110 protein-coding genes, 1 tRNA gene and 2 pseudogenes (2 of these 113 cut by a window edge) are annotated in these 115343 nt (G+C 59.5%); 59 read left to right on the top strand and 54 right to left on the bottom strand.

Annotated features, from left to right (window positions below; translation table 11 throughout):
* From H043_RS0109490 to H043_RS0109455, 8 genes are all read left to right on the top strand, one after another.
* Positions 1-524: the 3' portion of a MurR/RpiR family transcriptional regulator gene (locus H043_RS0109490; RefSeq protein WP_027611641.1), read on the top strand. The gene continues 331 nt to the left of window position 1, outside the view; the window shows 524 of its 855 coding nt (coding positions 332-855); the start codon falls outside the window, past its left edge; the stop codon is at positions 522-524.
* Positions 525-526: 2 nt separating this feature from the next.
* Positions 527-1171: an isochorismatase family cysteine hydrolase gene (locus H043_RS0109485; RefSeq protein WP_027611640.1), complete on the top strand. Its 645-nt coding sequence runs from the start codon at positions 527-529 to the stop codon at positions 1169-1171.
* Positions 1168-2499 (top strand): glutamine synthetase, encoded by a 1332-nt coding sequence (locus H043_RS0109480; protein WP_027611639.1) that lies wholly within the window; start codon positions 1168-1170, stop codon positions 2497-2499. The genes H043_RS0109485 and H043_RS0109480 overlap by 4 nt, the downstream gene beginning before the upstream one ends.
* Entirely contained in the window at positions 2483-3235 is a 753-nt protein-coding gene (locus H043_RS0109475) for an N-formylglutamate amidohydrolase (protein WP_027611638.1), read from the top strand. Before H043_RS0109480 ends, H043_RS0109475 begins: the two co-directional genes overlap by 17 nt.
* Positions 3236-3320: 85 nt before the next feature.
* Complete coding sequence (locus H043_RS0109470) at positions 3321-4670, top strand: APC family permease (RefSeq protein ID WP_027611637.1); 1350 nt, start codon at positions 3321-3323, stop codon at positions 4668-4670.
* A 119-nt stretch (positions 4671-4789) separates the two neighbouring features.
* A complete protein-coding gene (locus tag H043_RS0109465) occupies positions 4790-5806 on the top strand; it encodes an arginine N-succinyltransferase (RefSeq protein ID WP_027611636.1) in 1017 nt (338 codons plus the stop codon).
* Between the two features lie 61 nt (positions 5807-5867).
* Positions 5868-6902, top strand: coding sequence for an arginine N-succinyltransferase (astA, locus tag H043_RS0109460; RefSeq protein WP_027611635.1), 1035 nt, complete (start codon positions 5868-5870; stop codon positions 6900-6902).
* A gap of 185 nt (positions 6903-7087) precedes the next feature.
* Entirely contained in the window at positions 7088-7957 is an 870-nt protein-coding gene (locus H043_RS0109455; RefSeq protein WP_007968750.1) for an oxaloacetate decarboxylase, read from the top strand.
* Positions 7958-8240: 283 nt separating this feature from the next.
* Here the strand turns inward: H043_RS0109455 and H043_RS0109450 are convergent, their stop codons facing one another.
* Both H043_RS0109450 and H043_RS0109445 read right to left on the bottom strand, forming a co-directional pair.
* Positions 8241-9476 (bottom strand): M20/M25/M40 family metallo-hydrolase, encoded by a 1236-nt coding sequence (locus tag H043_RS0109450; protein WP_027611634.1) that lies wholly within the window; start codon positions 9474-9476, stop codon positions 8241-8243.
* A gap of 126 nt (positions 9477-9602) precedes the next feature.
* A complete protein-coding gene (locus H043_RS0109445) occupies positions 9603-10676 on the bottom strand; it encodes a diguanylate cyclase (protein WP_027611633.1) in 1074 nt (357 codons plus the stop codon).
* A 190-nt stretch (positions 10677-10866) separates the two neighbouring features.
* On the opposite strand from H043_RS0109445, the gene H043_RS0109440 reads away from it, so the two are divergent.
* The 16 genes from H043_RS0109440 to H043_RS0109365 all read left to right on the top strand — a co-directional run bounded on the left by H043_RS0109440 (position 10867) and on the right by H043_RS0109365 (position 30910).
* Positions 10867-12318: an NAD(P)/FAD-dependent oxidoreductase gene (locus tag H043_RS0109440; protein ID WP_027611632.1), complete on the top strand. Its 1452-nt coding sequence runs from the start codon at positions 10867-10869 to the stop codon at positions 12316-12318.
* A gap of 21 nt (positions 12319-12339) precedes the next feature.
* On the top strand, positions 12340-13266 hold the full coding sequence (locus H043_RS0109435; protein WP_027611631.1) for an alpha/beta fold hydrolase: 927 nt from the start codon (positions 12340-12342) through the stop codon (positions 13264-13266).
* A gap of 184 nt (positions 13267-13450) precedes the next feature.
* Positions 13451-14950, top strand: a complete 1500-nt coding sequence (gene glcD / locus H043_RS0109430) for a glycolate oxidase subunit GlcD (RefSeq protein WP_027611630.1) — start codon at positions 13451-13453, stop codon at positions 14948-14950.
* On the top strand, positions 14950-15999 hold the full coding sequence (gene glcE / locus H043_RS0109425) for a glycolate oxidase subunit GlcE (protein WP_027611629.1): 1050 nt from the start codon (positions 14950-14952) through the stop codon (positions 15997-15999). Before glcD ends, glcE begins: the two co-directional genes overlap by 1 nt.
* Positions 16000-16001: 2 nt before the next feature.
* On the top strand, positions 16002-17222 hold the full coding sequence (glcF, locus tag H043_RS0109420) for a glycolate oxidase subunit GlcF (protein WP_027611628.1): 1221 nt from the start codon (positions 16002-16004) through the stop codon (positions 17220-17222).
* An 88-nt stretch (positions 17223-17310) separates the two neighbouring features.
* Positions 17311-18699, top strand: coding sequence for a VOC family protein (locus tag H043_RS0109415; protein WP_027611627.1), 1389 nt, complete (start codon positions 17311-17313; stop codon positions 18697-18699).
* Positions 18700-19156: 457 nt separating this feature from the next.
* Positions 19157-19672: an Hcp family type VI secretion system effector gene (locus H043_RS0109410; RefSeq protein ID WP_003226246.1), complete on the top strand. Its 516-nt coding sequence runs from the start codon at positions 19157-19159 to the stop codon at positions 19670-19672.
* A gap of 135 nt (positions 19673-19807) precedes the next feature.
* Positions 19808-21850, top strand: a complete 2043-nt coding sequence (gene tssI / locus H043_RS0109405; RefSeq protein ID WP_027611626.1) for a type VI secretion system tip protein TssI/VgrG — start codon at positions 19808-19810, stop codon at positions 21848-21850.
* A complete protein-coding gene (locus H043_RS0109400; RefSeq protein ID WP_027611625.1) occupies positions 21840-22577 on the top strand; it encodes a DUF4123 domain-containing protein in 738 nt (245 codons plus the stop codon). Before tssI ends, H043_RS0109400 begins: the two co-directional genes overlap by 11 nt.
* On the top strand, positions 22577-27235 hold the full coding sequence (locus H043_RS28985) for an RHS repeat-associated core domain-containing protein (RefSeq protein ID WP_256214160.1): 4659 nt from the start codon (positions 22577-22579) through the stop codon (positions 27233-27235). The genes H043_RS0109400 and H043_RS28985 overlap by 1 nt, the downstream gene beginning before the upstream one ends.
* Positions 27236-27622, top strand: a complete 387-nt coding sequence (locus tag H043_RS0109390) for a hypothetical protein (RefSeq protein WP_027611624.1) — start codon at positions 27236-27238, stop codon at positions 27620-27622. It abuts the gene before it with no gap.
* Positions 27623-27656: 34 nt separating this feature from the next.
* Positions 27657-28043 (top strand): hypothetical protein, encoded by a 387-nt coding sequence (locus tag H043_RS0109385; RefSeq protein WP_027611623.1) that lies wholly within the window; start codon positions 27657-27659, stop codon positions 28041-28043.
* Between the two features lie 674 nt (positions 28044-28717).
* Positions 28718-29008, top strand: coding sequence for a hypothetical protein (locus H043_RS0109380; protein WP_027611622.1), 291 nt, complete (start codon positions 28718-28720; stop codon positions 29006-29008).
* Between the two features lie 231 nt (positions 29009-29239).
* Positions 29240-29653, top strand: a complete 414-nt coding sequence (locus H043_RS0109375) for a hypothetical protein (RefSeq protein WP_027611621.1) — start codon at positions 29240-29242, stop codon at positions 29651-29653.
* A 169-nt stretch (positions 29654-29822) separates the two neighbouring features.
* Positions 29823-30209, top strand: coding sequence for an Imm50 family immunity protein (locus tag H043_RS30985; RefSeq protein WP_081730195.1), 387 nt, complete (start codon positions 29823-29825; stop codon positions 30207-30209).
* A gap of 203 nt (positions 30210-30412) precedes the next feature.
* Positions 30413-30910, top strand: coding sequence for a hypothetical protein (locus tag H043_RS0109365; protein WP_027611620.1), 498 nt, complete (start codon positions 30413-30415; stop codon positions 30908-30910).
* A 37-nt stretch (positions 30911-30947) separates the two neighbouring features.
* On the opposite strand, the gene H043_RS0109360 is transcribed toward H043_RS0109365, so the two are convergent.
* Complete coding sequence (locus H043_RS0109360; RefSeq protein WP_027611619.1) at positions 30948-31760, bottom strand: VanW family protein; 813 nt, start codon at positions 31758-31760, stop codon at positions 30948-30950.
* A 215-nt stretch (positions 31761-31975) separates the two neighbouring features.
* Here H043_RS0109360 and H043_RS0109355 point away from each other — a divergent pair, with 215 nt between their 5' ends.
* A complete protein-coding gene (locus H043_RS0109355; protein WP_027611618.1) occupies positions 31976-32782 on the top strand; it encodes a glycosyltransferase family 2 protein in 807 nt (268 codons plus the stop codon).
* A 329-nt stretch (positions 32783-33111) separates the two neighbouring features.
* Here the strand turns inward: H043_RS0109355 and H043_RS0109350 are convergent, their stop codons facing one another.
* The 7 genes from H043_RS0109350 to H043_RS0109320 all read right to left on the bottom strand — a co-directional run bounded on the left by H043_RS0109350 (position 33112) and on the right by H043_RS0109320 (position 40553).
* A complete protein-coding gene (locus tag H043_RS0109350; protein ID WP_027611617.1) occupies positions 33112-33696 on the bottom strand; it encodes a hypothetical protein in 585 nt (194 codons plus the stop codon).
* 85 nt (positions 33697-33781) lie between these two features.
* Positions 33782-33964, bottom strand: coding sequence for a hypothetical protein (locus tag H043_RS0109345; RefSeq protein WP_027611616.1), 183 nt, complete (start codon positions 33962-33964; stop codon positions 33782-33784).
* An 11-nt stretch (positions 33965-33975) separates the two neighbouring features.
* Entirely contained in the window at positions 33976-34218 is a 243-nt protein-coding gene (locus H043_RS0109340) for a hypothetical protein (protein ID WP_027611615.1), read from the bottom strand.
* A 151-nt stretch (positions 34219-34369) separates the two neighbouring features.
* Positions 34370-35440 (bottom strand): lipocalin-like domain-containing protein, encoded by a 1071-nt coding sequence (locus H043_RS0109335; RefSeq protein ID WP_027611614.1) that lies wholly within the window; start codon positions 35438-35440, stop codon positions 34370-34372.
* Positions 35430-37901, bottom strand: coding sequence for an ABC transporter permease (locus H043_RS0109330; protein ID WP_027611613.1), 2472 nt, complete (start codon positions 37899-37901; stop codon positions 35430-35432). The genes H043_RS0109335 and H043_RS0109330 overlap by 11 nt, the downstream gene beginning before the upstream one ends.
* On the bottom strand, positions 37898-38551 hold the full coding sequence (locus H043_RS0109325; RefSeq protein ID WP_027611612.1) for an ABC transporter ATP-binding protein: 654 nt from the start codon (positions 38549-38551) through the stop codon (positions 37898-37900). The genes H043_RS0109330 and H043_RS0109325 overlap by 4 nt, the downstream gene beginning before the upstream one ends.
* Positions 38552-38855: 304 nt before the next feature.
* Complete coding sequence (locus tag H043_RS0109320) at positions 38856-40553, bottom strand: sulfatase-like hydrolase/transferase (RefSeq protein WP_027611611.1); 1698 nt, start codon at positions 40551-40553, stop codon at positions 38856-38858.
* A gap of 389 nt (positions 40554-40942) precedes the next feature.
* Here H043_RS0109320 and H043_RS0109315 point away from each other — a divergent pair, with 389 nt between their 5' ends.
* The 17 genes from H043_RS0109315 to H043_RS0109235 all read left to right on the top strand — a co-directional run bounded on the left by H043_RS0109315 (position 40943) and on the right by H043_RS0109235 (position 59784).
* The gene (locus H043_RS0109315) at positions 40943-42295 is read left to right on the top strand and encodes a UDP-glucose/GDP-mannose dehydrogenase family protein (RefSeq protein ID WP_027611610.1); all 1353 of its coding nucleotides are present in this window, start codon (positions 40943-40945) and stop codon (positions 42293-42295) included.
* On the top strand, positions 42292-43329 hold the full coding sequence (locus H043_RS0109310; RefSeq protein WP_027611609.1) for an NAD-dependent epimerase: 1038 nt from the start codon (positions 42292-42294) through the stop codon (positions 43327-43329). Before H043_RS0109315 ends, H043_RS0109310 begins: the two co-directional genes overlap by 4 nt.
* Positions 43330-43347: 18 nt before the next feature.
* A complete protein-coding gene (locus tag H043_RS0109305) occupies positions 43348-44094 on the top strand; it encodes a sugar transferase (protein ID WP_027611608.1) in 747 nt (248 codons plus the stop codon).
* A complete protein-coding gene (locus H043_RS0109300) occupies positions 44094-44741 on the top strand; it encodes a CpsD/CapB family tyrosine-protein kinase (protein ID WP_007961335.1) in 648 nt (215 codons plus the stop codon). Before H043_RS0109305 ends, H043_RS0109300 begins: the two co-directional genes overlap by 1 nt.
* Positions 44742-44762: 21 nt before the next feature.
* Complete coding sequence (locus tag H043_RS0109295) at positions 44763-45788, top strand: polysaccharide biosynthesis/export family protein (RefSeq protein ID WP_007961333.1); 1026 nt, start codon at positions 44763-44765, stop codon at positions 45786-45788.
* A gap of 17 nt (positions 45789-45805) precedes the next feature.
* Positions 45806-47398: a Wzz/FepE/Etk N-terminal domain-containing protein gene (locus H043_RS0109290; protein WP_027611607.1), complete on the top strand. Its 1593-nt coding sequence runs from the start codon at positions 45806-45808 to the stop codon at positions 47396-47398.
* Positions 47395-48486 (top strand): glycosyltransferase family 4 protein, encoded by a 1092-nt coding sequence (locus H043_RS0109285; protein WP_027611606.1) that lies wholly within the window; start codon positions 47395-47397, stop codon positions 48484-48486. Before H043_RS0109290 ends, H043_RS0109285 begins: the two co-directional genes overlap by 4 nt.
* Positions 48483-49853, top strand: a complete 1371-nt coding sequence (locus H043_RS0109280; protein WP_027611605.1) for an O-antigen ligase — start codon at positions 48483-48485, stop codon at positions 49851-49853. The genes H043_RS0109285 and H043_RS0109280 overlap by 4 nt, the downstream gene beginning before the upstream one ends.
* A complete protein-coding gene (locus tag H043_RS0109275; protein WP_027611604.1) occupies positions 49850-50818 on the top strand; it encodes a glycosyltransferase family 2 protein in 969 nt (322 codons plus the stop codon). Before H043_RS0109280 ends, H043_RS0109275 begins: the two co-directional genes overlap by 4 nt.
* Positions 50811-51947 (top strand): glycosyltransferase family 2 protein, encoded by a 1137-nt coding sequence (locus tag H043_RS0109270; protein WP_027611603.1) that lies wholly within the window; start codon positions 50811-50813, stop codon positions 51945-51947. Before H043_RS0109275 ends, H043_RS0109270 begins: the two co-directional genes overlap by 8 nt.
* A gap of 13 nt (positions 51948-51960) precedes the next feature.
* Positions 51961-52962 (top strand): polysaccharide deacetylase family protein, encoded by a 1002-nt coding sequence (locus H043_RS0109265; protein WP_027611602.1) that lies wholly within the window; start codon positions 51961-51963, stop codon positions 52960-52962.
* Positions 52959-54263, top strand: a complete 1305-nt coding sequence (locus tag H043_RS0109260) for a lipopolysaccharide biosynthesis protein (protein ID WP_027611601.1) — start codon at positions 52959-52961, stop codon at positions 54261-54263. Before H043_RS0109265 ends, H043_RS0109260 begins: the two co-directional genes overlap by 4 nt.
* Positions 54260-56179 (top strand): hypothetical protein, encoded by a 1920-nt coding sequence (locus H043_RS0109255; protein WP_027611600.1) that lies wholly within the window; start codon positions 54260-54262, stop codon positions 56177-56179. Before H043_RS0109260 ends, H043_RS0109255 begins: the two co-directional genes overlap by 4 nt.
* A 215-nt stretch (positions 56180-56394) precedes the next feature.
* A complete protein-coding gene (locus H043_RS0109250) occupies positions 56395-57084 on the top strand; it encodes a GNAT family N-acetyltransferase (protein WP_027611599.1) in 690 nt (229 codons plus the stop codon).
* A gap of 4 nt (positions 57085-57088) precedes the next feature.
* On the top strand, positions 57089-58273 hold the full coding sequence (locus H043_RS0109245) for a GNAT family N-acetyltransferase (protein ID WP_027611598.1): 1185 nt from the start codon (positions 57089-57091) through the stop codon (positions 58271-58273).
* Positions 58245-59036, top strand: a complete 792-nt coding sequence (locus tag H043_RS0109240) for a ChbG/HpnK family deacetylase (RefSeq protein ID WP_027611597.1) — start codon at positions 58245-58247, stop codon at positions 59034-59036. The genes H043_RS0109245 and H043_RS0109240 overlap by 29 nt, the downstream gene beginning before the upstream one ends.
* 55 nt (positions 59037-59091) lie before the next feature.
* A complete protein-coding gene (locus H043_RS0109235) occupies positions 59092-59784 on the top strand; it encodes a GNAT family N-acetyltransferase (protein ID WP_027611596.1) in 693 nt (230 codons plus the stop codon).
* Positions 59785-59919: 135 nt separating this feature from the next.
* Here H043_RS0109235 and H043_RS0109230 read toward each other — a convergent pair whose 3' ends face one another.
* Both H043_RS0109230 and H043_RS0109225 read right to left on the bottom strand, forming a co-directional pair.
* Positions 59920-60726: a class I SAM-dependent methyltransferase gene (locus H043_RS0109230; RefSeq protein ID WP_027611595.1), complete on the bottom strand. Its 807-nt coding sequence runs from the start codon at positions 60724-60726 to the stop codon at positions 59920-59922.
* Positions 60727-60927: 201 nt separating this feature from the next.
* Positions 60928-61815 (bottom strand): LysR family transcriptional regulator, encoded by an 888-nt coding sequence (locus H043_RS0109225; RefSeq protein ID WP_027611594.1) that lies wholly within the window; start codon positions 61813-61815, stop codon positions 60928-60930.
* Between the two features lie 129 nt (positions 61816-61944).
* Between H043_RS0109225 and H043_RS0109220 the strand changes: the two genes are divergently transcribed.
* Positions 61945-62961: an alpha/beta hydrolase gene (locus tag H043_RS0109220; RefSeq protein WP_027611593.1), complete on the top strand. Its 1017-nt coding sequence runs from the start codon at positions 61945-61947 to the stop codon at positions 62959-62961.
* A 206-nt stretch (positions 62962-63167) separates the two neighbouring features.
* Positions 63168-64595, top strand: coding sequence for a mechanosensitive ion channel family protein (locus H043_RS0109215; RefSeq protein ID WP_027611592.1), 1428 nt, complete (start codon positions 63168-63170; stop codon positions 64593-64595).
* A 192-nt stretch (positions 64596-64787) separates the two neighbouring features.
* Here H043_RS0109215 and ycaC read toward each other — a convergent pair whose 3' ends face one another.
* The 6 genes from ycaC to H043_RS30640 form a co-directional block, all read right to left on the bottom strand.
* The gene (ycaC, locus tag H043_RS0109210) at positions 64788-65411 is read right to left on the bottom strand and encodes an isochorismate family cysteine hydrolase YcaC (protein WP_007961287.1); all 624 of its coding nucleotides are present in this window, start codon (positions 65409-65411) and stop codon (positions 64788-64790) included.
* 68 nt (positions 65412-65479) lie between these two features.
* Positions 65480-67318: an amidohydrolase gene (locus H043_RS0109205; RefSeq protein WP_027611591.1), complete on the bottom strand. Its 1839-nt coding sequence runs from the start codon at positions 67316-67318 to the stop codon at positions 65480-65482.
* Between the two features lie 40 nt (positions 67319-67358).
* Positions 67359-67985 (bottom strand): antibiotic biosynthesis monooxygenase, encoded by a 627-nt coding sequence (locus H043_RS0109200; protein ID WP_027611590.1) that lies wholly within the window; start codon positions 67983-67985, stop codon positions 67359-67361.
* The gene (locus H043_RS0109195) at positions 67978-68394 is read right to left on the bottom strand and encodes a DoxX family protein (RefSeq protein WP_027611589.1); all 417 of its coding nucleotides are present in this window, start codon (positions 68392-68394) and stop codon (positions 67978-67980) included. Before H043_RS0109195 ends, H043_RS0109200 begins: the two co-directional genes overlap by 8 nt.
* Before the next feature lie 214 nt (positions 68395-68608).
* Entirely contained in the window at positions 68609-69532 is a 924-nt protein-coding gene (locus H043_RS0109190) for a LysR family transcriptional regulator (RefSeq protein WP_027611588.1), read from the bottom strand.
* A gap of 57 nt (positions 69533-69589) precedes the next feature.
* A complete protein-coding gene (locus H043_RS30640; protein ID WP_256214159.1) occupies positions 69590-69721 on the bottom strand; it encodes a hypothetical protein in 132 nt (43 codons plus the stop codon).
* 118 nt (positions 69722-69839) lie between these two features.
* Between H043_RS30640 and H043_RS0109180 the strand changes: the two genes are divergently transcribed.
* Positions 69840-70295, top strand: a complete 456-nt coding sequence (locus tag H043_RS0109180) for a helix-turn-helix domain-containing protein (protein WP_027611587.1) — start codon at positions 69840-69842, stop codon at positions 70293-70295.
* Between the two features lie 34 nt (positions 70296-70329).
* On the opposite strand, the gene H043_RS0109175 is transcribed toward H043_RS0109180, so the two are convergent.
* On the bottom strand, positions 70330-70899 hold the full coding sequence (locus H043_RS0109175) for a flavodoxin family protein (protein WP_027611586.1): 570 nt from the start codon (positions 70897-70899) through the stop codon (positions 70330-70332).
* A 343-nt stretch (positions 70900-71242) separates the two neighbouring features.
* Here H043_RS0109175 and H043_RS0109170 point away from each other — a divergent pair, with 343 nt between their 5' ends.
* Positions 71243-74050, top strand: coding sequence for a winged helix-turn-helix domain-containing protein (locus H043_RS0109170; RefSeq protein ID WP_027611585.1), 2808 nt, complete (start codon positions 71243-71245; stop codon positions 74048-74050).
* On the opposite strand, the gene H043_RS0109165 is transcribed toward H043_RS0109170, so the two are convergent.
* Both H043_RS0109165 and H043_RS0109160 read right to left on the bottom strand, forming a co-directional pair.
* Positions 74015-75484, bottom strand: coding sequence for a winged helix-turn-helix domain-containing protein (locus H043_RS0109165; protein WP_027611584.1), 1470 nt, complete (start codon positions 75482-75484; stop codon positions 74015-74017). The two genes, H043_RS0109170 and H043_RS0109165, sit on opposite strands and share 36 nt — an antisense overlap.
* Positions 75485-75574: 90 nt before the next feature.
* Positions 75575-76525, bottom strand: coding sequence for a GlxA family transcriptional regulator (locus H043_RS0109160; protein ID WP_027611583.1), 951 nt, complete (start codon positions 76523-76525; stop codon positions 75575-75577).
* A 220-nt stretch (positions 76526-76745) separates the two neighbouring features.
* Here H043_RS0109160 and H043_RS0109155 point away from each other — a divergent pair, with 220 nt between their 5' ends.
* Positions 76746-77468: a pirin family protein gene (locus tag H043_RS0109155; RefSeq protein ID WP_027611582.1), complete on the top strand. Its 723-nt coding sequence runs from the start codon at positions 76746-76748 to the stop codon at positions 77466-77468.
* Between the two features lie 52 nt (positions 77469-77520).
* On the opposite strand, the gene H043_RS0109150 is transcribed toward H043_RS0109155, so the two are convergent.
* Entirely contained in the window at positions 77521-78009 is a 489-nt protein-coding gene (locus H043_RS0109150) for a hypothetical protein (RefSeq protein ID WP_256214157.1), read from the bottom strand.
* Positions 78010-78180: 171 nt separating this feature from the next.
* Entirely contained in the window at positions 78181-79056 is an 876-nt protein-coding gene (locus tag H043_RS0109145) for a LysR family transcriptional regulator (RefSeq protein ID WP_027611580.1), read from the bottom strand.
* A gap of 112 nt (positions 79057-79168) precedes the next feature.
* On the opposite strand from H043_RS0109145, the gene H043_RS0109135 reads away from it, so the two are divergent.
* The 3 genes from H043_RS0109135 to H043_RS0109125 all read left to right on the top strand — a co-directional run bounded on the left by H043_RS0109135 (position 79169) and on the right by H043_RS0109125 (position 82473).
* On the top strand, positions 79169-80359 hold the full coding sequence (locus H043_RS0109135; RefSeq protein WP_027611579.1) for a YbfB/YjiJ family MFS transporter: 1191 nt from the start codon (positions 79169-79171) through the stop codon (positions 80357-80359).
* A 61-nt stretch (positions 80360-80420) separates the two neighbouring features.
* A complete protein-coding gene (locus H043_RS0109130; protein ID WP_027611578.1) occupies positions 80421-81419 on the top strand; it encodes an NAD(P)H-quinone oxidoreductase in 999 nt (332 codons plus the stop codon).
* Positions 81420-81528: 109 nt separating this feature from the next.
* A complete protein-coding gene (locus H043_RS0109125; protein WP_027611577.1) occupies positions 81529-82473 on the top strand; it encodes an alpha/beta hydrolase in 945 nt (314 codons plus the stop codon).
* On the opposite strand, the gene H043_RS0109120 is transcribed toward H043_RS0109125, so the two are convergent.
* The 6 genes from H043_RS0109120 to H043_RS0109095 all read right to left on the bottom strand — a co-directional run bounded on the left by H043_RS0109120 (position 82470) and on the right by H043_RS0109095 (position 89999).
* Positions 82470-84281, bottom strand: a complete 1812-nt coding sequence (locus tag H043_RS0109120; protein WP_027611576.1) for an ABC transporter ATP-binding protein — start codon at positions 84279-84281, stop codon at positions 82470-82472. The genes H043_RS0109125 and H043_RS0109120 overlap by 4 nt on opposite strands.
* Before the next feature lie 332 nt (positions 84282-84613).
* A complete protein-coding gene (locus H043_RS0109115) occupies positions 84614-84943 on the bottom strand; it encodes a hypothetical protein (RefSeq protein ID WP_007961262.1) in 330 nt (109 codons plus the stop codon).
* 106 nt (positions 84944-85049) lie between these two features.
* Entirely contained in the window at positions 85050-86078 is a 1029-nt protein-coding gene (gene rtcA, locus H043_RS0109110) for an RNA 3'-terminal phosphate cyclase (RefSeq protein WP_027611575.1), read from the bottom strand.
* 8 nt (positions 86079-86086) lie between these two features.
* Positions 86087-86875 carry a nucleotidyltransferase domain-containing protein gene (locus H043_RS0109105; protein ID WP_027611574.1) on the bottom strand — a complete coding sequence of 263 codons (789 nt, stop codon included), beginning with the start codon at positions 86873-86875 and terminating at the stop codon, positions 86087-86089.
* Positions 86876-86889: 14 nt separating this feature from the next.
* Positions 86890-88116 (bottom strand): RtcB family protein, encoded by a 1227-nt coding sequence (locus tag H043_RS0109100; RefSeq protein ID WP_027611573.1) that lies wholly within the window; start codon positions 88114-88116, stop codon positions 86890-86892.
* 335 nt (positions 88117-88451) lie between these two features.
* Complete coding sequence (locus tag H043_RS0109095) at positions 88452-89999, bottom strand: TROVE domain-containing protein (RefSeq protein ID WP_027611572.1); 1548 nt, start codon at positions 89997-89999, stop codon at positions 88452-88454.
* A 204-nt stretch (positions 90000-90203) separates the two neighbouring features.
* Between H043_RS0109095 and rtcR the strand changes: the two genes are divergently transcribed.
* Together rtcR and H043_RS0109085 are read left to right on the top strand one after the other, a co-directional pair.
* Positions 90204-91811 carry an RNA repair transcriptional activator RtcR gene (rtcR, locus tag H043_RS0109090; RefSeq protein WP_027611571.1) on the top strand — a complete coding sequence of 536 codons (1608 nt, stop codon included), beginning with the start codon at positions 90204-90206 and terminating at the stop codon, positions 91809-91811.
* Positions 91812-91986: 175 nt separating this feature from the next.
* Positions 91987-92247: a hypothetical protein gene (locus H043_RS0109085; RefSeq protein WP_027611570.1), complete on the top strand. Its 261-nt coding sequence runs from the start codon at positions 91987-91989 to the stop codon at positions 92245-92247.
* Between the two features lie 30 nt (positions 92248-92277).
* Here the strand turns inward: H043_RS0109085 and H043_RS0109080 are convergent, their stop codons facing one another.
* From H043_RS0109080 to H043_RS0109070, 3 genes are all read right to left on the bottom strand, one after another.
* Positions 92278-92700: an RDD family protein gene (locus tag H043_RS0109080; RefSeq protein ID WP_027611569.1), complete on the bottom strand. Its 423-nt coding sequence runs from the start codon at positions 92698-92700 to the stop codon at positions 92278-92280.
* A 99-nt stretch (positions 92701-92799) separates the two neighbouring features.
* A complete protein-coding gene (locus H043_RS0109075; protein WP_027611568.1) occupies positions 92800-93144 on the bottom strand; it encodes a hypothetical protein in 345 nt (114 codons plus the stop codon).
* Between the two features lie 96 nt (positions 93145-93240).
* Entirely contained in the window at positions 93241-93903 is a 663-nt protein-coding gene (locus H043_RS0109070; RefSeq protein ID WP_027611567.1) for a DUF2625 family protein, read from the bottom strand.
* A 338-nt stretch (positions 93904-94241) separates the two neighbouring features.
* Here H043_RS0109070 and H043_RS29665 point away from each other — a divergent pair, with 338 nt between their 5' ends.
* Together H043_RS29665 and H043_RS0109060 are read left to right on the top strand one after the other, a co-directional pair.
* Positions 94242-94418 (top strand): DUF3606 domain-containing protein, encoded by a 177-nt coding sequence (locus H043_RS29665; protein ID WP_081730194.1) that lies wholly within the window; start codon positions 94242-94244, stop codon positions 94416-94418.
* A gap of 309 nt (positions 94419-94727) precedes the next feature.
* Positions 94728-95054 carry a hypothetical protein gene (locus H043_RS0109060; RefSeq protein WP_027611566.1) on the top strand — a complete coding sequence of 109 codons (327 nt, stop codon included), beginning with the start codon at positions 94728-94730 and terminating at the stop codon, positions 95052-95054.
* Here the strand turns inward: H043_RS0109060 and H043_RS28980 are convergent.
* Positions 95026-95550 carry a lysis system i-spanin subunit Rz gene (locus H043_RS28980; protein WP_049827828.1) on the bottom strand — a complete coding sequence of 175 codons (525 nt, stop codon included), beginning with the start codon at positions 95548-95550 and terminating at the stop codon, positions 95026-95028. The two genes, H043_RS0109060 and H043_RS28980, sit on opposite strands and share 29 nt — an antisense overlap.
* Complete coding sequence (locus H043_RS0109050; RefSeq protein ID WP_027611564.1) at positions 95550-95972, bottom strand: cell wall hydrolase; 423 nt, start codon at positions 95970-95972, stop codon at positions 95550-95552. The genes H043_RS28980 and H043_RS0109050 overlap by 1 nt, the downstream gene beginning before the upstream one ends.
* Here H043_RS0109050 and H043_RS0109045 point away from each other — a divergent pair.
* Positions 95944-97179, top strand: a complete 1236-nt coding sequence (locus H043_RS0109045) for an acyltransferase (protein ID WP_081730200.1) — start codon at positions 95944-95946, stop codon at positions 97177-97179. The two genes, H043_RS0109050 and H043_RS0109045, sit on opposite strands and share 29 nt — an antisense overlap.
* On the opposite strand, the gene H043_RS0109040 is transcribed toward H043_RS0109045, so the two are convergent.
* From H043_RS0109040 to H043_RS29655, 5 genes and pseudogenes are all read right to left on the bottom strand, one after another.
* Complete coding sequence (locus H043_RS0109040; protein ID WP_027611562.1) at positions 97169-97504, bottom strand: tail fiber assembly protein; 336 nt, start codon at positions 97502-97504, stop codon at positions 97169-97171. The genes H043_RS0109045 and H043_RS0109040 overlap by 11 nt on opposite strands.
* A 3-nt stretch (positions 97505-97507) precedes the next feature.
* Positions 97508-98665 (bottom strand): hypothetical protein, encoded by a 1158-nt coding sequence (locus tag H043_RS30635; protein ID WP_049827827.1) that lies wholly within the window; start codon positions 98663-98665, stop codon positions 97508-97510.
* A gap of 19 nt (positions 98666-98684) precedes the next feature.
* Positions 98685-99365 carry a hypothetical protein gene (locus H043_RS0109030; RefSeq protein WP_027611561.1) on the bottom strand — a complete coding sequence of 227 codons (681 nt, stop codon included), beginning with the start codon at positions 99363-99365 and terminating at the stop codon, positions 98685-98687.
* Positions 99365-99682: a hypothetical protein gene (locus H043_RS0109025; protein WP_081730193.1), complete on the bottom strand. Its 318-nt coding sequence runs from the start codon at positions 99680-99682 to the stop codon at positions 99365-99367. Before H043_RS0109025 ends, H043_RS0109030 begins: the two co-directional genes overlap by 1 nt.
* Positions 99679-102393, bottom strand: a pseudogene (locus H043_RS29655) (DUF1983 domain-containing protein); the annotation flags it as partial. The gene H043_RS0109025 and the pseudogene H043_RS29655, both read right to left, overlap by 4 nt.
* A 6-nt stretch (positions 102394-102399) precedes the next feature.
* Between H043_RS29655 and H043_RS0109015 the strand changes: the two are divergent.
* A pseudogene (locus tag H043_RS0109015) lies at positions 102400-102819 on the top strand (tyrosine-type recombinase/integrase); the annotation flags it as partial.
* A gap of 81 nt (positions 102820-102900) precedes the next feature.
* Here the strand turns inward: H043_RS0109015 and H043_RS0109010 are convergent.
* The 9 genes from H043_RS0109010 to thrS form a co-directional block, all read right to left on the bottom strand.
* Positions 102901-102977, bottom strand: a tRNA-Pro gene (locus H043_RS0109010).
* Positions 102978-103065: 88 nt separating this feature from the next.
* Complete coding sequence (locus H043_RS0109005) at positions 103066-103422, bottom strand: MerR family transcriptional regulator (RefSeq protein WP_003179985.1); 357 nt, start codon at positions 103420-103422, stop codon at positions 103066-103068.
* Positions 103403-103705 (bottom strand): integration host factor subunit alpha, encoded by a 303-nt coding sequence (gene ihfA / locus H043_RS0109000; protein WP_002553164.1) that lies wholly within the window; start codon positions 103703-103705, stop codon positions 103403-103405. The genes H043_RS0109005 and ihfA overlap by 20 nt, the downstream gene beginning before the upstream one ends.
* Positions 103706-103708: 3 nt before the next feature.
* Positions 103709-106087, bottom strand: coding sequence for a phenylalanine--tRNA ligase subunit beta (gene pheT, locus H043_RS0108995; protein WP_027611558.1), 2379 nt, complete (start codon positions 106085-106087; stop codon positions 103709-103711).
* Between the two features lie 26 nt (positions 106088-106113).
* Positions 106114-107130 carry a phenylalanine--tRNA ligase subunit alpha gene (pheS, locus tag H043_RS0108990; RefSeq protein WP_003226365.1) on the bottom strand — a complete coding sequence of 339 codons (1017 nt, stop codon included), beginning with the start codon at positions 107128-107130 and terminating at the stop codon, positions 106114-106116.
* A 109-nt stretch (positions 107131-107239) separates the two neighbouring features.
* The gene (rplT, locus tag H043_RS0108985; RefSeq protein WP_002553161.1) at positions 107240-107596 is read right to left on the bottom strand and encodes a 50S ribosomal protein L20; all 357 of its coding nucleotides are present in this window, start codon (positions 107594-107596) and stop codon (positions 107240-107242) included.
* Positions 107597-107624: 28 nt separating this feature from the next.
* On the bottom strand, positions 107625-107819 hold the full coding sequence (gene rpmI, locus H043_RS0108980; protein ID WP_002553160.1) for a 50S ribosomal protein L35: 195 nt from the start codon (positions 107817-107819) through the stop codon (positions 107625-107627).
* 60 nt (positions 107820-107879) lie between these two features.
* Entirely contained in the window at positions 107880-108431 is a 552-nt protein-coding gene (gene infC, locus H043_RS0108975) for a translation initiation factor IF-3 (RefSeq protein WP_170929410.1), read from the bottom strand.
* Entirely contained in the window at positions 108431-110353 is a 1923-nt protein-coding gene (gene thrS, locus H043_RS0108970; RefSeq protein ID WP_027611557.1) for a threonine--tRNA ligase, read from the bottom strand. Before thrS ends, infC begins: the two co-directional genes overlap by 1 nt.
* A gap of 381 nt (positions 110354-110734) precedes the next feature.
* Here thrS and H043_RS0108965 point away from each other — a divergent pair, with 381 nt between their 5' ends.
* Both H043_RS0108965 and H043_RS0108960 read left to right on the top strand, forming a co-directional pair.
* Positions 110735-111034 carry a hypothetical protein gene (locus H043_RS0108965; protein ID WP_003226370.1) on the top strand — a complete coding sequence of 100 codons (300 nt, stop codon included), beginning with the start codon at positions 110735-110737 and terminating at the stop codon, positions 111032-111034.
* Between the two features lie 292 nt (positions 111035-111326).
* The gene (locus H043_RS0108960; RefSeq protein WP_003179963.1) at positions 111327-111539 is read left to right on the top strand and encodes a cold-shock protein; all 213 of its coding nucleotides are present in this window, start codon (positions 111327-111329) and stop codon (positions 111537-111539) included.
* Between the two features lie 72 nt (positions 111540-111611).
* On the opposite strand, the gene H043_RS0108955 is transcribed toward H043_RS0108960, so the two are convergent.
* Both H043_RS0108955 and H043_RS0108950 read right to left on the bottom strand, forming a co-directional pair.
* Entirely contained in the window at positions 111612-111929 is a 318-nt protein-coding gene (locus H043_RS0108955; RefSeq protein WP_007961248.1) for an I78 family peptidase inhibitor, read from the bottom strand.
* Between the two features lie 168 nt (positions 111930-112097).
* Positions 112098-112403, bottom strand: a complete 306-nt coding sequence (locus H043_RS0108950) for a hypothetical protein (RefSeq protein WP_027611556.1) — start codon at positions 112401-112403, stop codon at positions 112098-112100.
* A gap of 132 nt (positions 112404-112535) precedes the next feature.
* Between H043_RS0108950 and H043_RS0108945 the strand changes: the two genes are divergently transcribed.
* Positions 112536-112748, top strand: coding sequence for a hypothetical protein (locus H043_RS0108945; RefSeq protein WP_027611555.1), 213 nt, complete (start codon positions 112536-112538; stop codon positions 112746-112748).
* A gap of 33 nt (positions 112749-112781) precedes the next feature.
* On the opposite strand, the gene H043_RS0108940 is transcribed toward H043_RS0108945, so the two are convergent.
* The 4 genes in view from H043_RS0108940 to H043_RS0108925 are tightly spaced (at most 44 nt apart) and all read right to left on the bottom strand, a layout consistent with a single transcriptional unit that may run on beyond the window.
* The gene (locus tag H043_RS0108940) at positions 112782-113810 is read right to left on the bottom strand and encodes a nucleoside hydrolase (protein ID WP_027611554.1); all 1029 of its coding nucleotides are present in this window, start codon (positions 113808-113810) and stop codon (positions 112782-112784) included.
* Between the two features lie 44 nt (positions 113811-113854).
* Positions 113855-114259, bottom strand: a complete 405-nt coding sequence (rbsD, locus tag H043_RS0108935) for a D-ribose pyranase (protein ID WP_027611553.1) — start codon at positions 114257-114259, stop codon at positions 113855-113857.
* On the bottom strand, positions 114256-115173 hold the full coding sequence (gene rbsK / locus H043_RS0108930) for a ribokinase (RefSeq protein WP_027611552.1): 918 nt from the start codon (positions 115171-115173) through the stop codon (positions 114256-114258). Before rbsK ends, rbsD begins: the two co-directional genes overlap by 4 nt.
* Positions 115174-115197: 24 nt before the next feature.
* Positions 115198-115343, bottom strand: partial view of a LacI family DNA-binding transcriptional regulator gene (locus H043_RS0108925; RefSeq protein ID WP_027611551.1) — the end only. The gene runs 874 nt beyond the window's last position; 146 of the gene's 1020 nt are visible here — the last part of the coding sequence; the start codon falls outside the window, past its right edge; its stop codon occupies positions 115198-115200.

The raw sequence follows: 115343 nt of genomic DNA, 5'->3' as shown, positions 1-115343 counted from the left end.
AAACCCAGGTTCTGACGCAACCCGAAGACGTGCGCATTCTGCTCGACTGGCTGCTCGATACCCGGCACCAGATCTACTGCTTCGGCGGGCGCTTCAGCAGCCTGATGGCCAACTACCTGCTCAACCACTTGCGCCTGCTGCGACCCGGCTGCTTTGCACTGGAAGACAACGCGCAACTGCCCGACCGCCTGTTCGATCTGCAACGCCAGGACGTGGTGCTGCTGTTCGACTACCGCCGCTACCAGTCCCAGGCCCTGCGGGTGGCCTCGGCGGCGAAGAACAACAACGCGCGGGTGGTGCTGTTCACCGACATCTATGCCTCGCCACTGCGTGAACTGGCTGACCTGATCATCAGTGCTCCGGTGGAATCGGCCTCGCCGTTCGACACCATGGTGCCGGCGCTGGCCCAGGTCGAGGCGCTGATTGCCTGCCTGACCCTGCGCAGCCCCGATCTGGCCGATCGCCTGGAAGGCATCGACGCCCTGCGCAACGACTTCAACACCCATCTGCTGGAGGATAAATAAGGATGTTCAGTCTTCCCCACCGCTCGCCGCGGGATTTGCCGTTCGTCACCGGTCACACCGCTCTGTTGCTGGTGGACATGCAGCGTGCCTGGCTCGAACCGCAGTTCGACCCGCACCTGAACGGCCCGGATGCCGAGTATTTCCTGACCCGCGCGCACATGCAGGTGGTGCCCAACCAGCGCCGTTTGCTCAGTGCCTTTCGCGAAGCGCGGCAGAATGTGCTGCATACGATTATCGAAAGCCTGACCGCCGACGGTCGCGACCGCTCGCTGGATCACAAACTGTCGGACATGCACCTGCCCAAGGGCAGCACCCAGGCGCGGATCATCGACGACCTGACCCCGGTGGAAAACGAAATCGTGTTGCCGAAAACCTCGTCCGGGGTGTTCAACTCGACCAACATCGATTACGTCCTGCGTAACCTCGAAACCCGCCACCTGATCATTGCCGGCATCGTCACCGACCAGTGCGTCGACATGGCCGTGCGCGATGCCGCCGACCGTGGCTATCTGGTGACGCTGGTCGAAGACGCCTGCGCCACCTACACCCCGGCGCGGCATGACGCCTGCCTGAACGCGATCAAGGGTTACTGCTGGATCACTGACACACAAACCGTGCTCGGCCGCTTGCAGGAGATGCGTCCATGAGCGAGCGCCTGACGCCGTTGCCGATGACCACCATCGTCACCACCGACCTGATCGGCATCACCCGTGGCCGCTCGTTTCCCACCGATCAGTTGGAACATTATCAAGCGGCCGGGTGCGGCTGGGTGCCAGCCAACAGCGCACTGACGCCTCAGGACATCATCGCCTCGACCAACCCATGGGGCGCCTATGGTGATTTGCGATTGATTCCCGATCCGGCCAGTCGCGTGACGGTCGGTAATGGCCCGGACGCCGCAGCACCGGCGCTGGACTTCATCCATGGCGACATCCGCGAGACCGATGGCCGGCCGTGGAGCGCTTGCCCGCGCACGTTGTTGCGCGATGAAATCGAGCGCTATCGCGACGACCTCGGTTTGCAGGTCAACGCGGCGTTCGAACACGAATTCAACCTGCATGCCGGCTTCGCCGAGCATCTGGCGTTTTCCCTCGAAGCCCAGCGGCAGGGGGCCGAGTTCGGCGGCTGGCTGCTCAGCGCTCTGCGCGCGGGTGGCGTTGAGCCGGAAATGTTCCTGCCCGAATACGGCAAGCACCAATACGAAATCACCTGCCGGCCGACCCTCGGCGTGGCGGCGGCGGATCGTGCGGTCAACGTGCGCGAGATCACCCGCGAAATCGCCCGACAAATGGGGGTCGACGTCAGTTTCGCGCCGAAAACCAAGGCCGACGCGGTGTGCAACGGTGTGCACCTGCACATCAGCCTGCTCGACCTGCAAGGTCTGCCACTGCTCTACGACGCCGGCACCAGCAACGGTCTGTCGACCCTCGGCCAGCATTGGGCCGCAGGGATCCTGCATTACCTGCCGGCGCTGTGTGCGTTCACCGCGCCGACACCGGTGTCGTACGAGCGTTTGCAGCCACACCACTGGAGCGCGTCCTATGCGTGTCTGGGGCAGCAGAACCGTGAAGCGGCGCTGCGCATTTGTCCGACCGTGAGCCTGGGCGGCAAATCCGTGGCGGCGCAGTACAACCTGGAATTCCGCGCCATGGACGCCACCGCCTCGCCGCATCTGGCAATGGCCGCGCTGCTGATTGCCGGACGGCTGGGCATCGAACAGCGTCTGGCGCTGAACGCGATCACCGATGAAATTCCCGATTCACTCAACGACGAGCAACGCAAGGCCCGGGGCATTGTGGCCCTGCCCGCCTCGCTGGCCCAGGCGCTGGATTGCCTGCGTGACAGTGCAGCCTTCAATCAATGGCTGCCCAAGCCGTTGCTCGACACGTACCACGCCCTTAAAACCGAGGAACTGGCGCTGACGGAACAGCTCTCGCCCGCTGACCTGTGTGAGCACTATGCACGCCTGTACTGAATCCGCCGAGCTGGGGTTGTACACCCGCCCGGTCTACAACCTGAGCCGCGAAGATTCATCGCATCCGTTGATCCTGGTGTGCGAGCACGCCAGCCGCTACATCCCCGAGGCCCTGAACAATCTGGGCCTGGACGATGCAGCCGCGCGCGAGCACATCGCCTGGGACATCGGTGCATTGCAACTGGCTGAAAAGCTCTCGGAGAGACTTGGGGCGACGCTGTTGAGCGCCAACTATTCACGGCTGCTGATCGACCTCAATCGGCCCCGGCATGCGCCCGACAGCATTCCGGCGCAGAGCGAGATTTATCAGGTGCCCGGTAACCGCGAGCTGGACGAAGCCACGCGCGAATACCGGCGCCAGACCCTGTTCAAACCGTTTCACGCCCGGCTGCAGACCATGATCGACCAGCGCGTTGCACAAGGCCAAGCAGTACGGGTAGTGGGGATTCACAGTTTTACCCCGGTGTATTACGGCCAGCCGCGCTCACTGGAGGTCGGCGTGCTGTTCGGTCAGGCCGGCGCCTATGCGCAACGGGTGATCGATGGCCTCGGCCAGCACCCGTTGAACGTCGCGGGCAACCAGCCGTACCGGGTTGATCCGCTGGGCGACATGACCGTGCCAGTGCACGGCGATGCCCGGGGGCTGGAGTCGGTGCTGATCGAGGTGCGCAACGATCTGCTGCGCAGCCCGGAAGCGGTTTCGCTGTGGGCCGAGCGCCTGGCACCGCTGCTGTAAAGAATGCTGCAAGACTGCTGACGCTGTAACGATGGATCGACATAACAACTAAAACGCTGGATAGGCTGACAAGGAGTTGCGCTTCATGGAAATAGAAGAGTTCGGCTACAAACAGGAGTTGAAACGTAGCCTGACACTGACCGACCTGGTGGTGTACGGGATGATCTTCATGATCCCCATCGCCCCCTTCGGCGTGTATGGCTACGTGAATGCCGAGGCGCCCGGAATGGTGCCGCTGGCCTACATCATCGGCATGGTCGCGATGCTGTTCACCGCGCTGAGCTACGGCAGCATGGCCAAGGCGTTTCCGGTCGCCGGTTCGGTGTATTCCTACGCGCAACGCGGCCTCAATCAACACGTCGGCTTCATCGCCGGCTGGCTGATGCTGCTCGACTACCTGCTGATTCCACCGCTGCTGTACGTCTACGCGGCGATGGCCCTGAACCATCTGTACCCGGACATTCCGAAGGTCGGTTTCATTCTGGCGTTCCTGGTCAGTGCAACCTTCGTCAACCTGCGCGGCATCACCTTCACCGCACGGATGAACATCATCTTCCTGCTTGCACAGCTGGTGGTGTTGGGGATTTTCCTGTTCTACGCCTGGAACGCCCTGCACAACGGCGGCGGCAACGGCGAGCTGACCCTGGCGCCGCTGTATCACCCGGAAACGTTCAATTTCGCCCTGCTGATGCAAGCGGTGTCGATTGCCGTGCTGTCATTCCTCGGCTTCGATGCGATCTCGACCCTCGCCGAAGAAATCAAGGGCGATCCGGGCCGCAGCGTCGGCCGCGCAGCGCTGATCACTCTGGTGGTGATGGGCGTGATTTTCGTCGTACAGACCTGGATCGCCACCGATCTGGCCGCCGGCATGGGCTTCAAGTCCGCCGACACCGCGTTCTATGAAATCGCCGAAATCGCCGCTGGCAGCTGGCTGGCCACCCTGACCGGGGTGGCGACCGCGCTGGCCTGGGGTGTCGCAGTAGCGATCACCTCGCAAGCGGCAGTGTCGCGCCTGCTGTTCGGCATGGCCCGCGATGGCAAGTTGCCAAAAGTCCTGGCCAAGGTGCACCCGAAGCACAACACCCCGTACCTGAGCATTTATCTGGTGGCGGTGCTGTCGCTGGTGATCTGCTACCTGTTCATCAATTCGGTCGACACCCTGACCTCGCTGGTCAACTTCGGTGCCCTCAGCGGTTTCATGCTGCTGCACCTGACAGTGATCAACTACTACTGGCGTCGGCAGAAGTCCGGTCAGGTCGTACGCCATCTGATCTGCCCGGTGATCGGCTTCATCATCGTCGCCGCCATCATGTACAACATGGGCGTCGATGCGCAGAAACTCGGCCTGATCTGGATTGCGCTGGGTCTGGTGTACCTGTTCTTCCTGAACAAGCTCGGCGCCAGCACAGCGCTGCCTGACCCGAGCAATGGCTGACAAGAAAAAGAGCGGCGTCTGACATCAAATCAGGCGACCGCCGCTTTAAAGCGTGGCAACCGACAGTGATAGTCAGGTTCGGTGGGGATCACCGGACCCTTTGATACAGGAGTGCATCCATGCTGGTCTTACGCCCAGTCGAGACAACCGACCTGCCGCAATTGCAGCAGCTGGCCCGCGACAGCCTGGTCGGCGTCACGTCGCTGCCTGACGACGTCGAACGCCTGCGCGAAAAAATCGCCGGCTCCCGTGCCTCGTTCGACAACGACATTCAGGCGCAAGGCCCGGAGAACTACTTCTTCGTGCTGGAAGACCTCGACACTCAACGGCTGGTCGGTTGCTCGGAGATCCTCGCCACGGCCGGTTTCAACGAACCGTTCTACAGCTTGCGCAATCGCCACTTCACCAGTGCTTCGCGGGAACTGAACATCGAGCACGGGGTGCCGGCGTTGTCACTGTGTCACGACCTCAGTGGACACACGCTGTTGCGCGGGTTTCACATCGACAACGCACTGGTGCGCAGCGCCTTTTCCGAATTGCTGTCGCGGGCACGGCTGCTGTTCATCGCCGCTCACGCACAACGTTTCGCCGATGCGGTGATCACCGAGATCGTCGGCTATAGCGATGAGAACGGTCATTCGCCGTTCTGGGACGCACTGGGCAAGCACTTCTTCGACCTGCCCTACGTCGAGGCCGAGCGCCTGTGCGGTCTGCAAAGCCGCACGTTTCTCGCCGAACTGATGCCGCAATACCCGATTTACGTACCGATGCTGCCTCCGGCAGCACAGGAGTGCATCGGCCGGATTCACCCGGACGGTCAGGAAGCCTTCGACATCCTCGAACGCGAAGGCTTTGAAACCAACAGCTACATCGATCTGTTCGATGCGGGCCCAACCCTGTATGCGCGCACCGCAAACATCCGTTCGATCACCCACAGCCAGACCGCCACCGTGCGCCAGCAAGCGCCGATCGACACGCGTGGCCGTTATCTGTTGAGCAACGACGCGCTGCACGGTTTCCGGGCCATCGTCGCCGAACTGGATTACCAGCCCGATCAACCGCTGTCGCTGACGCCGGCCCTGTGCGCGGCGCTGAAGGTCACCGATGGCTGCACGATCAGGCTGACCGCCCTGTGAACCGCGCCCGGTTGCATACCCAACGACAGTGCCCGAACCGGCGCGTACAAGGAGTTACCGCATGATCGTCCGTCCGGTCAAAGTCAGCGACCTGCCAGCACTGATGACTCTGGTGCAACAGGCCGGCCCGGGGTTCACCACCCTCCCGGCCAATGAGGATCGCCTCGCCCACCGGGTGCGTTGGGCCCAGCGCGCGTTTTCCGGACAAGTGGAACGGGCCGACGCCGATTATCTGTTCGTGCTTGAAGATGACGACCTGCGGGTGGTCGGCGTCAGCGCTCTGACCGGCGCGGTAGGCCTGCGCGAGCCGTGGTACAACTACCGAGTCGGCCTGACCGTGAGTTCGGCACCGGATCTGGGCATTTCGCGGCAGATCCCCACACTGTTTCTCAATAACGAGCTGACCGGCCAGTCGGAACTGTGTTCGCTGTTCCTTCAGCATGAGCAACGCCATGGCAACAATGGCCGGCTGCTGTCGCTCGGGCGGCTGCTGTTCGTAGCCGAGTTTCCGCAACTGTTTGGCGAGAAGATGATCGCCGAACTGCGCGGCAGTGCCGATGAACTCGGCTGCTCGCCGTTCTGGGACAGTCTGGGCCGGCATTTCTTCCAGATGGACTTCAGCCATGCTGACCACTTGTCGGGTCTGGGCAACAAGTCGTTCATCGCCGAACTGATGCCGCGCCAGCCGTTGTACACCTGCATGCTCACCGAACAGGCACAGGCGGCCATCGGCCAGGCGCATCCCAATACCGAGCCCGCGCTGAAGATCCTGCGCGAAGAAGGATTTGTGCATAAGGGCTACATCGACATCTTCGACGGTGGCCCGGTGATCGAAGCACCGATCGGCAACATTCGTACCGTGCGCGACAGCCTGGCGCTGACCCTGAGTCTCGGCACGCCGGACGATCAGGCACCGTTGTGGCTGATCCACAACCGGCGCCTGGAGAACTGCCGCATCACCGTGGCCCCCGGTCGTCTGGTCGGCAATACCCTGGTGGTCGATCGCCTCACCGCAAAGCGCCTGCAACTGCAACCGGGCAATTCGGTGCGCGCCGTGCTGCTGCCCAGACAACAGCAACAGGCGGTAGCGGCCTGATCTGCGGTTTAGCCAGTGAAAATCCGCTGACTGCCGATGAAACCTTTCAGCCGCTGGATCCTTCATCAACGCCTCACTCGCAAATTCGTCATGAACCTTGACCCATTCGCGTGATAGCCTTTTCATTCTTCGGCGTTGACACCTTTGCTCAAGCCGTTCCATTCCTTTGTATTGGTGGAACTCGTATGACCAGGCTTTCCCATCAAGATTTGCGCCGTAACTTCCGTCAATTGCTGGCTTCCGACACCTGCTACCACACCGCCTCGGTGTTCGACCCGATGTCCGCGCGCATTGCCGCAGACCTGGGTTTTGAAGTGGGGATCCTCGGCGGCTCCGTGGCCTCGCTGCAGGTGCTGGGCGCCCCCGACTTTGCCCTGATCACCCTCAGCGAATTCGCCGAACAGGCCACCCGCATCGGCCGCGTTGCCCAGTTGCCAGTGATCGCCGACGCCGACCACGGTTACGGCAACGCCCTCAACGTGATGCGCACCATCGTCGAACTGGAACGCGCCGGCGTCGCCGCCCTGACCATCGAAGACACCCTGCTGCCGGCGCAATTCGGCCGTAAGTCCACCGACCTGATCTCGGTCGCCGAAGGCGTCGGCAAGATCCGCGCGGCGCTGGAAGCCCGGGTTGATTCGGAAATGGCAATCATCGCCCGCACCAATGCCGGGATTCTGCCGAATCAGGAAATCATCAGCCGCACCAAGCAGTACCAGGCCGCCGGTGCCGACGGCATCTGCATGGTCGGGGTGCAGGACTTCGATCAGCTCGAGCAAATCGCCGAACACCTGACGGTCCCGCTGATGCTGGTGACCTACGGCAACCCGGCGCTGCGCGACGACAAGCGCCTGGCCGAACTCGGGGTGCGCGTGACCATCGACGGCCACGGCGCCTACTTCGCCGCGATCAAGGCGACCTACGACAGCCTGCGCGAACAACGCCAGATCTTCACCCAGGCCTCGGACCTGAGCGCCACCGAGCTGACGCACACCTATACCCAGCCTGAGGATTACATTCTGTGGGCGAAGGAATACATGAGCGTCAAGGAATAAGCTGCGGTCAGATCTGGCCCCTTCGCGAGCAAGCCCGCTCCCACAATGGATCTTTCAGTGAACACAGCATTGGTGTTGAACACAGATCCCATGTAGGAGTGAGCCTGCTCGCGATGACGTCGGCACATTCAACACCCATTTAGCCTGACCCGCCGCCTTCGCGAGCAAGCTCGCTCCCACAGTGGATCTTCAGTGAACACAGCATTGGTGTTGGACACAGATCCATTGTGGGAGCGGGCTTGCTCGCGAAGGCGTCAGTTGCAGCACCGCTAAACCGAAGAACTCAGCGTTTGGCCAACTCCATGATCATCCGCGACAACAGATAAATCCGCGGCGCCACGCTCGCCACTTCGGCGTATTCCTCAGGCGTATGGATATTGCCGCCGACAATTCCGAAACCGTCCAACGTCGGCGTACCCACCCCGGCGGACAGGCTGGCATCCGCCGCGCCACCACTGCCCTCTTCGGTCAGCTTGCGGCCGATCTCGCCGTAAATCCCTTGCGCCATGGCCATCAAGCGATCCGATTCCGCCGTTTGCGGCATCGGTGGCAGTCCGCGTTTGAGGCTGGTGGTGACTTCGGTTTCGGCGATCAGCTTGTCCTGCGACACTCGCGCCAGGTCTTTCTCGATCCGGTCGAACTCTTCCGGCACCGCCGCACGCACGTCAGCCTTGGCGGTGGCGTGGTCCGGGATCACGTTGGTGCGATCACCGGCCTGGAGCACGGTGAAGTTGATGGTGGTTTTCTTCGCTTCGTCGCCGAGTTTGCCCAGTTGCAGAATCTGGTGCGCCGCTTCCATCGCCGCGTTCCGCCCCAGTTCCGGCGCGACTCCGGCGTGCGCCGCCTTACCCTTGACCTCGACCAGCGCGGTCGCGCTGCCTTTGCGCCACACCACCAGTCCATCGGCCGGACGCCCAGGTTCGAGGTTGAGGGTCACGTCGTGAGCCTTGGCGGTTTTCTTGATCAGGTCGGTGGCGACGTCGGAACCGGTTTCCTCGCTGGCGTCGAGCAAAAAGGTGATTTGCGCGTAATCCTTGAAGTCGAGGTTCTTCAGAATTTTCAGCGCGTAGATCCCGGCGACGATGCCGCCCTTGTCGTCCATCACCCCCGGCCCGTAGGCGCGGCCGTCCTTGATGTGGAACGGGCGCTCGGCCGCGGAGCCTTCCTTGAACACCGTGTCCATGTGCGCCATCAAGAGGATTTTTGCCTTGCCGGTGCCTTTGAAGGTCGCCAGCACGTGGTTGGATTTTTCCGGGGTGTTGGGCACCAGTTCGATGGTGGCGCCGAGCTTCTTCAGCTCATCGATGGCGATCTCGCTGACTTGTTTCAGGCCCGGTTCATAACCGGAACCGGAGTCGATGTTGACCAGCCGTTCCAGCAGTTTCAGGGCTTCGGGCTGATACTGCTCGGCATCCGCCAGCACTTGCTTGTGCGGTTCGGCGAAGGCGCTGGCGGAGCTGAGGACGAGGGACAGGCCGAGGCTGGCGGCCAGCAGCGAGCGGGAAAATGAGAACGTCATGAATCGATCCTTGTTTCGCGTCGGGGGGAATTGAACCGTACCTGACATCGACGCAAGGCTCTATACCGGATGCGACATCTCCGCGGCCGACACCGAACACCTGTAGGAGGAAATTGTGCTGGGCAGTCAGACCGAATCGAGCAGTTCCTGCTTCGGCAGATCATCACTGTTGCAGATCACCCGATTGCGCCCGCTCGCCTTGGCCTCGTACAGCGCCTGATCCGCATCATTGAGCCAACGGGTCGCGTCGCCGTGTGCCGGTTCGTAAGCCGCCAGACCAATGCTCAGACTGACCTTGAGCGCCGGGTTCTGCTCGTAACCCAGGGTGGCGAAACGCTCGCGCAAGGCTTCCATGGCCTGCGCGGCATTGAACAGCGGCAGGTCAGGCAGGATCACGCAAAACTCGTCGCCGCCATAGCGCCCGGCGACGTCCGCAGCGCGCAGGTTCTGCTTGAGCATTTTGCTCAACTGGCGCAGCACGATGTCACCCGCCACATGCCCGTAGGTGTCGTTGATCGCTTTGAAGTGATCGATGTCGATCAACGCGATCGCTGCGCCCTGCTGCTGCCGGCGGCAACGTTGAAAGGCGATTTCCAGTTGATCCTTCCACGCGCCGTGATTGAGCAGTCCGGTGAGGCTGTCGGTGCGACTCAGGGCCAGTAGCTCACGCTTGTGCAGGCCCAGCGTGTAGGCTTGGCGAAAGCAGATCCAGCCCAGCGCCAGCGGGTACAGCATCAGCAACGGCAGGCAGGCATAAAGCTGCAGAGGCGAGGTTTGCGGGATGAACGCCGGGGCGAAAACCACCAGGCCGACGCCGATACCGAGGATCTGCGCCGCCAGGCCTGCGGCGAGAAAACGTAATCCGCCGATGGCGACGTTATTCATCGCCATCATCGAAATGGTGGTGGCACTGGGCAGCGGATTGAACTGCATGGCGGCGACCCAGAAGCCGCCCATAAAGGCATCAACCAACAGATTGCGGTGTTCCGCATGGTAAGGAACGCTGGCACGACGGGCCCATTGAAACGCCAGGTGCGGCCAGACCAAGCCGTTGAACAGCATCAGCGCCCAGGCCCACAACGGCGGGTCGAGCGGGTACATCGCCGCGCTCACACACAACAGCCCCAGCACCAGCCCGAGGGTTCGCGATGTATAAAGCCTCCTGGCCAATGAAAGTCCCTTTCCCCCCTTGTTTCGCATAAGGGCCTCGACCACTCAACGGAACCTGCGAACACCGTCAGACGGATGTGCTGGAAGTCTAACAGGCAGCCGTTAAATAGCTATCACCGGCCAGCCGCTGAATACCGCGCCATCGCCGTCGCGCACAGGGCAAATTTTTAGCTATACCTGAAAGGACGAAAACGGAAAAACGACTATAAGAAGGAGGCCCATGCAGACCTACCGAGTGTTGATCATCGGCAGCGGATTTGGCGGCCAATGCGCGGCGGTCAACTTGCTCAAGGCCGGAGTCGACGACTTTCGCCTGCTGGAGAGAAGGGACTTCTTCGGCGGCACCTGGTGCCAGAACACCTACCCCGGCGCGGCGGTGGATGTGCCGTCGCCGCTGTACTCGCTGTCCTTCGCGCCGTACCGCTGGACGCAGATGTTCGCCGCCCAGGCTGAACTGCACCAATACACCGAACATGTCATCGAGCGCTTCGGCCTGCGCGAGCGCGTGGAGCTGCAAACCAACGTCGAACGCATCGAATGGGACGACGCCGAACAGCGCTGGGCGGTGCATACCAGCAAGGGGATTTTTTACGCGCAGTTCGTGATCAACGCCTCCGGGCCGTTGAGCCAACCGGTGATCCCACCCTTCCCCGGCCAGGATCGCTTTGAGGGCAAGACTTTTCATACCAACAATTGGGATCACAGCTACGACTACCGTGGTAAACGCGTGGCCATCGTCGGCAGCGGCGCCAGTGCCGCCCAGGTGATTCCGGCGATTGCTGCCGAAGTCGAGCAATTGCACGTGTTCCAGCGCACGCCGCATTGGGTGTTGCCGCGCGCCGATCGCAGGTTCGGGCCTTTCCAGCGCTGGCTGCTGGGTGTCAAACCGGCGTACAAGCTGCTGCGCTGGCTGCTCTACTGGCAATTCGAAACCCGGGTGATCGCCTTCAAATACTCGAAACCGGCGATTCACCTGGTTCAGCGTCAGGCGCTGCGTTTTCTCAAGCAACAGGTGCCGGACCCGGTATTGCGCGCAAAACTCACCCCGGACTTCACCATCGGCTGCAAGCGCATTCTGCTGTCCAGCACCTATTACCCGGCGCTGACCCGGCCCAACGTCACGTTGCACAGCCGTGAGCAAGGCATCGCCGCGCTCGATGAAACCGGGATCACCACCACGGACGGCCAGCACATCGACGTCGATCTGATCGTCTGGTCGACCGGCTACGACGCCACCGACGGCGTGGTCTCCTACCCGGTGACCGGCAGGCACGGCGTGCAACTCAAGGACGTCTGGGCGCAGTACCCACGCGCCTATCTGGGCACCAGCCTGCCGGACTTTCCCAACCTGTTTATCGTCACCGGCCCCAACACCGGCATCGGGCATACCTCGGCGCTGTTCATCATCGAAGCGCAGATGAACTACATCCTCGACTGCATCCACACCCTGCAGTCAAAAGGCCTGCGCAGCATCGAAGTGCGCCCCGCAGCGGAACGTACCTACACTGCAATGATCCACCGTGAGATGGAACGCACGGTGTGGAAGTCCGGCGGCTGTCACAGTTGGTATCAGAGCAAGAGCGGTCATGTGATCGCGATATTTCCGGGCTTCAGTTTCAGCTACTACCGGTTGACCCGGACGCTGAAACCGGCTGACCACATTCTGTCCTGAACACGTAAAAGGAAGACGTCGATGCTTGTGCTGTTTGTCGCTCTCGCGGTTTTCGTGGCCTGGAGCTGGTTGAGTTATCCAGCGATCGGCCATTGGTTGTACGACCTGAGCACGGCGCTCGAGGCCAAGTTGTACAAGTTGCACAAAATCGAGGTGCCGATTGCCGAAATGACCGTCTCGACCTGGCAGGGTGGCCCCTATGAAGCGGCCAGCGCGATCCTGATGCTGCACGGCTACAGTGCCGAGAAAAATCTGTGGCTGCGCTTCGCCAGGCATTTTGTCCGCCAGTACCGGGTGATCATTCCGGACATCGCCGGTCATGGGGAAACCGGGTTCAAGGCAGGTGGCGGCTACGACATTGCGCTGCAGGCCAAGCGCATGATCCAGCTGCTGGACGTGTGCGGCGTGGAGAAAGTCCACGTGATCGGCAACTCGATGGGTGGCTACATCGCGGCATGGCTGGCAGCAACCTATCCGGAGCGGATTGCCTCGGTGGCGCTGATCGACCCGGCCGGTGTCACCGCGCCACAGGCCAGCGACATGGAGCGCCACCTCGCCCGTGGGCATAACCCGTTCCTGATCAACTCCCGGGAAGAGTTCCGCCAGTTTTATGCGATGACCATGGCCTCGCCGCCGTGGGTGCCCGGGCTGGTGCTGGACGCCATCGCTCAGCGATACGAACGTCAGCGTGATGAACTGGAAGAGATCTTCCGCGACTTCCGCGCCAGCCCGCCGATGGAGCCGAAACTGGCCGATATCAAATGCCCGGCGCTGCTGCTTTGGGGGCGCAAGGACCGCTTGATCGACGTCAGCAGCGTGCCGGTGTGGAGCAAGGGCATCGCCAATCTGCGGGTCGAAGTGTGGGATGGCGTCGGGCACATGCCGATGGTCGAACAACCGGGGAATACCGCGCGGTTGTATCGGGAGTTTCTGGGCAATCAGCGTTGAATTCCACCGCTGGTATTGTGGCGAGGGAGCTTGCTCCCGCTGGGGCGCGAAGCGGCCCTGCTCCAGCGCATGCGACTAGCCTGCCCCGCCACAGTATCGATCTCAGGTCTGCTGCGCAGCCCAGCGGGAGCAAGCTCCCTCGCCACAAGAAGCCCTCTTGGCGATAAAGATTCGGAAGGTCGAAATGAACATTCTCTACGACGAACGCCTCGATGGCCCGCTACCGGAAGTAAACAAAGCCGAGTTGCTGAAAACCCTGCAGCGCGCCCTCCCGGATCTCGACCTGCTCTGGCGTGAAGACGAACTCAAGCCTTACGAATGCGACGGTCTCTCGGCCTATCGCACCACGCCGATGCTGGTCGCCCTGCCCCGGCGACTCGATCAGGTGCAGACCCTGCTCAAGCTCTGCCACCAACACAACGTGCCAGTGGTGGCCCGGGGTGCCGGCACCGGGTTGTCGGGCGGTGCGCTGCCGCTGGAAAAAGGCCTGCTGCTGGTGATGGCGCGTTTCAACAACATCCTGCACATCGACCCCGCGGCCCGTACCGCGCGGGTTCAGCCCGGGGTGCGCAATCTAGCGATTTCCCAGGCGGCCGCGCCGTTCGGCCTGTATTACGCGCCGGATCCGTCGTCGCAGATCGCCTGCTCGATCGGCGGTAACGTCGCGGAAAACGCCGGTGGCGTGCATTGCCTCAAGTACGGCCTGACCGTGCACAACCTGCTGAAAATCGAAGTGCTGACCATCGAGGGCGAACGTCTAACACTGGGCAGCGAGGCCCTCGACTCGCCGGGTTTCGATTTGCTGGCGCTGTTTACCGGCTCCGAAGGATTGCTCGGGATCATCACCGAAGTCACGGTCAAATTGCTGCCCAAACCGCAGCTCGCCAAGGTCTTGCTGGCCAGTTTCGACTCGGTGGAAAAGGCTGGCCGCGCCGTGGCCGACATCATTGCCGCGGGGATCATTCCCGGGGGCCTGGAAATGATGGACAACCTGGCGATCCGCGCCGCCGAAGACTTCATTCACGCGGGTTACCCGGTCGATGCCGAGGCAATCCTGTTGTGCGAACTCGATGGCGTCGAAGCCGATGTCCACGACGATTGCCTTCGGGTGCGCGAGGTCATGCTCGAGGCCGGCGCCAGCGAAGTGCGGCAGGCCCGCGATGAAGCCGAGCGTGTGCGCTTCTGGGCCGGGCGCAAAAACGCCTTTCCGGCGATTGGCCGCTTGTCGCCGGACTACTACTGCATGGACGGCACCATCCCGCGCCGCGAATTGCCCGGCGTGTTGCACGGCATCGCCCGCCTCGGCGCCGAATACGGCTTGCGCGTGGCCAACGTGTTTCATGCCGGCGACGGCAACATGCACCCGCTGATTCTGTTCGACGCCAACCAGCCCGGCGAACTGCAGCGCGCCGAAGCGCTGGGCGGGAAGATTCTCGAACTGTGCGTGCAGGTTGGCGGCAGCATCACCGGTGAACACGGGGTCGGCCGCGAGAAAATCAATCAGATGTGCGCGCAGTTCAACAGCGCTGAGCTGAGCCTGTTCCACGCGGTCAAAGCCGCGTTCGACCCGCAAGGCCTGCTCAACCCCGGCAAGAACATCCCGACTCTGCATCGCTGCGCCGAATTCGGTGCGATGCACATTCATGCCGGACAACTGCCATTCCCCGAACTGGAGCGCTTCTGATGGCTGATTTCGACGCCAGCAGCGCGCTGCTCGATCAGGTCAACCAGGCCCGGGCCAACGCCACGCCGCTGAAGATTCAGGGCGGCAACAGCAAGGCGTTTCTCGGCCGCGAAGTGGCCGGTGAAGTGCTCGACGTCCGCGCACATCGCGGCATCGTGCGCTATGAACCAACGGAACTGGTAGTCAGCGTGCGCGCCGGTACGCCGTTGCGCGAGCTGCTCGCGGCGCTCGACGCGGCCGGGCAGATGTTGCCCTGCGAGCCGCCGGCCTTCGGCGACAGCGCCACGGTGGGCGGGATGATCGCCAGCGGACTGTCCGGGCCACGGCGGCCATGGTCAGGTTCGGTGCGCGATTTTGTCCTCGGCACCCGGGTCATCACTGGCCTCGGCGAGCACCTGCGCTTCGGTGGCGAGGTGATGAAAAACGTCGCCGGCTACGACCTCTCGCGCCTGTTGACCGGCAGTTTTGGTTGTCTTGGGGTGCTGACCGAAGTGTCGCTGAAAGTCCTGCCGAAACCGCGTCAATGCCTGAGCATCCGCCTCGATATCGATTGCGCACGGGCGCTGACCAGACTGGCCGAATGGGGCCAGCAACCGTTGCCGATCAGCGGCGCCTGCCATGATGGGCAAAGCCTGTATCTGCGCCTTGAGGGCGGCGAAGGCTCGGTCACCGCCGCGCATCAACGGCTCGGCGGCGAGCCGCTGGATTCAACGTTCTGGCGCGACCTGAACGAGCAACGCCTGAGCTTTTTCGACGAAGGTCTGCCGCTGTGGCGCCTGTCACTGCCGAACAATCTCGGGCCGCAGGACTTGCCCGGCCAGCAGTTGCTCGACTGGGCCGGCGCGCAACGCTGGCTGAAATCCGATCACCAACACATTCAAATCCTCGCCCAGGAACTCGGCGGCCACGCCACCAGCTTTACCCATGGTGCCAGCGACACACCGTTCCAGCCGCTAGCCCCGACGCTCATGCGTTATCACCGGCAACTCAAGGCGCAACTCGACCCGCAAGGGCTATTCAACCCCGGCCGGATGTACGCGGAGTTCTAGCCATGCAAACCACCCTCAGCGAAGAGTCCCGACAACTGCCGCGTGCGGCCGAGGCGGAAAAAATCCTCCGTACCTGCGTGCATTGCGGTTTTTGCAACGCCACCTGCCCGACCTATCAGTTGCTCGGCGATGAGCTTGACGGGCCGCGCGGACGCATCTATCTGATCAAGCAAGTGCTTGAAGGCGCTCCCGCTACCGAGCAGACACAACTGCATCTGGATCGCTGCCTGTCCTGCCGCAACTGCGAAACCACCTGCCCTTCCGGTGTCGACTATCACAACCTGCTGGATATCGGACGGGCGGTGGTCGATCAGGCGGTGCCGCGCTCAGCCGCCCAGCGCTTGTTACGCGAGGGTCTGCGCGCACTGGCGCCGAACCCCGGGGTGTTCAAGGGCTTGTTGCGGGTCGGCACGACGTTCCGGCCTTTGCTGCCGCGCCTGTTCGAAAGCAAATTGCCCCAGCGCTCGCCAGCGTCTGGCACACGCCCTGCTCCGCGCCATGCGCGTCGGGTGCTGTTGCTCGAAGGTTGCGTGCAACCGGGCCTGTCGCCTAACACCAACGACGCGACGGCGCGGGTACTGGATCGGCTGGGCATCAGCGTCACCCCGGTGGCCGAGGCCGGTTGTTGTGGTGCCTTGGACTATCACCTCGACGCCCAGGCCAAAGGCCTCGACCGCGCCCGGCAAAACATCGACGCCTGGTGGCCACACCTGCAAAACGGTGCCGAAGCGATCGTGCAGACGGCCAGCGGTTGCGGCGCGTTCATCAAGGATTATGGGCATCTGCTGGCGCAGGATCCGCGCTATGCCGACAAGGCGCGGCAGATCAGCGAACGGACGCTGGATCTGGTGCAGGTTCTCGCGCAGGAACCCTTGGAGAAACTGTGCGCCGCCAGCCAACGCCGGATCGCCGTGCATTGCCCCTGCACCTTGCAACATGCGCTGAAACTCGGCGGCGCGGTGGAAGCGCTGCTGACCCGGCTGGGCTTCAACCTCACGGCGGTGCCGGACGGGCATTTGTGCTGTGGTTCGGCCGGCACCTATTCGCTGACGCAACCGCCCCTTGCCCGGCAACTGCGCGACAACCGCCTCAATGCCTTGGAGAGCGATCGCCCGGACCTGATCGTCACCTCCAACATCGGTTGCCAGAATCATCTGGCCGGCGCCGGGCGCACCCAGGTTTTGCACTGGATCGAACTGGTGGATCAGTCGTTGGCAGAATGAAGTTCGTAGGATTCTTCGTTTGCCGCCGTCGGCGAAGGCTGCGATCTTTTCCTCCATCCAAACCGTGACCGTGGCAGGAATTTTTTTCATGACCGTGCAGCCTTTCGTCAGCCCCGACCTGATCCGCCAACGCTTCTCCAAAGCGATGTCCGACATGTACCGCGAAGAAGTGCCGCTGTACGGCGCGCTGATGGAGCTGGTGGATCAGACCAACCGCGAAGTGCTGGCGGCTCAGCCGGACATCGCACGGCAGCTCGACAGCACCGGTGAAATCCAACGGCTGGACATGGAGCGCCACGGCGCCATCCGCGTCGGTACGGCCAAGGAGCTGGCGACCCTCGCCCGTTTGTTCGCGGTGATGGGCATGCAACCGGTGGGTTATTACGACCTGACCCCGGCGGGCGTGCCGGTGCACTCCACGGCGTTTCGCGCGGTGCATGAAGCGGCGCTGCAGGTCAGTCCGTTTCGGGTGTTCACTTCGTTGCTGCGTCTGGAACTGATCGAAGATCCCGAGCTGCGCGCGTTTGCTGAATCGGTACTGAATCAGCGTTCGATCTTTACCCCTACTGTCTTGCACCTGATCGAGCAGGCTGAGTCAGCGGGTGGGCTGAATGAGCCTGAAGCGGAGGAATTTGTCCTGCAGGCCCTGGAGACCTTTCGCTGGCACCACAGCGCAACCGTCACCGCCGCGCAGTACCAGACCCTCAGCGCTCAGCACCGTCTGATCGCCGATGTGGTGGCGTTCAAAGGCCCGCACATCAATCACCTGACCCCGCGCACGCTGGACATCGACGGGGTTCAGGCGCAAATGCCGGTGCACGGCATCACCCCGAAAGCGGTGATCGAAGGGCCACCGCGTCGGCACTGCCCGATCCTCCTGCGCCAAACCAGTTTCAAGGCGCTCGACGAGCCGATCACTTTCACCGACCAGCACAACACCCGTGGCAGCCACAGCGCGCGCTTCGGCGAGATCGAACAACGCGGCGCGGCGCTGACGCCCAAAGGCCGGGCGCTGTATGACCGCCTGCTGAATGCCGCCCGCGATGAACTCGGTGACTTCCCCAACGAAGGCAACGCCGTACGCTACAACGCGCTGATGACCCAGCACTTTGGCGAATTTCCTGACAGCGTCGAAGGCATGCGCGAACAGGAGCTGGCGTATTTTCGCTACTTCCCTACGGAAAAAGGCCTGACAGCGGGTAGCCTCACGTCGGCATCGCTGGAGGATTTGCTCCGTGAGGGCCATGTGAAAGCTGAACCGTTGGTGTACGAAGATTTCCTGCCGGTGAGTGCGGCGGGGATTTTTCAGTCGAACCTTGGGGACGCGGCGCAGACGCACTATGGCGAGCACTCGAACCGTCAGGCGTTTGAACAGGCCTTGGGCCGCGCGACGATTGATGAGCTGGGGTTGTATGCCCAGACGCAGCGGCGTTCGATTGAGGAGTGCGCCCAGGTTTTGGACCTGAAACTGTTCTGACTGTGGCGAGGGAGCTGGCTCCCGCTGGGCTGCAAAGCGGTCCTCGTTTTGGGAGCGCTGCGCACTCCAGCGGGAGCAAGCTCCCTCGCCACAGAATCAAATGTTGCCTCTAGCGCAGTCGCGACAACAAGGCGAAACGCTCGACGCTGGCCCTTGGCCTTACTGCGCAACTTCTTGCGCACTTATTCGGTGAAAAAGGCAATTCATCGCGCTGCAGGCCTTGACTGGCGTGGCTTACAGCCAAGTGCGCAACTTCTTGCGCAGTACTGCGCAAGAAGTTGCGCACTTTCCCTCTCGATTCAGAAAAAAACATCGGCAAAACCACACGCCAGAGCCACTCCACCCCCGGTTGCCGGGACCTTCGGCAAACCTGGCACGCTCCTTGATAACAGTCAGGCACCCACCGGGCGATTTCGCCTCCCGGGCACCCTAAATTTATCCGCAAGGAGAGCACCCCATGGCAACACCAGCGTACATGTCGGTTACCGGCGAAAAACAAGGCCTGATCACTGCCGGCGCCTTCACCGCCGACTCCGTTGGCAACACCTACCAGGAAGGCCACGAAGACCAGGTCATGGTTCAGGCGTTCAGCCACGACGTGATCATCCCGCGTGACCCACAATCCGGTCAGCCAACCGGTCAGCGCGTGCACAAGCCAGTGATCATCACCAAGGTCTACGACAAGGCTTCGCCTCTGCTGCAAGCTGCTCTGACCTCCGGCGAGCGCATGAGCGAAATCGTTATCCAGTGGTACCGTACTTCTGCTCAAGGTACTCAAGAGCACTACTACACCACCAAACTGGAAGACGCGATCATCGTCGCCATCAACAACAAAATGCACAACTGCCAGGATCCAGGCAACTCGCACTTCACCCACCTGGAAGAAGTGCAGTTCACCTACCGTAAAATCACCTGGACCCACGAAGTATCCGGTACTTCGGGTTCCGATGACTGGCGTGCTCCAGTCGTTTAATTACGGCTGATCGTTACAAGCATCGACCAGCCCTGCTGGTCGATGTTGTTTACGCCCCTCCAGAATTTCGCGTACGTTGAGCCGCTTTTTTTGCGGCCGTCGACGAGCGCCGCTGTACAGCACGAGGAACAAGGGATGTTCGCGCCGGCCAATGAAACCCACTTTGCCCTGACCATCGAAGGGCTCTCCGCCGATTTTCAGGTATTTACCCTGACCGGCCGGGAAGCCATCAGCCAGCCTTTTGTGTTTGAGGTGGAGCTGGTCAGTGAGCAGCCGTCGCTGGACCTCGAAACCCTGCTGCACAAACCGGCCTTTCTGCAGCTGTCGCCCGATGGCAGCGGCATCCACGGCCAGATCTATCGCGCCGCGCAAGGCGATTCCGGCAAGCGCCTGACGCGCTATTCGGTGACCCTGCGCCCGCAACTGTCGTACCTGGCGCACCGCGTCAACCAACGGATCTTCCAGAGCCTCACGGTGCCGAAAATCATCGGCATGGTTCTCGAAGAGCACGGCATTCAAAGCAACGCCTACGAATTCAAGACCGGTTCGATCTATCCCGAGCGCATCTACTGCGTGCAATACGATGAATCGGACCTGCATTTCATCCAGCGCCTGTGCGAGGAAGAAGGTATTCACTACCACTTCCAGCACAGCGCTACAGCGCACAAGCTCGTCTTCGGCGATGACCAGACGGTGTTCCCGAAACTCAAGCCTGTGGCCTACCAGCAAGACTCCGGCATGGTCGCCAGCAACCCGGTGATCAAGCGTTTCGACCTGCGCCTGGAAACCCGCACCAGCCGCACCACGCGCCGCGATTACGACTTCGAAAAACCACGCCTGACGCTGGAAAGCGAAAACCGCGGCGACGCCCTTCCCGACCTCGAAGACTACGATTACCCGGGCCGGTTCATCGACCGCGAGCGCGGCAAACACCTGGCCAAACGCGCCCTCGAACGCCACCGCAGCGACTTCCAGCTCGCCGAAGGCAAGAGCGATCAGCCGCTGCTGGTCAGCGGCCATTTCCTCGCCCTGACCGAACACCCGAAAGCCAAATGGAACGACCTGTGGCTACTCACCGAAGTCCTGCACGAAGGCAAACAGCCGCAAGTGCTGGAAGAGTCGGTGACCAGCGACACCACTGCCCTTAAAGACGATTTCCATCAGGGCTATCGCAACCGCTTCCAGGCGACCCCGTGGGACGTGCCGAACCGTCCACCGCTGCGCCACCCGAAACCGCGCATCCTCGGTAGCCAGAGCGCAGTGGTTACCGGCCCGAAAGGCGAAGAGATCCACTGCGACCAGTACGGCCGGGTCAAAGTCCAGTTCCACTGGGACCGCGAAGGCCAGGCCGACGACAAGACCAGTTGCTGGCTGCGCGTCTCCAGCGCCTGGGCCGGCGCCCAGTACGGCGGCATCGCCATCCCGCGCATTGGCATGGAAGTACTGGTGACCTTCCTTGAAGGCGACCCCGATCAACCGCTGATCAGCGGCTGCCTATACCACAAGGAAAACACCGTCCCGTATGAGCTGCCGGCAAACAAGACCCGTAGCACCTTCAAGACCCTGAGCTCGATGGGGGGCGGTGGCTACAACGAACTGCGCATCGAAGACAAGAAAGGTCAGGAGCAGATCTTCCTCCACGCCCAGCGCGACTGGGACGAGAACATCGAGCACGACCAGAAGATCCGCGTCGGCAACGAACGCCACGACACCGTCGAGCAGAACAGCTACACGGAATTCAAGGCCGAAGAACATCACACCGTCTACGAAGACCGCAAAGTCGAAGCCCGCGCCAACGACCACCTGACCGTGGGCGTCAACCAGCACATCAAGATCGGCACCGGCCAGTTCATTGATGCCGGCCAGGAAATCCACCTCAGCAGCGGAATGAAAGTCGTGCTCGAAGCCGGCGCCGAGTTGACTCTGGTCGGCGCCGGCAGCTTCATCAAGATCGACGCCGGCGGCGTGACCATGAGCGGCCCGACGATCAACATCAACTCCGGCGGCAGCCCCGGCAGCGGCACCGGCGCCGCCCCGCTGATGCCCGGCGTGCTGAAACAGGCCGACGCCGACAAGGCCGGCCAGGTCCTGACCCCGGCCCAGATCAACACCCTAAAACGCAACGCGCCGTTCTGCGAAGAATGCGAAAAATGCAAGGCAGGTGCCTGTGCCATCTGATCGACTGACACCCAAGGACTGGCTGGCACAACAGCCGCTGCAGACTGGCGAGCGCCTGTACCTGATCATCAGCGCGGCGAGTGATGCCGATGCACTGAAAACCCTGTACCTGACCGAACCCACCGCCCAGCTCCTGCCAATCTGGGGCGGCACGCCCTACTCCACTTGGCAACCAGTGATGCCCTACGTCACCGAACTCAAACCGAACTCGGCATTCCTGCCGTGGATCGCCGAAACCGACGCCCTCGACTGGGGCTGGCTGGCCGTCTCACGCGCCGAACCGAACGAGGTGTTCGAGCACCTGCGCAGCCTGACGCAGGTAAAGATGCCGGACGGGACCGAGGTGTTTTTCCGGTTTTGGGATGGGCGGCATATCTACCCGATTCTGAAGGGGCTTGGGGAGAAGGCTGGGGAAGTACTGCCGATGTTTGAGCGGTATCTGATTAATGGGCAGGCGCTGGAGGTTGGGACACGGGTGTTGCCGAAGGTGAAGGATTGGCCGTGGTGGGAGGTGCCGAAGGATTTGCTGGATGGCTTAGCCAAAGAGAACCCGACGACACTGATCAGCAACCTGATGCAGTGGCTGGAAGAAGATCGCCCGGACATTTACAACGCTTGGCCTGAGCACAACCTGAAGCTGAAAGTCAGCCGTTTCGTGCGCCGCCCGGATGCGCCGAAAAACCTTAAAGAAGCACTGTTAAACCACCTGATTCTGGAGCAAGGCTGATGGATCGCGTTGCCTTTGTTGACAACCAACTGAACACCTTCAAGGACAGTCTGAAGCTGTATCAGGAACAAACCAAAACCTGGTACGCAAGGGCCGCCGACAAGGCCAGTCGAGCCGCAGACCTGCCCTCCCTGCTAGGCATGGAGCGTGTGATCAAGGTTGGCGACACCAGTAAATCGGTGAGCATGACCGACGGTGATTTCTCCTCGAACGTGGCTCAGTGTCCTCTCAAAGGTCCATTGCTGATCGAAAGTAAATTCGAATCGGTCTACGACATCCCGATTGGCGACATCGAAGTCGAAATCGTCGCGGTGGAAGGTGGTGCGGTCAGCAAAGTCAAACTCGACGCTCAAGGCAAGGCTGAGTGGACCGGAGGTATTCCCGGCAAGTTCTATCAGATCCGCGTTCACAACGAAGTGACACCGGCGCAGATAGACGCCCTCTTCAGCTCCTACAGCGGCGTGACCGCTGATCTGGAAGGTTTCCTGCGTAAAGAGTGGGCCGGGTTCAAGCCGCAATGGTCGAACCTGTCAGCTTCGGGCACCGCGATGGCCATCGGCAATGGCATTCTTGAAGGTGGCTGGGAGGCCATCAAGGGTGTGTGGGATGGCATCAGTCTGGTGCTCGATATCCTGCAAGACCCGAAGAAATTTGCTAAGGATCTTGGGGCTGGTGCTGATGAGCTGATCAAGGTCGCCAAAAGCTCGCCAGATGTCATGAAAAAGGCCATGTTGCTGGCCAGTGACGAAGCCGCACTGTTCCTGCTGGTGCGCAGTGCAGTGATCTGGTTGGCCGGTTTGCCACCCATGAAGATGGCAGGCGACGTGGCGAAAATGACCACAGCGATCGTCGTTGGTATCGCGATCGACATCGTGATTGGTGTGGTACTCACCATCGCAGCCGAAGGCACCGGGATCATCTATCTCGCTGCCCGACTCAAGAAGTACGGTGAGTTGGTGCTCAACGCCGTCATCGGTTTCGTGAAGTCGTTGTTCAAGATCATCAACGGCTTTATGGAATACGTCGCGAAGTACACAGCGGTTGCGGCGCGGGGTGTGACGGCCAAGGTGAGGAATGGTATTTCCGAGTTGCGTTTTGACGGGAAGAAAAACGCCAAACTCGCGGATGGCAAAATAGCCGACGATGCTTCCAAACAGGCAAAAACGCCTGCCGAGAAAAGCGCGGAGCCGGCAGCCGACACTTGCACCAATGGATGTCCGGTTTCAATGGTTACCGGTGAAGAACTGTTGACGCTGACCGACGGCCAACTTGACGGTCTGCTGCCGTTTGAATGGACCCGTCTCTACCGAACCAGTGCAGTGGAAATCGATTGTGGCCTGGGTTATGGCTGGAGCCATGCGCTGGCGCATCGCCTCGAGATCAGTGACGACGAAGTCATCTGGACCGACCACGAAAACCGCTCGACACCCTTCCCCCTCCCAAGCGAACAACGTCCGGCAATTACCAACAGCCTGTCGAAGGCCGCGATATTTCTTGGAGACGATCCGTCAGAACTGGTTCTGGCACAGGCAGGCAAACGTCCATCGTTCTACCACTTCCGCTTCAACAGCAAAGGCGCCACCCTGATCGCTATCAGCGACAGCTATGGCAATCGGCTGCACGTCACGCGCGATATCCACGGTCGGATCAAGCGTCTCGATAACTGTGCCGGTCGCGCCCTGCTGCTGCGCTACGACCGCAAACACATTATCGCTGTGGACTATCAACAGTTCCTGCCGGCGGACAACCTGGAAGATGCCTGGAATACCGTTCAAACGCTGGTGACATACAGCTATGACGCACAGCACCGTCTGATCGAAGCGAAGAACGCGGCCGGCGAAGCCGAGCGCTATCGCTACAACGAACAGCACGTGATTCTGGAGCGCCAACTGGCGGGCGGCGCGGCCTTCTATTGGGAGTGGGAGAACGAAGGCAAACTGTCTCGTTGCATCCGTCACTGGGCCAACTTCTCGCAGATGGAAGCGCATTACGCCTGGGACGATAAAGGCAGCGTAACGGTAACCAACGCCGATGGCAGCGAAGAGGTCTACACCCACGACGACCAGGCGCGACTGATCAGCAAGGTCGACCCGGACGGCGCCGAACACCTCAAGGCGTACAACGACAAAGGTCAGTTGATCGCGGAAAAGGATCCGTTGGGTGCCGTCACCGAATACCGGTACGACGACAACGGACTGATGACTGCCGTCATCCCGCCGGAAGACGAAGCCACCACGTATGAATACATCAATGGTTTCGTCAGCGATGTTCATCGCGGCAAAGCCAGCTGGAAGTACCAACGTAACCGTCAGGGCGACATCACCCAGCAAATCGACCCGGACGGCAATGCCACGCTATACAGCTACGATGCCCAGGGTCGCCTGCTGGAGATCCGCCACCCCGATGGCAGCCGCCATCAACTCGGCTGGAACAACCTCGGGCAGTTACTGGAAGAACGCCTGCCGGACGGCGGCCAGCGTAAATATCGCTACGATGCACTGGGTCGGCAGATTACCCGTCAGGAAGAATCCGGCGCCATCACCCACTACCAATGGGATGCGGCCAACCGCCTGGCACAAGTCACGCTGCCGGGCGGCGCAACACGTGCCTTCACCTACAACGCCTATGGCAACGTCACCGCCGAACGTGACGAACTCGGCCGCATCACTCGCTACGAATACGCCGACAACCTGCACCTGGTCAGCCGCCGCATCAATCCGGACGGCAGCCAACTGCGCTACCGCTACGACAACTCGCGTCTGTTGCTCACTGACATCGAAAACGAGCGCGGCGAACATTACCAGCTCGATTACTACTCGAACGGCCTGATCCAGCAGGAAACCGGCTTCGACGGTCGCCGCACGGCCTACGAATACGACCTCAACGGCCAGTTGCTGAAGAAAACCGAATTCGGTGATGACGGCAGCGAACTTGTTACCGAATACCAGCGCGATACCGCTGGCCGTCTGCTGGTAAAAACCCTCGCCGATGGCGAAGAGATTCATTACAGCTACGACGCTTTGGGTCGTCTGGTGAATGTCGACGACGGCCACTGGCCGCTCGCCTATGAATACGACGTGCAGGATCGCCTGATCACCGAACACCAGGGCTGGGGCACCACGCGTTACGAATACGACAGCGTTGGCCAACTGAGTCACTGCCGTCTCCCTGACGGCAGCACACTCGACTACCGTCACCTGTCCGGCGGACGCCTGAGCAGCATCGACCTCAACGGCTCACGCCTGACCAGCCACCAGTTCAGCGCCGGTCGCGAACAACAGCGCCAGCAAGGCCTGTTGCTCAGCCAATACCAATACGACGAACAAGGCCGCCTGCAAGCACACACCGTCGGCCAGCGTGATAAAAACCTGTTCCAGCGGCGCTACAACTACGACGCCAACGGCAATCTCGCCGGCATTGACGACAGCCGCAAAGGCAATCGCAGCTACCATTACGACCCGCTCGATCGCTTGGTCAGCGTACGCGGCACGACACCGGAAAGCTTCGCCCACGACCCGGCGGGCAACCTGCTCGGTCAGAACAACGAAGGCACGGCCAACCTCGCCAACGTCAAAGGCAACCGCTTGCTGATGCAGGGCGACCGTCATTACGACTATGACGCCTATGGCAACCTGATCCGCGAACGTCGCGGCACGGGCCAGAAACTCGTTACCGAATACCGCTACGACTGCCAGCATCGCCTAATCGGCGTCAGCCTGCCGGGTGGCAGCACCGCGTTCTACAAATACGATGCCTTCGGTCGTCGTATCGAAAAAACTGTCGATGGTCAGACCACCGAGTTCTTGTGGCAAGGCGAACGGCTGATCGCCGAAAGCGCAGACAATCGCTATCGCAGCTACATTTACGAGCCGGGCAGCTTCCGTCCACTGGCGATGCTTGATGGCGAAGGCCCGCGCAAAGCCACGCCGTTTTACTACCAACTCGACCACCTCGGCACACCGCAGGAACTCACCGACTACAGTGGCGAGATCATGTGGTCCGCGAAGTACCGCGCCTACGGTAACCTCGCTGCGCTGGACGTCAGCGAAATCGATAACCCGCTGCGCTTCCAGGGTCAGTATTTCGACGCCGAGACAGGGTTACATTACAACCGGCACCGCTACTACAATCCGGGCACTGGGCGGTTTTTGACGCCGGACCCGATCAAGCTTGCGGGCGGGTTGAATAACTACCAGTACGTGCCTAACCCTACGGGGTGGGTGGATCCGTTGGGTTTGAGCGGTAACTGTCCTGATGCGGATAAGAAATTACCGCAAGGTGCAACCCCTGGGTCTACTTCAGGGGATACAGTCAAAGACGCAGGACCTTCCGCTCCCCCAGAACCACCACCTATCGGTCAGGGATATCACAATGAGGTTTATGGAAGTAAACCAGTAAAACCACAAGATGCAGTAAAACGATGGGAAGATTTCTTAGGTGAGGGGCCGTATACAAATATTCATCCTAGGACTGGGTTACCAGACAACGATAGAATTGTGTCTGCCGACGGCAAGAGAAGTATTCGGTATGGTAACCACGAAATGAGTAGCAAACCGAATAAGCATCACTACCATGAAGAGACGTGGACACTAGATCTAATAAACAATGTAATGAACGTCGACAACACCGTAATACGAGTACCACTAGGAACAAAATAAATGAATATTACGATAGCAAGCATAGTTAAAAGTACGCACAATAAAATACTTGTCGAGTATTCAACACCCTATGGAAAAGGCTTATCAGTATTTACAGGTTCGCCCCCTAACGCAAATCAAACACTTGATGTCGAAATCAATATAGATGATGAGTTCATTTGGGGAGAAAACTTGACCCCCTCCTCAAAAAACACGCCTTCCATATCCTTCGAACTAGGATTCACATACATCACAGGAGAGTTAATCGTTATTGAGGACGACGGTTGCGGTGTATTAAAAATTGGGGATGCGATAATACTAATTTCTCTTGAGCAAAAAAAACATACCCTACCCATATACGTAGATATTATTGCAAAAGAAATCTCCATCCACCCAACCAACATATGAGCAAGCAATACCAAAATCCGTTCGAGGGGCAAAAATGACAACACAAAAATGTATCCCACGAAGCGTATGGTATGGGCTCGACGGAACAGGTTACAACAACATTGCGCAAGAGCTAAAATCCGAAGATCCTTCACTAAGAAAATGGATTTCAGTATACGCCATTTACAAATACCCCTTTACCAGTGATCCATATCAGTATTACGACTTTATCCATCAATCGAAAAATTTCCGATATGCAACAGTGATATTTACAATCCCAACCGAAACACTTGAAATAAGTGACGGCGTGGACGACCGAGACATCAATCTCTTAAAAATAGAAACCATAAACTCTGAGGCGGAAATCAACGCCCTTCTTGAGAAGTATGACATCGACCCAGAACTTTTCACCACTCCATGGCGGTGTGAATACCCGTTCTAGTTGCCGAACTGCAATCAGAGGGGAGCTAATTTTTTTGTTGAAGGAAATAAATCCGCCGACTTTTTCAATTAATTAAAAAATACATGGGCAATGTAAAATTAGACCAAAACTCAAATATGAACTTCAACCGATTCGAGTCCCAAGCGGTTGGACAGTAACAATCAACAACCTTTTTGAAGTTGAATTTACACCAGAAACCACCGACTGGTTTACCTGCTCAGTACTATTGGGCGGGGTACGTCGAAGTAGCGGGCACTGCTTCGATTCTAGAGTAGAACCTGAGGGCGACCCCAACGGAGAGTTCGTAATTGATTTTCTGAAAATCGATCACGACCAAAAAGGAAAACCTGTTAAAAACTCCGAAGTCTTTCTTGGTGAGTTCAGAACCAAAAGCAAGATTGAATTTATAAAAAAAATTGAATCACTCATGATCGAATCGTGAAATACAGACATCTAAACCCAGTACCTACCAATATAGCAAAAGCAAATAAAGCGAGAGGGAAAATTTATTTTTCACACTTTACAAAAAAACACTAAAACAAATCCACCCCGCTCTTTAAATCACTTCCCGTTATTAAACCTGAATGGATAAAAAAACTGTAGATACGGCATAAAAATCTTACACCCAAAGGAAATGTGACGCTTGAAAACCCCACATTTAATCGGCGGAAATAATGTTAGAAACCAACAAAAAAATTATTCTTAACGGAGAAGATGCTCTCGAAGTCCTAGCAGATATCGAGTTCATATTAATTTCACTGCACAAAATGGGTAGCTATTACTCCGACAAGCCAATCGAAAACTACCAAAAAGCCACCACTAACTTCATTGATAACGAAGGAGTCACCCAACGACTTGCCAAAGTAAGAAAAATCATAAGCAAGAATTTTGATTCGACACTAGGAGATGATGACATGGATGACATTGAGCGCCACATGGAAGGGATTAAATTTTGGAAACCTTAAATAAATTTTCAAACATATAATTCTCAACAGACTTTTATAGATATAATCAGCAGCGAAGTTTCCATACGCTTACATCTATAAGGACAGCGATCAAAGGAAACAGATTATTTTCCATAGCACTCAAAGATATTGAAAAACAAATCTGTCACCTTTTTGAAAAAAACACAGCACTGATGATATAAAACCATGGGGTAACGACCCATCCGTGCCACCTGGGGACTATAAAGAAAAATGAAAGTTAGATGCAAAACAAACAAAATAGACAACACCTTTACGCAAGATACTGCAACAAGACTGGAGCGTTACATCTCGATCAGCGACAGTGAACTAGACATAGAAATTGGAAAAGAATATACGGTTTACGGTATAGAGTTCTGGGATAATTGCCCATGGATTTATATATGCGCAGACTCTTACGATGAATACCCCAAACCGTTCGCACTAGATTTTTTTGAAATCACCGAACAAAAACTTTCTTCTTATTGGGTCCTAAACTCAAAAGACACATACAACAAAAAAGTCAAGACACAGCTCGTTTTTTGCGAATGGGCTGATGACGACAGCTTTTATGAAAAGTTAATCGATGAAGATGAAGCATGCGTTATCACATTCGAAAAATATAGAAAAGCTATGGACATCGAATAAATGAAGAAGAATCAAGAGACGAAGGGGACAAATTCATATTCCACAGACATCTCAAAAGACATTAAAAACAAATACTTCCCTTTTGCTAAACTTAAATCTACGACCAACTTAAAACTTAGTAAAAGCAAAGAATCTAGTAGAGATCACTAAGCATTTTGAGCAATCTAACATGTGGACATCAGCAATATCGAACAAAAAGCAGTGGACGTCTATTTTCGGAGAAACATATTCCCCCTCAAGCATGCGTACGTCATACGTAATGCTGGACGGAAACTCTATATGCATAAAATTATCCAGCAAAATAGAGCAAGCAGTCCCTAAAAAGTGGCTGACAAAGAATTACAACGAGTATGCGTTTCAGCTCTACATAGTAGACATAGAAAATTTTAATGTAGAGAATTTTAACTTCAGCGGCACCACCACCTTAACAATCGAGGGAAAATCCTCAGACTACAAAATCACAATTAAATTTGAAAATAACTGTGTAGTCACATGCCAAGCAAAAAATATTAGTATAGCCAATATTACAGCATACAATAACGACGGCGCAGTGTAGCGCAATGCGCTCACTGACACTTTTATAGACAGTAGTGCATTCAGACACTACCGACGATGTCGGGAACAGATCATAGTTTCTTATTACATAGATGTGATTATCTCACAACCTAAATGTTTTCATAAACCTGGCTCGCGAGCTCCTTGGTTCTAGGCAGAAACTATACCCATTACTTTGCGCCCCTTCGGTTTACATGAGCACCCATGAATAAACATCAAATCACACTCGCCAACAACTGGACCGCCACCTTCGAAAACAACGGTGAGTTCCGCATGGGAGCCGAAGGCTGGAGCTTGCTCCTGGAAGGATCTGACGGCAGAAATATCAAATACTTTTCGGACAAGGTCATATTGGTCAACGATGACGACGGCACCCAGGCTAATTCGTGCATTCGTCTATCCAGCGACGGTGTCTACGGTTATTTGAGCACAGCCGTTGACAGCTGCTGGGTGATCGATTTCTCGCGGTGCATGATCGCCCCGCACCGAGTGAGCATCCATCACTACCATGACGCCTATGACGAAAGCGTGGCAGCTTACGAACAACCCGCCTTCAAGCGTGTGAGGCAATACATCAGTGTGGTTGGAAGGCACATCTATCTGACCTTCCCGCTGACCAAAGATGAAGACTTCCCCAAGGTATGGGAAGAGTATCTGTCCATACGCAAACGCCAACTGGATGAGCTTTATTTCAGAAACTGACCAGTGGGCGCCAATATCATGTTGCTATTGGTGCGCCCTACCCGATCAACTCGTCCATCACCTCATACTTAACCACCACCCGATTCCGATACAATCTCACCCTCTCCACCAATTCCCCCACCTGCCCCTTCTCCCGCACTTCCCGCCAGATCTCATTCTCCCGATACACCCGCTCCCCTTCCCGCACAAACCGGTGCCCTTCCTGAAACACGTGATACCGATACTCCCGCACTCGATCGCACAACAACTCCCCCTCCAACTGCGTCACCCCCACGTTCAACTTCAACTGAAAACTCCGATCAGTCGGGTTGTGCAGTACTAGATCAACGTAGTTGTAGAAAATCGCCGCGCCAGATCCGAATGGCAGTACTCGCCCCTCATCCGGGAATGGGTCGAAGCTGTGGTTGGAGCGTCCAACCACTATCAGAGGTGAGTGGATCGCCATCCAGTGGATCAGGTTGCTCAGTTGGCAGATTCCGCCGCCGATACCGCTGCGTGCTTCGCCGAAGGACAGTACCATGCCTTCAACGTAGCCGCGTTTGCGGGTTGGGCGGCCGACGAGGCGGCAGAAGGAGAAGTGTTCGCCGGGGGCGATGATGAGGCCGTCGATGGCGGCGACGGCGAGTTTCAGGTTGATGACTTTGTTGTGTTGCAGGGCGAGGTCGGAGTCGCCGAGTTTGCGGATGAGTTTCGAGGTGTGTTTGAGGTAGCGGAATGGCAGACGGTCAGCGCCGGCAACCAGGCGTGCGTAGCGTTTGCTGGAGCAACGCCAGGCGATCTGGCGGAACAGTCTTTTTTGCCACACGCGCAGCCAGTACAGGGCCGGGTGGTAGAGGGAAAGTGGTTTCATCCGTGAGGCAACGGCAGGCGCCGTTTTGTCCTTGAAGCGTGTTAGGGGCGCGCAGTTTAGCCTGTGGGACGGCTTGCGTCGTGCGCGAGATGTCGTGTCTCGACACGCTTCGAATGGCTTGCTGAACAGCAAATTAAGCTTCAGCTAAGCTTGCGTCGCTAGCATCCCGGCCCGAGAGACACCTGTCGCCGATCAACCGCGGATGAGCTTACCGAATGAGCCAGTTTGATTTACCAGCCGTTACGCAGCCGAATTTCAGTCTTGTATTGGTAAATTACAAAACCCCGGACATCACCCGGATGTGCCTGGAGTTATTGCGTCAGCACGTTCAGGCGCAGCGCATTCCGGTTTGGGTGGTGGACAATGATTCGGCGGATGCCAGCCTGGATTACTTGCGTTCGCTGGACTGGATCAATCTGATCGAACGTCCCTCCCCCGGCAAAGAAGCGGGACATATTGCGCATGGCAAGGCGCTGGATCTGGCGCTGGAAAAAGTTGAAACCGACTATCTGTTTCTGCTGCACACCGACACCTTTGTCTACGACAAGGAAGTCTTCGCGATGATGCTGCGTGAGTGTACAAAGTCTGCGGACATCGCCGCAGTCGGGTGTGTCGAGCAAATCAATCGAGGGATTCTGAGAGACACCTGGCGACTAACTTCGCGCTTTTGCAAACATTATATTCGCCGGGCGAAAAACTCATTGGGTCTGCACAGTAAAGAGCCGAAACCTTATCGGGAAACTCATCTCAAGAGTTTTTGCACCTTGTGGAACGCCAAGTTGATGAAGTCCCAGGGACTGCACTTTTGCATGGATGACCGAGTGCCCGGTTATACCCTGCAGGATCGAATGGTCGGTCTGGGCTACGGCATCAAGCTGCTGTCACCGCGCAAGATTTTCCGCTACCTGGATCACATCCAGGCAGGAACCGTCGCCGCTGCCGGCACCTACGGCAAAAACCACCGCCGCACCAAAATGTATGAAGCCACCCTCAAACGCTTTGAGGGGCAGGCATCGGTATAATCGCGAACACAAAAAAGGGCGACTGCAAAGTCGCCCTTTTTTTATCTTAAATTGTATACATCCGCTCCGAAGAGGTGTTCGCCCAGTGTAATGGCCTGGCAATCCATGCACCGGTAAAGAGCCCTGACACTGGGCGAACGGGAAGGATTTTAATAGAAGTTGGCGGATATGTCGTCATACCTAAAGGTAAATTTAATGTACGAAGAAGTTAATAGATATTTATCGACGAAATCCTTTCATGAAACTTTCAACGCACGGCTCAAATCGTTTCAGATGATTGTTCTCATACAATAATCTGTACAAGAACAATCATCTTGTAGAGTTAATGCTCAGCTTTCATGCTGACTGGTCACTTTTAATACATCGGTATAAGTGACAACTACGCTTTGCCCGACTTTCAGATCTTTCAGCCTGGCTTGAATTTCAGGCTTTTTCACGTCGAGTGTTTTCGACTGGCCTTGGGGGTTTTCCAAGGTTACCTGATTATTCTTCAAATCAATTTTGGTGATTTTCAGTTGCACCTGAATCTGGCGATAAGCCTCCCCGCCCGGGTTTTCAGTGCCCGGAGCGTTGCGCAGCTCGCCGCTGCGCTCGACGGTGCCAGGCAGACCTTTATCCACATCGGTATCGAGGTAAGCCGCCACGGAACGCTGCACTTCGACTTTGACCAGATCACCGACCTTGAGGTTGGCGAGGTTTTTCGCCTTGTCGCTAAGCTGAACGTGAACCTGTTGACCTTCGGCACCTTCCAGCACCACCTGATGATTGGCCGCATCGACAGCCAGCACTTTGGTGGTGACCTGATCGGCCTCGACGGTAGCAGAAAGCGGAATATCGGCCGCTATGGCGCCGAAGCTGGTGGCGGACAGGACGGTTGCGAGGGTGATGGCCTTGGCCAGAGCGTGGAGCTTCATAAGCGGTACTTTCCCTGTAATGAATGGCAGCAACCGGCGCCAACGCGTATTTGGCGCCGAATGTGCCACTGAGCATAGACGCTGTTCAGGGCTTGGCTTTCGTTTCTGCCGCGGCGGTCTCCTGCGCGGTGGATTCGCCACTGGTGGTGCCCTTGCCGCTGTCCTCGCGCTGTTTGGGGTCGGTCGGGCGCAGGGCGTCGTTGTCGCGCTCGGTTTCTCCCGGTGGCCGGGGTTCGTCGGGGTGTTCGCTGGGGGATACGGGTTTCATGGTGGTTCTCCTCAGGCGTCAGGGTCATCCAGTTCATTGGCGACGTTCGCGGCGGGCGAATCCTTGTGCAGGTCATCGGCCTTGGCGCGCAGGATCTGCCACTGCTCCAGATCGATCGCGCCTTGACCGAGCAGGTCGTCGGCGATGCGCTGCAGATCGAAATAGTGAGCGTCGGGGGACTGCTGCCAGTAGGTCTGGTCGTCGAACAGGCGTTGCCAGGTGGTGAGATCTGGGGGTTGCAGGTCGTCGCTCATGGGCGGGCTCCTCGCCGGGGTCTCGGAAATGGGCCGGGATTGTTCGGTAGAGGGTGGTAGACGGGGCGGAGTTCCGGGCAATTGCTCTGTGGGTGACTGTACCGGCGCCTTCGCGGGCAAGCCCGCTCGCACAGGGGTTTGTGTACGAAACTCAGTACCCGGTCATTTCCAGATAGCCGCGCCCGCCATGGCTGCCGCTGATCCGCACCGGCCCTTCCCAGTAAGGGATGCGCAGGTTCATCCAGGCATTGGGATTGAGTGCGTCGAGGCTGATGTCGAGGTGTTTGTCGGGAATGCTGATCGACCAGCGCACCGGCATCTGGCGGCCGACAACTTTTGCGGTGTCCTTGGGTGTGAGTCTCATCTGCGCGCCGTGCAGGGTTTCGGTCTGGCCGTCGGCGTTGATCCAGGTGCCGGTCAGATACGGCGCGCCGTCGGTTTGCCGGGTGCGAAACAGCATCAGCGACTCACCACTGTCCAGGTGCAGGGAAAACCAGTCCCACCCGGTCTGATTGGCTGCCAGCGGCTGGCTGCTCCACTCCCGATCCAGCCACGCCGGGCCGCTGACGGTGTAGGTCTGGCCGTCGATTTGCAGGGTGCCGCTGGCCTGAAAAAACGGCTGACTGTAGTAGTACGAAGCCTGACCCTGTTCGGATTTTCGGCTGAAACCGTTGTCACCTTGCAACACCAGTGGACGACTGGAGGTGAGGTGCAATTGATAGCTGAAGGCTTTGTCGCTGGCGCTGAGTTGCAGATCGGTCAGCGGATCCTGCGCCTGACTGGCGAAGCGCCAATCATCGATCCACGCCTCGAACGGCGCCACGTTCACCCCGGCCTGCCCCACTCCGCCCCGGGCATAGCGCTCGGCGGCATGGTGCGCGGTGGCTGAAGTCACCGCGGCATGCCCGAGCCAGATCGTCTGGTTGCCCCAGCCCGGCTGCTCTGCCGCAGGCTTTAACGCACTGCGAAACAGAGTCCATTGCACACCGAAATCGTGGCCCTGCTGATCCTTGAGATTGGCGGTGACATACCACCACTCGATACGAAAACCATCATGTGCGCCGTGATCTGCCGGGAAGCTGAACACCCGCCCCGGCACCACCGGTGTGAACTGCGCGGCCTGATCGCCGAGCCCGGCAAAACCCTTCTGCTCAGGCACAGGCTGATCGCAACCGCCCAACAGCAGCAACGCGAACAGCAGCGCAACCCGGTTAATCCTCATGGGCAAACGTCCTCAGCAGATCCGCCGGTTGCGTGCGGTACAACGAATACAGCGGCCATGCCGAGGCCAATAGCGTCGCCAGCAACGCCAGCCCGAGCAACTGCAGCAGTTGCAGCGGAAAAATCCGCAACGGCAGACGCCAGCCGAATGCCTGCACATTGATCACCGCGTCCAGACACCACGCCAACGCGATCCCCAACGGCAACGCCAGCACCAGCGTCAACACCGCCAGCAGCCACGTCTGGCCAAGGTTGAGCAGCATCAACTGGCGGCGCGTCACGCCCAAGGCCCACAGCGGCGCCAGTTGTCCGAGGCGGCTCTGGCTCTGGGTCAGCAGGCTGATGAACAGCGCCACACCGGCCACCGCCAGGGTCAGACTGTTCAACGCGGCGGTGGCGGCGAAAGTGCGTTCGAAAATCTGCACCGACCAACCCTTGAGTCGCGCCTGATCGACGATGCGGCTGTCATCAAGCTGAAAGCGCGTTTGCAGTGCGCGCAAAAACGGCGGGATATCGGGCGGCGCGATGCGCAGGTTGAAACGGTTCGGTGTCAGTGACGGCCACAGCCGCAGCAGATGATTGCTGTTGACCAGCACGTGCCCCTTGGGATTGCCGTAGTCGGCGTAGATCCCGACGATCCGCGGTGACCACGCCCCGCCCGGCGTCGGCACGCTCAAATGATCCCCCGCCCGCACCTTCAGCCGTCGTGCCAGTTGTTCGCTGAGCATCACTGAATCGTCGTTCGCCAGATGCGCCCACGGATCACCGGCGATCGCCTCGAGCAACGGCCATTGCTGCCGGTAATAAGGATGATCGATCACCCCGAAGACATCCGCCGGCCAGCCTTGCAGGGTGACCGCGACTTGCCAGTTGGGCAGCACCGCGCTGACGTTCGGCTGTTGTTTGAGCCAGGTGTACATCTCGCGCGATTGCGCCGGATTGACCGGGTTGAGGTACAGCTCGGCACTGAGGCGTTGTTCGAGCCAGTCGTCGAAGGTCTGGCGAAAACCGGCGGTCATGCTGCCGGCGCCGATATTGGCCGACAGCGCCAGCAGCAACGCCATCAACGCCAGACTGAGTGCCGGCAGTTGCTGGCGGCAATCGGCGAGAAACCACTGACCCAGCACCGAACGACTGCGCCCGAGCAAAGGAGTAAGCACTGCGCTGAGCACCACCGGCAACGCCAGCGCGGCGCCGAGCAGCAACCCGGCCATCAACACAAAACCACTTCCGAGGCTGTCACCAAACAACAACGCCAGCAGCGCAATCAAGCCCAGCACCGCCGCCAGCCAACCCTGACGGCGCAACCAGCGCGCATGCTGCAGATGCCAGGCTTGCGGATCCGCCACCGCCAACAGCGGCAAGCGTGCCGCACGCAGCAGACTATTGGCACCGGCCAGCAACGCGCCGAACAGGCTCAAACCAATACCGCTGAACCACCACCACGGACTCAGGCGCAACTGCCCCGCCACTTCCGCGCCGTACAGACCGCGCAGGCTGGCGGCGACATCCGGCAGCAACACGCTCGCCAGCCAGTAACCGCTGATGACTCCGAACACCCCGCCAGCCAACGCCAGCACACCGAGCTCGACGACCAGACAGCCGATCAACATCCGCGCACTGACCCCGCAGGCGCGCAACGTGCGCAGCAGGCCACGACGCTGTTCCAGCGCCAGACCGATCGCCGCGTGCACGATAAACAGTCCGACCAGAAACGAGAGAAAGCCCAAGGCATCGAGGTTGAGGTGAAAGCTCTCGGTCAGGCGCGCCAGATTGTTTTCCTCGGCGCTGCTTTTGAGCTGCAGCCGACCATTGAACGCGGCCGGCAGCTCGCCATGAAAATCCTTCGGCAGCAACAAGCGCGATAATTGCCCGGGCTGTTCGAGCAGGGTTTGCGCAACACCGATGTCCACCAGCAACACGCCAGGCGCCATGTCCTTTTGCGCGTGCAGCGGCGGCAGCGTCTGGCCGCTGGCGGTTTGCGGCGTGGCGCCTTCGGTCAGGCCCAAGGAGTGCAGGGTTTCCGGGGAAATCCAGGTGCTGCCCGGCGGTGAGAAGAACGCGACGATGCGCTCGATCGGCATCGCCTGCCCGGCCACCGCAGCGTCCATCGGCAGCGACACCGGTTCGATGCCCATCAGTTGCAGGCGCTGGTCTTGGTGATCCTTGAGCAGCAGCCGTCCCTGCAGCAGCGGCGACACCGGCCAGCCTGCGCGGCGCAGATCGATGAACCACTGCTGGGTGAAGGTCGCACCGCTCGGTGTGGCCAGACTGGCCTGGGGTTCGCCACCAATCATCTGACTGGCCCGGGCGTAACTGTCGCGGGCCTGACTGTTCAGTGCCTCGACCCCGGTCAGCAAACTGGTGGCCAGCCACAGCCCGGTCAGCACACTGAAGAACTGCACCGGATGCCGCCGCCAGTGGCTGAGCAGCGCACGCAGGGTTTGCCAGAACACGTTCACGTCAGACGGCCATTGGACAACACCACCCGTTGCGCCAGCCGCGCTGCAACCCGCGGGCTGTGCGTGACCATCAACAGCGTGGTCGGCGTGTCATCCAGCAACTCGAGCAACAGGCGCAGCACTTCGTCGCTGGTGGCTTCGTCGAGGCTGCCGGTGGGTTCGTCGGCCAGCAGCAGTTTCGGCCGCGACGCCAAGGCCCGGGCCAGCGCCACCCGCTGCTGCTGACCGCCGGAAAGTTGTTCGGGATAACGCTTGAGCAAATCGCCCAGCCCCAGACGCTGCACCAGATGCGCTTGCCAGCGCGGTTCATGGCGCCCGGCCAGGCGCGCCTGGAACGCCAGATTGTCCTCGACCCGCAGGCTGCCGATCAGGTTGAACTGCTGGAACACCAGACCGATTTCCGTACGGCGCCAGTCGGCCAGTTGCGCTTCGTTCATCTGCTCCAGCCGATGCTCGCCGCTGTGGATGCTGCCGCGATCAACCTTGTCGAGGCCGGCGATCAGGTGCAGCAAGGTGCTTTTGCCGCTGCCGGATTCGCCCATCAGCGCCAGACTGCTGCCGGCTTCGAGCGTCAAGTCGACGCCTTGCAGCACCGGGAGCGGGCCTTGGGGGGTGAGGTAACTTTTGAACACGCCTTGAACCTGAAGCATGCCGCCATCCGTTGGGTCAATGTGGGGCAAGGATAGCGGATTGCGGCCTGAGCAGATCAGTGGTGTTTGCACTGGCCCCATCGCTGGCAAGCCAGCTCCCACAGAGATTGAGGTTGCTCACAAATACTGGACTCACCATCAAACACCGTAGGAAATATCTTCAGATCAGCGGTGTTTGAACTGGCCCCATCGCTGGCAAGCCAGCTCCCACAGGGATTGAGGTTGTCCACAAATACTGAGTACACCTTAAAACACTGTGGGCGCTGGCTTGCCAGCGATGAGGCCAGTGAAACCGGCACAAATCTCACTCCCCGGTCGCCACACTGGTCGCCGCCGCACCCGGTGTGACGATGGTCTTCAGATCAATGTGCTTCCACTCAGGCTTGGCCCCCAGCCGCGCATTGAAGCGGTAGTTGAAGGTGAAGTCGTCCGCCGTCGGCAGCGTCAACGGTTTGCCGTACAGCGCCTCGACTCCCGCTAGGTCATAACCCATCAACTGCAGCAGCGTCGGAAAAATGTTGTAGTGACTGGAGCGATCCTTGTTCGCCGGCAACGCTTGCGCCCAGTCCGGCCCGTGCAGCTGATCGCCCTGAATCACCACCAGTGGCACCAGCCCTTCTTCCTCCACCGGATCGCCGCCGCAGTGGGTATTGAGCCCGGGGTTGCCGCGTTCATGCAGGTCCTGACCGTGATCGGAGGTGTAGATGAGCAGCGCATTGTGCAAATTGGCCTGGACAAATACCCGGGCGAAGAACTCGCCGACATTCCACAGCACGGTGTTCTTGTAGGCGTTGCGGTACAGCACCCAGTCATCCGGCTGGCCGTTGAAACCGTCACGTTTGCCGGTATCCGCCACTTCGGTGAACTGCCCGCGCGGCAGCGTCGGCCGATAGACCATGAAGTTGTCCGGGTATTTGTCGTGCACCGGGAAATGCGCGCCGACCTTGTTGATCACCACCAACTCCGGCTGATCATCGTTGAGCAATTCGATCAGCTTGGCGGCGGCAGCCATGTCGCGGTCACGCACGCTGGTCTGGTCAAACTGCACGAACTCTTCGATGTCCTTTTTCTCGCTGTCGGTCATCAGGTTCTGCAGATTGCCGGCAGTGCGCTGAGCGTCGATGTACACCGTGCGCAACCCGGCCTTTTTCGCGTATTGCCAGATCGACGGCAGCGTGCTGTTGATGCGCATGTAATCGTCGCGGGTGCCGCCGTAGCGCAACGTGACGTTGGTGTCGGCGCTGCAATTGGCGATGGACGCGGCGTAGCCGTAGTTGAAAATGTCGACGCCCGGATGCGCCTGCTTGAGGTTGCTGTGCACGCCGAACGGGGCATTGATGTCCAGGTAATTGCCGGAAATGCTTTCGTCGATGATCAGCACGATGTCGTGATTGACCGCCACAGGGTTGCGCGCCAGCGTCACCGGCTCTCGCGGGCCGACCGTATTGTGCAGCGCTTCATAGGCGAACAGGTTCAGATAGGCCAGCGGCGTGTACATGATCGGCAAACCGCGCGCGCCCTCGCCCGCCCGCAGGAACAACACCGCGCTCAACAGCAGCACACCACACACCGGCGCCGCCACACGCAACGCGTTGGGCACCACCAGTGCATGGCGCGGTTTCAGACCGATGCCGAACAGCAACAGCAGACCACTGAGCGCGCCATGAATGATCGCGTCGCGATACTGGTAGGCGGCCTCCTGAATGAAGCCGCCGGAGTACACCAGCGAGACAAAGCTGCTGTAGCTCAGGTAATCCGCGGTGACCCGGGTATAGACATCGAAAAACACCGCCGAGACAAACAGTGTTATTGCGAACAAGTGGCGAATGAGAGTCTGACGAATATAAGCCGTTAGATATAACGCTAAAGTAAGCGCCAAAAACATCGCGCCAAAAAGAAGTACAGCAAAACCGACGCCGATAGCATTTAACCGATCAATGTAATATTCGGAATAAAGCAGCAAATAAACAATTAAAAGTACTTCTTTGGCATATCTGAACATGGCGATACCGCTCGTGCAAAACGGCAGGGAGTCAAAGGTTTGTCGGTCAGAACCTGACACTAGCACCCAGCCATCAAAGCGCAAGAATTGACTGTTTTCTTCAGAAAGCGTCAAAAAACCGGTGACTCAAATCTGACACACACCGAACGCTGCAAGCCCTTAAATTAGCGGCTTACAACCGTTTATCGCTTATTTTAAATCTGAACAAATCTGCAAAAAAACAACAAATCCAATCGCAGCAATGACTTGATGGCCAATCGCCAAAAAACGCTCAAGTGTTATACAGGTGCAACATGTCATTTTGCTGACACGCTTTCCAAACCCTGCGCTATACCCCTTTTACAGTCTTCTTCCGAACTTCTTCTTTTCGCTCTATCGAGGGTGCGCAGATGGACGTGAGCGTATTTGGCACCGGCTATGTCGGATTAATTCAAGCCGCCGCACTTGCAGATGTAGGGCATCGGGTTTTATGTGTCGATATTGACCCAAATAAGATCAGGCAACTGCAACAAGCCGTGCCGCCTATTAGCGAGCCTGGGTTATCCGCCGCACTGGAAGAAAACATCAAGGCCGGCCGTTTGCTGTTCAGCACCCAGGCCAGCGACGCCGTGGAGCACGCCGAACTGATCTTCATCGCCGTGGGCACGCCGGCCGATGAAGACGGTTCCGCCGACCTGACCCACGTGCTCAACGTCGCCCGGCAGATTGCCTCGCACATGGAGGCCGATCGCACCCTGATCATCAAGTCCACGGTGCCGGTCGGCACGGCGGACCAGGTCGCCGCCAAGGCCAGCGAAGAGTTGCAGCGCCGTGGCCGCAGCAGCCTCAAGGTGCGGGTGGTGTCCAACCCAGAATTCCTCAAGGAAGGCAGCGCCCTCGCCGATTGCATGCGCCCGGACCGGATCATCGTCGGCACCCGCGATGACGCGGCCCGCGAACAGATGAGCGAGCTGTACGCGCCGTTCTGCCGCAACCACGAAAAACTGATGTTCATGGACAACCGCAGCGCCGAGCTGACCAAGTACGCAGCCAACGCGATGCTCGCCACGCGCATCAGCTTCATGAACGAACTGGCCAACCTCACCGAACTGCTCGGCGCCGACATCGAAGCGGTGCGCAAAGGCATCGGCTCCGATCCGCGCATCGGCTACCACTTCATCTATCCCGGTTGCGGCTTCGGCGGTTCATGCTTCCCCAAGGATCTGCGCGCTCTGCTGCACACCGCCGAACACAACGGAATGCCGCTGAAACTGCTGCGCAGCGTCACCGACGTCAACGACAGCCAGCGGCACATCCTCTTCGGCAAACTCAAGGCGCAGTTTCCGCAAGGCCTGGCCGGCAAGTCGATCGCGATCTGGGGCCTGGCGTTCAAACCCAATACCGATGACATGCGCGAAGCCCCCAGCCGCTACCTGATGGACGCGCTGTGGGCCGAAGGTGCCAGCGTGCAGGCCTACGATCCGGAAGCCATGTCCGAATGCCGGCGCCTGTACGGCTATCGCAACGACCTGCACCTGTGCGCCACCCGCGACGACACTCTGGAAGATGCCGATGCGCTGGTGATCTGCACCGAGTGGAAGAATTTTCGCGTAGTGGATTTCGAGCTGCTGGCGAGCAAGCTGCGCTCGAAGGTGATTGTCGACGGTCGCAACCTCTACAACCCGGAACACGTGGCCGCCGCCGGCCTGCATTACAGCGGCATCGGCCTGCGCCAGATCGCTCCGGAAGGATTGCGCCCATGAAAATCCTGGTCACCGGCGCAGCCGGCTTCATTGGCGCCCATTGCGTGTTGCGGCTGATGCGCGACGGGCATGCGGTGGTCGGCCTGGATAACTTCAACGACTATTACGACCCGCAGCTGAAACACGATCGGGTGCAATGGGTACGCGATCAGGCAGGGAATTTCCCGCTCACAAGTATTGATCTGACCGATGCCGCGGCGATTGAAGCGCTGTTTGTCCGCGAACAACCGCAAGTGGTGATCCATCTCGCGGCGCAGGCCGGGGTGCGTTACTCGCTGGAAAATCCGAAGGCCTACCTCGACAGTAACCTCTGCGGTTTCCTGAACATTCTCGAAGGCTGCCGCCACCATCCGGTCGAGCATCTGATCTACGCCTCGTCGAGCTCGGTGTATGGCGCCAACCAGCACACGCCGTATTCGGTGCATGACGGGGTGAATCACCCGCTGTCGCTGTACGCCGCGACCAAAAAAGCCAACGAGCTGATGGCCCACAGTTATAGCCACCTGTTCGGCATTCCCAGCACCGGCCTGCGCTTTTTCACCGTTTACGGCCCCTGGGGTCGGCCCGACATGTCGCCGATCCAGTTCGCTCGGGCAATCACCGAAGGCACGCCGCTGAAGCTGTTCAACTACGGCGAGCACCAGCGCGACTTCACTTACATCGACGACATCGTCGAAAGCATCGCGCGCCTCACCGACCATCCGCCGCACAGCCACCCGGAGTGGGATCGTGAACATCCCGACGCGGGCAGCAGCATGGCGCCGTGGTGCCTGTTCAACATCGGCGGCCACCACCCGGTGGAGCTGAAAACCTATCTGGCGCTGATGGAAAAACACCTCGGCCAGAAAGCCATTGTCGAGCTCTTGCCCCTGCAACCGGGCGATGTGCTCAACACCTGTGCCGAGACCGATGATCTGGCCCAGGCCACCGGGTTCCAGCCCCGGATCGAGCTGGATGAAGGACTGGGGCGTTTCATCGCCTGGTTTCGCGACTACTACCCCACTGCCTATCGCCCACGCGCCGCTCGCGGCTGAACATCAGCGGAGGACCCCATGACTGGACATGAACAAGGTGTACCGATCAATCAGATGCGCCGCGACAAGCGCATGGATCCCGAGCACCGAATGCGCCTCGATAGCGCCATCCACCGGCAGGGCCGTGGCTGGCTGACCGGCCGCGACGGTGGCCGGCCATGGACCCTGTCGCGCACCAATCGCGTGCTCGCCTGCATCGGTGCGCTGCTGATTCTGGTGGTGTTTTCGCCGGTGCTGCTGGGCCTGGCGCTGGCGATCAAATTCACCAGCCCGGGACCGGTGATGTTCGTGCAGAAACGCACCGGTTATCGCGGCCGCACCTTCGGCATGTACAAGTTCCGCACCATGGTCTGCAACGCCGAAGAACTGAAGGAATCGCTGCGTCACCTCAACAAGCACGGGGTCGACGCCATCGATTTCAAGATCGACAAAGATCCACGCATCACCGGCATCGGCGGTTTCCTGCGGCGTACCAGCCTCGACGAACTGCCCAACCTGTTCAACGTGGTCAGCGGTGACATGCGCCTGGTCGGCCCGCGGCCGACTTCGTTCAACGCCTACCGCTACAAGGACAGCCACCTCGCGCGCCTGAGCATCTACCCCGGCATGACCGGCCTGTGGCAGATCTCCGGGCGCAGCAACATCGACTTCGACCAGCGCGTTGAGTTGGACCTCAGCTATATCGCCGAGCAGAGCCTCCTGCTTGATCTGAAGATCTTGTTGAAAACCCCCTTCAAAGTATTCAGCGGCCACGGAGCAAGCTAATGGACGGTTCAACCAACAAAAGCCTGAGCATTGCCAACCCCAGCGAATCGAACCTGATTTCGACCGTGCTGGATCTGGATCTGCGGATCCTGTTCCTGACCGCCGCCAACCCCGGCGCGGGCACCACCACCAGTGCCCTGGCGCTGGCCAGCCAACTGGCGCAGATGAGCAGCGGCCAGGTGTTGCTGGTCGATGCCAGCCAGTCGGCAGGCAACCTCACGCAGCAATTGAACCTGGGTAAGGAGCGCGGCCTTCGCGACCTGCTGTTCAACCCGGACAACCCGCCGCTGTTGCAGGACTGCGTGGTGCAGGTCTCGAGCCTGCCTTTCCATGTGCTGCCCAATGGCCGGCCGATCCGCACCCTGGAACACCTGACCGCCGAGCGCCTGAGCCCACTGCTCGACCGACTTGGCACACAGTACCGCTTCGTGGTGATCGACGGTGACGCGGTGTATTCCGCCGCCGACACGCTGGTGCTCGCCACTCAGGTCGATGGCGTGGTGTTCGTGGTACGCGCCGAGGACACCCGCTGGGAAGTCGCCCAGGCTGCCGTGCAACGCCTGACCCAGGCCGGCGCGAAGGTGGTCGGCAGCGTGTTCAACCGGCGCAAGTACTACATGCCCAAGTGGCTCTACAAAAACCTGTAAGCGAATGCGAAGGATGACGCCATGAACGCCAAGATACTTGTTCTGCTGATGCTGCCGCTTGCAGGCTGCTCCAGCAACTCCGAAACCCAGAACATGCCGGTGAACATTCTCACCGCCACCCCGGCCAACGCCCAGGCCACCGACATGCCCAAGGTCGAACAGACCCTGCGCCCGCAGGATGTGCTGGATGTGATCTTCCACATCAGTACCAGCGGCTCGGACGCCTACCGCGTGCAGTCGGGTGACCAGATCGGCCTGAACTTCACCGCCGCCAGCCAGCTCAACGGCAACCAGTTGGTGCTGCCCGACGGCACCATCAACCTGCCAGGCGCCAACACCTCGGTGAAAATCGCCGGTCTGACTGCCGACGAGGCGCGCGATGAAATCCAGCGTGCCTACCAGCGCAAACAACTGTTCCAGCCCAACCGTAATCAGCTGACGGTGCAAGTCATCAGCCCGCTGACCAATGAGCAGAACCTGAAAAGCGCGCTGAATCACCCGGCCACCGGCATGAGCCGCGAGATCACCGTGGGCAATGACGGTTATGCGAGTTTTCCGGAAATCGGTGCGGTGCCGCTGCAAGGCATGACCATCAATCAACTGGAAACCTTCCTCAACCAGAAGTACGCGCAATTGCCGGGGCGGATGAGCGTCGATGTGATGCTCAAGTCCACCGCCGGCAACGAGATCTATGTGCTCGGCGAAGTCGGCCAACCGGGTTCCTACCCGATCCGCCGTCCAGTGTCGGTGCTTGAAGCGCTGACCCTGGCGCGCGGCACCAATGTCAAGGCGCGGCTCGACTCGGTGGTGATCATGCGCCGCAACGGCAACCAGGTGCAGGCCGTGCACTACGACGTGGAAAAAGCCCTGTCGGGCGACGCGTCGCAGATCGCCTACCTGCAACCGGACGACATGCTGTTCGTGCCGAAAACCAAACTGGCCAGCGCCGGTGAACTCGCCAGGCAACTGGCCGACGTGGTGCTGTTCCAGGGCGTGGGCTTCAGCTTCGGCTACCGCGTCGACAACAAAGACAGCAACAACAACTGACTCTCAGGTGACCGATCATGAATCCAAAGGAAAACTACCTGCATGAGTTCTTCAGGATCTTCTTCGCCAACAAGCAATTGGTGAAACGGGTCTTCCTGATCTTTGCAGTCATCGCGTTGCTGCTGCCGCTGGTGCTCAAACAGAGCTTCGATATCACCGCTCAGGTGATCGTGCAGTCGAAAAAACTCTCCCAGGGTGACGCCACCACGTCACTGACGGTCGATAACGCCACCTTCATTCCGCCGTCGCTGGCGGACATGGAAACCGAAAGCAACATCCTCCGGTCGCCGGCGCTGATCCGCCAGACCATCAGCGAGCTGCGCGACAAGGGCGAGTACAACCCGCCGGTGGGCGTGTTCGCCAAACTGGTGAGCGAACCGTTCCGCCGCTATGTCACGTCGCCGCTGCGGCAGTACCTGATCAACCCGCTGCGCAACATGCTCGGGCTGCAAACCGATCCGGTGCGTGACACCGTGCTCGACGGCCTGACGCAAGATGCGATCAACAGCCTGAAGATCGAGACCCTGCCCGGCTCCAACGTGATCTCGATCGTCTACAGCTTCCCCGATCCGCATCAGGGCACGACGTTCGTCGCCACTCTGCTGCAGAACTATCTGGGCAGCCGTCAGGCGCTGCAGTCGATCGACCTGCCGCAGTCTTTCTACGAAACCAAGAAGCACCTGTATCAGGTGCGTCTCGACGGGCTGGAAGGTAATCGGCAAGCGCTGCTGGAAAGTGTTGCATCGTCCGATCCGAAGGAAGAAATCACCTTCCGCCTGAACGCGATCAACACCGAAGAGCAAGCCCTGAACCTGTATCAGGATCGTCTGCTACAGAGCCAGCGCTGGCTCGAATACCTGAAAACCGCGCTGACGGCCGCCAGCAGCAACAAGCTCAACGACTACACCTTCCCCTTCACCTTCACCACCACCGTCGATAACGTGGCGTTCGAGGATCGGGAAATCAAACAGTTGGGCGAGCAACTGACCACTCAGGTCAGCCGCTACATGAATGACCTCGCGGTGTTCCAGCCCGGCAGCGAGCCGATGCTGCTGACCCGCGAGCAGATCGCCCGCACTCGCCAGCAGTTCCTCAAAGTGGTGAGCAACCGCATTCAGGAACGCACCAACGACCTGGCCGTGGTGCGACAGGTGATCAATCAGAAAACCGCGCGCATCGCCGAGTTCAAGAACCGCATCCACACCTTGCAGCAGACCCAGAGCAAGCTGCGGCAGATGGACACGGAAATCGACGCGCTGCACACGGCGTTCTCGACCTATGCGCAACGCTTCGCCGAAAGCAGCACCGCCGGTCCGCTCAACGACGACCTGTCGAACGCCAAGGTGCTCAGCCCGCCGTTCGAGCCGACCGAGCCGGCGTTCCCCAAACCGCTGCTGATCATTCCGTTCGGGCTGTTCACCGGTCTGCTGCTGGCGATTGCCCTGGTCTATGTGCGTGAGTTCTTCGATCACCGTTTCAAACACCCGGCGCAAATCACCCACGAACTGGGCCTGCCGGTGTTGCTGGTGATCAACGACGAAAACGTGCTGCCGAGCAATCCGCACAAGAACTGGACCGTGCCAAGCTTCGTGCACTGGGTGCGCAATTGAACACGCTGTCCACCCCGAACGCCGCGCTGCCGATCATTCACTTGCTCAGCAGCGGCGGCTTCTATGGGGCCGAGCGCATGCTGCTCGATCACTGCCTGGCGACACCGGGGCAGCACCAGGTGCTGTTCCTCGATGCACCGCCGGCGTTGATCGCACGCTTTCGCGAGGCCGGGGTGGACTGTCGTGGTTGCGCCGGGCTCGGCGAGTTGTTGCGCCACCTACGGGCGCGGCGCAGCGAACGGCCGCTGATCAATACGCACAACTTCAAGGGGCTGTTGTTCGGCTGGGTCGGTGCGACGCTGTTGCGTTTGCCGCTGGTCATCACCCAACACGGCTTCACCCCGCGCAGCCGCAAGCAGAAGTTCTACACCTGGCTGAGCCTGCAGTTGTGCCGCACGGCGTCGGTGGATCGGGTGGTGTGCGTGGCCGAGAGCATTGCCGTGCTGCACCGTCAGGCCAGCGTGCAGGCGGAAAAACTCCAGGTGATCCCCAACGGATTGCCCGCCGCCGACGCGCTGGTCAGCACCGTTGACCGCCAGCGCTGGCTCGCCGGTTACGTCGGGCGCCTGAGCAGCGAGAAAGGTCCGGACCTGTTTCTCGATGCGCTGATTCCGCTGTGTCACCAGCATCCGCAACTGGACGCGGTGATGCTCGGCGACGGCCCGGAACGCGAGGCGCTGCAGGCGCGGATCGACGCCGCAGGTTTGCAGCAACGGATTCGTCTGCCCGGCTACCAGACCGCCATGCAAACGTGGTGGCAGCGCCTGGATGCGCTGGTGATCAGCTCGCGCACCGAAGGCACGCCGATGATTCTGCTCGAAGCGATGCAGAGCGGCGTGCCGGTGGTGGCGTTCGCCGTCGGCGGCATTCCCGATGTGCTCGAGCACCGGCATAACGGTCTGCTGGCGACACCCGCCGACAGCGCCGACCTCGCCCGTCAGCTCGACAACCTGTTGAGCGAGCCGAAGCTGGCCCGGCATTTGTGCGACAACGCAAAGCGTACGCAACAGGATCGCTACGACCTCAAGGCCCTGGCCGAACGCTGGTCGCAGCTGTACATCCGCACGGCACGGGAGGCACGCGCATGATTTTCCCGCTCTCGATCGTCACGCTGCTCGGTCTGGTATGCATCGGACTGCTCGCCAGCCCTTATCCGTTTCTCGCACCCGGCGCGGTCATTGGCCTGGTGGGGTTCACAGTGTTGTATCGCAAGCCGGCCTGGGGCCTGCTGGGCATTGCCGCACTGGTGCCGTTCGAAGGTTTCTTCAAGGACAGCGCATTGTCCGGGAGCAAACTGATCGGCGCCTCGCTGGCGGTGATCCTGATGCTGCAACTGGCCATGCATCAGATTCCCTCCGAGCGTCTGCGCAGCAATATCTGGCGGTTTCTGCTGTGGTTTCTGGTGCTGTATTTCCTCAGCCTGCTCAACACCGACGACATGGGCATGTCGCTGGGGCATCTGCGCGAACTCAGCGTCGGGCTGATCCTGTTTGTCATTACCCTGTTGATTGGCCGTGAACTGAATCTCGACCTGTTCGCCCGCCTGGTGACCCTGAGTGTCAGCGCCACCTGTGCCATGGCGATGTTTTCAGTCAAATTCCAGGATCAGGGCCGCGCTGCCGGTCTGCTTGAAGACCCCAACGCCTTCGCCCTGCTGATCGCCTTCGCCATTCCGTTGGCGCTGCTGCTGGTGATTCGTGGGCCGAATCTGTTGCACCGCTTGTTCTGGGGCGCTTGCTGCCTGCTGCTGCTGGGCGGCATGACCAAGACCGAGTCGCGCTCGGGGCTGGTGGTGGTGGCCTTGAGTCTGCTGATCGGCTGCTGGCACTACCGCGCGCAACTGACCCGCATTCGCCCACGGCACCTGGGGTTCGCCATGCTCGGCGCAGCCATCGTGATTCCGCTGGCGATCTACGCCATGCCCGCCGGTTACCTCGCACGCATTCAGTCCCTGAGCGTGTTGAGCGCCGGCGCCAAGGGCCACGACGACGAATCCCTCGGCCGCCGCGCCTCGTACATCGTGGTCGGCGGGCAGATGATCCGCGAGAACCCGCTGCTCGGTTCCGGCCCCGGCACCTTCCCGCTGCACTACGCGACCACCGGCTACGCCAAGGCGTTTTCCGCCAACCGCAAGATCGGCGATCTGTACCGCCGTGCCCACAACACTTATCTGGAAATTTTCAGTGAACTGGGGATTCCCGCCGGCCTGCTGTTTGTCGGCATGCTCGGCCTGGGCCTGTACAACCTGATCCGCGCCCGCGCCGCGTGGATGCTGCGGCGCGATTGGCAGCAGGCGGACCTGATGACTCACCTCGGGGTGAGCTTTCTGTCGCTGACCCTGTTCCTGATGTTCCTCAGCGCACCGAACCAGAAGTACGTGTGGATCATGCTCGCGCTGACCAGCGTCCTGCGCCTCAAGGCCGAACAGGCGCTACTGACCGAGGCCAGACCATGAGCCGGATCAGCATCATCATCCCGATGTACAACGAGGCCCGGCACATCGGCCGTACGCTGCTGGCGGCGCAAAAAGCCGCGCATGCGGCCGATGTCGAGTGCGAGTTGATTGTGGTCGACAACGGTTCGAGCGACGACGGCCCGCACATCGCCCGCCGGTTCGGTGCACAGGTGCTGGTGCTGCCAGGCCTGCTGATCGGTGCACTGCGCAATCGCGGTGCCGTGCTGGCAAGCGGCGAGTGGATCGCGTTTATCGATGCCGACGTCGAGATGCCCGAAGACTGGCTCAAGCCCTTGTTCGAGCTGCAAGCCGAGGGTCAGGCCGACGTGTTCGGCCTCGACCTCCACACCCCCGCTGCCGCGCCGTGGTACGCCGCCGCCTGGCAACGGCGCACGCTGCGCCCGTCCAGCCAGAGCTCGCACCCGGTGGACTGGCTGCCCAGTTCCAACCTGCTGATGCGCCGGTGCTGGTTCGACAAGGTTGGCGGCTTCAACGAACACCTGCGCACCGGCGAGGACAAGGAGTTCACCCTGCGCCTGCACGAACAAGGCGCGCGGCTGCTGTCGGTGAACAGCAGCGTGGCCCTGCATTGGGGCTATGAGATGAACTGGCGCGAGTGGATGGGCAAGGAAATGTGGCGTCAGGGCAGTCATCTGCAACTGCTGCGTACTCACGGTTTCAGCCTGCGTCTGTTGCGCTTTCCGCTGCTGTCGATTGCGGTGTGGATCCTCGACTTTCTGGCGATTTCAGCATTGCTCGACGGCTTCCCGCATCACGCCGCGTTCATGGTCGCGTTGACCCTCCTGCCGGGGCTGGTGCTAAGCGTGCGGCAGAGTATCAAACACCACGACATCGGCCTGACCGTGCAACTGTGGGGCCTGCACTGGGTGCGTCTGCATCTGGCCGGGGCGGCGTTCATTCTCAGTCTGTGTCATTGGAACGCCAGGAGGCCTGCCCGTGGCTGAATTCATTTTCTGGCTGTGCCTGTTGCTGCCGGTGTACGCCTACCTTGGCTACCCGCTGCTGCTGACTGTGCTGGCGCCGCTGTTCCCGGCCTGGCGCCACAGCCCGGCACCGCCGCTGAACATCAGCATCGTGATTGCCGCGCACAATGAGGCGCGGCACATCGAGCACAAGTTGCGCACGCTACTGGCGCAGGACTATCAGCCAGCCACGCTGCAGATCATTCTCGCCAGCGACGGCTCCACTGACGACACCGTGGCCTGCGCGCACAAAGTGGTTGATTCGCGCATCACTGTCCTCGACCTGCCGCGTCAGGGCAAAGCCGCGACACTCAACGCCGGAGTAGCGCTGGCGACTGGCGATATTCTGGTGTTCACCGATGCCGATAACCAATGGTCGCGGGAAACCCTCGGCTACCTGCTCGCGCCACTCAGCGACCCCAGCGTCGGGGCCTGCGCCGGGCACATGGTGATTCCAGTGACCGGCGGCGGCCTCAGCGTCGGCGACAGTCTGTACCGGCATTACGAGGGCTGGCTGCGTCGGGTGGAGAATCGCACCGGCTGCATGGTCTCGGCCGACGGCGCCCTGCTCGCCCTGCGCCGCGAGCTGTTCCAGAGCGTGCCGGCGGAGGTCAATGACGACTTCTTTCTCAGCACCTGTGCACCGGTGGCCTTCAAGCGCATTGTGTACGTGCCCGAGGCGCAAGTGATCGACCACGGTGTCGACGAAGCGGACAAACAGTTCCGCCGCCGTCAACGCGTCACCGTCGGTGGCCTGCAAAGCCTCGCCCAGCGCAGTGAGCTGCTCAACCCACTCAAACATGGCCTGTATTCGCTGGCGCTGATCAGCCACAAACTGATTCGGCGCCTGGCACCGATCCTCCTGCTGCCGCTGCTGCTGAGCAACTTCTGGCTGTGGGACGACCACGGTTTCTATCGACTGGCCCTGATCGCCCAACTGTTCGGCTACGCCATTGCGCTGGCCGGACTGCTGGATTCGCAACATCGCTTGCCCAAACCGTTTCGTCTGGCCGCGTTCCTGCTGGTCACCCTCGCCGGGATGAGTCTCGGCCTGTGGCAGTTCCTGCGCGGCCACCGTTATGCCCAATGGAACCCTGAACAAAACCGTTGAGAGGACCGAAGCCATGGCGATCAAACAATTAATAAAACGCACCAGTGGCTGGCTTTACCTCAACTCGCCCGTGGGACGAAACCAGTTGCACGGCGCCGGGGTGATTCTGATGCTGCATCGGGTGCTGGCCAACGACCGCGCCGCCGACTTGCCGCACCGCAATGAGCTGTGTGTCGGGCCCAAGGCGTTCGAGCACCTGCTGGTGTGGCTGCGCCGGCACTTCGATTGCGTGCCGCTGATGGACATCCTCACGCCCACCGCATTGCGCAGCGAACGCCCACGGGTGGCGCTGACCTTCGACGATGGCTGGCGCGACAACGCGGTCAATGCTTTCCCATTGCTGCAAAAACATCAGGTGCCAGCGAGCATTTTTCTCTCCACCGATTTCATCGGCAGCCGTCAGCGCTTCTGGTGGGAAAGCCTCGGCGAAACCCTGTGGGGCAGCCACGGCGAAAAGGCCCGCATGCACTTGATCGAATGCCTGCACATGATCCACCATCCGGTGCCGGTGCTGGTGGATGACATCGACGTTGATCGCCGCAGCCTGTCGCTGCTGCATTACCTGCAAAGCCTGAAAAACCTTGAACCGGCGATGCTCGAACGCCTGACCGACGAATGCCCGCCCGAAGCGCAGCCGCAAGCGCTGGACTGGCATCAGGTACGGGCGCTGGAAGCCTCGGGGCTGGTGCGCTTCGGCCCGCACGGCGCCAGCCACGCGATCCTCACTGAACTGGACGATGTGCGCCTGAGCGAAGAAATCAGCCGCAGCCGCGACGCCTTGAGCAACGGCTGTAACCGGCCGTTACCGGTGTATTGCTACCCCAACGGCAACAACGACGAGCGAGTAAGAAAACAGATTGCCGCGCACGATTATCCGTTCGCGCTGGGCACCGGCACCGGGATTTATCGCGGTGAAGGCGATCCGCTGAACCTGCCGCGTTTCGGCGTCAGCCAGCGTACTGCGCGCAACCCGGAGTTGCTGTCGTGGCGCATCTTTCGTGGCAACCGGCCATGAGCCGCAGCCACTATCTCAAACACTTGGCGCTGAGCATGGGCACCAAGCTGGCGATGATCGCCCTGCGTCTGCTGCGTAACGTGTTGCTGGCGCGGATCCTAGGGCCGAGTGAGCGCGGGTTGTTCGCGCTGCTCAGCACCTTGCCCGACCTGATCAGCGCCGCCACCAGTGGCGGGCTGAATTCCGCCGTGGGTTATCAGGCCGCCAAGCAACGGCCAATGGGGCTGCTGCTGAGTCAGGTGCTGGTGTTCGGTTGCTTGCTCGCGGGTCTGCTGACCCTGCTGGTGGTGGCTCTGGTCCGTGAGTTCGGCAGTGAACTGGATGTCACCGTGCAGCTTGGTCTGCTGGCCTGGCTGTTGCTGCTGGCGGTGCCGCTGACCGTGCTGAAAAGTGGCCTGCTGACCCTGCACAACGCCTCCGGCGGCGTGGTCGCGTTCAACGCCTTGCGCCTGACCGAATCACTGGCGCCGTTGCTGCTGTTTCTCGCGCTGTTCTGGATGTGGAAAAGCGCGGCACTGGAAGCGGCGCTAATCAGTTGGCTGGCCGGGATCAGCCTGGTGGTGCTGGCCGGTTGGGTTTGGCTGAAACGGGCGCAACCGCTGCAACTGCAATGGGATCGCGCCAGCCAGAACGAACTGCTGCGCTACAGCGCGCGCAGCCATCCGGATCTGCTATTCCAGCAAGTGATTCTGCGCTCGGATTACCTGTTCATCGGCGCCCTGCTCGGCAGCACCGCGCTGGGTCATTACGCGATGGCCAGCGCCGCCGCCGAACTGCTGCTGATCGTGCCGGAAGCGGTGACCACGCCGCTGATGAAACGCCTGTTGCAACAGGACGAAGGCATGGACAAGGTCACTCCGCTGGCCCTGCGCCTGACCGCCACGGTGATGCTCGGCGCATGCCTGAGCATGGCCGTGATCGGCAACTGGCTGATCGTCACCCTGTTCGGCATCGCCTACCAACCGGCGTATCCGGCGCTGCTCGCCTTGCTGCCGGGGCTGCTCGGCCTGTGCTACGCGAGCATCCTGCGCCTGGACCTGCTGGGGAAAAACCGCCCCGGCACGGTGTCGCTGCTGATGGGCCTCGGCGCCCTGCTCAATCTGGCGCTGAACCTGGTGTTGATTCCGGCCTACGGCATCGTCGGCGCGGCAGCGGCGTCGTCGATTGCCTATCTGGCGGTGACGGTGGCGATGCTGGTGTTGTACTGCCGTCTGAGCGGCGTGGCGTTCTGGCAAACCCTGATCATCCTGCCCAGCGACATCGCGCCGATGTGGCAGATGTTGCAACGGAAGGCCGCATGAAAGGCCTGGTCCTGCTGCTCGGTCTCGGCCTGTCGCTGGACGCCTTTGCCGCGTCGATGCGCTGGGGAGAAATCCGCGACGGCAGTCTGTACCTGCAAACCGACCGTCCGGACAGCGTGACCGTGCGCTGGACCCCGGCGTGGCAGGCCGATGCCAACGAAGAGCATCTGTACCTGCTCGACGGCCAGGGCAAACTGCAGGGCGAACGCTTGATCAAGGCCAGCGAAACCCGCGGCACCCAGAGCTGGGCGTTGCTGCCGGGTGCTGCCAGTTATCGCCTGGAAATTCCCGGCTACAGCTTCCGCAATTACCGGGTCGAACACGACGAGCACACCGTGGCGCTGTTCGAACCGGCCAAGGTGCATTTCAGCGCCCAGACGCAGAACGGCGACGAGTTGTATTTCAAGGTCGCGCCGGGGGAACACGCGGTACTCGCCGGCAAGTTCCATGGCGGGGTCAATGCGTTGCAGACGCAGCGGGTGGGCGATGATCAGTCACTGACGCTGACACTGAAACCCTATCGCGCCTATTGGCAGTTCGATCAACTGGCGTTGCCGGTCAGCGAGCGCGAACAGGTCTGGCGCCTGCGCCTGCAAGGCAGCGGCAAAGCGGCGTTCTGGCTCGACGGCACGGCCAATCGGTTTGCGCAGACTGCGCAGCAACTCAAACCCGTGCGCGAAGAGACCGGCCAGATCCACCTGACCCTGCACGACAAAATCCTCGGGCGCACCCCGGATCTGGGCATCGCCCTGCCCTACGTGATGCCACCCGCCAGTAGTCACGCGGTACTGGATGCGCTGAAAGCGACCGCCGCCAGCTACTACAGTTTTGTCGATGTCACGGCGAAGAATCCGCACTTCGAAGACGCGTTCCGCCAGGCTTATCAGGAGCGCTTCGGCATCCGTCAGGACATCACCCTGCTCGCCGGCAGCCAGCGTCAGGCCGATCTGCGCGCCGACGTGCAAAGCAATGGCGGCCTCGATGCATGGCTGGCCGGCACCCGCGCCTTGGGCGGCAAAGGCACGCACTACATCGGTTTTGCTGATGAGCCGAACCTCAACTATTCGAGCTTCGAGCAATACCGGGCGATTTTCGCCAGCATGGCCAGGCAAGTGCGCAGCGATCCGGCGAATGCCAGGGCCGGCGTGCGCATCGCCATGCCGGCCAGTTCACGGCTGGTCAACGGGCCGTTTGCCGACAACGCCGCAGACAAGCGCGGCATCGACTGGGCGCGACGTTTGCTCGGTGAATCCGCCGAGCAGATCGACGCACTGGCGTGGCACGAATGGATGATCCGCGACCTGCTCGCCACCCGGGTTTACCGCGACAGCGTGCGCCGCGCCGCCGAACTGGTTGGCCTCGATGGCCACGGCCAGCCGCGCAAAGCCTTGCTGCTGGATCAGACCAATATGTCCAGCGGTTCCAGCCTCAGCCCCTACGATCAGGAGACGCACTACGCCTCGCTGTGGTGGGCCTCGGTGGTGATCAACGCTTCGCAGGACGGTTTGCTGACGATGCTCAACTGGTTTCAGGCCGCCGATGAACCGCAGTATCCCAAGGGCATGATCCGGGTTTTGGGCGATGAGCGTTTCGAGCTGAAACCGGTGGGTCTGGCCCAGCAGTTCATCGCGCAGCATTGGCTGCACCAGGTGCTGTGGCTGGAGAACGATGGCTTTGAAGTCGATGTGCTGGCGATGGCCGGCGACGAGCAGCGGGGCCTGCTCGGTGTGAACAAAGGCACGCGTTTGCAACGTGTTGACCTGAGTGGCGCCAAGTGCCCGCTGAACAACGGTGCGCTGCGTTACTTCGGCACGGACAACCGCAGCCGCGACGCACCATTCGCCTGCCGCGACGGACGCGTCAGCTTCGACTTGCCAGGGGAAACCCTGTTCGCCCTGAGCTGGAGCGCGTCATGAACCCAATTCCGAATATCAGAAAAGGTAAAGCGAACAAAGATTTGTGGGTAGGGAGTTTTTGTGGCGAGGGGATTTATCCCCGATCGGCTGCGCAGCAGTCGTCGCTTTTAGCCTGTAAATGCGGGGCCGCTTCGCAGCCCATCGGGGATAAATCCCCTCGCCACAGAGCCCCTCGCCACAGTTGTTCGCCCTGCCGGAACGCCGGAGTACAGAACATGGGTACCGTCAGCAAACTCAGCCAGCACATCAAACAAAAAGGCCTGCGCGCCACCCTCGCCAAGGCATGGAAGCACTACGTGTTTTTTCATCAGGAACTGCTGTGGATGGAGCGCGATCTGGTCAGTCCGGTGCCACCGCACAGCCTCAAACCGTATCCGCCACTGCGGGTGGTAAAAATCACCGCCGACAACGCCAGCGCCTTTGCCCGCTACTTCGGCGATCGCGTCGGGACCATGGCCGAGCTGGCTAACGAAGGCCACACCGGACACATGCACCTGGACGATCAGGGCGATGCCGTGGCGTTTATCTGGGGCAGCGCACGGGACTACTTCGACCGGCATTACTACGGCTGCCTGTTCCCGGTGAAACCCGGCGAGTTCTTCGAATTCGGTGGCGAGCTGACCCGTGCCTACTGGGGCAGCGAACTCTCGGTGGACCTGCAACTGGAACTGTGGAAAGCCATGGCCGCCCAGGGCTGCGACAAGGTGGTGGACGTCTGCGAGTTCCACAACGTCCCGGCGCTGAAACTGCATCTGCGCATGGGTTACACCGAGCAAGGCCGGATCATGAATGTCTACACCCTGTTCGGTCGCTGGCGCTTCTACCGCGAAACCCGCTACAGCGGTTCGCGCCTGGATGCCCTGCGCAAACCGTCCCGTCCACCTGTCACAGCCACGGCGGTCTGAGCCTATGACGGCGCGATTCGAATGGCGCACTTCACTGTGCGCCGCCGACTTCCCGGCAGCCGCCTATGAAGCGCTGCGCCTGCAGGTGACGGATCACACACCGTTCAACCACCTGGGCTGGTTGTGCGCGGCGGAGCAGGCACTGGGCGCGGGTGAGCGCCTGCACATCCTGCTCGGTTGGGAAGCGGACGAATTGCGCCTGTGCCTGCCGCTGGTAGCGGGCCGTGAGCGCTTTGCCGGCGTGCCGTTTCGTGTACTGCACCACTTGGGCTATCCGCTGGCGGACCGGCTGGCGCTGCTGTCATTGCTCAAGGGCGAAGACATGCGCGAAGCCTTGCGCCTGATCCGCCGACAGCTGCCGCACGCCCTGCTGCAACTCAACGAATTGTCCGAGCCGGCGGGTGAGGAAAGCGCCCTGACCGAATGGATGGCCCACAGTTCCGCGGGCGAACGCCGCCTCAGTTGCCGGGTGCCGGTGCATCTGATCAGCGACGCGGATCACCAGGAGGTCTCCGGCGACCCGCGCTACAAGCTGCGGCGGGCGCGCAAACGGATTGCCGCGTGTGGCGCCCAGGTGCGGCGCATCAGTCCCGACGCGCTGAGCATGGGTCCGCTGTTGCGGGCGATCAGCGAAGTCGAAGCGGTGAGCTGGAAAGGTGACGAAGGCGTGGGGATCTTCGCCAGCGAGCGCAGTCGGCAATGGATCGAACGCGCCTTCACCGCCCTCGCCGGCCAGGGCCTGGTGCGGGTGGTGACGCTGGAACTCAACGGGCGTTGCATCAGCTATCGCCTCGGCTTGCTGGAACAGGGTCGACTCTACGATTACAACCTCGCGTTCCTGCCGCAATACGCCGATCTGGGCAGCGGCCGGGTGCTGCTGGAGGAATGGATTCGCTGGGGGCTGGATGAGCATTGGCGCTGGATCGATGCCTCGCGGGTCAGCCTGAAAAACTCCAGCCACCAACTGCACGAACGCATGACCGGACAACTGGAACACTGGCGCTGGAGTTTCTATTCCTGGCGCCCCAGCGGGATGTTGCTGGGGCTGGGGTTGCGGCTCTGGCAGCGCTTGAAACCGACGGTGCAGCAATGGCGCGCGCGACGTGCGGCCAGACCGGCATCGGCGCCCACACCTGTCGTCATCACCACGGAGGGCGATCATGCCTCGCCAAGTCATAGTCAACGCTGACGATTTCGGTTTGAGCCCGAACGAAAACGCGACGATCTTCGCCGCGTTTCAGGCCGGGGTCATCAGCTCGGCCACGGCCATGGCCAACATGCCGGCCTTCGAAGCAGCCTGCGCGATGGCCCGGCATCCGTCGCTGCAAGGTCGGGTCGGGTTGCATTTCAACCTGACCTACGGGCGGCCGCTGAGTACCTCGATCCTGCGCAGTCGCACCTTCTGCGACGGCCACGGCGTGTTCGATCTGAGCCTGCCACGGCACAGCTTTTGGCTCAGTCGCGAAGATCGCGACGCGGTGCGGGAAGAGTTGCAGGCGCAGTGGCAGCGCTGCGTCGAACATGGCGTGCGACCTAGCCATATCGACTCGCATCAGCACGTACACAACATCTGGCCGATCGGCGAAATCGTCGCGCGGTTTGCTGCTCAGCAAGGTGTGCCGATTCGTCTGGCGCGCAACCTGGGGCAGAACCTAAGTCTGCCGAAACGCGTGTTCAAGGGTCTGCTCAACTGGCGCTTGCAGAGTCTGGTCGGTGTAACGGCGGACTACGTATGTACCCCGGTAGACCTGCGCAACGATCCCGCGCCGACCGACGGCGTGCTGGAAATCGTTGCCCACCCGAATCAGCTCGGTAGCGATTTCGGTGATGCTTATCTCAACCCCGGAGAATCCCTGAGCCACGTGTTGGAGCAGCGGCTGCCGGGTGTGCCACGGGTGTCCTATGCCGATCTGCACAAGGATTTTTTACGGGGTGCCACGGCACTCGATTGATTCATCCCCACAACAGCAACATCCACCACACCGGGCTTCGGCCACGGAGGGCAACATGAGTGTTATCGAAAAACTGCGCGAACGCATTCGTCAAAAGGGCCTCGGCCGTCTCTTCGCCACCCTGTGGAAACGCTACGTGTTCTTCCACTGGGAGCTGCTGTGGATGGAGCGCGATCTGGTTTCCCCGGTGCCACCGCACAAGCTGCGCCCGTACGAAGGTTTGCGCAAAGTCGATATCACCCAGCTCAACACCGGGGCCTTCGCCAAGCACTTCGGCGACCGCGTGGAAACCATGGCCGAACTCGCCGCCGAGGGCCACACCGGGCACATGTACCTGGATGCCGACGGCCACGCGGTGGCATTCATCTGGGGCAGCATGCGCGACTACCACGACCGCCACTATTACGGCTGCTGGTTCCCGGTCAAACCCGGCGAGTTCTTCGAATTCGGCGGCGAAATGGCCCGCCCGTATTTCGGCACCAGCCTGTCGGTGGACGTGCAAGTCGCGCTCTGGGAAGCCATGGCCGCCCAAGGCTGCGACAAAGTCGTCGACGTCTGCGAAACCCACAACATCCCGGCGCTGAAACTGCACATCCGCATGGGCTACCACGAACAGGGCCGCGTCACCCACGTCTACGGCCTGTTCGGCCGCTGGCGCTTCTACCGCGAAAGCCGCTATGACGGCTCACGCCTGGACCCCCTGCGCAAACCTGGGCGGCCGGTGGTGAGTGCGGCGGCGCAGGCGTGATTCAATCGTAAAAGCGATGGCGGCTCTTTGGCCGCCATCGCGAGCAGGCTCGCTCCCACAGTGGATTTGTGTACGACACCGATCACGTGTAGGAGTGAGCCTGCTCACGATGAGGCCAGATGGAGCAACAAATTCTCAGGTTTTGCGAGCGACCAAGGTGAAGCACAACGGCATCTGCGCCTCGCGATTCAGATACTGGTCATACACCTCTTCGCGGTTCGAATGCGCATACTCCTTGAAGTGCGCGATGTTCAGGCCGGCCGCGATGGCGCCGCTGAAGATCGCGCCGAGGGTGTGTACGAACCAGTAGGACTTGGCAGCCTGCTGTTCGACCTTGCCGACGTAGACGATCGGTTCTTCCTGCACGAATGGCTCGGCGCGGAAGTAGGAGCTGGCGAGGCGGTACGGGTCTTCGGCGTCGGGGTCGACCATTTCCAGAAACGGATGGGTTTCGTAGATCACCAGTTTGCCGCCCGGCTTCAGGGTCAACGCCACGTGGCGAAAGAACTCGCCGATGTCGGGCATCCAGTTCAGCACGCCGATGGTGATCAGCGCCACGTCGAAGCGGCTGTGCAGCGCAGTCGGCAGGTGATGGATATCGCTTTCGATGAATTCGGCGTTGTGCGGCGAGCGCTGGTTCAACTCACGGGCCTGTTCGAGAAACGCCTCCGATTGATCGACGCCGACCACACTGCGCGCACCGATGGCGAACAGCGACAGGCTTTCGCGACCATTGTTGCAACCGAGTTGAATCAGCGCTTTGCCATCGACGCCGACCTGTTCCAGCTGACCGCGCAAGGTGTCATCGAGGCAGGAGAAATCAGCCTTTGATACGTCGTTCAACAGCGCTTGCCATTCCGCCGACTCACGGTGATGACGAGCAGAATCGTTCCACGCCTGTCGATTGCTGTCGATGGCGGTTTTATTGTTGGGCACTTCCATGGCGCACTCCGGGCGATGCTCGTGATTGAGCGGACCCGAGTCTAGAACAGCCCGATCAGTACGGTTGTTGCGACTTTGTAAGCCGCACCGCCGTTCCACTGTGGGAGCGGGCTTGCTCGCGAAGGCGGTGAGTCAGGCAACGGAGATGTTGGCTGACAGGACGCTTTCGCGAGCAAGCCCGCTCCCACACTTTTGGCGTGGTCACATCTGGTTGAGGCGTTCACGCAGGAATTCGACCAGTGCCTGCACCGGGCGCGAAGCCTGGCGGTGCTGCGGATACACCGCCGACAGGGTCAGCGGTTCGGGGCGGTAGTCGTCGAGCACTGGCAGCAGTCGCCCGTCCTTCAGCGCCGCGCCGACGATGAACGTCGGCAGATAAGTAATCCCCATCCCCTGCACCGCCGCGTCCCTCAGCAGCTCGCCATTGTTCACCCGCATGCGTCCGGTGACATTGACCAGCAGCGGCTTGCCCTGCCCCGCATTGAAGCGCCATTGCACCGAACGACCATGGCCGTACGGCAGGCAGTCGTGGCTGTGCAGGTCTTCGGGATTGAGCGGCGTGCCGCGTTCGGCCAGATATGCCGGGCTGGCGCAGTACACCCGTTCGATGGCGGCGATGCGCCGGGCGATCAATGTTGAGTCTTCCAGTACACCAATGCGCAGTGCCAGGTCATAACCTTCGCCAAGCAGATCCACCGGGCGGTCGCTCAAATCCACCTCCACGGTGACATCGCGATAGCGCTGCAGAAACAGCGGCAGCAGACAGCCCAGATGCGCGACGGCAAACGACAGCGGCGCACTGACGCGAATGGTCCCGCGCGGCTCGGCGGTCTGCCCGGCGATGCCCTGCTCGACCTGTTCCACTTCGCTCAGCAGACGCAGCGCCGATTCGTAGTAGCTCTGGCCCAGTGGCGTGACGTCTAGGCGTCGGGTGGAACGGTTCAACAGCCGCACACCGAGGCGCTCTTCGAGCTGCATCAAACGGCGGCTGACGAACTGCTTGGACAGGCCCAACTGATCGGCCGCAGCAGTGAAACTGCCGGAGTCCATGACCTGGCAAAAAATACGCATGTCTTCGAACGGGTTCATTGTCACTCTCTGGTAGACAGTCAAACGCTTTATAGCCGCTTTTTCACTTTTCGACAGCTCATTAATCTGTGCTCACGGTTTGAAAACAGCCCGACACAACACCAATAACTTTCGAAAATGGAATTGAGCATGAACATCAAAAAAACCCTGACCGCATCCCTCCTCGCCCTGTCCATCGGCAACGCGTTCGCCGCCGGCAGCCCGGGTGTCGAACACAACACCCAGGCGTTCCTCGAAGCCCTCGCCGCCGGCGGTGGCAAACCGCTGGAGCAACTCAGCCCGAAGGATGCCCGTGCGGTGCTGACCGGTGCGCAAGCGTCGGTAAAGGTTGACCTGTCCGGGGTTGAAGTCAGCGACAAGGCAATCAAGGTCGATGGCCAGACGATTAACCTCAAAGTGGTGCGGCCGGCCAAGGTCAAAGGTGAATTGCCGGTGTTCATGTTCTTCCACGGCGGCGGTTGGGTATTGGGCGATTACCCGACGCACCAACGCTTGATTCGCGATCTGGTGGTCGGCTCTGGAGCGGTCGCGGTCTACGTCGATTACACGCCGTCGCCGGAAGCGCAGTATCCGACAGCGATCAATCAGGCTTACGCCGCGACCCAATGGGTCGCGAAAAACGGCAAGCAGATCGGGGTCGACGGCAAGCGTCTGGCGGTGGCCGGCAACAGCGTCGGCGGCAACATGGCAGCGGTCGTGGCGCTGATGGCCAAAGAAAAGCAGAGCCCGGCCCTGCGCTTCCAACTGCTGATGTGGCCGGTGACCAACGCGCAGTTCGACGACGGCTCGTACCAGCAATTCGCCGAGGGCCACTTCCTCACCAAGGGCATGATGCAATGGTTCTGGGACAACTACACCACCAACCCGGCCGAGCGCGCACAGATCCACGCCTCGCCACTGAACGCCAGCAGCGAACAGCTCAAGGGCCTGCCCGCCGCGCTGGTGCAGACCGCCGAGTTCGATGTGTTGCGTGATGAAGGCGAAGGCTATGCGCGGCATCTGGATGCGGCCGGTGTGCCGGTGACGTCGGTGCGTTACAACGGGATGATTCATGACTTTGGCTTGCTCAATCCGCTGAGCCAGATTCCCGAAGTGAAAGCGGCCGTGCGCCAGGCCGCGGCTGAGCTGAAAACACATCTGAACTGAGCCCCCTCCCTCGCCACACCTGACGGTGTGGCGAGTTTTTTGTCTGCAGGAACCCTTGTGGTGAGGGGATTCATCCCCGATGGGTTGCGAAGCGACCCCGCCGCTAACCAGAAAGGCAGGGGACTGCTGCGCAGTCCATCGGGGATGAATCCCCTCACCACAAAAGCCTCTTCAACACCAACGTTCATGCAGTTCCGGAGATCGCCATGTCCATCCTCCTCACTCACCCACTGTCCTGGAGCGCCGCCCTGCTGCTGCTCGATGCGCTGCTCTGGCACCTCGCGCCGTTTCAGCATCGCGCACCGAGAGTCGGCATTCGCCTGGCGCTGTTTCTGGCGTTCAGCGCATTGATCATCAACGCCGAGATCAGCCCATTGCAGGCGCCGCTGTTCGCCGATGACCGGGTGATGCAACTGGGCGCGACCGCATTGGGAATTGTCTGGTGGCTGTACGCCGCGCGGGTGCTGACCGAAGTCATCGGTCTGGCACTGATGCGGCGCATCGGCCACAGCGGTCGGCTGTTGCAGGACGTGATCGGTGCGCTGGTGTTTCTGGCGGCGATCGTCGCGGCCGCCGGCTATGTGCTGGAACTGCCGGTCAAAGGCTTGCTGGCGACCTCTGGGGTAGTGGCGATCGTCGTTGGTCTGGCATTGCAAAGCACCTTGAGCGACGTGTTCTCGGGAATCGTGCTCAACACCACCAAGCCGTATCAGGTCGACGATTTCGTGGTGATCGACGGTGTCGAGGGCAAGGTCATCGACATCGACTGGCGCGCCACGCATCTGTTGACCAGCAGCGGCACGCTGGCCGTGGTGCCGAACTCGGTGGCGGCCAAGGCGAAGATCGTCAATCTCAGTCGCCCGACCAACTTGCACGGGGTGTCGATCAGCATCAAGGTGCCGAATCACATTCGCCCACGGCGGGTGCTCGACGCCCTCGACCGCACGCTGCAGGGCAGCAGCAGTCTGCTGCTCAATCCGCCGCCCAAAGCCGTGTTGAAAGAGGCCGGCGAGGAGATGTCGGAGTACGTCGCCAGCGGCTTCATCAGTGAACTGAGCAAGAAAGGCGAAGTGCGCAATCAACTGTTCGACCTCGCCCATCGGCATCTCGAAGCCGCAGGTATTTCCCGGCATCCCGATGGCGTGATCGAGCCCTCGACCCGCGCCCGGGCGTTGCTCGATGAAGTGAAAGTTTTCCGCTCGCTGAGCCATGAGGAACGTGATCGCCTCGCCGAATCGATGGTCGCGCAGCAATACGCGGCCGGTCAGGTGGTGCTGGGGCTGGATGAAGTGCCCGACAGTCTGTTTGTCATCGCCACGGGTGTGGTCAGTGCAACCGTGCCCGACGGCAATGGCCAGACCGAAGCCGGACGCATGGGGCCGAGCGAGGTCATGGGCGAACAGAGCATCCTCGCCGATACCCCGTCGCAAGCCACGTTCACCGCGCTGACGTCGAGCATCATCTATCGCCTCGACAAAGCGCTGACCCGCCAATGCATGGAGCAGCGCAGCGAAGTCGGCCAGGCGCTGAACAAATTGCAGGCCGTGCGACAGCAGAACAGCCGGCTGGCGTTGATGGCCAAACCGGTGGCGGTGCGCAAGGGTGGTTTTTTGGGTTGGCTGCAAAAGCGCTGATGCGAGAGCAAGATCAAGAGCCCCCCTCACCCCAACCCTCTCCCCCAAGGGGGCGAGGGGGAAAGGGAGCCGATCTCCGTGTACTTCAATTTCGGAGATCGGCTCGGTATTGCAGGTCGGCGTATCGCGAACAAACCCCTCGGTCGGTCCCCTCTCCCTCTGGGAGAGGGCTAGGGTGAGGGGCTTCAGGCATCACTTGGCCGTGAACTTGGTGTAGCTGTTGATCAGGTTGCGGTAGTTCGGCAGGCGTTCGGACAGCAGATGCGCCAGGCCTTCCATGTCGTTGCGCCAGTCACCTTGCAGCTCGCACGCTACCGAGAACCAGTTCAGCAGGTGTGCACCGGCGGCCGACATGCGCGCCCACGCGGCTTGTTGCACGGTGGTGTTGAAGGTGCCGGAAGAATCGGTGACCACGAACACTTCGAAACCTTCAGCAATGGCCGACAGGGTCGGGAATGCTACGCAGACGTCCGTCACCACACCGGCGATGATCAGTTGCTTGCGGCCGGTGGCCTTGATCGCTTTGACGAAGTCTTCGTTGTCCCAGGCATTGATCTGGCCAGGGCGCTGAATGAACGGTGCATCGGGGAATTGCTCGCGCAACTCAGGCACGATCGGGCCGTTCGGGCCGGCATCGAAACTGGTGGTGAGGATGGTCGGCAGCTTGAAGAACTTGGCGATGTCGCCCAGTGCCAGCACGTTGTTCTTGAACTCGTTGGGGGTGAAATCCTGTACCAGCGAGATCAGACCGGTCTGGTGGTCGACCAGCAGCACGACCGCATCATCTTTGTTCAGACGCTTGTAGGGAACGCTCATGGGAAACTCCTCGGTGGATGGTTGTTGCGTGAGGCGCCGACCGGTTGGCCGGCGCTTTTTTGTAGTGATCAGAAAGCGAAACAGGAACAGCCGAACGCGCCCCAGAAACCGGCGAAGTCGCTGACCGGTGCGTTCGACAGTCGGGCTTTTTCATGGCTGTGCGCGTGCACTGCGCAAGCACCGACGCACTGGTGCACTTGCGCCTGCAAAGGCGAGTTCGGGCGCCAGTGGCCCGGCACTTTGACCACCGGCGACCAGTCCGGCAGCACGGGGATCGAGCGTGGGCCGAGGTCTTCGAAATCGCCGGCGGCGTAAACGATCTTGCCGCCGACCACGGTCAATACCGACTCGATCCACTTGATCGCTTCTTCCTCGACATGGAAGAAGTCCGCGCTCAGCGCCGCCAGATCCGCCAGTTGCCCGACCTTGATCTGGCCCTTCTTGCCCTGTTCCGACGAGAACCAGGCGCTGCCGTGGGTGAACAGTTCCAGTGCGGTAGTGCGTGGCAGACCTTCTTCGTACAGGGCCAAACCGCCGACGGTGCGACCGCTGACCATCCAGTACAGAGATGTCCATGGGTTGTAGCTGGATACCCGGGTGGCATCGGTGCCGGCGCCGACCGGTATGCCTTCGGCGAGCATGCGTTTGATCGGCGGCGTGGCTTCGGCGGCTTTCGCGCCGTAACGGTCGACGAAGTATTCGCCCTGGAACGCCATGCGATCCTGAATCGCAATGCCGCCGCCCAGCGCCCTCACCCGCTCAATGTTCTGCGGTGTGATGGTTTCGGCGTGGTCGAAGAACCACGGCAGACCGTTGAACGGAATATCGCGATTGACCTTCTCGAACACGTCGAGCATGCGGCTGATCGATTCGTTGTAAGTGGCGTGCAGACGGAACGGCCAGCGCTGCTCGACCAGATGGCGCACCACCGGTTCCAGCTCCTGCTCCATGGTCTGCGGCAGGTCCGGGCGCGGTTCGAGAAAGTCTTCGAAGTCGGCGGCGGAGAACACCAGCATCTCGCCAGCGCCGTTGTGCCGCAGGTAATCGTCGCCCTGGTGCAACTTGACGCTGCTGGTCCAGTTCTGGAAATCAGTCAGCTCTTCTTTGGGCTTCTGGGTGAACAGGTTGTAGGCGATGCGCACGGTCAACTGATCATCCTTGGCCAGTTGCTCGATCACCTGATAGTCATCTGGATAGTTCTGGAAACCACCGCCGGCATCGATCGCGCTGGTCAGGCCGAGGCGATTGAGTTCGCGCATGAACTGCCGGGTCGAGTTGACCTGATAGTCCAGCGGCAGCTTCGGCCCCTTGGCCAGCGTCGAGTACAGAATCATCGCATTGGGTTTTGCCACCAGCATGCCGGTCGGGTTGCCGTTGGCATCGCGCACGATCTCGCCACCCGGTGGGTTCGGCGTGTCGCGGGTGTAACCGGCAACGCGCAGTGCGGCGCGGTTGAGCAGCGCGCGGTCGTACAGGTGCAGGACGAATACCGGAGTGTCCGGTGCGGCCTGGTTGAGTTCCTCAAGAGTCGGCATGCGTTTTTCGGCGAACTGGAATTCGTTCCAGCCACCAACCACGCGCACCCATTGCGGAGTCGGCGTACGGTCGGCCTGCTCCTTGAGCATGCGCAACGCATCGGCCAGCGACGGTACGCCTTCCCAACGCAGTTCGAGGTTGTAGTTGAGGCCGCCACGGATCAGGTGCAGGTGCGAGTCGTTGAGGCCAGGAATGACGCAGCGGCCTTTCATGTCGACCACTTGCGTGGCGCTGCCCTTGAGGGCCATGGCCTCGGCATCGTTACCGACGGCAACGAAGCGGCCGTCCTTGATTGCCACGGCGCTGGCCAGTGGTTTTTCCCGGTCTACGGTATGAAATTGGCCATTGAATAAAATCAGATCGGCGCTCATCGCAGTTCCTCAAGCAAAAGTGAAAAGAAGCTAACCCCGCTCAACGCGGCGAGGTTTCTTGGGAATCGAGGTGTTCATGGGCCTGGCTGGCTTCCAGCCACGGGGTGAACAATCGGGTGACAGGCGGCATTACCACGTACACCACCGAGAGGACGATGGTCAGGGTGATCAGGAACGTGGCGACCACGTAGTTGGACAGAAGCGGATGCAGCGCCAGCAGCGGCCCCCAGATCAGCGGCACCAGCAGGGTGTGCGGCAGAATCACCAGCAGCGAAACCACGGCCTGCTTCCAGCGCGGCGGCGGCGAAGCGGCATCGGCCAGCGGGGAGAACCAGAACTCGTTGACCGGGGCGACTTCAGTCTGATCACCGTCGGCCAACATCGGCGCAGCCTCGGCGACCAGCGCCTGACGCTCGGAGGATTCCAGCCAACCCTGCATGGCCTCGGTGGAGCTGAAGCGCAGCACGCAGGTGTAAAAATCCAGACGCCCGCGCTTGCCGCGCACCACGTCCACACCCAGATGCCCTTCGCGCTGCCCGGCAACGCGCACGATGTTGCGCAGCCACGCTTCATACGCTGATTCGAAACCGGCCTTGACCGAGTGCTTGATGATCAACGTGACAGTCTCATCGGCCCCCGGTGCTTGTTGATTAAGGACTTCAGGCATAACGCAGCACTCCGGGCAAACGAACAGGAATTGCCAGCCGTCCAGGCCCGGCGATCAATACAGTGGTGAAAAGAATCAACAGCAACCAGCCGAACTGCCCCTCGGCCACACTCCATTGCGGGTGCACGACCAGCAGCGCCACCAGCAGAACAAAAAGAATAGGCAAGCAGGCCAATCGCGCCAGCACCCCGGCGACGATCAGTAGAGGGCAAAGAACTTCAGCGAAAATCGCCAGGCAGAGTGTGAGGTGCGCGCCGAGGTGGAACGGATCTTCGATCTGCTGCAATTGCGCGTTGAAATCCAGCAGTTTGGGCAAACCGTGCACCCACAGCAGAAACAATCCGCCGCTGACCCGCAGAAACAGCAGACCGACATCCTGTGCCTGTTCATCGTGTTGTGATGCGCTCATGACCCTACCCTTAAATCCTTATCGGGTTGAATCATGCTCGGTGCGGGCGAGGGAAAATTGAATGGATGTGCTCTCTTTCAGGCGAGTCGGATTCCTGTGCGAGCGAGCCTGGTACGGGCGGCGATCCGACAGTGGCGTCCGGTCAGCCAGCATCATTGTTGAATGACACACCGCTTTCGCGAGCAAGCCCGCTCCCACAGGGAAATTTGGCGCGTCAGGAATGCGGGATATCCAGCGGCGCCGCCATGAACTGGCTGATCCGCGAACGCAGCCAGCGCTCGGCCGGGTCGTTGTCATGCACCCCGCTCCAGGCCATCGACAGCTGTGCGGCGTCGATCGGGAACGGTGGATCTTCAGCGCGCAAGGCGCAGCCTTCGACCAGCGCACACGCGGCATAGTCCGGCACGGTAGCAATCATTTCAGTGCCGGCGAGCAACGCACGCAAACCGCTGAACTGCGGCACGCCGAGCACCACGCGCCGACGCCGGCCAACCTTGGCCAGGTCCAGATCGATGTTGCCGCTCAGGTCACCGGAGAACGACACCATCGCGTGCGGGCGCTCGCAGTATTCATCCAGCGTCAGCGGCCCCGGGCGATCATCGCCGCGTAGCACTTTGCAGGGAATGTCGCGCAGTTTCTTGCGCTTGGCGTTGGCCGGCAGATCGGTGGTGTAACTGACCCCGACCGAGATTTCCCCGGACGCCAGCAGCGCCGGCATCAACAGATAATTGGCACGGCGCACCACCACGACAATCCCCGGTGCTTCCTGCTGAAGCTGTCGCAGCAGCGGCGGAAACAGACCGAACTCGGCGTCGTCCGACAGGCCGATGCGGAACACATCGCAACTGCTGGCCGGGTCGAACTCCTTGGCCCGGCTGACCGCGCCGGAGATCACATCCATCGCCGGTTGCAGCTCCTGCAGAATCGCCAGCGCGCGGGCGGTCGGCTCCATGCTGCGACCGTTGCGCAGCAGCAAAGGATCATCGAACAGGTCGCGCAAACGACCCAGCGCCGCACTGACCGCCGGTTGGCCCATGAACAGTTTTTCGGCGACGCGGGTCAGGTTCTTTTCGAACATCAACGCTTCGAAAATCACCAGCAGGTTCATGTCGACGCGACGCAGATCGTTACGGTTCATGGGCTCGTGTTCCTTGCTTGAGAAGTCGTGTTCAGTCGGGTGCGATAGCGCCGTACTTTACTTGATCAACGGTACGCTGGCCGCACGTTTGTATGGGCCGTATTCCACCGGCAGCCATTTGGAAGGTTTGTCGATGGCGGCGACTTGCAGCGATGTGCTGAGTTCAACGTTTTGCGGCGCAATTAACAACGTTTAACTCGTCAGTCTTCCGGCCCCGTCCAACAATGAAACCCTCTGCGAAACATTGTTTTTTTGACCAGAGGGAAACGTGCCGAGCGTGCGTTGCCCCCCGACACGGACATTGGCCATGGCTCACTTACAACAAACAGTCGCCCTCGCCCCCTCCAGCGAATCCCGCACACCGCGCATCGGCGGCCTCAGTCCGCAACGCGAACGGCGGGCCAAACAGTTGATCCTCGACCGCCTGGGTGAAAGCCTGGAAGTCACCGAACTGGCAGAGGCCTGTTCGTTGTCACGCAGTCATTTTTCCCGGGCGTTCAAATGCAGTACCGGACTCTCGCCACAGGACTGGATCCGCACCCAGCGCATCGCTCGTGCCAAGCAGTTGATCCGGCTCACCCACTTGAGCCTGACGCAGATCAGCCTGGAATGTGGCTTCTGCGATCAGGCACATTTCTGCCATATCTTCACCCGCAGCGAAGGGATCAGCCCTTTCGCCTGGCGGTGTCGTGAGGTGCCGGGCATGAAGGCCGAAAAGCCACCAGCGTCGGCCGCGCCTGTCGGCATACGCCTGGCGGTCTAGACGCTGTCGCGCGCCAAGCTCATTTCCCTGCGCTTCATTGCTGCCTCAACCGCTGCGCCACTTGCGCCACCCGCTCGCCCAGGTGTGCCGCCGTGCGCCGGTCTTCGAGCGGCGGCGCCTGCTCGGGGGGCTGTTCGACATTGGATTGGGACATGGCCCCGAGCGCGCTGCCCAGACGATTCAACTGACCATCGAAGCAGCCCGCCACCGAGCGCGCCGGGAGCAGGTCGAGACCCACCCAGATCATCGAATGCTGCGCGGCGAACACCGCCATTTGCAGCAATGTATTGAGCTTGTCCCCGCACAGGCTTCCGGAATTGGTGAACCCGGCGGCAACCTTGTTGCGCCATGGTTTTGCCAGATAGAACGCCGCGCTGGCCTCCATGAAATGCTTGAAGCCCGCCGACGCGCTGCCCATGTAAGTCGGCGCACCGAAAATGATCGCGTCGGCGCGGTGCAACTCATCCCAATAGAACTCGACCTCTTCTACCGCCACCAACCGGCAGGTACTGCCCAAGTGCCGTTCGACGCCCTGCGCCACGGCTTCTGCCATGACGCGAGTGTGGCCATAGCCGCTGTGATAGACCACCACCACGTTGCTCATTGCGCCGTCCTCCGCACGCGTGCACTCCATTGCAGCCGTCAGGTCCAGGCCTGCTTCATCGGATTTTTGGGCTTGAAGCGAACACAGACGAGTTAATCGTTGTTAATTGTCCGCGAGACAAAGCGCTGGTCTGAACATTGCAGCGGGCAAAAATGCCGATCGCTGCATCACTTTCGAGCATTGCCGGCAATCTGCACGTTGCACTGACGCCAGAACCTGCGGAATATGTCGGCAAAACTGCGGATTAGAAGGCTTGCGTGCCGCTGACGCTGATCCGCACTGCCCTTCACGGAGGCTTCACACGCCGTGGGCAGGATTATAAAAATTTCGCAGGAGTGAGCTGTTGAGTCTTCCCCCGAATCAGGCCCTCGGTTTCGGCCCCTATCGGATTCAGCCCGGCAAACGGCTGCTGCTTGAGGGCGAGCAGCCGTTACGCCTGGGCCGACGTGCCATGGATATTCTGCTGATCCTGCTGGCGCATGCCGGCGATGTCGTGAGCAAGCAGCAACTGATTGCCGGCGTGTGGCCGGACAGCGTCGTCGAAGACATCAATCTGCGGGTGCACATGGCGGCGTTGCGCAAAGCCCTGGGCGATGGTCAGGGCGGGCAGCGATACATCGTCACGGTGGCGCAGCGCGGCTACAGCTTTGTCGCACCGATCAGGCTGCAATCGATCGAACAGCACACCTGCGCAGAGACCGGCACCCGGCATAACCTGCCACTGCGCCGCACGCGAATGATCGGCCGCCAGCCGCTGGTCGACAGCCTGATCAGGCAGTTGCCACGCCAGCGCTGCATCACGCTGGTCGGCCCCGGCGGCATCGGCAAAACCACCGTGGCCCTGCGCGTTGCCGAGCAGATGATCGGCCACTATCGGGACGGTATCCGGCTGCTGGATCTTTCGCCGATCAACGACGCACGAATGATCTGCTCGCACTTGGCGGCCCTGCTGGACGTGGTGCCGCATGACAACGATCCGCTGACCCACCTCGTCAATGCGCTGCGCGAGCGCCAGATGCTGCTGGTGATCGACAACTGCGAACACCTGATCGACGCCATGGCACTGCTCAGCGAGAGCATTTTGCGCGGTGCGCCGCAGGTTCACATTCTGGCCACCAGCCGCGAGAGCCTGCGTGCCGAAGGCGAGTATGTGCAACGTCTCGAATCCCTCGATTACCCGCCGCCGATTGCCGTGCTTGATCATGCGCAGGCGTTGAGTTTTTCGGCACTGCAACTGTTTGCCGAACGCGCCCTGGCCGCGCACGAGGGCTTCGAATTGAGCGACGCCGAGTTGCCCGATGCGCTTGAAATCTGTCGGCGTCTGGACGGCATTCCGCTGGCGCTGGAGCTGGCGGCGGCGCAGGTTGGAGAACTCGGCCTGCAGGGTTTGCTCAGCCAGCTGCAAGGGCGTCTGCCGGTATCGGCTGCCGGCAATCAGAGCAGCGTGGAGCGCCACCAGACGCTGCGTGCCACGCTGGACTGGAGCTTCAACCTGCTGACCGATTGCGAACAGACCTGCCTGCGCCGGCTCGGCGTGTTTCGGGGGGGCTTCACGCTGGAGTCCGCCGCTGCGGTGATCGGTGGACAGCACATCCAGCCCGGCGAGGTGTTCGGTTCGATCACACAACTGGTCGCCAAATCGTTGCTCAACGTCGAAGTCGGTGACGAGGAAGTGTTCTATCGGTTGCTCGACACCACGCGCCGCTATGCCCTGGAAAAACTCGAGCAAGGCGCCGAACTCGCCGAAACCCGCGAACGCCACGCTGAACGTTGTCTGGCGCTGATGTATCAGGCGCAGACCGATTGGGAAACGACCTCAACCGCCCTGTGGATCGAACGCTACGCACGCGGTCTGGAAGACCTGCGCGCGGCGCTCGACTGGAGTCTGAACGGTGCAGGCCCCAATGATGTGGGGATTTATCTGGCCGCGACCTCGGCGCCCCTGTGGCAAGAGTTGTCGCTGCTCAAGGAATACGGCGGTTACGTGCGTCAGGCGCTGGCCCTGCTGGAAAACGCTGCCGAACCTTGCCCTCGGGTGAAGATCGCGCTGAAACTGGCGCTCGGCAGCGCCTGCTACCACACCTGGGGTGGTACCCCGGAAACCATCGCCGCATTCGTCGACGCCCATACGCTGGCGCAAGAGTACGACGACGTGGCCGGCCAACTGCGTGCAGTGTCCGGGCACATGGCGGTCAACCTCAGCTGTGGCCACTATCGGTCGGCGCTGGAACAGAGCGAACAGTTCGATCGTCTCGGCCTGCACGGCGACCCGCAGTTGTCGCTGAGTACACATCGCCTGCGGGTGTTGGCACTGCATTACGCCGGCGACCAGCAGCAGGCACGCCTGCATGCCGAGCAAGTGATTCAGCACATGGCGCAAAACGGCAATCCCAACCGTTTCACTCATGGCTTCGGCGTGCAGTACGACCAGAGCGTCGCCTCGCTGACGGTGCTTGCCCGGGTGTTGTGGCTGCAAGGTTTCCCTGAACAGGCCTGGCGGACGGCCAGGCAGGCGCTGGACATCGCCGTGCAGATCAACCACGGCACCTCGATCTGCTACACCCTGGCGCTGGCCAGTTGCCTGATTGCTCATTACAACGGTGACCCGCAAAACGCCCGTGCTTTGCTGCAGCTGTTGCTGGAGCAGGCGCAGAAGCATTCCGTATTGCTGTTCTATCGCTGGGCATGCCAGTACGCGCAGGTTCTCGACGCCGATGCCGCCGTGCCGATAGCGACCGAAGACAGCGGCCTGATCAGGGAAATCATGGTCACCCTGGACAGCAGTTTTGTTGATGACGCGTTGCTAGAGCGGGCACACAACGGAGCTGCAGGCTGGAGCACGGCGGAGATTCTGCGGGCTCGGGCCGATCAGATGTTGATTAAAGATTCGGCTTGCCCCGACAGCAACACCCGGCAAGCCGAAAAGGTCTTGCTCCAGGCACTGTCGATTGCGCAAACCCAAGGCGCCCTGGCCTGGGAACTGCGCAGCGCCACTTCGCTGGCGCAGTTGTGGCAACGGCAGAACCGCTACCGCGAAGCGCTGGAATTATTGAGCCCGATCTATCAACGCTTCACTGAGGGCTACGCCACCCCGGACTTGCGCAAGGTGCGCTGGTTACTCGACGAGTTGAGCCGCCAACTGCGAGCCTGACACCCAACGACTGCGGCTGACGAACCGCGCATGCCGACGCTCGTACTCGTTGGATTCACCGCTGCGTTCCAGTTGTTCGCGGGCGTAACGACGGGTGGTGTTGAGCATGCGATAGCGCAACCCGGCACTGCCCCGCTCCACCGCCAGCAAAGACTTCTGCGCCAACCGATCAATCATCAGGGCCAACGTCGACGGGGGTAATAGCGCGCAACTGATGACGCCCATCGCCGCATCAATGGCAAACGCCGTTTTGAAGACCGACAGGCGTTGCAGCACCCGCTGTTCCTGCTCACTCAGGTGCTGATAGCTCCAGTCCAGCGCGGCTTTCAGGGTTTGATGGCGTGGCACGGCAGTACGCCGACCATGGCTGAGCAGCTGCAAACAATTGTCGAGTTGAGACTGCAAGCCGACCAACGCCAGCGCATCAATGTGCGCCGCCGCCAGTTCAATCGCCAGTGGCAGCCCATCGAGCCGCCGACAGATGTCGCGCACAGCATTGAGATCCTGTTCACGCAGGGTAAAACCCTGCTGCCGGGCTCGGGCACGACTGACAAACAATTGCACGGCCGAATAGCTCATGGTCTCTTCGACACTGCCCAACGCTGAGGACTTGGGAATGGCCAGTGGCGGCAGGGTTTGCACGGTCTCCAGACTGGCCTGCAATGCTTCGCGACTGGTCGCAAGAATCGACAACCGTGGCGCGGCCTCCAGTAAACGTTCAACCAGAGCCTTGCAGGCTTCACGCAGATGCTCGCAGTTATCCAGCACCAGCAAGCTGTGACGCGCTGCCAGCGTGACGAGATCGGTTTCGAGGGTGTGCAACAGATAATCGAGCAGTGGCGTGGCGTCGTTGACTACCGCCAGGTCCACCAGCCAGACCCCGTCGCGAAAATGCTGTAACAGCAACTCTGCAGCACGCAACGCCACCGTGGTTTTGCCGACACCCGCAGGCCCCGTCACGGTCATCAATCGGCACAGTGGCAATTGCCGCACCATCGAGCCCACCACGGAGTCGCGACCGGTCACCGGCGTCAGCCGCACAGGCAAGTTGTGTTGTGGCGCTTGCAGGTGTTCCAGGGCCACGTGCTCGAAATTGTCGCCATGCACCGGAGCAACGAAGCTGTAGCCACATTGCGGCACATTGACGATGTAGCGTTGGCCGTTCTCACCGTCACCGAGCGCCCGGCGCAGGGCGGCAATGTGGACGCGAAGATTGATCTCTTCGACCACCGAAGTGGGCCAGACCCGTGCAATCAACTCTTCCTTTCTGACCACTCGGCCTGCACGCTCGACCAGCACCTGCAGAATGTCCAGCGCACGCCCGCCCATGCGCAGTTGCCGATCCCCGTCGAGGATCAGCCGTTGGCGCAAATGAAAGGCGTAAGGGCCGAAATACAGGACTGACGCCGAGTGCAAATCGTTGAGGCTGTTCATGCCAACTATCTTGGCAGCCTGCGATGACGGCACAACCTTCACACAGGGCGCAGCACGGACATCCGGGTGCGCACAACGGACAGAACCGCTCTAGCTGAACTGTTCGCGGTATTGCACAGGCGTAAGGCCGAGTTTTTCCGCGAACAACAGACGCATGTGCCGAACGCTGCCAAAACCACTCTTGTAGGCCACGGTTTTCAAAGGCAGGTCAGTGGTTTCCAAAAGATTTCGTGCGCAGTCGATACGCGCACTTTGCAGGAACTCCATCGGCGTCATATTGATGTCGCGGACAAACGTCCGCGCGAAGTGCCGTGCACTCATGTTGGCCAATCCAGCCATGCGCTCGACACTGAACGCTTCGTCGAGATGGTCCAGGACGTAATTCTGTACTCGGGTGATCGGGGTTTCCTGAGGCGCCACTGCCGCCATCAAGGGGCTGAACTGCGCCTGTCCACCTTGACGTTTCATCACGACAAGCAGCACTTTGGCGACGTCCTGGGCCAACTTCTTGCCGTGATCCTGCGCCACCAGCGCCAGCGCCAGGTCGATGCCGGCCGTGACCCCGCCAGAGGTGATCAGATTGCGATCCTCAATGAAAATCTGGTCGGTGGCGACGCTCGCCTTTGGAAATGCCTTGATCAGGCGTTCGGTGTAGTTCCAATGAGTGGTCACCCGATAGCCGTCGAGCAACCCGGCATGGCCGAGCACGAAGGCGCCAGTGCAGATCGAACCATATCGCTCGGTACAGGGCACGGCCGCTTTCAGCCAGGCCAGCAACGCCGGGTGTTTTTCGTTGTAAGCCCCCGGCCCTCCTGGCACCAGCAGCAAATCGTAGCGCTCAAGGGCTTGTTCGATATGCCGGTCGGTGTGTACCAGCACACCGTTGGACGCACGCAACGGCCCGCGCTCGGTGCCAAGGGTCGTCAGCTGATAGTGCGACTCCGGTTTCAAATAGCGATTGGCCACCGAAAACACTTCCAGCGGCCCGGCCATGTCGAGCAGCAGAAAGTCGGGGAACAACACCATGGCCACGGTTTTCATGGGGTACACATCACTGATAATCAAAAGTAAGCGGACAGGACAGGCTGAGCATTATGGCCAACTGCGGCACAGTCGTCGGAAAAAAATACGTGATCGAGCGCACACAACTGTCAACCAGAAACGGACAGTATTTCAATTTCCATCTACTTATTACCCCGCAGAGTAAACAGTAATCTTCTCCTCACTCGGACGAATTCACGTCCCCCAAGGAGATTTCATCATGCTGACTCTTCGCAAAGCCTCCGATCGTGGCCTCGCCAATCATGGCTGGTTGAAGTCGTTCCACACCTTTTCCTTCGCCAGCTACCGCGACCCGCGTGAACAGGGTTTTTCCGACCTGCTGGTGATCAACGATGACCGCGTTGCCGCCGGTAAAGGTTTCGGCCAGCACCCGCATCGTGACATGGAGATCTTTTCCTACGTGCTCGAAGGCGCACTGGAACATAAAGACACGTTGGGCACCGGCTCGGTGATCCGCCCTGGCGACGTACAACTGATGAGCGCCGGCAGCGGCGTGGCGCACAGCGAGTTCAACCATTCGGCCACCAAACCCGTGCACTTTTTGCAGATCTGGATTGTGCCGGAGATCAGCGGCCCCAAACCGCGCTATCAGCAGGAGCACTTCAGTGCGCAGAAAAAACGCGGTCGCCTGCAACTGATCATCTCGCCGGACGGCAGCGATGGTTCGCTGACAGTGCGCCAGGATGCGCGGGTTTACGCCGGGTTGTTCGACGGCAAGGAAAGCGCCACCCTGAAACTGTCCACCAACCGTTACGCCTACGTGCATGTCGCTCGCGGCAGTGTTGAACTCAATGGCCAGTTGCTGCAGGAAGGTGACGGCGTGCGGGTTCGCGAGGAACAGGCATTGACCCTGAGCAATGGCGTGGATGCCGAAGTCCTGGTGTTTGACCTGCGTCCGCAAGAGCTGCCGCAAATGCCATGAGGCATGGGTTTCCAAAGCCAACAAAAACGGCCTTCGATTGAAGGCCGTTTTTTTATTTTGGCAACACCGATGATGGCAACTCGGCAGGCTTGGCAGCACCGACATCTTTGCCCGCCTGAACCGCCGCCAAGGTTGTTTGTATCGCTGCATACAGGTTGGCCTGACTGGCGAAATAGCCACCTACGACGATGCTGACCACACCAAACAGATGCACAGCCGTTGCCATCCAGACGTTGGCATTTACGGAACCCGCCTTTTTGAGCGCCTCTTTGGACTCGATGGCAATGCCTTGAATCATCGAGTCGTAGCGTTTATCTCGCTCACACTGGATGCGCTCATTAGCCTTGTCTCGCTCTGCCTGCGAGTAAAGGAACTCTCTGATATCGGCGTGCACTCGCTCTACCCGAGCATCCATCCTTGCCTCGATGGTCTCGATCCTGGCGTTGAATTCTTCACGGCTGATAGCGTTCATGGCTTGTGTGTTACGACCTTTGCTCAATATGTCGGTGGTTTGATATTGCTCGAATTCCCTGGCTTTCAATCCGATCCCCTTCCCTGGGTTAGCGATACCTTCTCTGGCGCACCGATTTCCTGGCGCTGCGAGTTGCATCAACCTTAGGACTGGCGCTCCAAGCCCACAAGCCGGCAGATTCTGCTGTGGATGTAGGGCGTTTCGTCAGACGCTGTAGCTTGTCCAAAACGCTTTGAGCCGTCACTCATTCTCCAGTGCAAACGCCTCGACAATCTGCTCAATCACCGCCCTGACCCGTGCGGTGTGGCGCAAGTCCGCGTGGGTCACCAGCCAGACCTCATACGGTTGCGGGCGATTGCGCTCCGGCCAAAGCCTGATCAGGCCATCGCGCTCGCCCATGTATACCGGAATTTCTCCTACGCCCAGGCCGGCCGCAATCGAGCGGCGTACCAACAGACTTGAACTCAGGCTGGCGACAATCCGTCCGCGATGCAGCGGCTCGCAAACCAGCGTCATGTCCTTGTGCGTCTGCAAATACGGTTGGTAGACCACCAGATCATGGCCTTCTAACGCCGTACCCTGCGGCGGGATGCCATGGGCGTCGATATACGCCTGTGAAGCGAACAATCCCACGGGCCAGCGAGCAATCCGCCGCGCGATCAGATCGGGATTGTCAGGCCGGGTATTGCGCACAGCGATGTCGGCCTCGCGCTTGGCCAGGCTAAGGATCTGAGTGGAGGCGTCCAGTTGCACACGCACGTCCGGGTGCTGCGCGTGCAGGCGGCTAATGGCCGGGATCAGGAAGTCGATGGCCAGCGAGTCGGTGGTGCTGACGCGTACGGTGCCGGTCAGACGATCATCCAGGCCCTGAATCTGCCGCTCAAGTTCCAGCGCCGAATGCTCCATTTTTTCCACGCTTTTGAGCGCGGCCTCGCCGACCGCGGTCAATGCGTAGCCGTCGGAGGTGCGCAGGAACAAGGTCGCGCTCAGGGACTTTTCCAGCGCCGTGATCCGTCGTCCGACGGTCGCTTGATCCACCCCCAGAACCCGCGCTGCGCCTCGTAATGTCGACTCCCTGCATACCGCGAGAAATACCCGCGCATCATCCCAGTTCATGCTGCCCCCCAACCGATGCGAATTTGCATCACTATAAAGCCAAATCGCTGCATTACCGCAGCAAAGATAGCCGATATCCTGAGCGCCATAGACCTTCCTCAGGAATGCTGTCATGCGTACATCCACCTCAGCGTTACCGATTTTCTCAGGACTCTGCGCCAGCCTGGTCGGCATTGGGCTGGCGCGTTTTGCCTACACACCGCTTATTCCCTCGCTGATTCAGGCGCAGTGGTTTTCTGCCAACGACGTGGTCTACCTCGGCGCAGCCAATCTGGTCGGCTATCTGATCGGCGCCCTGCTCGGCCGGCCGATAGCGCGGCAACTGGGCAATAAAAACGCCCTGCGACTGATGATGCTGCTGGTCACCGCAGCGTTTTTTGCCTGTGCATTTCCATTGTCGGTGATCTGGTTCTTTGGCTGGCGGTTGTTGTCGGGGATTACCGGCGGCGCAATTATGGTGCTGGTGGCGGCGACTGTTCTGCCCCACGTGCCGGCATCCCGCAAAGGACTGGCCAGCGGTGCGATTTTTCTCGGTATCGGCCTGGGCATCGCCGCCTCCGGAACCATCGTCCCGCCCTTGTTGAATATGGGCCTGCACGCCACCTGGTTGGGACTGGGCGGATTGTCGTTGTTGCTGACCGCAATAAGCTGGTTTGGCTGGCCTGCTGATCTACCGCACCCGACCGCCACTCACGCAGGCGCGACGGTTGAGCCAACCCCCTCCGCCGTCTATTTGCTGTTCGGCCAATACGCATTCATGGCCGCAGGTCTGGTGCCGGCCATGGTGTTTCTGGTGGATTACGTGGCTCGCGGGCTCGGTGCCGGGGCGCAGATTGGTGCACTGATTTGGGTGATGTATGGCCTGGGCGCAATTGTCGGCCCGGTAAGTTACGGCTTTCTCGCGGATCGGCTTGGCGCGCGGATGGGCATTCGGCTGGTATTGGTGGTGCAGGCGATTGCGCTGGGACTGCTGGCGGTTTCCCACTCTTTCATGGCGTTGGCCGTACTGGCAGTGATCATCGGTTCATTCCCGCCGGGCATCGTCCCGCTGGCCTTGGCCCGCGTGCATGAACTGGTACCGGATCACCATCGCCAGCAAATCGCCTGGAGCCGCGCCACCGTATCGTTTGCCACGTTTCAGGCGCTGGCCGGTTTTGCCTATTCGGCGCTGTTCAATGCCACGGGCGGTCAGCACGCAATGCTTTTCGTGATCGCCGCCGGGGCGATTGTCGTGGCGATTTTGTTGGAGCACGCCCTGAAATGGCTGCCCTCAGCGACTGAACCACGCGTCTGTGAAAATTGAAGGGAATCATTGCCTGCGGGCTGCGCTCCCATCTTCAGAACCTCAAGCAACAGGAATCGACATGACTTTGCCCAGCGAAATGACCCGTATCGAAATCACTCAACCCGGTGGCCCCGAAGTCTTGCAGGCCAAACACGTGCCCCTGCCCGTCGCTGCAGCCGGCGAAGTGCTGATTCGCGTGCATGCCGCCGGGATCAACCGCCCCGACGCCCTGCAACGCGCCGGCAAATACCCGATGAAGCCGGGGATGAATCCGATCCCCGGTCTGGAAGTGGCCGGCGAAGTAGTGGCGCTGGGTGCCGGTGTCAGTCAGTTTGCCGTCGGAGACAAGGTCTGCGCGCTGACCAACGGTGGCGGTTACGCCGAATACTGCAACGTCCCGGCCGGGCAAACCCTGCCGATCCCCGTCGGACTGGATTGGGTGCAGGCCGCCGCTATCCCGGAAACCTTCTTTACCGTGTGGGCCAACCTGTTCGGCCTCGGCGACGCCCAGCGTGGTCAGCGCGTGCTGATCCACGGCGGCACCAGCGGCATCGGCACCACCGCACTGATGCTGTGCCGCGAATTCGGCATCGAAGCCTTTGCCACCGCCGGCAGCGCCGATAAATGCGCAGCGATCAGCAAACTGGGTGGGCAGCCGATCAATTATCGCGAGCAGGATTTCGCCACGGTCATCGCCGAAAAAACTGCTGGCCAAGGCGTTAACGCGATTCTCGACATCATGGGCGCTTCGTACCTCAACGGTAATGTCAGCGCGCTGGCGATGGATGGCCGGCTGGTGATGCTGGGCTTTCTCGGTGGCGGCAAGGCCAACGACATCGACCTGCTGGCGATCATGGCCAAGCGTGCGGTGATCACTGGCTCATTGCTGCGTGCGCGAACCGCTGAGGAAAAGGCCGAAATTGCCGAGCAACTGCGCGAACACGTGTGGCCGGCGCTGGCCGCCGGACGCTGCCTGCCGATCATCGACAAGGTTTATTCGCTGAACGATGCGGCCCAGGCGCATGCGCGCATGGAAGGTGGCGACCACATCGGCAAAATCGTTCTGCGCGTGGGCTGAGCCGCAGCATTTTGTAATCGTTGCGAGTAGACGGTGGTCGAAAAAGTCACGCGCAGACCGAGCCTTCTGGTAAAAAGCCTTCTTTGTCTGCGCTGTGGTGAACCGTTTAATGTTCCTGTCCTTCATGACCCGTTTGCGTCGTCGCCGTCTGGCGTTCGCCTGCATGGCTGCGCTGATCATTGGCGTGCCGACGAGTTGTGCGGTGCTCGAGCACACCGAGCGCAAACTGCTGTTTCGCATCGAACCGGGCACGGCCGGCTGGTATCACGGCTTGCCGGGCAGCGTGCAGGAACTCGACTTGCAGCCCAAGAGCTTCAAGGCCGGGCAGAATATTCATGCCTGGTGGTGGCCTGCGGAACGACCGAACGCTCCGGCGATTCTCTATCTGCATGGCGTGCGCTGGAACCTCACCGGACAGCTGTTCCGCATCGAGCAATTGCGCGCGGCCGGCTACTCGGTACTGGCCATCGACTACCGTGGTTTCGGCCAGAGCAAGGGCGATCTGCCTTCGGAAAGCAGCGTGTATGAAGACGCCCGTGTGGCGTGGGAGCGCTTCAAACTCCTGCAGCCCGACCCGAGCAAGCGCCTGATCTACGGCCACTCACTGGGTGGCGCCGTGGCTATTGATCTGGCCGCCGAACTCGGCCAGGACGCCGCGCGGGACCATACCCCGCTGCCGGTCAAAGGCCTGGTGATCGAGTCGACTTTCACCTCTCTCGCCGATGTGGCGGCGGCGGTGGCCAACACTTCGCTGCCGGTACGCTGGCTGCTGTCGCAGAAATTCGACTCCATCGACAAGATCGCCGAGATTCACATGCCGCTGCTGGTGGTGCACGGCATGGCCGACGCGTTCGTGCCGCCACGCTTCAGCGAGCAACTGTTCAACGCCGCCCAACAACCGAAACGATTGCTTCTGGTGCCGGGTGCCACCCACAACAACAGCATGGCGCTGGGCGGGCAGAATTATCGCAAGGCGATCGATGCGCTGATGCAGTCCAAACCCGCGCCGCGCGTGGCCGGCCCAGCATTGGTGCGCAGCGCGCAGGATTCCTAGCGATAGCCGCGAGCCTGCAGATCGAACAGCTTGGCGTAGTGCCCGTTTGCAGCGATCAGGCTGTTGTGATCGCCCTTCTCCAGTATCCGTCCGCCCTCCAGCACCATGATCTGATCGGCATTGCGCACACTGGAAAAGCGATGGGAAATCAACAAGGTCATGCGCTCTTCGGTGTGTTGGCTGAAATGCTCGAACACTGCCGCTTCCGCTGCCGGATCCAGCGCCGAGGTCGGTTCGTCGAGAATCAGGATATCGGCATCGCGGCGCATGTAGGCCCGGGACAAGGCAATCTTCTGCCATTGCCCGCCCGATAACTCCTGACCGCCAGCAAACCAGCGGCCCAACTGCGTGGCATAGCCACGGTCGAGCCCTTCAATGAACGGCGCGGCCATGCCTTCGGTAGCCGCAGCCTGCCAGCGCGATTCATCGTTGAACGCCGAGGTATCCCCCACGCCGATGTTTTCGCCCACGGTGAACTGGTAGCGAATGTAGTCCTGAAAAATCACGCCGATACGCCGCCGCAATGTGTTCTCTTCCCAATCCTGCAAATCGCTGCCATCAAGCAGAATCCGCCCCTGATCGGGCCGATAAAGGCGCGTCAGCAATTTGATCAGCGTGGTTTTGCCTGAGCCGTTCTCCCCCACCAGCGCCACACTCTTGCCCGGCACCAGGTGCAGGTCGATGCCTTCCAGTGCGGCACGGCTGGCCCCCGGATAGCGGAAACCGACGTTCTCAAAACGCAGGCCATCACCCGGATGCGCGCCGACGGTGAGATGACCGCAATCAGCCAACACCGGTTCGGCCAGATACTCATACAGGCTCGACAGGTACAGACCGTCCTCATACAAACCGCTGATCGCACTCAGGCTGCTGCTGACCGCACTCTGCCCCTGCTTGAACAACACCAGGTACATGGTCATCTGACCGAGACTGATATTGCCGTGCACCGCATCGATCACCACCCAGGCATAAGCCAGATAGAACGCCCCTGTACCGAGCAGGCCGAGACCGAAACCCCAGCCATCACGCCGCAATGTCAGGCGCCGATCCTCGGCGTAGAGCTTGGCGAAGGTGTCCCGATAACGCTGCAGCAGCAACGGCGCAAAGCCGAACAGCTTGACCTCTTTGATGTAGGCCTCATGGGACAGCAAGGTTTCGATGTAATTTTGCTGCCGACTCTCCGGAGCGCGGCGGGTGAACAAGCGGAAAGCGTCGCCGGAGAAGTGCGCCTCGGCAAAGAACACTGGCAACGCGCCAATCACCAGCAACAACAGCGCCCACGGCGAAAAATGCACCAGCAGCACACCGAAGCTGATCAGCATGATCAGGTTCTGGATCAACCCCAGCGACTTCATCACCAACGCCAGCGGCCGGGTCGAGGCTTCGCGGCGCACGCGCACCAGCTTGTCGTAGAACTCGGAGTTCTCGAACTGCACCAGCGACAGGGTCTGCGCCTTTTCCAGAATCAGCGTGTTGACCTTCTGCCCCAACTGCACCCGCAACAACGACTGCTGCACCGAGAGCGCCCGTTGCGTACCGGACAACAACGCCAACACCCCCGCCTCCATCAGCACATAACGCAACACCGGCCACAGCGGTGCAGCGCCCTGCTGCGCATGCAACTGCATCGCCGCCACCACCGCATCGACGATCCGCTGGCCCAGCCATGCGGCCAGCGCCGGCAGCACACCGGCAATCAGAGTGGCCAGCACCAGACCCAGAAACAAACCGCGAGATGTCGCCCAAACCAGTAGCAAGGCGCGCCGGGCCTGATCGAACAAAGCGTGGAAGCGGGAAATCAAAGGCATGGAACACAGAGCTCGACGGCGGATGGAGCGTGCCATGGTACTCCGCAGGTTTGATCCGTGCTGAAACTGCGCTTTTTCATGAGAAAAACACCTGGAAAAACTCTGGCCTTTGCAGCGTCCAAAGCTCTGCTATGTTTTAGCCGCCCTTCGCGGAACCTGGCGAAAATCGCCTCTCTCCGCGCCTACTGCCAGGAACCCCCGCCATGCGAATCAATCCCTGCCTGATCTTCAACGGCAACTGCCGTGAGGATTTCAATTGCGAGACTGACAAGTGACGCTGACTTTTCGTCAGGCATGAAAAAGCCCAACCTCTTCAGGTTGGGCTTTTCGATTTATCGCTGGGCCAGCTCATGCCGCACGCATTGTTCATAATAGGTCTGCTTGACCGCTGCCGGCTTGAGCTTCGAGGTGCTGTTGTAGGTCTGCTCGGTAATCCCCATTGCCGTCATGCGCATCCAAGGTTGCTGGAACTTGCGCACCTGCAACTGCTTGCGCGCGCCGTACAACGAGATCCCCGACAGCTTCGACTGCTGCGCCCCGGCGGCGATGTCCGAGCCCCAGGTACAGGCGAACCGGTGACTCTTGCTCAACTCCCTCGCTTCAATGGCCGAAGCGAAGGCAGCCAGGGAAAGCGTTGCAACGGTTATGACAATCGTCCGCATATAGCCAACCTAACCTTTTGAAAAAAGGCGATTTTGCCGGGGAAGCCCAAGCCTGGGGGCCAGCAAATTGCCGCATTCGCGAGATTGATCCGGGCTTGCGACGCGGTCAGCGACCGTTGCGGACCTCAACCCGCAGACGCTCGGGGCCCGCTTCCGAGCATTCGATAGTGACCGGCAAGAAGCGCTCGATCACCGCGATGTTGCTGTGCAGATGCTCGGTCATTCTTGGGGTAGTGAATGATCCGCCACCGGCCAGCGCCATCGGCAGCAGCAACTGGTCGGCGAGGTGTTCCGCCACCGCAGCGTCACTGCGTAACCAGTCTGTCGCCTGATTGATTGCGCTATCAGCGACCTTCTCCGCCCGTAACAACACCTGGCCAAAGGCACTGAAGACTTCGGTGACCTGCTCGAACACGTACTCCAGTAACAGCACGTTACCGGGGCCACGCGCCGGGTCGAGCGTGATCGGATGCAAAGTTTCCGCTGCCCAGCGCATGCGTTTCGCCACCTGATTCAGTTCACGCTCGGCGACGCTCGGTGCGAGACCGGCCGTCAGCGCCAAGGCTTGCTGCGACAGCAGCGCCCCACGCTCACACAGGTCCAGCGGCGTCAGTTGCGACGGCTGCACCGTGACGTCGATCTCACCGCCACCGGCCGGGACAAAGCCGTGACGCAGCAGATCCAGCTCAATGCCGGCACCCATGCGCCGCATCAACGGCAACCAGCTGCGCGTAAGGAAATCGACAGGCGGCGCCAACGGATTATGCGTACCGCCGCTGATCCGTACGCGACTTGTGCCCGGCGCCTGCAACAGTGCCGGCAGCAATGTCTGCAACACCAACGTGCAACTACCGGCCGTGCCGATCGCAAACCGGTAATCACCCGAACGAATCGCTCCCGGCTCGAAAAACAGCGCCTGCGAGCCCAGTTCCGCTCCCGCGATCCGTGCGCCGCAGACTTCGGCGGCCGCCATCACTGCCGTCAAATGCTGGCGTAACAATCCCGGCCGACTGCGGCGGGCACGAATCTGTTTAATGCGAAACGCCTGGCCCGTCACCATCGACAGGCTCAGCGCGCTGCGTAACACCTGACCGCCGCCAATCGCGCCGTCCAGTTCAATCACTTGCGGTTCCATTTCAATCCTTACGCATACAACCTGACGATGTCCCTGAGGTAGTCATCCAGTCGTCGCGAGTCTTCCTGAGTTCTGAGTAATGTGGGCACATCGCGTTCGAGTTCGGCATTGATGAACCTGTGCAGCGCCGGACGACGCGGGCCGTAGGCGCGCTCGTCGGCATTGCGTTTAAGTGCCAGCAGCTCGTCGACTTCAGCCAGCAGTGCCCGGTCGTCGACCGTGGTCAGCAGGTCGGCGAAGGTCATCGGTGGACGCCCGCGCCCCTGATCGATCCAGCGCACCGCCAGCAACGGCCGCAGCACGTAGAAGTACTTCTTGAACCGTACGCTGTCGCCTTGCAGGTACTGGCGAAAGTTGTTTTTCGCCATCGACAGATAGTGGTTGCGGGCTGCCGGCGGGCTGTAGAACGCTTCGGCCAGTTCCCGCAGTTGCGCAACCTGCGCGCTTTCGCTGCGGTACACCAATGGCGAGTCGAGCCACTCCAGCAACGTCGGATTGGACTTGCGCAATAACCCGAGGGTCTTGCGCAGTTCCCAGCCGCTGACGTCCAGCTCGTCGTCCAATGGCCGCTCGATCACAGCGCGCGGCGTGTCGACCTGAACGAACCACTGCGGTTTTTCCACGTACACGAACCGTACGTCGTAGTCGCTGTCGGTCGAGGCAAAGCCCCAGGCCCGACTGCCGGACTCACAGGCGTACAACACCGTGACATTGCGCTCGCGCTCTATACGCGCCAACTCTTCCAGTACCCGCGCACGCATCGTGGCGCACAGCGGGTGGCGTTCTGCAAATTCCATGACTGCTGATCCTTTTATCCTTTGACGCACACCACTTGCCGCAGGGTGTGCAGCACTTCCACCAACTCGCGCTGGGCGTGCATGACTTTGTCGATGTCCTTGTAGGCCATCGGAATTTCGTCGATCACCGCTTCGTCCTTGCGGCACTCGACATGCGCCGTGGCGCGGATCTGGTCTTCGACGGTGAACGTATTCTTTGCCTTCGTTCGGCTCATGGTGCGGCCGGCGCCGTGGCTGCAGGAGCTGAACGACTCTTCGTTGCCCAGGCCGCGCACAATGAAACTCTTGGCGCCCATCGAACCCGGAATGATCCCGAGTTCACCTTTCTTCGCCGACACCGCGCCTTTGCGGGTGACCAGGATTTCTTCGCCGAAATGCCGCTCTTTCTGCACGTAGTTGTGGTGGCAGTTGACCGCTTCCAGCGCCACCTCGAACGGCTTGCGAATGATCTGGCGCGTGGCCTGAATCACCGCGCGCATCATCAATTCGCGGTTCTGTCTGGCGAAGTCCTGCGCCCAGCTCACCGCTTCCACGTAATCATCGAAGTGCTGGCTGCCTTCTTCGAAGTACGCCAGGTCACGATCCGGCAAGTTGGCGATGTGTTGCCGCATATCCGCCTGAGCCATCTGAATGAACAGGTTGCCAATGGCGTTGCCGACACCGCGAGAACCACTGTGCAACATGAACCAGACCCGGTTGGCTTCATCCAGGCACACTTCGATGAAGTGGTTGCCGCTGCCGAGCGTGCCCAGATGCCCACGGTTGTTGGTGTTGGTCAGTTTCGGGTACTTGTCGGTGATCAGTTTGAAACGTGGCTGAAGCCCCGCCCAGGCCTGATCGGCTTGCTGCGGAATCTCGTCCCACGCGCCCTTGTCGCGCCGAGAACGGTTCGAACTGCGGCCATGGGGCACCGCTTGCTCGATGGCGCTGCGCAGACCTTGCAGGTTGTCCGGCAAGTCGGCTGCGGTCAGCGACGTGCGTGCGGCGATCATGCCGCAACCGATGTCCACGCCGACGGCCGCAGGGATGATCGCGCCCACCGTCGGAATCACGCTGCCAATAGTCGAGCCCTTGCCCAGATGCACATCCGGCATCACCGCCAGATGCTTGAAGATGAATGGCATCTTTGCCGTGTTCATCAGCTGCTCGCGGGCCTCGTTTTCCACCGGGACGCCTTCAGTCCAGAGTTTGATCGGCTTGCCGTTGGCGACTTCGAGCAGTTGGTAAGTGTGTGCTTTCATTTCTCTATTCTTTATTCGTTGGCCGATGATTCGGCGTTGTTCCGTCATGTGCAGCGACAAAAAAACAGACACTGTGGCTCTGCCAGTCGAGCCCCCGTTGCCGGGGCGGGATTCGAACCCGCGTTCCGATGGAGTACCTGTTGCATTCGCTGCCTTCTTTTTCAATAAGGTGGCACGACAAAAGTTGATGACTGTTGCGCGTCGCCGCGCACCGGGGTTAACCGGCCTCAGATGTACAGCCATCAGGCATTCGTGCCGTCACACACGCTGACAAGGGTTTGATGAGACGTCTTGGATGTAGTCCCACCGGCATTCAGCGCCTGTGACAAATCAATTCATTGCATCTTCTCGATCGCTTCGACCCAGTGCTGGGCACCGTAACGACCGCTGGTGAACTGCTCGACCACATCGAACACCGCATCGCTGAAACCGCCGACATTCAGAATGTCGTCGCGGTCGGCTGCCTGCGTTGCATAACCCGGCTGGATATCGATGCACACCAGCCGTGCCTGCGGGTTGATCCGCTTGATGCGCTCCCACTGGAGCATGGTCTCACTGGCACCACGGCGCCGCGTGTCGATCCAGGACTCGTTGTCCGATACCAGAATCAACGTATCGACCCTGGCCTTGCTGTCCGCCAGTTTCTTCAATGGCGCCGAGCAGTTGGTGCCGCCGCCAAAGGCCGCGGCCAGTTTCTCCGCATTGCTGATCACGCTGTCCCGTGGGTTGAGCTTGATATCCACCACCGTCACTTCGAACGGCATCACCCGCGCCGCCGGCTGTTTGCGCAACACCGCTGCCGCGACCAGTGCCGCCACATCAATGCAACGCACTGCGGTGGTTGCCCCCTGACGATAACCGGTCGCCGGGCTGCCCATTGAACCCGATACGTCCGGGCAAACCACCACCGCGCCTTCCAGCTTCGGCACGTTGGCCAACGACAACTCAAGTGCATCCTGCAACGCCTCGCGGATCTGCAGCGGTACGTTATCGCCAACCATCCGATAGGCCGCCAGCAACTGGTATGGATAAACCCGCGCCTTTGCCACTTCTTGCGGATCTGCAAGTCGCGCGGCCACGTAATCGACGCAACCCGGAACCTCGAACGCGCCATGCCGCGCCAGGGTGTTGAGGTTGATGCGCAACCCCTGCCAGCCCATGTTGCAGGCCTGCGCCGCCCATTGCTCTTTGCTCAGAATTTCGTTGCCGAGCAGTTGAAACGGTACCGCGGGGACTTCGCGACTCGCACCGCTGCGAAATGCCAGCAGATCGCGGGTCAACTCAGGCAATGCCTGCACATCCACCGGTTTACCGATCAACCAAGCGAAGAATGCTTCGCGCCAGGCCTCAGCTGGTTTCGGGTGAACCATCTTCACCACGTCCGCCAGCGATGGCTGGTTGCCAATCGACGCTTGTAGCAGTTGACGTTCGGTCGCGCCGTTCAGCCAGTTCTGCACCAGACGTTTGGGTTGCGAACCAAGGGATTTGCGCCCGGTGGCGCCACTGCGCAGGATCTGCACGTAGTTGCGCAACATCTTGCCGCTGTCGATCACTTGTTCAAACACCTCAGGTACCAACGCCGAACGGTTCGCCGTCAACGCCGCGAGCAACAACGCCGGCATGTCTTTCATGTGGCCCTTATGGCGAGCGTAGACAGCAGCCTTCGCCACGAAACGGCTGTCGAGTTCAGCCACCAGCTTCAATACTTGATCCAGTTGACTCTCTGCACTGGCGTAAAACGTCTGGTTCAGGCAACCGGTGACCGCCAGCTGGGCCAGTTGATGCTTCGGCGTGTGGGCATATGCCGAGGCACCGGAGGCATTCAAAGTGTCGCAGGCTGGCAGCTGTTTCGATTGCGTGTTGAAGAGTTTGAAGTTGACCATCGTGGCGTCTCACTGTGTTGTCCTGTTCGTTGCGATAGGAATTGCAGCGCCTGTGCCAGTTTTTGAGAGGCGCAAAATTTAATTTTTATCTTATTGATTTATATAGTTTTTTTATTTTTTATCGGTTTCTTTGAACTGAACCGAAGACAAACCCAGTGTGAGAAATCTATCATTTCATATCGTCATTTATCTTTTGAGATAGCCATGCCCAACAAACGTACCGTCGCCATCGGTTTTATCGGCGCCACGCTGGATCGCGTTGGCAAGGGCGCCAATCGCTGGAGCCACTGGCGACCGAGCGTTGGCCTTTGCCAGCAACCGGACGTGCTGATCCATCGTCTGGAACTGATTCACGGTATCGACGCGCGCGACATCAGCCTCGCTGAACGGGTTCGCGCCGATATCCAGCAGGTCTCGCCGGAAACCGAGGTACACCTGCACCCCATGGCACTGCGCAATCCGTGGGATTTCGAAGAGGTCTACGGCGCACTGCATGACTTCACGACGGCCTACAGCTTCGATACCGAGCACGAGGACTATCTGGTTCACATCACCACCGGCACCCACGTCGCGCAGATTTGCTGGTTCCTGCTGACCGAAGCACGCTATCTGCCGGCGCGCCTGATCCAGACCTCCCCCGCCCGGCGCAAAAGCGAAGATGAACAAGCCACCGGCACTCACGCGCTGATCGACCTCGACCTGTCGCGTTATGACCGCATTGCCTCGCGTTTCGCCAACAAACGCCTCGAGGGCCTGGAGTTCTTGAAGTCCGGCATCGCCACCCGTAACGCGGCGTTCAACCGCTCCATCGAACAGATTGAACGCGTGGCCGTGCGCTCCAAGGCGCCCATGCTGCTGATCGGCCCGACCGGCGCCGGCAAATCGTTTCTCGCCCGACGCATCTATGAACTCAAACGCAGCCGCCATCAAATGCAGGGCCGGTTTGTTGAGGTCAACTGCGCCACCCTGCGGGGCGACGGTGCGATGTCGGCTCTGTTCGGTCACGTCAAAGGCGCATTCACCGGAGCGCAGAACGCCCGCGACGGCCTGCTACGGGCAGCGGACGGCGGCATGTTGTTTCTCGATGAAATCGGTGAGCTGGGCGCGGACGAACAGGCGATGCTGCTCAAGGCTATCGAAGAAAAGCGCTTCTTTCCGCTTGGCTCCGACAAGGAGGTCGATAGCGACTTCCTGATCATCGCCGGCACTCACCGCGATCTGCGCAGCCGCGTCGCCGAAGGCCTGTTCCGCGAGGATCTGTACGCGCGCATCAACCTCTGGACATTTGATTTGCCCGGCCTGGCCGGCCGCCGCGAAGACATCGAGCCCAACATCGATTTCGAGCTCGAACGTCACGCTCGCGATCACGGCCAACTGGTGCGCTTCAACCTCGAAGCGCGCCGACGCTACCTCGCCTTCGCCAGCTCTCGCGAAGCGGCATGGCTGGGCAACTTTCGCGAACTGTCAGCGTCGATTACCCGGATGGCCACGCTGGCGGACAGCGGACGAATTGATGAGGCGCAAGTGCAGGAAGAAATTGATCGACTGCGTTATGCGTGGGGACTGGCGCAACCGGACGGGATGCCGGATGACCTCCCGGGAGACGCCGCTAGCCTCGACCTGTTTGATCGACTGCAATTGAAAGCGGTAATTGACGTATGTCGGCAAGCGGACAGCCTGTCGGATGCCGGACGCAGACTGTTCGGCGTATCGCGCCAGGCCAAGGCGCAGCCGAATGATGCAGATCGCTTGAGAAAATACCTGAGCCGCTTCGGGATTGAATGGGCCGACTTGCAAGGCCGCAAAATATAGCGCGGTGTTTTCGCGGCGCTCTGTCGCCGGTCATGTTTGTGGCCGGCTTGATAGAAATCCTTCTACTTTCACATTGGGCCGGGTATCTGTGACTTTACCGCTCGTCCAACGGCCAGCACCTTAGGCCTGTTCATGCCTCCAAAGAGTTACCCACATCGCGCGGAAGACTCAGATCATGAACAAGTCGATTGCAACCCTGACGCTTGCAAGCCTGCTGTTGACTGGCTCGCTCTTCACGCAGACCAGCTCGGCAGCAACACCGACAGCCTCCTCCGGCACAAATCAGGCGCAAAGCTCAGAGTCCAACGAGGAAAAAGCCAATAAAAAAGGCGAAGAAGCGTCAGGCTCAAACTCCGGCGCCGAACCGCAAGAAACGCAGAAGGACGCCGCAACCTCCAGTGACTCGGAGGATATTCAGCAAGATTCGAAACCTTAACACTTGGGCGACTGCCGTCGCCCACTTGACTCACCTGACACGAATCACAATTGTTGACGCAAGCATGTCGCCCAGGCGTTTGCGCGAGCCAAAGAAAATGAAAATCCAGTCGAGGATGTTCAGAAACGGCGTTGTGATATTGCGCATGAACGATTGATACAGATTGCAGTTCAAGTAGCTACGCTCATCAATCACCGACATCCCCAGCAGCTTTTTACCCAGGCTTTGCCCGTTGGGCATTGCGTCGGAAAACAGGTAATACGCCACACCCGTACCAAGAGCCAGGACAGCCACCACATTTGGCGGCAAACCAATAAACTCCGCCAGCCGTCCTACGAAGAGGATCAAAAAGTAGGTGATCAACGTATCGATGATCTGCCCACCCCAGCGACGGCCCAACCCGGCAAGATTTTTCGGCTTTTGATATTCACTGCTGGTATTGCTGATGTCCATGCGCCTTCGCTCGATCGGAATTTAGATGACTGAGTATCGGCACCCGATCGCCAATATTTAGTGGCGCTTCAGAGGCGAGCGCACTGACAGTACGGTCTATCAAACCCCGCAATACTGCTGCGCATGGCTCGGCTCACTGAAGGTAAAGAAGTAGAAGGAAATTTTTTCGTCCTCTACGTCTCTTAATTCATATCTGATTCTGTCGAGCCCACGATCGATTCGGGTAACGACGAGCTCCATGAATTGAGTCAATCCGCCGCCAAAGCCACTTAGATCAAGCGCACTGACATCCTGAAAATTTATGGTGATGGCGCTTTCTGCTGCGTCATCGAGCGACGACATCGTCAAGGCCAGGTTGTACTTGAAGTCTTGAATTTCGATGTTCAGCGAAACGACCGCATTGTGCTGAATCAAAAGCGAGTTCAAGCGAGATAACTTATCCATTTTCTTATGAACCAATGACGGAAAAGATGTGGCCTGCACCATTCGTGTATTTGAGCGAGCATCTTCAGCCCCGGCAGGCAGAGTATCAACCCGACATCAGAGCAGCTGCGCAGAACCTTTGCCGAGCTTGCGTGCCAACTCGACATTCATTTCGAACTGTTCGCTAACATCAATCGCCGTACGGCGACTCTTTTCGACTGAGCCTTCCCGAGTCCAGAGAAACGGGAAAAAAGAAAAGCATTGATCCGCTTCCAGCGCCTGCAGGTCGCGAATCCAGCCGTTCCAGCGCAAACCGTCGTAGAAGGTCGCGAGCCGATCACTCAACGTCCAACCCAGAAAGTCGGTGTAAGCAATGTGCAATGGCTCCCACAACAACGTGTCAGGCGCCCAGTAATACATCGCCCCAACCTCTCCACCCAAACCACCGCCATTGAGAGCAAAAAACCCTCCAGCGGCATCGTCGGCGACCAACATATAAGCATCAGCACGGCCGCCATTCCAATCCAGAAGATTTCGCGGTAATTGCGGATGCCCGGAGCCGAGCACACGTAACCAGCCGTGATCAATCAACAGCCCACCCGTTTCGAAGGCGATCGCACCCAACGTCGATTTAGTCGTGAGCTGAAGACCTGAAAGAACTCTGCCATTTTCGGTGGAGGGAGGGAGTAACTGATAGTTGAGTACGGCTTCCCCCAGCATTTTTTCAATGATGGGCAGCGCCGGATCCCGCTTGTCTATCAAGTGATCCAAACTTTTCATCCAGCGACCTTTTTTTGCGCAGGCACAAAAAAGCCGATCTAGATGATCGGCTTAAGTGTCTGATTTTACTCAGGAATAATGGTCGGGACGGAGTGATTCGAACACTCGACCCCTAGCACCCCATGCTGGGGACTGTATCAACATAAGCTATTGTTTTTTAAGGATAAATAATTGTTTTAAGGGTAGCAAAACATCCGTTTTTTTGTGCTTATGCAAACGGAAACACGTGGGCTTCAGAGGAGGTTTTGCGCAGTTGAGCTAGATCAAGGCGAGCGTCATTTGCTGGTCTATGCTGCTGTTGCCTGGACTGATCCAGGTCTGCCAAAAAGGAAATTGCAATGGGTGATGATCTGCGCAACCGTGGACCGCAAGACCGGGCTCGCGTAAACACGTCTGAAGCCTGGGAGGTAAAATACTGGTGCAATGAGTTTGGCGTGACTGAGGAACAACTGAAGGCTGCTGTTAAAGCCGTTGGCCCGATGGTTGTCGACGTCCGAAAGAAACTCGGCAAATAGTGCAGTCTTGGCCTCGCGCTCGGCGCGGGGCTTTTCATCGCAGAGAACCACCATGTCAAGGTGACTTCGGAATCAACGTAAGTTACTGGTGTAAAAGACAAATACACCAAAAACAGCAAGGTAAAAAACCGCTATTACCCCCTATAAGAATCAACAACTTAGCGCTGTATTTTCCTACAGTGGTTTGCCCTCCTACGGCGTTCTGCCGACAGCTACCAATCCAAAATCCTACAGCTCGTCGCTTCACCCTCGCCCACCTACCGCACCTCAATTACTGTATATGCAACCAGTAATGAGCAAGGCATTCCCGTGGACCCCCTCTATATAGAAGACACCGACGATTGGCTCGGCACCCCAACTTCGCTCGAAACCTGCCGGCACCAGCTCAGGATGTACGAAAACGAATTTGAAGCGCTCACCCTCAAGCTCGATCGGGCGATTGAAAATATTGAGGGCTTGGTTCGTGACAATGACGCGCTCACCCAGGAGAGAAATTGCCTTAGGGCAAAGCTTCAGTACGCCGAGGGGGACTTACTGAGCGAAAGGGGCAGGTTTGCGGACGTGGCGCACCAGAGAGACCACCTCTTCCATGAAAACCAGCGACTGCTCAGGGAGTTGCGTGAGCTGAAGAGCTGACCGCCTTCACATACGCCTGACACGCCTGCAGGGCAATCAGCCCCCGGTCGCCGGTGTCGGTGATGGCGATAATTCGTTGAGCATGCGCCGGGTCAAGTCTGGCTCGTACGGCTGCATGATCCACGCCGCCGGCGCCGGAGGTGGTTGGCACCCCACAGCCTTTGGCAGCGTCGGTTGCGTCGAGAAGGACTGACAACCGCAAATCAGAAGTGGCAAGGCGATCGCGCAGGCGATCCTGGTTTTTTTGAGCATCGGTCATTTTCTCGAAGTGGGTTTGCTCGCTGGCCGCCAGCCGCTGCTCGAGCGCCAGCCGCTTGTCCTGCTCGGCTTGTTGCGCGGTGGCGGCGGCTTGGGTCAGTTGATTGAGGGTTTCGGCGTGCAGCCGCGCCTGCTCAGCCAGTTGGCGGCCGTAGCGCCAATCCTGAAACTGCCAGGCGCTGCCGGCGGCGATCAGCACCAGTGCCAGCGCGCCCACCGCTTTCCACGTCACGACCATCACGGCACATCCCGGAAGAACACGTGCCCGCCCAACTTGAGCGTCTGCTTGGCCTTCGCCGCCCAGGCCGGCGCCTTGATGCTGGTGGCGTAGTAGTGGGTGGCACCGCCGGTGGGATCCGGCACCTTGCCGTCGATCACCTGGTCAGAAGCGATCCGGCATTGTGCCAACTCGCGGAATGGGATCTGCTTCACGCCGATCAGGAATTGATAGTTTGGGTCAGTCTTGTTCCAGCAACTGAACTGATACGGCTTTTGGCAGACCCCGGCGTAGCCCTCGCCCCACCACGAATTGGTCTTGCCATCAAACACGCGGTTGCGGATCGTCCAAGCCACGGCGATCTGTCCGGCCGTACCTTCGCCGCGGGCCTCGCCCCACAAGGTGCGGGCAAGAATGTCGCGGTCTTTATCGGTTGCAGTCATCACTTTTCTCCGTGCAAAAAGAAGCCCGCTCGATGGCGGGCTGAAGGTAGAATGCGGCGGCATTGCAGCTGTACTCCAAAAACTAAATTTGATGATCCACATGAACGCTATCCATTCCGCTAGCAATGATCGAACAATTCATCTTGATGGCATAAGAGGTGTGGCCGCTTTGGCCGTTGCTCTGTTTCACTTTTCCCGAGCTTTTGACAATTCTTTAATATCTGGCAGCCACCCCATAAACCGGACACTTTTTAGCACTTTATGGAATGGCCACTTTGCGGTCGCACTATTCTTTGTACTCAGCGGCTATCTATTTTTCAACAAGTTCCACTCATCAAATGTCATGAAGGGCGCAGAGGCTGCCGCTAAGCGCTTTCTCCGTCTCAGCATACCGATTCTATTCGTGTGCCTAACAGCATACGCCATTCACAAGTTGAATCTTTTTACTAATCAGCAGGCAGCACTGCTAAGCGGGTCTGATTGGTTAGCTCGTTGGTATAAATTTGAGCCAGATTTAAGCCTAGCTATAATTGAATCTCTTTGGCTAGACTTCATTGCGTTTGATCCGGCGCGCACGTACAACTCCAATCTTTGGACGATTTCCTACGAGCTGTTTGCAGTTATTGGCATAATTGCCTTAGCTATAGCGTCCAAAAACTTAAACAACTTTCTGAAGATTGTATTAGTAACCGGCGTAACCGCAGTATGTTACGGAACTCACTACTTTGAGTTCATGCTTGGCGCAGCCTTAGCTCTGGCATTAAAAATAAAACAGCCGAAGGCATCCTGTTTAATAGCAATCTCAGTAATTACAATATCACTATCTATGTCAGCGCTAGCTCTTCCAGCCGGAATATCAGAATTTGCGAGCGACCTACTATACCCGCTGGGCGCTACATTACTTATAGCTGCAGCCAGTATAAACGAAAAAATCAAGGACGCATTTTCAAATAGCTTTTTCGTAAAGCTGGGCGAGTTTTCTTTCGGCTTATATCTGATGCACTTTATAACCATCAACAGCGTAGCGTCATCTGTTTACGCAGCTACAGAGTCGCTTTCGTTAACTTTTATTTCTTATGCCGTCTCAACGACCGTTTTGTCGATTGGCTTCACATACATAATAGATCAGCCTTGGACAAAGCTATTAAATCGGATTTTCCGAAAGAGAAAACCTCTCCTGGAGCAGCCTTTGGAAATCAAAGCGTAGACTCAGGCCAATCCGGGGTGCCCGGCCAACCTTCGCGTTCGGGGGTTTTGCCTAATGCGCTTCGGTACTTTTTCAACACCCGCAACTTTGCAAGATCGGTATCAGTGATCTTTTGGATGTCATAATCATCCTGCAAAGGCTGAATAACATTGTTCACATCGGATATTCTGGCGTTGAGATCAGACCTGGCGGTCATCTCAGCCCGCTGACGGTCTGCTGTGTCGAGCAGCCACTGCGGGATCTCTTCCGCACAAGTTTCGTTTTCGGCCAGTTCCCAGCCTTCGCCGATGGCCCTCCACCCATTATCGGTAATCGCATAAGACATAATTTATCGCTTCAGTCCGTAACCGCGCACGCCGATAGAACTGCCGCCCGTGACAGCAGCGTTATTCCTGTAGTTGATCGTTTGGACTGAGCTGCACAAAGTGTCAGCCTGATAACGATTCCCGGCAGGGCACGAAAGTATTTCAATTGTATTTGCATACCCTACAATCAGGGTCCCGCCGCTCGGGGCGGCATAAAGCATCAAAATGCATCTTTGCGTTGTCGGAGGAATGAATGAAGAGCAGTTCACGGATGTAGAAGATGTGGCGGTACCGCCTGATAAGGCCAGGGTGGATGACGCGTCCTCGGTGTAGATAACCGCACCGTTTGAGCACAGGAAAGGCCTGAACCCTGTGGGCCCAACTCTGAGCGCGGCGATAAAGCGCATTGAGCTGTCACCGGTTTTCGTTCTTGCTGCCCCCAAATAAGGCGCGGCAGGCGGTGTATTTGAAAAATTAATATCGGGCGTGCCAAAGTTATCGAAGAGATATATGTAGTACCAAGTATTCGTAGCGGGGGCTAGACCAGTTTTCACTATTGGCGACGATATTTTGAGAGCCTTACTTGCGCCTGGAACATATGCAGCGCCCGTATCTATCCCAATGGAGTTTGCGGAATACCAGACCGGCAACAAACCTTCAATGTAGCTTTCCGCAACCCCTCCCTGCTGCGAGGTGATCGGCTTCGTCAGCGCAGACAGCTCTGTGATATCGGCGTTAACGCCTGATTTTGCTGCGACCAGCGTTGCGCGTGCCGTCGGCGCATCGACGTCATTGAGAAGTCCTTGAATGAAAACGGAAAGATCCGTGATCCCCGTGCCTCCCTTGTCCGGCGGCAGAACTTCGTAATTGCCAGTGGTGCCCAACGCTGCGAGCTTCTCACCGTACACGTTGACCAGCGCCCGTAGAGCATCCGCCGAATCCTTGACGTAGCCTTGCATCGGCGCCAAAGCGTAAATACCGGCGTTGTTGGTTGCGCCCTGATAGTTAGGCGAAATCGAGAGCGCGGTATCGCTCGCGATGTTGGTCACTTCGTACCAACCGCCATCGGGGCCGCGAAAGGCATCGCCAACTCGGCTATTGGCGATGAAAGCGGTACCTGTGCCAATTACGGCGTTGGAATTTTGGACGACAGAAACCGTCCCGGTTTTGTACCAGGGCATGGCAACTTCCTATAAAAAGTTAAGCGGCTTGTTTTGCGAAAACTGCCGGCAGGAAAAAGGCGAATGGGTTTGAAGCTGCAACCGTGATGGCGTAGAGCTTGCTGTTGGGAAAATCCCACCAGCAGTAAAGTTCTCGGGGTATACCGCTGCCTGACGGCATCGGCATGCCGAACGTATTGATCAACATGAATTCGTTTTCAGGAAAATTGAACGGAACGCTGTAGAAAATCCGTGTTAACCCTTGCTCGCTGATGTCGTAGGTTACATATGTCCAGTTCTGAAACGCCCGAGTGAAGGTGGCGTTCGGTGTGCCGGAGTCGAAAAGTAGCTTCCCTGCCCCATCCCACAATCGCATTCCGTATTGAGCCACTGGCTGAGCGCCGAAAGCCGCCACGAAGTAGCGTCCATTCAGACCGGCGGCGTTCACGTCGTAAGCTCTGACATAAAAGCCAGTCCAGTTACCTGCGGAGCCAAGAAGCCTCATTCGGCAAAGCCCGGCTATTCCGTTGATCGTGTCGGGCCGGACAAACACAAGTGGCGGTTCCTGAGAGGTAACCGGCCGCGCGAAAGTAGTAACCGACCCGAGCCCCGCCTCCTGCGTTGGTGCATACCGGCCTGATGCAATGACCATCAGCCGCGAGAACTCTGAATCCAAAGTCACGACGTTATTATTGTTCGTGAACTGAACGCCATAACCCATCAGCTCCACCTCATGACGCGCATTGTTCCGGACGATGTGGTGCTTGCCGCGTAAGTTCGCGTGTAGTTGTAGACGCGGACGACTCCGTCGAGCATCTCGGTTTCGAACTGCATTTGTGAGTCCGGATAGGCTCCAATCGGAACCACGATTGCGGTTCCATTCCCAGGTCCTACGCCGGGAACGGAAAATTCCTGTGTTCCTTTGCTCGCGCCGAGCGCAAAGGTCACTGGCACCGAGAGCACGACTCGAATCGTGAACGAGTTCTCATCCAGCTGGAGCGCCCCATCGGCGCCCCATATCCTTATGCCGTAACTCATGCGTTCAAATTCCCCCACTGATAGCGCTTCACGCCGTTCTCATCGAACACCTTGCCGCCATTGTTGTTGATGACCTGACGAGCGCCACCGCCCAGCGGGCTGTTCAACTCGAAGTTGCCAGCCTTGTCGATGCGCCAGCCCTGCACACCTGCGATGTAGTTGTCCGACTGGATGAAGAAACCGATCTTGGCGTTGCCGATCGAGGCGTCCTGAATAAACGCCGAATTCATGAACACCTGGCCACCCTGCACTGCAAACGGCACCGAGATGGCGCCGCCGGCAATTGTGTTGACGATGGCAAACCTGTCAGCACTCACTAGGAACTGGCTTTGCAAGCCTGCCGGGCCGTTCTCGATACCGAGGCCGATACCGGCAGCTATGTACTGACCAGTTCCAGAGTTGTACTGCATCTTCACAGACCAACTCGCCGATACCCTTCCGTTCACGTCATTTATGATCGACGTGTTTTGCTGGATGGCGGTTTGCTGATCCCCGACGGTGGTACTGAGCTGGCTCAATTGCTGAGCAGTTGCCTGCTGGTTCGTGACCACTACTTCTTCAAGCAGCGTGACGTTTGCCGAGTTTTCGGCCACCACCGCGGTCAGTTCAGTCTGGCGTCGAACGGAGGCTTCGTTTTCGGAGGCTCTGACCTTCTCTTCTGTGGCAATCGCAGCAGTGCTGGACCAGCCTTTTAGGGCATCCGCCAGTTCGCCCTCGCCATTGTCATCTCGCGGAGCCGCGCGCAGTGCCTGAAACGCCGTCGCCTGCGCTGTGACCGCGCCGTCGAGTTCGGTAATCTCGGCAGTGTTGGTGGCCACCTGCTGGGCAAGCCCGTTGGCAGTTTCCACGGTCTGGCCCACATCGAGCCAATAGAGCGGATTGGGTGGAGGGGTGTTCGCTGGGACCGGACCGGTGGCTTGATAGATCCGTTTGCCCTGCACCACCAGGTCGTACTCTTCGTAAGTATCGTCCGGGTTGTAACCCTTCAATCCGTCGAGCGCATCGATCTGTTCCTACAAGCCTGGGATTTTGTCGATCTCACTGACAATGTCCTGCCCAATCTCGGTACGACCGACCTTTCCGGCCATCGCCGCGAGATACGCGGAAACGTCATTTGAAGTCTGGGCTGGGACGTAAAGGAACGAGCTTTTCCCATAAGCATTCGATGAACGAATGAAGTAGTAGTTCTTCCAGAACCCCAGGCCTGTATGGGTGAAGGTCAGCCCCTGCCCCAAATACTCAGCATCAGCAGACGTTGCCGTCGGCGAGGTGCTAAAAAAATACTCGTAGGTACCGCCATTCAAGCTGTTTTGCGAGTTGCTTGGGATCAGCACGATGTTGTCGATCGAAGACTGCACCACGCAACTTTCCGGAATGGGCGGTCCGTTGATGCTGACGGTGATCGTCGCCTCGCCGGAACGTGCCATTGGCCCTACCGCAGCCACACTCATCGTGTAGTTGCCAGACGGCAGGCCGTTGATGGCGATTTCCGTCGAAGTGGCCGGTACGTTGTGGGACTGCACTGCGGTAGCGCCCTGCCGGACGATGACGATGTACTCCTTGACGATGCCCGTCGGCGGCAGCCACGACAGCACGCCCTGAGTCACCTCGACAGTGGTGTCCTGCGTCCACGTGACTGCACTCGGGGTACCGAGACCGCCGGCCGGCAGATAGATGAATCCGATCGGGTTGTACGGTTGGCCCACGGCATCATCGAAGATCGCCGCCTCGTACTGTTTGACCTGGACGGTGCAGCCTTCGCTGTCGCCCATGGACCAGTCCGAAACGATGAACTCGCCCAGGATGTTCAGCGATGGCAAGTTGACCCGCACCACGCGGCCCGGCCGGCAGTTGTAGCCGGCGAAGTTCATCGGAATGCTGATCGCTCCGCCCGCGCGCCGACGGCGCAACTCAATGTTCGCCAGGCGCTGGGCCTGATACGGATCGGTAACGTAGGAATAGGTCAGCGTTTCTGCCGCCTCTCCGCCGTCCTCAACAATCCATTCAGCGACACTGACCTCGGGGTAGTCGGTTTCCGTCCAAGACTGCGACGGATCAATGAACGTGCCCCGGACGGTATTGATTGCCGAGTCATTGGTCGGCTCGGTGCTGCCGGTCACTGTGCCGATCACCATGTCCTCGGTGATCTCGAAGTCATACGGACCGTAGTACGCGCCCGCCTGAAGCATCCAGCGACCACCAACGCGGATCAGGTGACCACCGCACGCCGCTTCCAGCTTCTGGAGAACGCCCGTGCGTTGTTCATCCGCGCCGATCACGCACCCACTGCGATAGCGCTGGCTGGTCGAACCATCGGCGTTGGTCAGCGCCTCGTCGCACACGTTGGCATCGCTGGCGAAGGTCTCGAACACGATCTCGTCATCCGGTACGCCGCAACGCGCACGCAGGAACCAGAGCAGGTGCAGCGCGGTATTGGCGCTATAAACAGCGGTACCGGTGCGCGGGTCGTAAACGTCGTTGCGGCCGCGCACTACGAAACGGGTATCCGGAATGCCCGACGGGAATTTCTCTGCGCTGTACTGCAGCGATACCCGAACGAACGACAGGCCCCTGCCGATCTGGCTGTCCTTCCAGTCTGGGCAGTTGGCCTTCAGGAAGGCGTTCACCTGGGTCGGATTTACCACCAGCTCGTAAGTCGCCTGCGCGCCGTAGCTGCCGATCTCTTCCTCGCCGAGGTAGATATTTTCGAGCGTGAGAATGACGTTGCCAAGTCAGTAATCGAGAAACAGCGCGGCAAGCATCCGCTCTACGTGTTCCCGTTTGGCAAGCCAGATGGTGATGGGAATGAAACGACAGTTCACCGCATGAATGACTCGGCCTGGAAGAAGGCACGCATCCGTGCGGCGAAGAAGTGGCAGGAGAAATTCTTGCGGCCGGCACATGACGGCTTTGCCAGAATCCGAATTCACGACTTGAAGCACACCTTTGGGAGAAGGCTGCGTGCTGCAGGTGTGACTGAGGAGGATCGGAAAGCACTGCTCGGCCACAAGAACGGGAGCATCACTAGCCACTACTCAGCAGCGGAGTTGGATCAGCTCATTGCGGCGGCAAATAAGGTATCAGCAGCCGACTCGCGCGCACCAGCGCTGACGATTCTGAAAAGGAGGGAAGCGTGAAGAAAAGGCCAAGGTCACTCGGAAAGTCACTATGGCAGAAACAACAAAGCCGCTCGAAAGCGGCTAAGTCATTGAAAAATATGGTCGGGACGGAGTGATTCGAACACTCGACCCCTAGCACCCCATGCTAGTGCGCTACCGGACTGCGCTACGCCCCGACTGGTTTGAAACCTGCCCTTCATCTCGAAGAGCGCTCAAGAATATATCGCAAGCTTTTGAAAACTGGAAGTATTCAAACGCAGCTTTTTATTTCTTGAGCACCACCAGCACATCTTCAAGCTCAGCGATCATCTGGCGGATCATTTGCTTGTATTGGGTGGTGTCGTCTTTGGCTTCATCACCGGACAAGCGCAGACGCGCGCCGCCGATGGTGAATCCCTGATCGTAAAGGAGCGCGCGGATCTGCCGGATCATCAGCACGTCCTGGCGCTGATAATACCGGCGGTTTCCGCGGCGTTTGACGGGGTTGAGTTGAGGAAACTCCTGCTCCCAGTAGCGCAGCACGTGTGGTTTTACCGCACACAGCTCGCTGACTTCACCAATGGTGAAGTAGCGTTTGCCCGGGATGACGGGTAGTTCGTCGTTATGACTTGGTTCCAGCATAAGCCTCAACTCGGGCCTTCAACTTCTGCCCTGGACGAAAGGTGACCACACGGCGAGCCGTGATCGGGATTTCTTCCCCCGTTTTCGGGTTGCGGCCAGGCCGCTGGCGTTTGTCCCGAAGGTCGAAATTGCCGAAACCGGACAATTTGACCTGCTCGTTGTCTTCAAGAGCGTGCCTGATTTCCTCGAAAAACAGTTCAACCAATTCCTTGGCTTCCCGCTTGTTCAGGCCCAGCTCTTCATACAGACGTTCCGCCATCTCAGCTTTCGTCAAAGCCCCCATACGTCACTTCCTTAACGTGGCGTTCAACCTTTGTTCGAGCGAGGTGAGGATATTTTGCGTCGTCGAATTCACCTCATCGTCATTAAGAGTGCGCGATGGATGCTGCCAGGTCAAGCCAACTGCAAGGCTTTTTCTATCAGGATCAATACCTTTACCCTGATACACGTCAAACAGCCTGAGATCCGTGAGCCATTCGCCTGCATTTTCACGAATTACGTCCAATACAGCCGAGGCCGCGACGTCTTTGTGTGCGATCAGTGCAAGGTCACGACGCACTTCAGGAAAACGCGACAACTCGTGGAATTGCGGCATTTTTCCGGAAGCGACTTCAGCCAGAACCAGCTCGAAGACGAAGACCGGACGATCCAGGCCCAGGGCTTTGGACAGCTCAGGGTGGATCGCACCGATAAAGCCGACTTCACGCCCGTCACGTTCGATGCGCGCGGTTTGCCCCGGGTGCAGCGCCGGGTGTTTACCCGGAGTGAAAGTGAAGGTATCCAGTGCACCGGCAAAGCCCAACACCGCTTCAACATCAGCCTTCACGTCGAAGAAATCGACGGTGTCGCGACCCTGCGCCCAACCTTCCGGCAGACGGCTGCCGCAAACAACACCCGACAGCATCGGTTCTTGCTTCAGACCTTCCAGCTGACCGACGAAGCGCAGACCGCTTTCGAACAGACGCACGCGATCCTGCTGGCGGTTCAGGTTGTGCTGCAACGCCTTGACCAGACCCGGCCACAGCGAAGAACGCATGGCCGCCATGTCATTGGAAATCGGGTTGGCCAGCAACAGCGGCTCGACGCCCGGGTTGAACAGTTCGAACTGCTTCGGATCGATGAAGCTGTAAGTGATCGCTTCCTGATAACCACGGGCAACCAACAGACGACGCAGTTCAGGCAATTCGCTGCGCGCTTCAGCCTTGGCTTGCGGCGCCAGACGCGCTTGCGGGTAACGAACCGGCAGACGGTTGTAGCCGTAGAGACGCGCCAGCTCTTCGATCAGATCGACTTCCAGACTGATGTCGAAGCGATGGCTTGGCACTTCTACGCGCCACTGCCCTGCGCCGTCAGCGGAAATCTTCAGACCCAAGGCGCTGAGCAGACGCTCGACCTGCGCCGAATCCATTTCCATCCCCAGCATCTGGGTGATGCGCTGCGCACGCAGGGTGATCGGCGCGATCGACGGCAGGTGCTGTTCGCTGACGGTCTCGATGATCGGGCCGGCTTCACCACCGGTAATTTCCAGCAGCAGGCCAGTGGCGCGCTCCATGGCTTCACGGGCCAGTTGCCAGTCCACGCCACGCTCGTAACGGTGCGAGGCGTCGGTGTGCAGGCCGTAGGAACGAGCCTTGCCCGCCACAGCGATCTGATCGAAGAAGGCACTTTCCAGGAAAACGTCGCGAGTGGTTGCGGACACACCGCTGTGCTCGCCACCCATTACGCCGGCAATCGCCAGAGCGCGGGTGTGGTCGGCAATCACCAGGGTATCGCTACGCAGGCTGACTTCCTGACCGTCGAGCAAAACCAGCTTCTCACCCTCTTCCGCCATACGCACGCGGATGCCGCCATTGATTTCGGCAAGATCGAAAGCGTGCAGTGGCTGACCCAGCTCAAGCATCACGTAGTTGGTGATGTCGACGGCAGCGTCGATGCTGCGCACATCGGCGCGGCGCAGACGTTCAACCATCCACAGCGGGGTTGGTTTGGACAGATCAACGTTACGGATGACACGACCCAGGTAACGCGGGCAGGCGGCAGGCGCCAGCACTTCTACCGGACGCACTTCGTCGTGCACAGCCAGAATGGTCATGACCACCGGGCGAGTGACCGGCGTGTCGTACAGCGCACCCACTTCACGGGCCAGACCGGCCAGCGACAGGCAGTCGCCACGGTTCGGGGTGAGGTCGACCTCGATGCTGGCATCTTCCAGATCCAGGTACACACGGAAATCTTCGCCCACCGGCGCATCGGCCGGCAGTTCCATCAGACCGTCGTTGCCTTCACCGACCTGCAGCTCGGCTTGCGAGCACAGCATGCCGTTGGACTCGACGCCACGCAGCTTGGCCTTCTTGATCTTGAAGTCGCCCGGCAGTTCGGCACCGATCATGGCGAACGGAATCTTCAGGCCCGGACGCACGTTTGGCGCACCGCACACGACCTGGAAGGTTTCCGCACCATTGCTGACCTGGCACACACGCAACTTGTCGGCATCAGGGTGCTGCTCGGTGCTCAGCACCTCGCCCACAACCACGCCGCTGAATACACCGGCGGCCGGGGTCACGCTATCGACCTCCAGACCCGCCATCGACAGACGAGCAACCAGCTCGTCGCGACTTACCTGCGGGCTAACCCAGCCACGCAGCCATTGTTCACTGAATTTCATCCTGCTCTCCTAAGAATTCGTTACGACTAGCGAAATTGCGCGAGGAACCGCAAGTCGTTGTCGAAGAACAGACGCAAGTCGTTCACGCCGTAACGGAGCATTGCCAGACGCTCGACACCCATGCCGAAGGCAAAACCGGAGAACTCTTCCGGATCGATGCCGGACATGCGCAGCACGTTCGGGTGCACCATGCCGCAGCCCATGACTTCCAGCCAGCCGGTCTGCTTGCAGACGCGGCAGCCTTTACCGCTGCACATCACGCATTCCATGTCGACTTCAGCGGATGGCTCGGTGAACGGGAAGTACGAAGGACGGAAACGGACGGCCAGCTCTTTTTCGAAGAACACCCGCAGGAATTCTTCGATGGTGCCTTTGAGGTCGGCGAAATTGATGTCGCGATCGACCAGCAGGCCTTCGACCTGGTGGAACATCGGCGAGTGGGTGATATCGGAGTCGCTGCGATACACACGGCCTGGGCAGACGATGCGGATCGGCGGCTGCTTGGACTCCATGGTGCGGACCTGTACCGGCGAGGTATGGGTGCGCAGCAACATGTTCGCATTGAAATAGAAGGTGTCATGCATCGACCGGGCCGGGTGGTGACCTGGGATGTTGAGCGCCTCAAAGTTGTGATAGTCGTCTTCGACCTCAGGGCCTTCGGCGATGCCGTAGCCAATGCGGGTGAAGAACTGTTCGACTCGTTCCAGAGTCCGGGTCACCGGATGCAGACCACCGGAGGTCTGGCCACGGCCCGGCAACGTCACGTCAATGGATTCGGCAGACAGTTTGGCAGCCAGTTCGGCTTCTTCAAACAAAGCCATGCGCGCATTGAGAACGCCTGTAACACGCTCCTTGGCAACGTTGATCAGGGCGCCGACTTGCGGACGCTCTTCTGCCGGCAAATTCCCCAGGGTCTTCATCACCTGAGTCAATTCACCCTTTTTGCCAAGGTATTGAACCCGGATTTGCTCCAGGGCATTGATATCTTCAGCGCTTTGCACAGCCTCTAGTGCTTGAGAGACCAGCGCATCCAGGTTTTCCATGTACAGACTCCAGATACAAAATAGGGGAAGAGCTTGAAGGCTCTTCCCCTATTTATGACGTTTAACACCTGGCCCCACAGAGGTGAGGCCGGGTGACTGTCGGGGGTACTTAAGCCAAGGTGGCTTTAGCTTTCTCGACAATCGCAGCAAACGCCGCTTTTTCGTTCACTGCCAGATCAGCCAGAACCTTACGGTCGATCTCGATGGACGCTTTTTTCAGGCCAGCGATGAAACGGCTGTAGGACAGACCGTTAACACGAGCACCAGCGTTGATACGAGCGATCCACAGAGCGCGGAACTGACGTTTTTTCTGACGACGGTCACGGTAGGCGTATTGGCCTGCCTTGATTACCGCTTGCTTGGCAACACGGAATACGCGGGAGCGTGCGCCGTAGTAGCCTTTAGCAAGTTTCAGAATTTTTTTGTGACGCTTACGGGCAATGACGCCACGCTTTACACGAGCCATGAGTTACTTCCTCTATTCTTGACTAAAATTAACGAAGGCGCAGCATGCGCTCGACTTTTGCCACGTCAGACGGATGCAGCAAGCTGCTACCGCGCAGTTGACGCTTACGCTTGGTCGACATTTTGGTCAGGATGTGGCTCTTGAAAGCGTGCTTGTGCTTGATACCGTTAGCAGTTTTCAGAAACCGCTTAGCAGCACCACTTTTGGTTTTCATTTTTGGCATGTTCGGATACTCCGCATTCAGTTGATAAACATAATCAGAAGGCCTGCCGTGCCCTGTTGATTACTTCTTCTTTTTCGGGGCGATGACCATGATCAGCTGGCGTCCTTCCATCTTAGGATGCTGTTCGACCGAACCGTACTCGAGCAGGTCAGCTTCAACCCGCTTGAGGAGTTCCATCCCCAGCTCCTGGTGGGCCATCTCACGGCCGCGGAATCGCAAGGATACCTTGGCCCTGTCCCCGTCACTCAGGAAACGTACCAGGTTGCGCAGTTTTACCTGGTAATCCCCTTCCTCCGTCCCTGGACGAAACTTGATTTCTTTTACCTGAATCTGCTTCTGGTTTTTCTTCGCTGCTGCAATCTGCTTCTTCTTCTCGAAGATCGATTTGCCGTAGTCCATCACCCGGCAAACCGGTGGGACTGCGTCAGCAGAGATTTCTACCAGATCAAGCTTTGCTTCTTCAGCAATACGAAGCGCTTCATCAATCGAGACGATGCCAATCTGCTCGCCATCAGCGCCAATTAACCGAACCTCGCGTGCCGAGATATTCTCGTTGATCGGGGCTTTCGGTGCAGCTCGTTTATCTTGTCTCATTTCACGCTTAATAATAATTACTCCGAATCTGGGCGACCACGCCGGGAAACCGCTTGCGCGAGAAACTCAGCGAACTGGGCGACGGGCATCGAGCCCAGGTCAGCACCTTCACGAGTACGCACAGCGACAGTCTGCATCTCGACTTCCTTATCTCCGATAACCAAAAGATAGGGAACCTTGAGCAAAGTATGCTCGCGGATTTTAAAGCCGATCTTTTCATTTCTCAAGTCGGACTTGGCACGAAATCCGCTTTCGTTGAGAGTTTTTTCAACCTGAGCGACGAAATCTGCCTGTTTATCAGTGATATTCATGATCACTGCCTGGGTTGGCGCCAGCCACGAAGGGAATGCACCTTCGTAATGCTCGATCAGAATCCCGACGAAACGCTCGAACGAACCGAGGATCGCCCGGTGCAGCATCACTGGGTGTTTGCGGCTGTTGTCTTCGGAGACGTATTCGGCGCCCAGACGGACAGGCAGGTTGAAATCGAGCTGCAAGGTACCACACTGCCAGACGCGACCGAGGCAATCTTTCAGCGAGAACTCGATTTTCGGACCGTAGAACGCACCTTCACCCGGCTGCAGATCATACGGCAGACCCGCAGAATCAAGGGCTGCAGCCAGTGCCGCTTCGGCGCGATCCCACAGCTCGTCGGAACCTACGCGTTTTTCCGGACGAGTGGACAGTTTCATCTCGACGTCGGTGAAGCCGAAATCGCGGTAAACGTCCATGGTCAGCTTGATGAACGCCGCGGATTCGGCCTGCATCTGCTCTTCGGTGCAGAAAATGTGAGCGTCGTCCTGAGTGAACGCACGCACACGCATGATGCCGTGCAACGCACCCGACGGCTCGTTACGGTGGCAGGCACCGAACTCGGCCAGACGCATCGGCAGCTCGCGGTAGCTCTTCAGGCCCTGGTTGAACACCTGCACGTGGCATGGGCAGTTCATCGGCTTGATGGCGTAGTCGCGGCTTTCCGACTCGGTGGTGAACATGTTGTCGGCGTAGTTGGCCCAGTGCCCGGATTTCTCCCAGAGGCTGCGGTCAACCACTTGCGGGGTCTTGATCTCAAGGTAGCCGTTGTCACGCTGCACTTTGCGCATGTACTGCTCGAGCACTTGATACAGAGTCCAGCCGTTCGGGTGCCAGAACACCATGCCCGGCGCTTCTTCCTGGGTGTGGAACAGGCCCAGGCGCTTGCCGATCTTGCGGTGATCGCGCTTTTCCGCTTCTTCGATGCGCTGGATGTAAGCCGCCAGCTGCTTCTTGTCAGCCCAGGCTGTGCCGTAAACGCGCTGCAATTGCTCGTTCTTGGCATCGCCGCGCCAGTAGGCGCCGGACAACTTGGTCAGCTTGAAGGATTTCAGAAAACGCGTGTTCGGCACGTGCGGGCCGCGGCACATGTCGACGTATTCTTCGTGGTAGTACAGGCCCATGGCCTGTTCGTTCGGCATGTCTTCGACCAGACGCAGCTTGTAGTCTTCGCCGCGGGCCTTGAACACTTCAATCACTTCGGCGCGCGGAGTGACTTTCTTGATGACGTCGTAATCTTTGTCGATCAGCTGATGCATGCGCTGTTCGATGGCGGCCATGTCGTCCGGCGTAAAAGGACGCTCGAAGGCGATGTCGTAATAGAAGCCTTCGTCGATAACCGGGCCGATGACCATTTTCGCAGTCGGGTACAGCTGCTTGACCGCGTGGCCAACCAGGTGCGCACAAGAGTGGCGAATGATCTCCAGCCCCTCTTCATCCTTTGGCGTGATGATTTGCAGCGTCGCGTCGCTGTCGATGATGTCGCAGGCGTCGACCAGCTTGCCGTTGACCTTGCCGGCCACAGTGGCCTTGGCCAGACCGGCACCAATGGATGCGGCGACCTCGGCTACGGAAACCGGGTGATCGAATGAACGTTGACTGCCGTCGGGAAGAGTAATAGTTGGCATGGCGCCTCCTCTCCTAGTGGTGACCCCTACCAAAGGTCACGTGGGTTGGGATGAGCCAGTACAAGATCCGATCCAGGCCATTCAATGACGAACGCCTGCCTTACAGCGGCAGGAGCCTTGCGGCCAACCGGAAAACCGAACCAGAGTGACTGGGATTCAAATCAGAATTTTCGCACGCTGACCGCTGCCGGGGCTGAAGGCCATCCGGAGCCTGAGAACGCTTGAGCCCGGCATGCTAGCACAGATGAGCGGTCATCGACGTCATCGAATTGAGGTGTTGCTGATTTGCGCATTTTTGCGGCGCGAAGTGAACTTGGGATATACGCTTTGCCTCAAATAGGCTGAGAATCGTCGCCGATATCAACCCAAGGAGTTTCCGACATGCGCCTTATCCGACTTTTTGCTTTCGCGGCCCCGCTGGCCCTGCTGCTGCCGCTGAGCGCCAACGCGGCCTGGCCTGCCGGCGTCAAAGCCCAATACATGAACGACTGCACCGCCGCAGCCAGCAAGAGCGTCAATCCGGCCGAAGCCAATAAACATTGCGCTTGCGGTGCCGACGTTCTGGAAAAGAAATTCACCACGCAAGAGATCGCGCAACTGATGGACAAGAACACCCCGCCAAGTGGTGAACTGGGTCAGCGCGCACTGAAAGAAATCTCGGTTTGCCGCGTGCAGAAATAAGCGCTGACGAATGTTTTTTCGGGCGTCCAGCAGGCTGAAAACCGCCAAAAAGACCCCAAAATCGATAATTTACGCAGGTTTTATAGCTTTTTTTACACCCTCTTCACTCGGCTGAAAGCCACTGAAACCGGGGCTTGCAGACATTTCAGAGGTTGAAATCGATGCAATATGAAAGCAAACAGCACGTCCGGGGGGCTACCAAAGCGAACATTTCGACTATGATACTCCGGTGTGCCCAGTTGGCCTGAGCAGCACAGTACTACTGAAAATATATGTTTCTTGGAGATACACCATGTCTAATCGCCAAACCGGCACCGTTAAATGGTTCAACGATGAAAAAGGCTTCGGCTTCATCACTCCTCAAGGTGGCGGTGACGACCTGTTCGTACACTTCAAAGCTATCGAATCCGACGGTTTCAAAAGCCTGAAAGAAGGCCAGACCGTCTCTTTCGTGGCTGAGAAAGGCCAAAAGGGTATGCAAGCTGCACAAGTTCGCCCAGAGTAATTTCCCGGCGCACTAAAAAAACCCCGTCCATGTGACGGGGTTTTTTATACCTGCAACAAAAGCGGTCTGAGATCAGCCGCAGTTGACGCGAGTGACCACCAGGTTGTTGTCGGTGTTCAGATTCAAGCGATCGGAACGGTACTCCAGAGTGATCATGTCGGTTGGCTTGAGGAAGCGGGCGTTTTGCGCGCCAGCCTTGGCACGAGCCTGATCGAGCAGTTCCGGCGAAGCCTTTTTACCGATGGCAAACTCCGCTGCCTTTGCTTCACAGCGGCTATGACCAGCATCGGTCGCCACAGGATCCTTTGCCGACTCGCTGGAGGTTGTGCTGCAACCGGCCAACATGGCAACGGCCATTAGTGCACCCAGAGACGCGAACTTCAAAGGCATGAAGCCTCCTTTTTTCAAATGGTTAAGCTGAGATCGTGCGACCACCAATCCGGCGTTTGGTTTCACAACCGATGCTGTCACCCTGCCCCACGATCCGGAAAAACGCTGAGTCTGCCTGAAGTGCGCGCATCGCATCCTCACGCAATCGTCACCGAATATTAACGAAGCTCAATAGACGTCGATGTAATCGTGCGGCGGATTCGGCCAGTTGTCTTTCAGCGCATTGAAAATCTGCATCACCCAGACTTCATCACTGGCCGCGACCTTGCCGACATACCCCGACCCCTTGGCCCAGGTCTCCAGGCGAAACAGCAGGCCAACAATATCCTGGCCGCCGGTCACACCGGAAGAGATATAGGCAATCCCACCCTTGGTCACACGCAGCTGCGTGTGCACATCATCGCTGGCCGACGCCAGCAACTGGCGCACAGCGTCGAGTGTCAGGCCGTCGGGGGTGTTCAAATCGATCTGCACAGCACATTCCTTGGATCAGCCGGAAAAGACCAAGTGTCGCATAGCGCCGCGCTCATGCCTAAGTCGCAGTGCCAAACGCCCGACAAAATGGTTAACTCGGACGCAGACATTCCTGACTTTTCGAGCACATCCATGAGCACTGTAAGCATCACCGCCGACATCAAGGTTCTTTGGCCTAAAGGGCACAGTTCGTATAGCCCGGGCAGCTCGGAGGAGCTGGCGTTGATCAGCATTGATCTGCTGGTCAAGACCATGGGCACCCAAGGTGCGCAGACGTTTATCGCCCAGGTTTTCGAACGCTATCAACACGAGAACAAGGGCGCGCAGGACGCTGAGAGGGAGTAGCGACCCGCAGGCTGGCACCTGCGGGTTCATGCCTTACTTCAAGCGCTTCAGACGCTCGGTCAGCAGATCGAAAAAGCCCTGCGCATCGCCGTTCTCGACCCAGAATGCATTCTTCGGTTGTTTCAGGCCGTCATACCAGTCAACGATGGTCTGGCCAAAAGTCGGACCTTCGCGACTATCCACTACAACGTTGACCGAACGACCGGTGAACAGCTCAGGCTTGAGCAGGTAAGCGATGACGGTAGCGTCATGCACCGGGCCGCCCGGGATGCCGTAATGCTCCATGTCGCCCTTGATGTACTCGTTGAGAATGTCGCCAACGATCTTGCTTGCGTTGTTGTTCAGCGCGGCAATCTGCTTCAGGCGTGCGTCGCTGGTGAGGATCTTGTGGGTCACGTCCAGCGGCAGGTAGGTCAGTTTCACGCCGCTCTTGAGTACCACTTCCGCCGCTTGCGGGTCGGCGAAAAGGTTGAATTCAGCCACCGGGGTGATGTTGCCGCCATTGAAGTGCGCACCGCCCATGATCACCACTTCCTTGATGCCATTGACGATCTCCGGCTCCTGGATCAACGCCAGCGCCAGATTGGTTTGCGGGCCAAGCATGGCGATGGTGATGCTGTGCGGCTTGGCTTTTTTCAGGGTGTCGATGAGGTAGTTGACCGCATTGCCTTCGGCCAGGCCTTTTTTCGGCTCATGCACGGTGACACCCGACAGGCCTTCCTTGCCATGGATGTTCTCGGCGTAGATCGGCGTACGCATCAGCGGTTTCGGCGCACCGGCATACACCGGAACGTCTTCGCGCCCTGCCCATTCGCGAGCCAGGCGCGCGTTGCGCGATGTCTTGTCGAGGCGCACGTTGCCAGCCACGGTGGTCAGTGCACGAATGTTCAGTTCATCCGGCGAAGCCAGGGCGAACAGCAAAGCGACCACGTCGTCGGCGCCAGGGTCGGTGTCGATGATCAGGTCGATCTTTTCAGCAGCCTGAGCGCCGGTGGCGGTAATAAAAGACAAAAGCAGCAGACTCCGAAGCAATTGGTGGAGTTTTTGAGCATAGCGGTGCATGGCGCATTCCTTGTGCTGATGAAAATGAAAGGGTCGGAACCCGATTAGAACGTTACCCCGGCCACCAGCACGATGTTGCAGTACGGCTGACATTCGCCTGTACGAACAATCGCCCGCGCCTGTCGGCTGAGAACCTTGAATTGCTCATGCGTCAGCAGATCGCGCCGACCGAGGGCACCCTCTTCTTGCAACTCGTCCAGCGCGACCAGGGCGGTCGGCTGCTTGTCGAGGATTTCGTTGGCCAGTACATGGCTTTCCACCTGCATCTCGCTGAGCACGACTTTCAGGGTACTGACAAAATCCGGAACGCCGTGGGTCAGCGCCAGATCAATCAATTCAACACCCGGTGGCACCGGCAGTCCGGCGTCACCGATGACCACCATGTCACCATGGCCCAGGGAGGCGATCAGCCGCGACAACGCGACGTTGAGCAGAGGAGTCTTTTTCATGCGGGTTTGAACGCCTGTACGTCGGACATGGTTGGAATGGAAGGTTGTGCGCCGGCCCGGGTCACAGACAGCGCTGCCGCGACTTGCCCGTACCGGATCGCCTCGGCCTCGGATTTGCCACTGGCGAGCGCCGCAGCAAAACCGCCGACGAAGGTATCGCCCGCGGCGGTGGTATCGACCGCCTGCACCTTTGGCGCCGGGAAGTGCTCGAAACCTTTGCCATTGGCAAACAGTGAACCTTGCGCACCGAGGGTAATGATGACCTTGCCCGCGCCCATTGCGATCAACTGGTTGGCAGCGCTTTCTGCGCTTTGCAGCGAATCGACCGGCAACCCGCTCAACGCGGATGCTTCACTTTCGTTGGGGATCAGGTAGTCGATGGCGGCAAACCAGTCTGCCGGTAGCGGACGACTGGCCGGCGCCGGATTGAGGATGACCGTTTTGCCCAGCGCACGTGCACGCTTGAGCGCATGCCCAACCGTTGCATCCGGGATCTCAAGCTGGCAGATAATCACGTCGGCCGCTTGCAGCACCGCATCAAAACGGTCGATCACGGCCGGGGTCATTGCACCGTTGGCGCCAGCAACGATCACGATGGCGTTCTGACTGTTGTCATCGACCACGATCAGCGCCACGCCACTGGAATCTTCGACCGTGCTCACCGCCTGACAATCGATTTGCTCGGCCAGCAATGCCTCACGCAATTGCACGCCGTAGTCATCGTTGCCAACACAGCCGACCATTGCCACCCGCGCACCCAGGCGCGCAGCAGCGACTGCCTGATTGGCACCCTTGCCGCCGGACACGGTGGCAAAGGAATGACCGATCAGCGTTTCACCGCCCTTGGGCAGCCGTGGTGCCCGGGTGACCAAATCCATGTTCAGGCTGCCTATTACCACTACATTTGCTGGCATACATCACTACTCGTCAATTCGGTTTCAGCGGTACTCGGTGAATACGCCGGACAGCGGCGCAGTCGATTCGCGCAAGACAATACTCGGGGTCACGATCCGTTGATCGGTGACCAGACTCGGGGTAGCAATCCTTCGCAGCAACACTTCGGCAGCCATCTCGCCTAGCTGCA

The sequence above is a fragment of the Pseudomonas sp. URIL14HWK12:I6 genome (assembly GCF_000514195.1).
In the GTDB taxonomy this organism is placed as follows: Bacteria; Pseudomonadota; Gammaproteobacteria; order Pseudomonadales; family Pseudomonadaceae; genus Aquipseudomonas; species Aquipseudomonas putida_A.
The sequence above is the reverse complement of the archived record's forward strand: the minus strand, read 5'-3'. Positions and strand labels throughout refer to the sequence as shown.

Excerpts from the sequence above, each read along its gene's own strand:
- H043_RS0109340 (WP_027611615.1), bottom strand. The coding sequence starts at position 34,218 with ATGAGCGACGACCTGCAACCCCCAGATCTCACCACCTGGCAACGCCTG.
- H043_RS0109365 (WP_027611620.1), top strand. The coding sequence starts at position 30,413 with ATGAATAAACATCAAATCACACTCGCCAACAACTGGACCGCCACCTTC.
- H043_RS0109195 (WP_027611589.1), bottom strand. The coding sequence starts at position 68,394 with ATGAGCGCATCACAACACGATGAACAGGCACAGGATGTCGGTCTGCTG.
- thrS (WP_027611557.1), bottom strand. The coding sequence starts at position 110,353 with ATGCCAACTATTACTCTTCCCGACGGCAGTCAACGTTCATTCGATCAC.
- ycaC (WP_007961287.1), bottom strand. The coding sequence starts at position 65,411 with ATGAGCGTTCCCTACAAGCGTCTGAACAAAGATGATGCGGTCGTGCTG.
- H043_RS0108965 (WP_003226370.1), top strand. The coding sequence starts at position 110,735 with ATGCGCCTTATCCGACTTTTTGCTTTCGCGGCCCCGCTGGCCCTGCTG.
- H043_RS0109095 (WP_027611572.1), bottom strand. The coding sequence starts at position 89,999 with ATGGTCAACTTCAAACTCTTCAACACGCAATCGAAACAGCTGCCAGCC.
- H043_RS0108940 (WP_027611554.1), bottom strand. The coding sequence starts at position 113,810 with ATGCACCGCTATGCTCAAAAACTCCACCAATTGCTTCGGAGTCTGCTG.
- rbsK (WP_027611552.1), bottom strand. The coding sequence starts at position 115,173 with ATGCCAGCAAATGTAGTGGTAATAGGCAGCCTGAACATGGATTTGGTC.
- H043_RS0109125 (WP_027611577.1), top strand. The coding sequence starts at position 81,529 with ATGTTCCTGTCCTTCATGACCCGTTTGCGTCGTCGCCGTCTGGCGTTC.
- H043_RS0109030 (WP_027611561.1), bottom strand. The coding sequence starts at position 99,365 with ATGGGTTATGGCGTTCAGTTCACGAACAATAATAACGTCGTGACTTTG.
- H043_RS0109050 (WP_027611564.1), bottom strand. The coding sequence starts at position 95,972 with ATGACTGCAACCGATAAAGACCGCGACATTCTTGCCCGCACCTTGTGG.
- H043_RS0109325 (WP_027611612.1), bottom strand. The coding sequence starts at position 38,551 with ATGCTTCAGGTTCAAGGCGTGTTCAAAAGTTACCTCACCCCCCAAGGC.
- H043_RS0109215 (WP_027611592.1), top strand. The coding sequence starts at position 63,168 with ATGTCCATCCTCCTCACTCACCCACTGTCCTGGAGCGCCGCCCTGCTG.
- pheT (WP_027611558.1), bottom strand. The coding sequence starts at position 106,087 with ATGAAATTCAGTGAACAATGGCTGCGTGGCTGGGTTAGCCCGCAGGTA.
- H043_RS0109475 (WP_027611638.1), top strand. The coding sequence starts at position 2,483 with ATGCACGCCTGTACTGAATCCGCCGAGCTGGGGTTGTACACCCGCCCG.
- H043_RS0109160 (WP_027611583.1), bottom strand. The coding sequence starts at position 76,525 with ATGAAAACCGTGGCCATGGTGTTGTTCCCCGACTTTCTGCTGCTCGAC.
- astA (WP_027611635.1), top strand. The coding sequence starts at position 5,868 with ATGATCGTCCGTCCGGTCAAAGTCAGCGACCTGCCAGCACTGATGACT.
- H043_RS29665 (WP_081730194.1), top strand. The coding sequence starts at position 94,242 with ATGGGTGATGATCTGCGCAACCGTGGACCGCAAGACCGGGCTCGCGTA.
- H043_RS0109335 (WP_027611614.1), bottom strand. The coding sequence starts at position 35,440 with ATGAGGATTAACCGGGTTGCGCTGCTGTTCGCGTTGCTGCTGTTGGGC.
- H043_RS28980 (WP_049827828.1), bottom strand. The coding sequence starts at position 95,550 with ATGGTCGTGACGTGGAAAGCGGTGGGCGCGCTGGCACTGGTGCTGATC.
- H043_RS0108955 (WP_007961248.1), bottom strand. The coding sequence starts at position 111,929 with ATGCCTTTGAAGTTCGCGTCTCTGGGTGCACTAATGGCCGTTGCCATG.
- H043_RS0109175 (WP_027611586.1), bottom strand. The coding sequence starts at position 70,899 with ATGAGCAACGTGGTGGTGGTCTATCACAGCGGCTATGGCCACACTCGC.
- H043_RS0109075 (WP_027611568.1), bottom strand. The coding sequence starts at position 93,144 with ATGGATAAGTTATCTCGCTTGAACTCGCTTTTGATTCAGCACAATGCG.
- H043_RS0109445 (WP_027611633.1), bottom strand. The coding sequence starts at position 10,676 with ATGCGAAACAAGGGGGGAAAGGGACTTTCATTGGCCAGGAGGCTTTAT.
- H043_RS0109025 (WP_081730193.1), bottom strand. The coding sequence starts at position 99,682 with ATGAGTTACGGCATAAGGATATGGGGCGCCGATGGGGCGCTCCAGCTG.
- H043_RS0109310 (WP_027611609.1), top strand. The coding sequence starts at position 42,292 with ATGAAAATCCTGGTCACCGGCGCAGCCGGCTTCATTGGCGCCCATTGC.
- H043_RS0109415 (WP_027611627.1), top strand. The coding sequence starts at position 17,311 with ATGACCGTGCAGCCTTTCGTCAGCCCCGACCTGATCCGCCAACGCTTC.
- glcE (WP_027611629.1), top strand. The coding sequence starts at position 14,950 with ATGGCTGATTTCGACGCCAGCAGCGCGCTGCTCGATCAGGTCAACCAG.
- rbsD (WP_027611553.1), bottom strand. The coding sequence starts at position 114,259 with ATGAAAAAGACTCCTCTGCTCAACGTCGCGTTGTCGCGGCTGATCGCC.
- H043_RS0109385 (WP_027611623.1), top strand. The coding sequence starts at position 27,657 with ATGACAACACAAAAATGTATCCCACGAAGCGTATGGTATGGGCTCGAC.
- H043_RS0109040 (WP_027611562.1), bottom strand. The coding sequence starts at position 97,504 with ATGTCTTATGCGATTACCGATAATGGGTGGAGGGCCATCGGCGAAGGC.
- H043_RS0109345 (WP_027611616.1), bottom strand. The coding sequence starts at position 33,964 with ATGAAACCCGTATCCCCCAGCGAACACCCCGACGAACCCCGGCCACCG.
- H043_RS30635 (WP_049827827.1), bottom strand. The coding sequence starts at position 98,665 with ATGCCCTGGTACAAAACCGGGACGGTTTCTGTCGTCCAAAATTCCAAC.
- H043_RS0109315 (WP_027611610.1), top strand. The coding sequence starts at position 40,943 with ATGGACGTGAGCGTATTTGGCACCGGCTATGTCGGATTAATTCAAGCC.
- H043_RS0109355 (WP_027611618.1), top strand. The coding sequence starts at position 31,976 with ATGAGCCAGTTTGATTTACCAGCCGTTACGCAGCCGAATTTCAGTCTT.
- H043_RS0109220 (WP_027611593.1), top strand. The coding sequence starts at position 61,945 with ATGAACATCAAAAAAACCCTGACCGCATCCCTCCTCGCCCTGTCCATC.
- H043_RS0109280 (WP_027611605.1), top strand. The coding sequence starts at position 48,483 with ATGATTTTCCCGCTCTCGATCGTCACGCTGCTCGGTCTGGTATGCATC.
- H043_RS0109250 (WP_027611599.1), top strand. The coding sequence starts at position 56,395 with ATGGGTACCGTCAGCAAACTCAGCCAGCACATCAAACAAAAAGGCCTG.
- H043_RS0109265 (WP_027611602.1), top strand. The coding sequence starts at position 51,961 with ATGGCGATCAAACAATTAATAAAACGCACCAGTGGCTGGCTTTACCTC.
- H043_RS28985 (WP_256214160.1), top strand. The coding sequence starts at position 22,577 with ATGGATCGCGTTGCCTTTGTTGACAACCAACTGAACACCTTCAAGGAC.
- H043_RS0109440 (WP_027611632.1), top strand. The coding sequence starts at position 10,867 with ATGCAGACCTACCGAGTGTTGATCATCGGCAGCGGATTTGGCGGCCAA.
- pheS (WP_003226365.1), bottom strand. The coding sequence starts at position 107,130 with ATGGAAAACCTGGATGCGCTGGTCTCTCAAGCACTAGAGGCTGTGCAA.
- rplT (WP_002553161.1), bottom strand. The coding sequence starts at position 107,596 with ATGGCTCGTGTAAAGCGTGGCGTCATTGCCCGTAAGCGTCACAAAAAA.
- rtcR (WP_027611571.1), top strand. The coding sequence starts at position 90,204 with ATGCCCAACAAACGTACCGTCGCCATCGGTTTTATCGGCGCCACGCTG.
- rpmI (WP_002553160.1), bottom strand. The coding sequence starts at position 107,819 with ATGCCAAAAATGAAAACCAAAAGTGGTGCTGCTAAGCGGTTTCTGAAA.
- H043_RS0109130 (WP_027611578.1), top strand. The coding sequence starts at position 80,421 with ATGACTTTGCCCAGCGAAATGACCCGTATCGAAATCACTCAACCCGGT.
- H043_RS0109305 (WP_027611608.1), top strand. The coding sequence starts at position 43,348 with ATGACTGGACATGAACAAGGTGTACCGATCAATCAGATGCGCCGCGAC.
- tssI (WP_027611626.1), top strand. The coding sequence starts at position 19,808 with ATGTTCGCGCCGGCCAATGAAACCCACTTTGCCCTGACCATCGAAGGG.
- H043_RS0109295 (WP_007961333.1), top strand. The coding sequence starts at position 44,763 with ATGAACGCCAAGATACTTGTTCTGCTGATGCTGCCGCTTGCAGGCTGC.
- glcF (WP_027611628.1), top strand. The coding sequence starts at position 16,002 with ATGCAAACCACCCTCAGCGAAGAGTCCCGACAACTGCCGCGTGCGGCC.
- H043_RS0109100 (WP_027611573.1), bottom strand. The coding sequence starts at position 88,116 with ATGAAAGCACACACTTACCAACTGCTCGAAGTCGCCAACGGCAAGCCG.
- H043_RS0109235 (WP_027611596.1), top strand. The coding sequence starts at position 59,092 with ATGAGTGTTATCGAAAAACTGCGCGAACGCATTCGTCAAAAGGGCCTC.
- H043_RS0109360 (WP_027611619.1), bottom strand. The coding sequence starts at position 31,760 with ATGAAACCACTTTCCCTCTACCACCCGGCCCTGTACTGGCTGCGCGTG.
- ihfA (WP_002553164.1), bottom strand. The coding sequence starts at position 103,705 with ATGGGGGCTTTGACGAAAGCTGAGATGGCGGAACGTCTGTATGAAGAG.
- H043_RS0109390 (WP_027611624.1), top strand. The coding sequence starts at position 27,236 with ATGAATATTACGATAGCAAGCATAGTTAAAAGTACGCACAATAAAATA.
- H043_RS0109080 (WP_027611569.1), bottom strand. The coding sequence starts at position 92,700 with ATGGACATCAGCAATACCAGCAGTGAATATCAAAAGCCGAAAAATCTT.
- H043_RS0109155 (WP_027611582.1), top strand. The coding sequence starts at position 76,746 with ATGCTGACTCTTCGCAAAGCCTCCGATCGTGGCCTCGCCAATCATGGC.
- H043_RS0109070 (WP_027611567.1), bottom strand. The coding sequence starts at position 93,903 with ATGAAAAGTTTGGATCACTTGATAGACAAGCGGGATCCGGCGCTGCCC.
- H043_RS0109240 (WP_027611597.1), top strand. The coding sequence starts at position 58,245 with ATGCCTCGCCAAGTCATAGTCAACGCTGACGATTTCGGTTTGAGCCCG.
- H043_RS0108945 (WP_027611555.1), top strand. The coding sequence starts at position 112,536 with ATGAGCACTGTAAGCATCACCGCCGACATCAAGGTTCTTTGGCCTAAA.
- H043_RS0109260 (WP_027611601.1), top strand. The coding sequence starts at position 52,959 with ATGAGCCGCAGCCACTATCTCAAACACTTGGCGCTGAGCATGGGCACC.
- H043_RS0109290 (WP_027611607.1), top strand. The coding sequence starts at position 45,806 with ATGAATCCAAAGGAAAACTACCTGCATGAGTTCTTCAGGATCTTCTTC.
- rtcA (WP_027611575.1), bottom strand. The coding sequence starts at position 86,078 with ATGGAACCGCAAGTGATTGAACTGGACGGCGCGATTGGCGGCGGTCAG.
- H043_RS0109105 (WP_027611574.1), bottom strand. The coding sequence starts at position 86,875 with ATGGAATTTGCAGAACGCCACCCGCTGTGCGCCACGATGCGTGCGCGG.
- H043_RS30985 (WP_081730195.1), top strand. The coding sequence starts at position 29,823 with ATGTGGACATCAGCAATATCGAACAAAAAGCAGTGGACGTCTATTTTC.
- H043_RS0109005 (WP_003179985.1), bottom strand. The coding sequence starts at position 103,422 with ATGCTGGAACCAAGTCATAACGACGAACTACCCGTCATCCCGGGCAAA.
- H043_RS0109205 (WP_027611591.1), bottom strand. The coding sequence starts at position 67,318 with ATGAGCGCCGATCTGATTTTATTCAATGGCCAATTTCATACCGTAGAC.
- H043_RS0109255 (WP_027611600.1), top strand. The coding sequence starts at position 54,260 with ATGAAAGGCCTGGTCCTGCTGCTCGGTCTCGGCCTGTCGCTGGACGCC.
- H043_RS0109230 (WP_027611595.1), bottom strand. The coding sequence starts at position 60,726 with ATGGAAGTGCCCAACAATAAAACCGCCATCGACAGCAATCGACAGGCG.
- H043_RS0109085 (WP_027611570.1), top strand. The coding sequence starts at position 91,987 with ATGAACAAGTCGATTGCAACCCTGACGCTTGCAAGCCTGCTGTTGACT.
- H043_RS0109135 (WP_027611579.1), top strand. The coding sequence starts at position 79,169 with ATGCGTACATCCACCTCAGCGTTACCGATTTTCTCAGGACTCTGCGCC.
- H043_RS0109380 (WP_027611622.1), top strand. The coding sequence starts at position 28,718 with ATGTTAGAAACCAACAAAAAAATTATTCTTAACGGAGAAGATGCTCTC.
- H043_RS0109465 (WP_027611636.1), top strand. The coding sequence starts at position 4,790 with ATGCTGGTCTTACGCCCAGTCGAGACAACCGACCTGCCGCAATTGCAG.
- H043_RS0109225 (WP_027611594.1), bottom strand. The coding sequence starts at position 61,815 with ATGAACCCGTTCGAAGACATGCGTATTTTTTGCCAGGTCATGGACTCC.
- H043_RS0109115 (WP_007961262.1), bottom strand. The coding sequence starts at position 84,943 with ATGCGGACGATTGTCATAACCGTTGCAACGCTTTCCCTGGCTGCCTTC.
- H043_RS0109145 (WP_027611580.1), bottom strand. The coding sequence starts at position 79,056 with ATGAACTGGGATGATGCGCGGGTATTTCTCGCGGTATGCAGGGAGTCG.
- H043_RS0109200 (WP_027611590.1), bottom strand. The coding sequence starts at position 67,985 with ATGCCTGAAGTCCTTAATCAACAAGCACCGGGGGCCGATGAGACTGTC.
- H043_RS0109180 (WP_027611587.1), top strand. The coding sequence starts at position 69,840 with ATGGCTCACTTACAACAAACAGTCGCCCTCGCCCCCTCCAGCGAATCC.
- H043_RS0108960 (WP_003179963.1), top strand. The coding sequence starts at position 111,327 with ATGTCTAATCGCCAAACCGGCACCGTTAAATGGTTCAACGATGAAAAA.
- H043_RS0109480 (WP_027611639.1), top strand. The coding sequence starts at position 1,168 with ATGAGCGAGCGCCTGACGCCGTTGCCGATGACCACCATCGTCACCACC.
- H043_RS0109410 (WP_003226246.1), top strand. The coding sequence starts at position 19,157 with ATGGCAACACCAGCGTACATGTCGGTTACCGGCGAAAAACAAGGCCTG.
- H043_RS0109120 (WP_027611576.1), bottom strand. The coding sequence starts at position 84,281 with ATGCCTTTGATTTCCCGCTTCCACGCTTTGTTCGATCAGGCCCGGCGC.
- H043_RS0109245 (WP_027611598.1), top strand. The coding sequence starts at position 57,089 with ATGACGGCGCGATTCGAATGGCGCACTTCACTGTGCGCCGCCGACTTC.
- H043_RS0109350 (WP_027611617.1), bottom strand. The coding sequence starts at position 33,696 with ATGAAGCTCCACGCTCTGGCCAAGGCCATCACCCTCGCAACCGTCCTG.
- H043_RS0109165 (WP_027611584.1), bottom strand. The coding sequence starts at position 75,484 with ATGAACAGCCTCAACGATTTGCACTCGGCGTCAGTCCTGTATTTCGGC.
- H043_RS0109470 (WP_027611637.1), top strand. The coding sequence starts at position 3,321 with ATGGAAATAGAAGAGTTCGGCTACAAACAGGAGTTGAAACGTAGCCTG.
- H043_RS0109435 (WP_027611631.1), top strand. The coding sequence starts at position 12,340 with ATGCTTGTGCTGTTTGTCGCTCTCGCGGTTTTCGTGGCCTGGAGCTGG.
- glcD (WP_027611630.1), top strand. The coding sequence starts at position 13,451 with ATGAACATTCTCTACGACGAACGCCTCGATGGCCCGCTACCGGAAGTA.
- H043_RS0109190 (WP_027611588.1), bottom strand. The coding sequence starts at position 69,532 with ATGAACCGTAACGATCTGCGTCGCGTCGACATGAACCTGCTGGTGATT.
- H043_RS0109485 (WP_027611640.1), top strand. The coding sequence starts at position 527 with ATGTTCAGTCTTCCCCACCGCTCGCCGCGGGATTTGCCGTTCGTCACC.
- H043_RS0109275 (WP_027611604.1), top strand. The coding sequence starts at position 49,850 with ATGAGCCGGATCAGCATCATCATCCCGATGTACAACGAGGCCCGGCAC.
- H043_RS0109375 (WP_027611621.1), top strand. The coding sequence starts at position 29,240 with ATGAAAGTTAGATGCAAAACAAACAAAATAGACAACACCTTTACGCAA.
- H043_RS0109045 (WP_081730200.1), top strand. The coding sequence starts at position 95,944 with ATGTCGCGGTCTTTATCGGTTGCAGTCATCACTTTTCTCCGTGCAAAA.
- H043_RS0109455 (WP_007968750.1), top strand. The coding sequence starts at position 7,088 with ATGACCAGGCTTTCCCATCAAGATTTGCGCCGTAACTTCCGTCAATTG.
- H043_RS0109320 (WP_027611611.1), bottom strand. The coding sequence starts at position 40,553 with ATGTTCAGATATGCCAAAGAAGTACTTTTAATTGTTTATTTGCTGCTT.
- H043_RS0109300 (WP_007961335.1), top strand. The coding sequence starts at position 44,094 with ATGGACGGTTCAACCAACAAAAGCCTGAGCATTGCCAACCCCAGCGAA.
- H043_RS0109450 (WP_027611634.1), bottom strand. The coding sequence starts at position 9,476 with ATGACGTTCTCATTTTCCCGCTCGCTGCTGGCCGCCAGCCTCGGCCTG.